This window comes from Streptomyces qaidamensis (assembly GCF_001611795.1).
GTDB lineage: Bacteria > Actinomycetota > Actinomycetes > Streptomycetales > Streptomycetaceae > Streptomyces > Streptomyces qaidamensis.
In genome coordinates this window covers 57,672-171,769 of the sequence record NZ_CP015098.1, presented here as the reverse complement: position 1 = coordinate 171,769, position 114,098 = coordinate 57,672, and the positions used below count along the sequence as shown (strand labels likewise).

At 68.1% G+C, this 114,098-nt stretch carries 97 protein-coding genes and 17 pseudogenes (2 of these 114 cut by a window edge); 64 read left to right on the top strand and 50 right to left on the bottom strand.

Annotation, left to right across the window (positions count from 1 at the left end; genetic code table 11):
* On the bottom strand, positions 1-1,232 hold the 5' portion of the coding sequence (locus A4E84_RS00715; RefSeq protein WP_062924660.1) for an FG-GAP-like repeat-containing protein. The gene continues 208 nt to the left of window position 1, outside the view; 1,232 of the gene's 1,440 nt are visible here — the first part of the coding sequence; it begins with the start codon at positions 1,230-1,232; the stop codon falls past the left edge of the window.
* Positions 1,233-1,702: 470 nt separating this feature from the next.
* Positions 1,703-1,849, bottom strand: a pseudogene (locus A4E84_RS45605) (UBP-type zinc finger domain-containing protein); the annotation flags it as partial.
* 714 nt (positions 1,850-2,563) lie between these two features.
* Between A4E84_RS45605 and A4E84_RS00705 the strand changes: the two are divergent.
* On the top strand, positions 2,564-3,553 hold the full coding sequence (locus A4E84_RS00705) for an aldo/keto reductase (RefSeq protein WP_062924658.1): 990 nt from the start codon (positions 2,564-2,566) through the stop codon (positions 3,551-3,553).
* A 202-nt stretch (positions 3,554-3,755) separates the two neighbouring features.
* On the opposite strand, the pseudogene A4E84_RS45600 reads toward A4E84_RS00705, so the two are convergent.
* Positions 3,756-3,999 (bottom strand): annotated as a pseudogene (locus A4E84_RS45600) (IS5/IS1182 family transposase); the annotation flags it as partial.
* Positions 4,000-4,045: 46 nt separating this feature from the next.
* Between A4E84_RS45600 and A4E84_RS45595 the strand changes: the two are divergent.
* Positions 4,046-4,198, top strand: coding sequence for a DUF5959 family protein (locus tag A4E84_RS45595; RefSeq protein ID WP_220451704.1), 153 nt, complete (start codon positions 4,046-4,048; stop codon positions 4,196-4,198).
* Positions 4,199-4,358: 160 nt separating this feature from the next.
* Here the strand turns inward: A4E84_RS45595 and A4E84_RS00700 are convergent, their stop codons facing one another.
* The 3 genes from A4E84_RS00700 to A4E84_RS00690 form a co-directional block, all read right to left on the bottom strand.
* Positions 4,359-7,625, bottom strand: a complete 3,267-nt coding sequence (locus tag A4E84_RS00700; protein WP_062924657.1) for a CHAT domain-containing protein — start codon at positions 7,623-7,625, stop codon at positions 4,359-4,361.
* Positions 7,626-7,908: 283 nt separating this feature from the next.
* Positions 7,909-9,093: an IS701 family transposase gene (locus A4E84_RS00695; RefSeq protein ID WP_062931209.1), complete on the bottom strand. Its 1,185-nt coding sequence runs from the start codon at positions 9,091-9,093 to the stop codon at positions 7,909-7,911.
* A gap of 30 nt (positions 9,094-9,123) precedes the next feature.
* Positions 9,124-9,744: a hypothetical protein gene (locus A4E84_RS00690; protein WP_062924656.1), complete on the bottom strand. Its 621-nt coding sequence runs from the start codon at positions 9,742-9,744 to the stop codon at positions 9,124-9,126.
* 83 nt (positions 9,745-9,827) lie between these two features.
* On the opposite strand from A4E84_RS00690, the gene A4E84_RS00685 reads away from it, so the two are divergent.
* From A4E84_RS00685 to A4E84_RS00675, 3 genes are all read left to right on the top strand, one after another.
* Positions 9,828-10,226, top strand: a complete 399-nt coding sequence (locus A4E84_RS00685; protein ID WP_062924655.1) for a hypothetical protein — start codon at positions 9,828-9,830, stop codon at positions 10,224-10,226.
* A gap of 1 nt (position 10,227) precedes the next feature.
* Positions 10,228-11,181: a hypothetical protein gene (locus A4E84_RS00680; RefSeq protein WP_062924654.1), complete on the top strand. Its 954-nt coding sequence runs from the start codon at positions 10,228-10,230 to the stop codon at positions 11,179-11,181.
* Between the two features lie 753 nt (positions 11,182-11,934).
* Positions 11,935-12,171, top strand: a complete 237-nt coding sequence (locus A4E84_RS00675) for a CbrC family protein (protein WP_237304744.1) — start codon at positions 11,935-11,937, stop codon at positions 12,169-12,171.
* On the opposite strand, the pseudogene A4E84_RS41870 reads toward A4E84_RS00675, so the two are convergent.
* The 3 genes and pseudogenes from A4E84_RS41870 to A4E84_RS00660 all read right to left on the bottom strand — a co-directional run bounded on the left by A4E84_RS41870 (position 12,168) and on the right by A4E84_RS00660 (position 15,016).
* Positions 12,168-12,979: pseudogene (locus A4E84_RS41870) on the bottom strand (IS5 family transposase). The gene A4E84_RS00675 and the pseudogene A4E84_RS41870 sit on opposite strands and share 4 nt — an antisense overlap.
* A 177-nt stretch (positions 12,980-13,156) precedes the next feature.
* On the bottom strand, positions 13,157-14,182 hold the full coding sequence (locus A4E84_RS00665; RefSeq protein ID WP_062924652.1) for a Gfo/Idh/MocA family oxidoreductase: 1,026 nt from the start codon (positions 14,180-14,182) through the stop codon (positions 13,157-13,159).
* Positions 14,183-14,233: 51 nt separating this feature from the next.
* A complete protein-coding gene (locus tag A4E84_RS00660; RefSeq protein WP_062924651.1) occupies positions 14,234-15,016 on the bottom strand; it encodes a TIM barrel protein in 783 nt (260 codons plus the stop codon).
* A 182-nt stretch (positions 15,017-15,198) separates the two neighbouring features.
* Here A4E84_RS00660 and A4E84_RS00655 point away from each other — a divergent pair, with 182 nt between their 5' ends.
* From A4E84_RS00655 to A4E84_RS00645, 3 genes are read left to right on the top strand one after another with little or no spacing between them, the layout of a single operon-like run.
* The gene (locus A4E84_RS00655) at positions 15,199-16,224 is read left to right on the top strand and encodes a LacI family DNA-binding transcriptional regulator (RefSeq protein WP_062924650.1); all 1,026 of its coding nucleotides are present in this window, start codon (positions 15,199-15,201) and stop codon (positions 16,222-16,224) included.
* 28 nt (positions 16,225-16,252) lie between these two features.
* On the top strand, positions 16,253-16,474 hold the full coding sequence (locus A4E84_RS00650) for a hypothetical protein (RefSeq protein ID WP_062924649.1): 222 nt from the start codon (positions 16,253-16,255) through the stop codon (positions 16,472-16,474).
* A gap of 48 nt (positions 16,475-16,522) precedes the next feature.
* Entirely contained in the window at positions 16,523-17,017 is a 495-nt protein-coding gene (locus A4E84_RS00645; RefSeq protein WP_079128802.1) for an ATP-dependent DNA ligase, read from the top strand.
* A 166-nt stretch (positions 17,018-17,183) separates the two neighbouring features.
* Here the strand turns inward: A4E84_RS00645 and A4E84_RS00640 are convergent, their stop codons facing one another.
* The 5 genes from A4E84_RS00640 to A4E84_RS00625 all read right to left on the bottom strand — a co-directional run bounded on the left by A4E84_RS00640 (position 17,184) and on the right by A4E84_RS00625 (position 20,532).
* Complete coding sequence (locus tag A4E84_RS00640) at positions 17,184-17,684, bottom strand: cupin domain-containing protein (RefSeq protein WP_062924647.1); 501 nt, start codon at positions 17,682-17,684, stop codon at positions 17,184-17,186.
* Between the two features lie 253 nt (positions 17,685-17,937).
* A complete protein-coding gene (locus A4E84_RS00635) occupies positions 17,938-18,459 on the bottom strand; it encodes an alpha/beta hydrolase fold domain-containing protein (RefSeq protein WP_237305106.1) in 522 nt (173 codons plus the stop codon).
* On the bottom strand, positions 18,401-18,886 hold the full coding sequence (locus tag A4E84_RS44130; RefSeq protein WP_237304742.1) for an alpha/beta hydrolase family protein: 486 nt from the start codon (positions 18,884-18,886) through the stop codon (positions 18,401-18,403). Before A4E84_RS44130 ends, A4E84_RS00635 begins: the two co-directional genes overlap by 59 nt.
* A 29-nt stretch (positions 18,887-18,915) precedes the next feature.
* Entirely contained in the window at positions 18,916-19,860 is a 945-nt protein-coding gene (locus A4E84_RS00630; RefSeq protein WP_062924646.1) for an NADP-dependent oxidoreductase, read from the bottom strand.
* A 96-nt stretch (positions 19,861-19,956) separates the two neighbouring features.
* The gene (locus A4E84_RS00625) at positions 19,957-20,532 is read right to left on the bottom strand and encodes an NAD(P)H-dependent oxidoreductase (RefSeq protein ID WP_062924645.1); all 576 of its coding nucleotides are present in this window, start codon (positions 20,530-20,532) and stop codon (positions 19,957-19,959) included.
* Between the two features lie 681 nt (positions 20,533-21,213).
* On the opposite strand from A4E84_RS00625, the gene A4E84_RS00620 reads away from it, so the two are divergent.
* From A4E84_RS00620 to A4E84_RS00600, 5 genes and pseudogenes are all read left to right on the top strand, one after another.
* A complete protein-coding gene (locus A4E84_RS00620) occupies positions 21,214-21,717 on the top strand; it encodes a MarR family winged helix-turn-helix transcriptional regulator (RefSeq protein ID WP_062924644.1) in 504 nt (167 codons plus the stop codon).
* 252 nt (positions 21,718-21,969) lie between these two features.
* Complete coding sequence (locus A4E84_RS43900) at positions 21,970-22,758, top strand: AAA family ATPase (RefSeq protein WP_062924643.1); 789 nt, start codon at positions 21,970-21,972, stop codon at positions 22,756-22,758.
* 194 nt (positions 22,759-22,952) lie between these two features.
* Positions 22,953-24,026 carry a hypothetical protein gene (locus A4E84_RS43895; RefSeq protein WP_213084201.1) on the top strand — a complete coding sequence of 358 codons (1,074 nt, stop codon included), beginning with the start codon at positions 22,953-22,955 and terminating at the stop codon, positions 24,024-24,026.
* Between the two features lie 1,062 nt (positions 24,027-25,088).
* Positions 25,089-25,364, top strand: a pseudogene (locus A4E84_RS40135) (IS5-like element IS4811 family transposase); the annotation flags it as partial.
* A gap of 382 nt (positions 25,365-25,746) precedes the next feature.
* The gene (locus A4E84_RS00600) at positions 25,747-26,760 is read left to right on the top strand and encodes a LysR family transcriptional regulator (protein WP_062924641.1); all 1,014 of its coding nucleotides are present in this window, start codon (positions 25,747-25,749) and stop codon (positions 26,758-26,760) included.
* Between the two features lie 49 nt (positions 26,761-26,809).
* Here A4E84_RS00600 and A4E84_RS00595 read toward each other — a convergent pair whose 3' ends face one another.
* Positions 26,810-27,634: an IS5 family transposase gene (locus A4E84_RS00595; RefSeq protein ID WP_062924614.1), complete on the bottom strand. Its 825-nt coding sequence runs from the start codon at positions 27,632-27,634 to the stop codon at positions 26,810-26,812.
* Positions 27,635-28,128: 494 nt separating this feature from the next.
* Here A4E84_RS00595 and A4E84_RS00590 point away from each other — a divergent pair, with 494 nt between their 5' ends.
* Both A4E84_RS00590 and A4E84_RS40130 read left to right on the top strand, forming a co-directional pair.
* Positions 28,129-28,998: an IS5 family transposase gene (locus tag A4E84_RS00590; RefSeq protein WP_079128800.1), complete on the top strand. Its 870-nt coding sequence runs from the start codon at positions 28,129-28,131 to the stop codon at positions 28,996-28,998.
* Between the two features lie 601 nt (positions 28,999-29,599).
* Positions 29,600-30,030, top strand: a pseudogene (locus A4E84_RS40130) (transposase); the annotation flags it as partial.
* Here the strand turns inward: A4E84_RS40130 and A4E84_RS00580 are convergent.
* Positions 29,948-30,277, bottom strand: a complete 330-nt coding sequence (locus tag A4E84_RS00580; RefSeq protein ID WP_237305167.1) for a hypothetical protein — start codon at positions 30,275-30,277, stop codon at positions 29,948-29,950. The pseudogene A4E84_RS40130 and the gene A4E84_RS00580 overlap by 83 nt on opposite strands.
* 404 nt (positions 30,278-30,681) lie before the next feature.
* On the opposite strand from A4E84_RS00580, the gene A4E84_RS00575 reads away from it, so the two are divergent.
* The 5 genes from A4E84_RS00575 (at position 30,682) to A4E84_RS00565 (ending at position 34,916) form a co-directional block, all read left to right on the top strand.
* Positions 30,682-31,785, top strand: a complete 1,104-nt coding sequence (locus A4E84_RS00575) for a flavin-containing monooxygenase (protein ID WP_062924639.1) — start codon at positions 30,682-30,684, stop codon at positions 31,783-31,785.
* 144 nt (positions 31,786-31,929) lie between these two features.
* Positions 31,930-32,082 (top strand): hypothetical protein, encoded by a 153-nt coding sequence (locus A4E84_RS42770; RefSeq protein ID WP_159029537.1) that lies wholly within the window; start codon positions 31,930-31,932, stop codon positions 32,080-32,082.
* A 51-nt stretch (positions 32,083-32,133) separates the two neighbouring features.
* Positions 32,134-32,511, top strand: coding sequence for a hypothetical protein (locus A4E84_RS00570; protein WP_062924638.1), 378 nt, complete (start codon positions 32,134-32,136; stop codon positions 32,509-32,511).
* Between the two features lie 19 nt (positions 32,512-32,530).
* Positions 32,531-33,079 (top strand): DUF998 domain-containing protein, encoded by a 549-nt coding sequence (locus A4E84_RS45590; RefSeq protein WP_418082251.1) that lies wholly within the window; start codon positions 32,531-32,533, stop codon positions 33,077-33,079.
* A 208-nt stretch (positions 33,080-33,287) separates the two neighbouring features.
* On the top strand, positions 33,288-34,916 hold the full coding sequence (locus tag A4E84_RS00565; protein WP_062924637.1) for a LuxR C-terminal-related transcriptional regulator: 1,629 nt from the start codon (positions 33,288-33,290) through the stop codon (positions 34,914-34,916).
* Here A4E84_RS00565 and A4E84_RS45585 read toward each other — a convergent pair.
* A complete protein-coding gene (locus tag A4E84_RS45585; RefSeq protein ID WP_159029536.1) occupies positions 34,904-35,512 on the bottom strand; it encodes a Tn3 family transposase in 609 nt (202 codons plus the stop codon). The genes A4E84_RS00565 and A4E84_RS45585 overlap by 13 nt on opposite strands.
* Between A4E84_RS45585 and A4E84_RS44125 the strand changes: the two are divergent.
* A pseudogene (locus tag A4E84_RS44125) lies at positions 35,475-35,597 on the top strand (HNH endonuclease); the annotation flags it as partial. The gene A4E84_RS45585 and the pseudogene A4E84_RS44125 overlap by 38 nt on opposite strands.
* Before the next feature lie 140 nt (positions 35,598-35,737).
* On the opposite strand, the gene A4E84_RS00555 reads toward A4E84_RS44125, so the two are convergent.
* Both A4E84_RS00555 and A4E84_RS00550 read right to left on the bottom strand, forming a co-directional pair.
* Positions 35,738-36,223 carry a lamin tail domain-containing protein gene (locus A4E84_RS00555; protein WP_062924635.1) on the bottom strand — a complete coding sequence of 162 codons (486 nt, stop codon included), beginning with the start codon at positions 36,221-36,223 and terminating at the stop codon, positions 35,738-35,740.
* A gap of 298 nt (positions 36,224-36,521) precedes the next feature.
* Positions 36,522-36,692 (bottom strand): hypothetical protein, encoded by a 171-nt coding sequence (locus tag A4E84_RS00550; protein ID WP_031106884.1) that lies wholly within the window; start codon positions 36,690-36,692, stop codon positions 36,522-36,524.
* 958 nt (positions 36,693-37,650) lie between these two features.
* On the opposite strand from A4E84_RS00550, the gene A4E84_RS00545 reads away from it, so the two are divergent.
* The 4 genes from A4E84_RS00545 to A4E84_RS00530 all read left to right on the top strand — a co-directional run bounded on the left by A4E84_RS00545 (position 37,651) and on the right by A4E84_RS00530 (position 41,593).
* Entirely contained in the window at positions 37,651-37,842 is a 192-nt protein-coding gene (locus A4E84_RS00545; RefSeq protein WP_062924634.1) for a hypothetical protein, read from the top strand.
* Positions 37,843-37,880: 38 nt separating this feature from the next.
* Entirely contained in the window at positions 37,881-38,339 is a 459-nt protein-coding gene (locus A4E84_RS00540) for a hypothetical protein (protein WP_062924633.1), read from the top strand.
* Positions 38,340-39,505: 1,166 nt separating this feature from the next.
* A complete protein-coding gene (locus A4E84_RS00535; RefSeq protein WP_062924632.1) occupies positions 39,506-40,084 on the top strand; it encodes a GNAT family N-acetyltransferase in 579 nt (192 codons plus the stop codon).
* Positions 40,085-40,417: 333 nt separating this feature from the next.
* On the top strand, positions 40,418-41,593 hold the full coding sequence (locus A4E84_RS00530) for an MFS transporter (RefSeq protein WP_237304740.1): 1,176 nt from the start codon (positions 40,418-40,420) through the stop codon (positions 41,591-41,593).
* A gap of 238 nt (positions 41,594-41,831) precedes the next feature.
* Here A4E84_RS00530 and A4E84_RS44120 read toward each other — a convergent pair.
* From A4E84_RS44120 to A4E84_RS40105, 4 genes and pseudogenes are all read right to left on the bottom strand, one after another.
* Positions 41,832-42,595: pseudogene (locus A4E84_RS44120) on the bottom strand (hypothetical protein).
* A 160-nt stretch (positions 42,596-42,755) separates the two neighbouring features.
* Positions 42,756-43,124, bottom strand: a complete 369-nt coding sequence (locus tag A4E84_RS44115; RefSeq protein ID WP_237304738.1) for a hypothetical protein — start codon at positions 43,122-43,124, stop codon at positions 42,756-42,758.
* Between the two features lie 11 nt (positions 43,125-43,135).
* Positions 43,136-43,459, bottom strand: coding sequence for a hypothetical protein (locus A4E84_RS44110; RefSeq protein WP_237304736.1), 324 nt, complete (start codon positions 43,457-43,459; stop codon positions 43,136-43,138).
* A gap of 163 nt (positions 43,460-43,622) precedes the next feature.
* Positions 43,623-44,398 (bottom strand): IS5 family transposase gene (locus A4E84_RS40105; RefSeq protein ID WP_418082250.1). Its coding sequence is split into 2 segments (ribosomal slippage): positions 43,623-44,095 and positions 44,095-44,398, totalling 777 coding nucleotides; the frame shifts between segments, so codons are not numbered across the junction.
* Between A4E84_RS40105 and A4E84_RS44105 the strand changes: the two genes are divergently transcribed.
* The 4 genes and pseudogenes from A4E84_RS44105 to A4E84_RS45580 all read left to right on the top strand — a co-directional run.
* Positions 44,288-44,908: an MFS transporter gene (locus A4E84_RS44105; protein WP_237304734.1), complete on the top strand. Its 621-nt coding sequence runs from the start codon at positions 44,288-44,290 to the stop codon at positions 44,906-44,908. The two genes, A4E84_RS40105 and A4E84_RS44105, sit on opposite strands and share 111 nt — an antisense overlap.
* Before the next feature lie 371 nt (positions 44,909-45,279).
* On the top strand, positions 45,280-46,182 hold the full coding sequence (locus A4E84_RS43890) for an AbiJ-related protein (protein ID WP_213084199.1): 903 nt from the start codon (positions 45,280-45,282) through the stop codon (positions 46,180-46,182).
* On the top strand, positions 46,182-46,682 hold the full coding sequence (locus A4E84_RS43885; RefSeq protein WP_213084198.1) for a hypothetical protein: 501 nt from the start codon (positions 46,182-46,184) through the stop codon (positions 46,680-46,682). Before A4E84_RS43890 ends, A4E84_RS43885 begins: the two co-directional genes overlap by 1 nt.
* A gap of 585 nt (positions 46,683-47,267) precedes the next feature.
* Positions 47,268-47,756: pseudogene (locus tag A4E84_RS45580) on the top strand (relaxase domain-containing protein); the annotation flags it as partial.
* Positions 47,757-47,817: 61 nt separating this feature from the next.
* Here the strand turns inward: A4E84_RS45580 and A4E84_RS41860 are convergent.
* Positions 47,818-48,549, bottom strand: a complete 732-nt coding sequence (locus A4E84_RS41860; RefSeq protein ID WP_237304732.1) for an ArsR family transcriptional regulator — start codon at positions 48,547-48,549, stop codon at positions 47,818-47,820.
* Between the two features lie 89 nt (positions 48,550-48,638).
* On the opposite strand from A4E84_RS41860, the gene A4E84_RS00495 reads away from it, so the two are divergent.
* Positions 48,639-49,955: an MFS transporter gene (locus A4E84_RS00495; protein WP_062924629.1), complete on the top strand. Its 1,317-nt coding sequence runs from the start codon at positions 48,639-48,641 to the stop codon at positions 49,953-49,955.
* A 247-nt stretch (positions 49,956-50,202) separates the two neighbouring features.
* A pseudogene (locus A4E84_RS00490) lies at positions 50,203-51,308 on the top strand (hypothetical protein).
* Between the two features lie 329 nt (positions 51,309-51,637).
* On the opposite strand, the gene A4E84_RS00485 reads toward A4E84_RS00490, so the two are convergent.
* From A4E84_RS00485 to A4E84_RS44100, 3 genes are read right to left on the bottom strand one after another with little or no spacing between them, the layout of a single operon-like run.
* Complete coding sequence (locus A4E84_RS00485; RefSeq protein WP_062924628.1) at positions 51,638-51,967, bottom strand: helix-turn-helix domain-containing protein; 330 nt, start codon at positions 51,965-51,967, stop codon at positions 51,638-51,640.
* Complete coding sequence (locus A4E84_RS00480; protein ID WP_237304730.1) at positions 51,964-52,989, bottom strand: tyrosine-type recombinase/integrase; 1,026 nt, start codon at positions 52,987-52,989, stop codon at positions 51,964-51,966. The genes A4E84_RS00485 and A4E84_RS00480 overlap by 4 nt, the downstream gene beginning before the upstream one ends.
* Positions 52,898-53,695: an ATP-dependent DNA ligase gene (locus A4E84_RS44100; RefSeq protein WP_237304728.1), complete on the bottom strand. Its 798-nt coding sequence runs from the start codon at positions 53,693-53,695 to the stop codon at positions 52,898-52,900. Before A4E84_RS44100 ends, A4E84_RS00480 begins: the two co-directional genes overlap by 92 nt.
* 186 nt (positions 53,696-53,881) lie before the next feature.
* On the opposite strand from A4E84_RS44100, the gene A4E84_RS00470 reads away from it, so the two are divergent.
* Positions 53,882-54,688: an IS5 family transposase gene (locus A4E84_RS00470; RefSeq protein WP_107308242.1), complete on the top strand. Its 807-nt coding sequence runs from the start codon at positions 53,882-53,884 to the stop codon at positions 54,686-54,688.
* On the opposite strand, the gene A4E84_RS00465 is transcribed toward A4E84_RS00470, so the two are convergent.
* Positions 54,630-55,163: a hypothetical protein gene (locus tag A4E84_RS00465; protein ID WP_237304726.1), complete on the bottom strand. Its 534-nt coding sequence runs from the start codon at positions 55,161-55,163 to the stop codon at positions 54,630-54,632. The two genes, A4E84_RS00470 and A4E84_RS00465, sit on opposite strands and share 59 nt — an antisense overlap.
* A 230-nt stretch (positions 55,164-55,393) precedes the next feature.
* Here A4E84_RS00465 and A4E84_RS00460 point away from each other — a divergent pair, with 230 nt between their 5' ends.
* Entirely contained in the window at positions 55,394-56,869 is a 1,476-nt protein-coding gene (locus A4E84_RS00460; RefSeq protein ID WP_237304718.1) for an NF041680 family putative transposase, read from the top strand.
* Between the two features lie 32 nt (positions 56,870-56,901).
* On the top strand, positions 56,902-57,168 hold the full coding sequence (locus A4E84_RS00455; RefSeq protein WP_062924574.1) for a hypothetical protein: 267 nt from the start codon (positions 56,902-56,904) through the stop codon (positions 57,166-57,168).
* 34 nt (positions 57,169-57,202) lie between these two features.
* Here the strand turns inward: A4E84_RS00455 and A4E84_RS00450 are convergent, their stop codons facing one another.
* Complete coding sequence (locus tag A4E84_RS00450; RefSeq protein ID WP_062924625.1) at positions 57,203-57,400, bottom strand: DUF1918 domain-containing protein; 198 nt, start codon at positions 57,398-57,400, stop codon at positions 57,203-57,205.
* A gap of 30 nt (positions 57,401-57,430) precedes the next feature.
* Between A4E84_RS00450 and A4E84_RS40085 the strand changes: the two are divergent.
* Positions 57,431-58,264 (top strand): annotated as a pseudogene (locus A4E84_RS40085) (IS5 family transposase).
* On the opposite strand, the gene A4E84_RS00430 reads toward A4E84_RS40085, so the two are convergent.
* Positions 58,246-58,779, bottom strand: a complete 534-nt coding sequence (locus A4E84_RS00430; protein ID WP_062924624.1) for a CbrC family protein — start codon at positions 58,777-58,779, stop codon at positions 58,246-58,248. The pseudogene A4E84_RS40085 and the gene A4E84_RS00430 sit on opposite strands and share 19 nt — an antisense overlap.
* Before the next feature lie 416 nt (positions 58,780-59,195).
* Between A4E84_RS00430 and A4E84_RS00425 the strand changes: the two are divergent.
* A pseudogene (locus tag A4E84_RS00425) lies at positions 59,196-59,471 on the top strand (HNH endonuclease); the annotation flags it as partial.
* 36 nt (positions 59,472-59,507) lie between these two features.
* Here the strand turns inward: A4E84_RS00425 and A4E84_RS00420 are convergent.
* Positions 59,508-60,221: a cutinase family protein gene (locus A4E84_RS00420; RefSeq protein ID WP_062924623.1), complete on the bottom strand. Its 714-nt coding sequence runs from the start codon at positions 60,219-60,221 to the stop codon at positions 59,508-59,510.
* 747 nt (positions 60,222-60,968) lie between these two features.
* Positions 60,969-61,361, bottom strand: a complete 393-nt coding sequence (locus A4E84_RS00415; protein ID WP_062924622.1) for a hypothetical protein — start codon at positions 61,359-61,361, stop codon at positions 60,969-60,971.
* 607 nt (positions 61,362-61,968) lie between these two features.
* On the opposite strand from A4E84_RS00415, the gene A4E84_RS00405 reads away from it, so the two are divergent.
* The 5 genes and pseudogenes from A4E84_RS00405 to A4E84_RS00385 all read left to right on the top strand — a co-directional run bounded on the left by A4E84_RS00405 (position 61,969) and on the right by A4E84_RS00385 (position 66,619).
* A complete protein-coding gene (locus A4E84_RS00405; RefSeq protein ID WP_159029534.1) occupies positions 61,969-62,457 on the top strand; it encodes an AfsR/SARP family transcriptional regulator in 489 nt (162 codons plus the stop codon).
* A gap of 206 nt (positions 62,458-62,663) precedes the next feature.
* Positions 62,664-63,347 carry a hemopexin repeat-containing protein gene (locus tag A4E84_RS00400; protein WP_062924619.1) on the top strand — a complete coding sequence of 228 codons (684 nt, stop codon included), beginning with the start codon at positions 62,664-62,666 and terminating at the stop codon, positions 63,345-63,347.
* A gap of 67 nt (positions 63,348-63,414) precedes the next feature.
* Positions 63,415-64,183: pseudogene (locus tag A4E84_RS00395) on the top strand (transposase family protein).
* 941 nt (positions 64,184-65,124) lie between these two features.
* The gene (locus A4E84_RS00390) at positions 65,125-66,132 is read left to right on the top strand and encodes a hypothetical protein (RefSeq protein WP_062924618.1); all 1,008 of its coding nucleotides are present in this window, start codon (positions 65,125-65,127) and stop codon (positions 66,130-66,132) included.
* Positions 66,133-66,292: 160 nt separating this feature from the next.
* The gene (locus tag A4E84_RS00385) at positions 66,293-66,619 is read left to right on the top strand and encodes a WhiB family transcriptional regulator (protein ID WP_062924617.1); all 327 of its coding nucleotides are present in this window, start codon (positions 66,293-66,295) and stop codon (positions 66,617-66,619) included.
* Positions 66,620-66,673: 54 nt separating this feature from the next.
* On the opposite strand, the gene A4E84_RS00380 is transcribed toward A4E84_RS00385, so the two are convergent.
* A complete protein-coding gene (locus A4E84_RS00380; RefSeq protein ID WP_062924616.1) occupies positions 66,674-68,488 on the bottom strand; it encodes an AlbA family DNA-binding domain-containing protein in 1,815 nt (604 codons plus the stop codon).
* A gap of 707 nt (positions 68,489-69,195) precedes the next feature.
* Between A4E84_RS00380 and A4E84_RS00375 the strand changes: the two genes are divergently transcribed.
* Positions 69,196-70,032 carry a hypothetical protein gene (locus tag A4E84_RS00375; RefSeq protein ID WP_159029533.1) on the top strand — a complete coding sequence of 279 codons (837 nt, stop codon included), beginning with the start codon at positions 69,196-69,198 and terminating at the stop codon, positions 70,030-70,032.
* On the opposite strand, the gene A4E84_RS00370 is transcribed toward A4E84_RS00375, so the two are convergent.
* On the bottom strand, positions 69,995-70,819 hold the full coding sequence (locus A4E84_RS00370; protein ID WP_062924614.1) for an IS5 family transposase: 825 nt from the start codon (positions 70,817-70,819) through the stop codon (positions 69,995-69,997). The genes A4E84_RS00375 and A4E84_RS00370 overlap by 38 nt on opposite strands.
* A gap of 354 nt (positions 70,820-71,173) precedes the next feature.
* Between A4E84_RS00370 and A4E84_RS40080 the strand changes: the two genes are divergently transcribed.
* Positions 71,174-71,707, top strand: a complete 534-nt coding sequence (locus tag A4E84_RS40080; RefSeq protein WP_237304726.1) for a hypothetical protein — start codon at positions 71,174-71,176, stop codon at positions 71,705-71,707.
* Here A4E84_RS40080 and A4E84_RS00365 read toward each other — a convergent pair.
* On the bottom strand, positions 71,649-72,455 hold the full coding sequence (locus A4E84_RS00365) for an IS5 family transposase (protein ID WP_107308242.1): 807 nt from the start codon (positions 72,453-72,455) through the stop codon (positions 71,649-71,651). The genes A4E84_RS40080 and A4E84_RS00365 overlap by 59 nt on opposite strands.
* 663 nt (positions 72,456-73,118) lie before the next feature.
* Here A4E84_RS00365 and A4E84_RS00360 point away from each other — a divergent pair.
* The 4 genes and pseudogenes from A4E84_RS00360 to A4E84_RS00345 all read left to right on the top strand — a co-directional run bounded on the left by A4E84_RS00360 (position 73,119) and on the right by A4E84_RS00345 (position 75,434).
* Positions 73,119-73,565 (top strand): SsgA family sporulation/cell division regulator, encoded by a 447-nt coding sequence (locus A4E84_RS00360; RefSeq protein ID WP_062931203.1) that lies wholly within the window; start codon positions 73,119-73,121, stop codon positions 73,563-73,565.
* A 15-nt stretch (positions 73,566-73,580) separates the two neighbouring features.
* Positions 73,581-74,027, top strand: a pseudogene (gene nrdR, locus A4E84_RS00355) (transcriptional regulator NrdR); the annotation flags it as partial.
* Positions 74,028-74,032: 5 nt separating this feature from the next.
* Positions 74,033-74,836, top strand: a pseudogene (locus A4E84_RS00350) (vitamin B12-dependent ribonucleotide reductase); the annotation flags it as partial.
* A 397-nt stretch (positions 74,837-75,233) separates the two neighbouring features.
* On the top strand, positions 75,234-75,434 hold the full coding sequence (locus tag A4E84_RS00345; protein WP_062924612.1) for a hypothetical protein: 201 nt from the start codon (positions 75,234-75,236) through the stop codon (positions 75,432-75,434).
* A 126-nt stretch (positions 75,435-75,560) separates the two neighbouring features.
* Here A4E84_RS00345 and A4E84_RS40070 read toward each other — a convergent pair.
* Positions 75,561-75,743 (bottom strand): annotated as a pseudogene (locus A4E84_RS40070) (transcriptional repressor LexA); the annotation flags it as partial.
* A 640-nt stretch (positions 75,744-76,383) separates the two neighbouring features.
* Between A4E84_RS40070 and A4E84_RS45170 the strand changes: the two are divergent.
* A complete protein-coding gene (locus tag A4E84_RS45170; protein ID WP_257784319.1) occupies positions 76,384-76,515 on the top strand; it encodes a hypothetical protein in 132 nt (43 codons plus the stop codon).
* A gap of 275 nt (positions 76,516-76,790) precedes the next feature.
* Here the strand turns inward: A4E84_RS45170 and A4E84_RS45385 are convergent, their stop codons facing one another.
* From A4E84_RS45385 to A4E84_RS42765, 4 genes are all read right to left on the bottom strand, one after another.
* Positions 76,791-76,886, bottom strand: coding sequence for a helicase (locus tag A4E84_RS45385; RefSeq protein ID WP_335340813.1), 96 nt, complete (start codon positions 76,884-76,886; stop codon positions 76,791-76,793).
* A gap of 59 nt (positions 76,887-76,945) precedes the next feature.
* The gene (locus A4E84_RS00340) at positions 76,946-77,332 is read right to left on the bottom strand and encodes a hypothetical protein (protein ID WP_062924611.1); all 387 of its coding nucleotides are present in this window, start codon (positions 77,330-77,332) and stop codon (positions 76,946-76,948) included.
* On the bottom strand, positions 77,302-77,430 hold the full coding sequence (locus A4E84_RS45165) for a hypothetical protein (RefSeq protein ID WP_257784317.1): 129 nt from the start codon (positions 77,428-77,430) through the stop codon (positions 77,302-77,304). The genes A4E84_RS00340 and A4E84_RS45165 overlap by 31 nt, the downstream gene beginning before the upstream one ends.
* A 213-nt stretch (positions 77,431-77,643) precedes the next feature.
* Positions 77,644-77,799 carry a hypothetical protein gene (locus A4E84_RS42765; RefSeq protein WP_159029532.1) on the bottom strand — a complete coding sequence of 52 codons (156 nt, stop codon included), beginning with the start codon at positions 77,797-77,799 and terminating at the stop codon, positions 77,644-77,646.
* A 24-nt stretch (positions 77,800-77,823) separates the two neighbouring features.
* Between A4E84_RS42765 and A4E84_RS45160 the strand changes: the two genes are divergently transcribed.
* Complete coding sequence (locus A4E84_RS45160) at positions 77,824-77,958, top strand: hypothetical protein (RefSeq protein WP_257784316.1); 135 nt, start codon at positions 77,824-77,826, stop codon at positions 77,956-77,958.
* 33 nt (positions 77,959-77,991) lie between these two features.
* Positions 77,992-78,710, top strand: a pseudogene (locus tag A4E84_RS00335) (IS6 family transposase).
* A 42-nt stretch (positions 78,711-78,752) separates the two neighbouring features.
* On the opposite strand, the gene A4E84_RS00330 reads toward A4E84_RS00335, so the two are convergent.
* The 4 genes from A4E84_RS00330 to A4E84_RS00310 all read right to left on the bottom strand — a co-directional run bounded on the left by A4E84_RS00330 (position 78,753) and on the right by A4E84_RS00310 (position 87,808).
* Positions 78,753-79,313, bottom strand: coding sequence for a helix-turn-helix domain-containing protein (locus A4E84_RS00330; protein ID WP_062924610.1), 561 nt, complete (start codon positions 79,311-79,313; stop codon positions 78,753-78,755).
* A gap of 1,475 nt (positions 79,314-80,788) precedes the next feature.
* Positions 80,789-84,961, bottom strand: a complete 4,173-nt coding sequence (locus A4E84_RS00325; RefSeq protein ID WP_062924609.1) for an nSTAND1 domain-containing NTPase — start codon at positions 84,959-84,961, stop codon at positions 80,789-80,791.
* 163 nt (positions 84,962-85,124) lie between these two features.
* Positions 85,125-85,463 carry a CU044_2847 family protein gene (locus A4E84_RS00320; RefSeq protein ID WP_062924608.1) on the bottom strand — a complete coding sequence of 113 codons (339 nt, stop codon included), beginning with the start codon at positions 85,461-85,463 and terminating at the stop codon, positions 85,125-85,127.
* A 1,118-nt stretch (positions 85,464-86,581) separates the two neighbouring features.
* Complete coding sequence (locus tag A4E84_RS00310; RefSeq protein ID WP_107308241.1) at positions 86,582-87,808, bottom strand: IS256 family transposase; 1,227 nt, start codon at positions 87,806-87,808, stop codon at positions 86,582-86,584.
* Positions 87,809-87,886: 78 nt separating this feature from the next.
* Here A4E84_RS00310 and A4E84_RS42760 point away from each other — a divergent pair, with 78 nt between their 5' ends.
* Entirely contained in the window at positions 87,887-88,048 is a 162-nt protein-coding gene (locus A4E84_RS42760) for a hypothetical protein (protein WP_159029531.1), read from the top strand.
* 70 nt (positions 88,049-88,118) lie between these two features.
* On the opposite strand, the gene A4E84_RS00305 is transcribed toward A4E84_RS42760, so the two are convergent.
* On the bottom strand, positions 88,119-90,794 hold the full coding sequence (locus A4E84_RS00305; RefSeq protein ID WP_174569397.1) for a DEAD/DEAH box helicase: 2,676 nt from the start codon (positions 90,792-90,794) through the stop codon (positions 88,119-88,121).
* Between the two features lie 470 nt (positions 90,795-91,264).
* Here A4E84_RS00305 and A4E84_RS00300 point away from each other — a divergent pair, with 470 nt between their 5' ends.
* Complete coding sequence (locus A4E84_RS00300; RefSeq protein WP_159029530.1) at positions 91,265-91,666, top strand: effector-associated constant component EACC1; 402 nt, start codon at positions 91,265-91,267, stop codon at positions 91,664-91,666.
* A complete protein-coding gene (locus A4E84_RS00295) occupies positions 91,656-93,191 on the top strand; it encodes a caspase family protein (protein WP_062924604.1) in 1,536 nt (511 codons plus the stop codon). Before A4E84_RS00300 ends, A4E84_RS00295 begins: the two co-directional genes overlap by 11 nt.
* A gap of 19 nt (positions 93,192-93,210) precedes the next feature.
* On the opposite strand, the gene A4E84_RS00290 is transcribed toward A4E84_RS00295, so the two are convergent.
* Positions 93,211-93,600, bottom strand: a complete 390-nt coding sequence (locus tag A4E84_RS00290) for a hypothetical protein (protein WP_062924603.1) — start codon at positions 93,598-93,600, stop codon at positions 93,211-93,213.
* Positions 93,597-94,450 (bottom strand): annotated as a pseudogene (locus A4E84_RS00285) (IS5 family transposase). Before A4E84_RS00285 ends, A4E84_RS00290 begins: the two are co-directional and overlap by 4 nt.
* Positions 94,451-94,881: 431 nt before the next feature.
* Between A4E84_RS00285 and A4E84_RS00280 the strand changes: the two are divergent.
* A complete protein-coding gene (locus tag A4E84_RS00280; RefSeq protein ID WP_062924602.1) occupies positions 94,882-98,154 on the top strand; it encodes a hypothetical protein in 3,273 nt (1,090 codons plus the stop codon).
* An 88-nt stretch (positions 98,155-98,242) separates the two neighbouring features.
* Here the strand turns inward: A4E84_RS00280 and A4E84_RS00275 are convergent, their stop codons facing one another.
* Complete coding sequence (locus A4E84_RS00275) at positions 98,243-98,872, bottom strand: hypothetical protein (protein WP_062924601.1); 630 nt, start codon at positions 98,870-98,872, stop codon at positions 98,243-98,245.
* Positions 98,873-98,881: 9 nt separating this feature from the next.
* Here A4E84_RS00275 and A4E84_RS45575 point away from each other — a divergent pair, with 9 nt between their 5' ends.
* The 3 genes from A4E84_RS45575 to A4E84_RS00260 all read left to right on the top strand — a co-directional run bounded on the left by A4E84_RS45575 (position 98,882) and on the right by A4E84_RS00260 (position 101,216).
* On the top strand, positions 98,882-99,079 hold the full coding sequence (locus A4E84_RS45575; RefSeq protein ID WP_062924600.1) for a hypothetical protein: 198 nt from the start codon (positions 98,882-98,884) through the stop codon (positions 99,077-99,079).
* Between the two features lie 444 nt (positions 99,080-99,523).
* Positions 99,524-100,612: a CHAT domain-containing protein gene (locus tag A4E84_RS00265; protein ID WP_062924599.1), complete on the top strand. Its 1,089-nt coding sequence runs from the start codon at positions 99,524-99,526 to the stop codon at positions 100,610-100,612.
* A gap of 361 nt (positions 100,613-100,973) precedes the next feature.
* Positions 100,974-101,216 (top strand): hypothetical protein, encoded by a 243-nt coding sequence (locus A4E84_RS00260; protein WP_062924598.1) that lies wholly within the window; start codon positions 100,974-100,976, stop codon positions 101,214-101,216.
* A gap of 449 nt (positions 101,217-101,665) precedes the next feature.
* Here A4E84_RS00260 and A4E84_RS00255 read toward each other — a convergent pair whose 3' ends face one another.
* Together A4E84_RS00255 and A4E84_RS00250 are read right to left on the bottom strand one after the other, a co-directional pair.
* Entirely contained in the window at positions 101,666-102,493 is an 828-nt protein-coding gene (locus A4E84_RS00255; protein ID WP_062924597.1) for a hypothetical protein, read from the bottom strand.
* Positions 102,494-102,495: 2 nt separating this feature from the next.
* On the bottom strand, positions 102,496-102,855 hold the full coding sequence (locus A4E84_RS00250; protein ID WP_062924596.1) for a hypothetical protein: 360 nt from the start codon (positions 102,853-102,855) through the stop codon (positions 102,496-102,498).
* Positions 102,856-103,028: 173 nt separating this feature from the next.
* On the opposite strand from A4E84_RS00250, the gene A4E84_RS00245 reads away from it, so the two are divergent.
* The 7 genes from A4E84_RS00245 to A4E84_RS00215 all read left to right on the top strand — a co-directional run.
* Entirely contained in the window at positions 103,029-106,304 is a 3,276-nt protein-coding gene (locus A4E84_RS00245) for a CHAT domain-containing protein (protein ID WP_062924595.1), read from the top strand.
* A 793-nt stretch (positions 106,305-107,097) separates the two neighbouring features.
* A complete protein-coding gene (locus A4E84_RS00240; protein WP_062924594.1) occupies positions 107,098-108,057 on the top strand; it encodes a 5'-nucleotidase in 960 nt (319 codons plus the stop codon).
* Positions 108,058-108,530: 473 nt separating this feature from the next.
* On the top strand, positions 108,531-109,661 hold the full coding sequence (locus A4E84_RS00235) for an ABC-three component system protein (RefSeq protein ID WP_213084197.1): 1,131 nt from the start codon (positions 108,531-108,533) through the stop codon (positions 109,659-109,661).
* A complete protein-coding gene (locus tag A4E84_RS00230) occupies positions 109,658-110,143 on the top strand; it encodes a three component ABC system middle component (protein WP_062924592.1) in 486 nt (161 codons plus the stop codon). The genes A4E84_RS00235 and A4E84_RS00230 overlap by 4 nt, the downstream gene beginning before the upstream one ends.
* Positions 110,144-110,177: 34 nt before the next feature.
* Positions 110,178-112,127: a DUF3732 domain-containing protein gene (locus tag A4E84_RS00225; protein WP_062924591.1), complete on the top strand. Its 1,950-nt coding sequence runs from the start codon at positions 110,178-110,180 to the stop codon at positions 112,125-112,127.
* A 582-nt stretch (positions 112,128-112,709) separates the two neighbouring features.
* Positions 112,710-113,171, top strand: coding sequence for a hypothetical protein (locus A4E84_RS00220; protein ID WP_237304724.1), 462 nt, complete (start codon positions 112,710-112,712; stop codon positions 113,169-113,171).
* An 863-nt stretch (positions 113,172-114,034) separates the two neighbouring features.
* On the top strand, positions 114,035-114,098 hold the start of the coding sequence (locus tag A4E84_RS00215) for a hypothetical protein (RefSeq protein ID WP_062924589.1). It continues 461 nt past the right edge of the window; only the first 64 of its 525 coding nucleotides appear in the window; the start codon lies at positions 114,035-114,037; its stop codon lies beyond the right edge, outside the window.

Below are 114,098 nucleotides of genomic sequence, written 5' to 3'. Positions count from 1 at the left end.
ATAGTGGTGCCGAAGTGGTCGCCGCTCTCGCTGCCGCCAGGGACGCCGGTGGTGTCCTGGCTGTAGGAGTAGGCGCCGGAGCCCGGGGTGCCGGTGCGTTTGCCGGGGATGACTGTCACCGTGCCGGCGCCGGCGATGGTGCCGAGCTTCTCGCCGGGCGCGCCCACCGTGATGTCGCCGACGCCGTCGCGGTTGAAGTCCGCGACCACGACCGATGCGCCGAACTTGTCGCCCTTTTCCCCGGATCCGGGGACGCCGATGGTGTCCTGGGAAATCACGACGGGCGTGGCGTCGGTCGGTATCCCTGCCGAACTGCCGTACCAGATGAGGATGCGCCCGCCGTGCTCTCCGTCGACGCCGCGCTGTCGAGGTTCGTCGGGGTCACCGGCGACGATGTCGCCGTATCCGTCGCCGTTGACATCGCCGACGCTGGCGACCAGGGCGTCACCGTGGGTCAGGGGGACGCTCCACTGCGGTTCGTCTTCGGCGTTGACGTGAATTCGGCCGCCGGTGTACCCACCGGCACGCCCCGTCACCGCCACCGTGTCGGCGCGACCGTCGCGGTCGAGGTCACCGGCGGCGACGGAGCCGAACCACTCGCCCAGTCCCATTCCCGCGGAGGCGGGCCCGTTCGATCGGGTAAAGGGGCCCCGGAAGGTCTGGGTGTAGTTCCAGCCACCGACCGTCACAAGGCTGGTGGACGAGGATCCCTTGCCTGCGGCGGCCACGTCCCGGCCGATGCGGTCGAAGTCCTCGGGGCTGTCGGGAGTCGGCAGAGCCCGCCCGGACACCAAGCCCGATCGGCTGCCCCACAGGACCGTGACCATGCCCTTGTCCTCACCCTGTTCGAGATCCTCGTAGGGCGCGCCGACGACCAGGTCGGCGTATCCGTCCCGGTCGAGGTCGGCAGAGGCGGTGGAGGCACCGAAGTAGTCGCCCCGCTCGGCGCTTCCCGGCACGCCGGGGGAGTTCTGGGTGATCAGGGTGCGGGACTTCGCCGAGAGCCCGGAGGCAGAGCCGTACAGTACGATCACGGCGCCCGCGTCCTCGCGACCGGCGACGTCGGCGGCGGGCACCCGCAGCACAACGTCGCGGTAGCCGTCGCCGTTGAAGTCCGCAGGGTTGGTGTCCCCGGCAGCGTGCGCACTCGGGACCTGCACGCTGCCGACCAGCCCGGCGAGCACAACAGTGGCGACGGTCCGACGTCTGCCGCCGCCGTCTCTCTTGGCCATATGAGTCTCCCCCCGTCAGTGCTGCCGCGGACGAACGGACGGCAACTGGAAAATTGTCCACGCATGGAAAGGTGCGATGCGGGTCAGGACGAGGCGACCAGTCCCGTGCCGTGGGTACTGCCGTTGGCCTTGCGAAAGATCAAGTCCGCTCTGCAGTCGACGGTGATGCCGCCGACGACGGTGGTGCAAGAGCCGGTCGGACGGGCCAACGACTCTGCACCGGCCGCACAGGTACCGAAACGACGTTGGCCGCCAGTCAGCCACGCAGCACCGTGGCTGCGCCCACGTGTTGTGTTGGTCCCCTCCCGCAAAGCGACCTGTTCTCGCACAAGTGAGCGGATGCTATCAGCGAGTTGACGGTCATTTCTACAGGTCAGTGTGGGGCGGAGGGCAAGGGTCCGACGACAGCGGAATGCGTTCCGTCGAAAGGCGCCGCCGGTCCCGACGGAGCGCTGACCGTCTTCCTCGACCTACCCGACCGCGCGGCCACCGTCCCCGAAGACGCCGCTGGAATCGAAGTGGGCCGTGGCGTGAGCGCCGCGAGAGCTGTCGCTGCAGCCCGCGTAGCCGCAGGTCAGGCACAGCAGCAGGCCGGCCGGTGCGAGTCCGCCCACGGCGCAGGACGCGCACGCCTCACTCGGCGGGGGCGGGTCCGCCGTCCAGGTGTGGGAGCAAGGTTTCCCGAGGGCCGTCCGCCATCGGGCCGGGCGTCCATCTCGTCATCGGTGATCACCGGCCTGCGCAGCCGACATCACGCTCCTCGGCAGCACTGCGCCCCGGCCCACGCCCATGTCGGTCACGCTCTCTCCTCTCCGGTCCTTGTTCTCCACACCGTTTCGCCCCGACACCGCACAAGAGATGCACGCCACCGGGCACTCCGTCCCCAGCGGCGACCCTCCACACCGGAAGCATGCGCCACCCCGAAGCGACCACGGCAACATCGTCTGGGAGGGGACCACCAGCAACGAGGCGGCCGACCCCGGGGTGGGGGCCCACCCGTATGGCAGGGGCGGGCGCACCGGGTGATCCGACAGCCGGACACCGGACCCGGACGGGCTGGCGGTCGCGAGGACGAACGGCTGCACGCTCGCCTCCTCCAGGCCCGGAAGCGGCACACGGGTGTGGGGCCCCACCAGGAGCCAGGCCTTCCTCACATCCCACTTGCCATGGAGTGCGCTCGAAGTCGTAGCGTCGAGGACGCAACGGCGCACGGGGCCTATCAGCGCCCGCTCCTCCTGGGATGCCGGGTGATGGCATCTGTGCCTGGACGGACGGCAGACTTCGTGCCGTCTGAAGGACGATCAAGCGTACAGGGAAGGCTGGGGCACGACATGCAGAAGCGTAGTCTGCGGGAATTGCAGGTATCGGCCATCGGCCTGGGGTGCATGGGCATGTCCGCCTTCTACGGAACCGCCGACGAGGAGGAGGGCGTCGCGACGATCCGGCGCGCCCTCGACCTCGGGGTGAACTTCCTCGACACCGCGCAGATGTACGGCCCCCTCACCAACGAGTCCCTCGTCGGCGAGGCGATCCGGGGGCGCCGCGACGAGTATGTGATCGCGACGAAGTTCAACTACCGGATGGACGACGCCGTACCGGGCGACATCACCACGGTCGGTCCGCAGGACGGCTCGGCCGAACACGTCCGCAGCTCCGTCCACGGCTCCCTGAAGCGTCTGGGAACCGACCACATCGACCTGTACTACCAGCACCGGGTCGACCCGAACGTGCCCATCGAGGAGACGGTCGGCGCGCTGGGCGAACTGGTCGCCGAGGGCAAGGTGCGCTACATCGGTCTGAGCGAGGCGAGCGCCCAGACCATCCGGCGTGCGCATGCCGTGCACCCGGTCACGGCCGTGCAGAGCGAGTACTCGCTGTGGTCGCGGGACGTGGAGGCCGAGGTGCTGCCCGCCTGCAGGGAGCTGGGCATCGGCTTCGTACCGTACTCGCCCCTCGGCCGGGGCTTCCTCGCCGGGCGGTTCACCTCGCCGGACGACCTGGACGCCGACGACTGGCGCCGCCAGAACCCGCGCTTCCAGGACGCCAACCTGGAGGCGAACCAGCGGCTGGCGGCGAAGGTTAAGGAGATCGCCGCCGAGAAGGACGTGACGCCGGCTCAGCTGGCCATCGCGTGGGTGCTGGCTCAGGGCGAGGACCTGGTGCCGATCCCGGGCACCAAGCGCCGCACCTACCTGGAGCAGAACGCCGCCGCCGTCGGCATCGACCTGACGAGGGACGACTTGGCCCGCATCGCCGCGGAGTTGCCCGAGGCGGCGGGTGAGCGGTACGACGAGGCAGGCATGCGGTCGGTCAACCGGTAGGGGGAGGGGGCGCACACCCCACATGGGGGCTCCGTAGGGAACGCGCGGTGGTCATTGACCTCTTGAGGCGCCGGGCCGCACGCGGCGAGGCGTCCAGTTCCCGGTGGCAGGTCTTGTTGAACGCCTGAAGGTCGGGGATGCCTACGGTCGCGGCGCTCGCCGGGGTGGCGAGCGTCGAGGCGACCAGGTTCTGTCTCTTTGGTCAGCGCCGGGTCCGGATGAGTCTGCCAGCGCGGTGGATTGCGGCCCGACAAGCGATGGCGCGATGTGTCAGTTCGTGTGGCCGGGCCGCGCCACTGATCGAGCCGGTTGATGCACTGCTCGACGGAGCTCCGCTGCGCCTCGTGGTGGAAGCCTGGCGGGAGGCCTCCTTGGCGGCCCCGCCGCAGGCGATGGGCGGCCTGGTCGGACGGCTGCGGGAGGACCGCTCGGATGACCCGACGCCGCCGTGTCATCGAATGATCATGCCTGGTAGGGCCGCGCAAGGGTGGGGTGAGCAACGGGCCGTCCGTCTTCATCCAGCTTGCAGGCGAGCGCGACTGCCCTGAGGTGGTCGTGGAGGACGAGTTGGGGTCCATGGTCACAGTGCGGGTGCCGCTTGTTCCTCCGGACGACTGCGCCACTGGTCGTGCGCCTGGTACCTGATCCACGAGGTCGTCATCCGGGTCGTGGTGGGCCTGATCGGTGACACGCCGGTGCCGTGGGCGCGCGTTTCTCGCCCTGAGCATTGCCCTGTCGGCGGCCGCCTACCACTGGGTCGAGCACCCGCTGGAGCGGTGGCTGCGGCGCGTGGGGCCGGGGTGGGTCAGGCGCCCGCGTGCAGGTACGCGGCCCAGAGCGATGGTGTGCCTGGGAACTCGTCGCGCAGCGCCAGGACCGACGTCCGGAGTGCGGCCGCGGAACGGGCGCAGTGCAGGCCCTCGGCGTCCGACAAGGACGCGTAGAAGCCCTTCGCCACCGTCGCCGAGATCACGTCGTCCACCTCCCACAGCGTGCCCACCACATGCCGATAGCCGGCCAGTTGGAACGCGCTGGTCAGGTGGATGGCCTCGTCCAGGAGACCCGGCGCGGCGGTGTACGTCGTTCGGCAGGCCGACAGATAGGCCAGCTCGGCCCGCTCCAGCGCCACGGAGGCGACCCCGGCGACGTTCAGCGCCTTCGTCTCGTGGTCCCACAGCAGCAGTCGGCTGCGCGAGGGATCGGCGGCATCGGTGACCGCATGACACGCCAGGTGGATCACCCGGGCGTCGATGAGCCCGGCCAGGACCGCCGCCCGCGTGGCCGTACCGGTGACGACCTTCGGGTCCGGCAGCACGGCCGCCACAGCGGCCGCTTCCTCCGAGGCCCCGGACAGCGGAGGGGCACCCGGGGTGGCCGGCATGGCGACGATCAGTGAGCGCCCCGGCCTGCCACCGGCCGGCCGCGGGCGCCGGGCGTGCCGCAGGGCACGGATCGTGGGGGTGTACGAGGACACGACCCGGTCCAGGACAGTACGGTCACCGCCCCCGGTGGACTCGGCGTGGTGTCCGGCGGCGTGCAGCGGCAGCGAGCCCAGCAGGCCGCCGGGGGACCACCACACACGGGGCGGCTCATCGCCACGCCCGGAACCCGGGCCGATTCCCAACGCCAGCAGGACCGGCTCCGCGGCCACGTCCCAGAGCCACCCCAGGGTGCCGCTCAGGGTCCGCTGCGCCTCCCGTTGGGCACGCCAGTCGGTCTCCGGGTCCGCGACGACGGCGAGCGAGTGGTGGAAGAGGTCGATCCGTGAGGTCAGCTCCGCGTGCGTGAGGCGGGGCAGCGGCAGGTGCCGCACACCGCCGCTGGTGACCAGGAGGGCGTCGCAGCGTGTCTCGTCGCAGTTGAACACCACGATCGGACCCGCTTCCGCCGTGGCGAGGAGCGCCTCGAGCTCCGGCGGCCGGGCGAACGAGGCGAAGCCCTCCAGGCCGCGGATTTCCTCGATCGTGGCCGTGAGTTCGGTGGCGGCCCGGGGGCGGTCCAGGGTCCCGTCGTCCTCGCTGTCGAGGAGGTTGCGCAGGTGTACGAAGCGGTCGGCGAGCCCGGGATGGCTCCGCCGCAGGTCCGAGATGTCACCGCGGGTGTCCAGCATCTGGCTGAGGAGGACCGTGCGCCCCTGTTCCAGGAGCAGGAGGGCGCTGCGCGCGGCGTACGGCAGGAGGGGCAGGTACGGCGCGTCCGGGCGCCGCTGCTCACCTGCGTCGAGGGCCGCGGCCGCGGTGAATGTGACCAGGGCTGAGTGGTCCTTCACCGCGTGTTGCTGATCGGCCCACGCGATCCGGCGCGGGGCGGCGAGGGGGATCAGTTCGACGGCGTACTCCAGGAGCTCGAGAGCGGCCAGCACGTCCACGGGATAGAGCGTGAGCGCGGCCGCCCGTGCCGAGCGGATGCGATGGGACGCCGCGAGGGTCTCGCTGCCGGCCGCCTTCTGGAGATCGGCGACGGCCTCCACGATGCCGAAGGGGATCATCGTCCTGCTGGTGAGCTCGCTGAACGCCCGGCACATCGCGTCCGGTTCGCTCGCCTCGGCTTGTTCCTTGTGGGCGATCCCCAGGTTGTGGTGGAACACACCGAGGGCGGCGTGGTCGGGCGGTGCGAGGTCGACGACGCGTCGGCACAGGGCGACGAGGTCGTCTGCATCGACCCGTTCGGGATGTCGACGCCGCTCCTCCAGGAGCACGCCTGTCAGAGAGGTGAGCGTCAGCAGCGCGACCGGATCGTTCGCCGGTACCGCGTCGGCGGCCCGCCGTGCGTACACGAGGGCCTCGTCCAGATCGGCCGGTCCGCCGCTGTGGCCGTAACGGCGCAGGAGCGCGCTGCTGAGCCCCGACAGCACGATCGGCGCCTCGGATTCGTCCGGTTCGCACGACTCCACCGCGCGCCGCAGCAGGTCCACGGCCTCGTCCAGTTGTGTGGAGTCAAGGGTGCGGTCGAAGAGTTCCTTGAGCGCGAACCCGAGCCCGTGCAGCTCCCGGGTCCTGATGGCAGCGGCAGTGGCGTGCAGCCGCTGCAGCGTCCGCACGGCGTCGTTCAGGTCGTCGAGGCTGCCGGTGCGGGCGCCTCGTTCGGCCAGGGCCGTGCCGAGGTGGTACAGGGCGTCCACCCCGACGGGGCCGTGGAGCTGGTCCTCGCCCACGGCCCGCACGGCCTCGCGGTCGCGGTCGACCGCCTCGTCCAACGCGGCCAGGTCCCCGGTGTGCTGGTAGAGGTAGACCAGCGACATGCCGAGCTGCACCAGCACACCGGGGCGTGCGGGATGGACGTCCGGGGCCGCCCCGAGCGCCTCCCGGCAGGCGGCGACCGCTGCCCGGAGTGCGTCGAGCCCCTGACCCGCGCGGTACCGGGCACGGTGCACCTGGGCGCCCAGACAGCCGAACACCAGCACGCCATCGGTCGAGGACACCTCGCGGACGGCGGCCGAACCCAGAAGCTCAGCGGCCTCGTCGAGGTCCTCGGGCCGGCGCGCGAGGACGTACCGGAACCACAGGGCCCGGGGGAGCGCCCGGGTCAGGACGGCCCGGAGGTGGGGCGACGCCTGGTGGCCCTCCCGGTCGGCCAGTCCGGCACGGATCACCGTGACGGCCCGCTCCACGTCGTCGGCGGTCGGCTGCCGCTCGATGCGCTCCAGGAGGGCGATGGCCAGCTTGCGGAGAAGGTCCCAGCGGAGGGTGATGTCGTCGTCCGGGACGAGGGCCAGCGCCTGCTCGTGGGCGTCGACCACGACGTCCAGATCGTCCGGCCGTTGATCGTGCTGGTACCGCAGCCAGTAGGCGTTGGCCCGCCTCATCGTCACGTACGCACGTTCGTGCACCGTGTATGCGTCCGGCGCCTCGCGCTGAAGCGCCGTCCACTGCCGGATCGCCTCGTCCAGGTCCGCCCTGTCGGCGCCCGTCGTGAAGCGATTCTCCAGGCCTTCCGCGACCGCCTCCCGCGCGTACGAGCGCAACTCGGGGAAGGCCAGGACCGCGCGGCCCGCCGCCAGAACGTCGTCCCACCGGTGTTCCTCCCGCGCACGAAGGACCCGGTCGCGCAGCAACGAGGCGAGCATCCCCATGAGACCGTCCCGGTCAGCGGTGGTGAGGGGCTCCCGCAGCGAGAGGACGCACGCCTCGAAGGCGGTGCGCAGGTCGTTAGCGGACCCGGTGAGCCCGTGGCGACGGGCCAGGGCGATGGCTAGTACTGCAACGGTGCTTGCCGTGACTGATGGCCAGTTCAGGGGCTGTGTCCGCGTCGTTTGTAGTGGCTGGTGCGGGCCTGGTGCTGTCGTCGTCGGCGCCAGGTCGACCAGTGCAGGATGTGCTCGACGGGTGTGGGTCGGCGGTCGGTGAGGCGGGTGATCAGCCGTCGTATCTCGGCGAGGCTGAGGTGGATGAGCTGGGAGGATCCGTTTCTGCTTTCCCGGCGTCCAGCTCGCGGGCTCGCAGGACGGTCAGGCAGGCGTGGGCAGCCATGGCCAGGGTCATGTGCCGGTGCCAGCCGGGATAGCGGCGGACCTGGTAGTCGTCCAGGCCGCATTCCTGTTTCGCGCTCTGAAAGCACTCCTCGATGGCCCACCTGCTGCCCGCGATGCGGATCAGGTCGTCAAGCGTTGCCTCAACCGGGCAGTAGGCGATGTAGTAAGAGATCTCCCCGGGTCGGCTCACGCTGCGGCGGGCGAGGACCCAGTGGCGGCGGTCGGGTCGGTGCCAGGGCCGGACCTCGACGCGTGCCCAGTCGTAGATCCGCGGGCCGTGAGCCCCGGTGCCGCAGGAACGGCGCTTCCATTTCTGCCGGGCAAGACCGTTGAACAAGTCATGGACGGGATGGTCGATCGCCCAGCGGGTGACCACGGTGTCGTGGCGGGTGGTGGCCATGACGTGGAAGACGTCCGCCCGCTCCAGCTCCGACCGCCAGCCTTTGCTGAACCCGTAGGCGGCATCCGCGGTCACCCACCGAAACGGGACCCTGTCCGCCATGGCGCGGCGGACCATCGCCTTCGCCATGGCCACCTTGGTCTCAAAGGCGACCTCGTCGTCGACGCCGGCCCGGCGGCACCTTTCACGGTCGTCGGTCCAGGATGCGGGCAGATACAGACGCCGGTCGATCAGAGTCCGCCCGCGGCTCGTGGCATACGCGAGGAAGACGCCGACCTGGCAGTTCTCCGTCCGCCCGGCGGTGCCGGAGTACTGCCGCTGCACCCCGGCCGACCGCGTCCCCTTCTTCAAGAAGCCCGTGTCGTCCACGACCAGGACGGCGTCCTGGTCGCCGAGGTTGTCGACCACGTACTGACGCACGTCGTCGAGCACCTCATCCGCGTCCCACTCGATCCGGTTCAGCATCCTGTGGATACGATCCGGGCCTTCGTGGCCGGCTTCCTCCGCCAGCGTCCAGCCGTTCTTCCGCTGCAGCGGAGCGATCAGGCCCCGCATATAAGCCAGTGCCGACTCCCGCGGCTCCGACCTGCTGAAACGGTGCACGAACCGCTCATGCACAGCGTCCAGTTCACCCGCCCACAACCTGACATCAGCAAGGTCCCCACCCATGAACACACCAACGACCAACCTGGCCATCAGTCACGGCAAGCACCGTTGCAGTACTAGGTTGCCCTGGATGCCCGGCCCGCTCGGGTGGCCGGCCGGCGTGACCCGCGCGGCCCGGCTCAGGAGACCGATGGCCTGTAACAAAGCATTGACGTCGCCCAGGACGTTGTACCGCGTGTACAGCACCGTTCCCAAGCCGCCAAGATGGACGCCGTACTGGTCGTTGTCCGGGTCGGCGTGCTCCAGCAGAAACCAGCACCATGCGGCGAGCTCGGACAGGTTCTCCTCGACGTCGCCCTCGCCGGTGAGGGCCTGGGCGAGCCGGGTGTCCACGTGCGTGCTGTGCGCGTCCGCGATCTCCGTCCTGAGACCGTCGGGGATGAGGAACATCCGGTCGGGGAAGAAGTGCGGAGCCAGCATGCGCACCGCGTCGTCGAGATCGGACGGCGCGCCGTGCCGTTCGTACCGGTGCCAGTACAGATGGCCGAGGACAGCCGTGGCCTGCTCGTCCGTGGGATCGTCGGCGACCAGCCGCGTCAGGTCACCTATCAAGGCGGGGTCCGGGTCGGGGGAGGTCCCCGCCCACAGCGTCTGCAAAGCCCGCACGGCCCGCGCCACCAGCTCGTCACGTGATTCCCGGCCCGGTTCGCCCACCACAGTCTCCCCCCAACAGGCTTTCACCGCCGCCCCGTTCATGCATGATGCCCTGAAAGCACCAGTTCGCGGAGGGAGTCGGGATGACGGAGGAAGAATCGACCGCAAGGGTCAGGCGAGGCCTGTCGTACGTCTGCGAACACCTCGACGCGCTGCGCGAACACCTGGCCGAACTGGGTCGGACCGAGGAACTCGACCGGTTGAAGCGAGCCGTCGTCGACGGGAACGAAAACCCTGCGACGCCGCTCGACGCCATCGACCGGATCGTTCGCGCGGACGGCGACGCGCGCGGCGCCTACGGGGCGAGCGCCCGCACGGTCCCCGAGCCCGGGCCCGTCGGCGTGGGGCCCGCCGCCGAAGCCGATGTCGCCTTCCTCTGCCCCCTGGGAGCCTGCGCACGCGTGGAGTGGGCGAAGCCCACGATGCGGGAGGCCCCGCGCTGCCGGATGGGCGGGGTTCCGCTGCGCTGGGTCAAGGGCTGAAATGGGCGGCCTGCTGACGGAGCTGGGCAAACGCCTGGCGGAGCGGTGGATGTCCCTGCTGGTGCTCCCGGGCGCGCTGTTCCTGGCCGCCGCGTTCGCCGCCCGGACGCTCGGCCACGCCCACGCCGTCGACCTGGACCTCCTGGTCGCCGAGGCACAGGCGTGGCGCCCGGCGCCCGGCGCGGGAGCCGGAGCACGGCTCGCGGTGCTCCTGCTGGTCGTGGCGCTGCTGGCCGCCGCCGTGGGCCTCGTGGCCCAGACGCTCGGCTCACTCGTGGAGCGCCTGTGGTTCGCGGCCGACTGGGGCTCCTGGCCCCGACCGCTGCGTACCCTCGCGCGGTGGCAGGTGGCCAGGCGCCGGCAGCGGCGCGCCGGTGCCGTGGCCGCGTACGAGCGGGAGCGGCGGCGTTCCGGTGGGCTGCTGGCCTCCGGCACGCCCGGCGGCGGGACGGACCTGGGGCCGGCCCGGCTCGCAGTGGCCCGCGTCTCGCCCGAGGAGCCCCACCGGCCCACCTGGTCCGGTGACCGGATGCACGCGGTCACCCTGCGCCTCGCCCGCGACCTGGACCTGGACCTGGCCACAGTGTGGCCCGCCTTGTGGCTGCTCCTCCCGGACGCCCCGCGCCAGCAGATCGAAACGGCCCGCGAAGCCCTCGACCGGGCCACCACCCTGGTGGCCTGGGCGGTCCTGTACGCGGTCCTCGCGGTCTGGTGGTGGCCCGCACTGCCGCTGGCCGTCGCCACGTACGCCACCGCCCGGCTCCGTATTCGCAGTGGTGTGGACGCCTACGCGGCCCTCATCGAGGCGTCGGTCCACGTGTACGTCGCCGAACTGGCCGAGCGCCTGCACGTGCCCGCCCAGGGGGTCGTCGGCAGGCGCACGGGCTGGGAGGTCACCTGCCTGCTGCAGGGCAAGCGTCACCTCATCGCCCTGACGGCCCACGAACCCCAGTAGTCAGCGTCGGCCAGGCGGCAGGAAAGACGGTTGACCGCCCTGCCCGTACGAGGTGTCCTCCGGACGACTGGATTGCCGACCCTTGCGGCAGGCCCGGGACGGGAAGTGGCAGCTTCACGCGGCCCTGACCGTGCCGGTGCCCGGCCACTCCACGCCGCTCGTCGCCGCGATCCACGCGGTCGCCGAGCGCTCCCGGCTCGCCTTGGTCGCGTCCAGCCGGCCTGATCCCTCTCGCAGACGCCGAGTCCGGACAGGAATCGGATGCTGTCCGGACGGCATCCGGGAGCTCGGCGCAAACCAGTGCCGAGCTGCCTGGACGGCGTCCGGACGCTACGCCCGTCGTGGTGCTCGAGGTCGACCTCGACGCCCCCTCGCCGCAGCCCTCGCCGACGGCCCCCTGGCCGACCTCCCCACCGACGCCGTGACCCGCCGCCAGGACGAGCGGCGCGCGGAGATCGAGGCCACCCCCGTCGCGCTCACAGCGAGCGCCGCACCGAACGGAGCGAACTGTGATGGTCTGCGGGGGAGTGTCAGTTAGGCATCGTCATCTGAGTGTCAGTGGCGCAGGCTCAGTGACCTGGTGGTTGGTGCTGACGGGTGGTGCCCACCTGTTGCTGACATGAGTGACGAAGGGCCATGTCATTCTCACGCAGACTGCTATAGCGGATACGGAGTTTGCGCTGGTCAGAGCGCGAGTTCCATGCTGTGAAACGGTTAGCCCTTGCAGCCGGCGACTGGTACGTGGACCGCGGCGTGGCCGTGCTCGTCCACTGCCAGGACGCGGCCGCCTTCGTGGGCGAAGTCGGATACACCGAGCTGGCGGCGCATCCCGAAGCCCTCGACCAGCTGCGGGCCGACATGCGCCTCGACGGCTGGCACGACGAAAAGCAGCTTGAGCACTTCCTGACCCACCTGGGCGACGGGGCGACCGCCATGCTCTTCCGCTGCACCGTCTGCGGCGCCCATCTCGCCTACGCCGACGCATCCTAGAAGCCGCCTGCTTGGGCGAGTCGTCGGTAGCAGATGAGGGTGCAGGCGATGCTGGTGAAGGCCAAGAAGTGGCTCGCCTTGCGTTCGTATCGGCGATGGAGGCGTCGGCATCCGGCGAGCCAGGCATAGTGCGTTCGATGGTCCAGCGGTGTCGGCCCAGCCGCTGGCTGGAGTCTGTGCCCTTGCGTGCGATCCGGGGCGTGATCCCACGGCTGCGTAACCATCGTCGCAAGTGGTCGTAGTCGTAGCCCTTGTCGCCGCGGAGCCTGCCGCGCCTGCGTCGACGTCGGCCGCGCCGGGACCGGATCGGCGGTATTCCCTGCACCAGCGGGATGAGGGACTGGCTGTCGTGCGTGTTGGCGCCGGAGATGCCGACGGACAGGGGGCAGACCGGTCCGCTCAGTAACCAAGTGGATCTTCGAGCCGTACTTGCCCCGGTCCACAGGATTCGGGCCTGTCAGGTCCCCCTTTTCAGGGCCCGCATGTTCACGGAGTCGATCGCGCAGCGGGACCGGTCCAGCTCGCCGCGGGCACCGAGCTCGTTGAGGACCAGGCGGTGGAGCTTCGCCCACACCCGGGCCTTCGACCACTCCGTGAAGCGCCGGTGAGCTGTCGTTCCCGACGGCCCGAACGAGGCGGACGGCAACTGTTGCCAGGTGCAGCCCGAGGTAGCCACGTACACGATGGTAGCCAGCACCTCCCGGTCACCATGCCGACGTCGGCCTCCGCCTTGCGGACGAGTCGGCGCTGCCGGCACCACTCGCTGGAACAACTCCAACAGCTCATCTGGCACCAGCCGCTCAAGGATCCCCACTCCGGCAGGCTGTCGAACACGCCGATTGAGATGACCTGTCAGACGTCTACCAGTCACCGACACCCCCGCCGCACTCGAGCAGCGGGGGTGTCGCATGTTGGACTGACCTGGCCGTCACCCCGTACGTGTCACACGGCGCCGGGGTCCGCGCTGCGGCCGAAGACCCGTGCTTCACAGGTCTTGGAGCTTGTCGACGCGGACGGGACCGCCGGTGGTGACGGACTGGACGGCGGCGAGGGCGATGGCCAGGGCAGCGCGTGCGTCCTCACCGGTGGCGGAGGGGGTGCGCTCGGTGCGGACGCTGTCGGTGAAGTCGGCGAGTTCGGCCACATAGGCGTCGTGGAAGAGGTGCTGGTCGTAGGTGACGCACTCGGCGGCGACGCCGTCCGGGCCGTATGCGGTCAGGTGGGTGCGGCGGACGTCGCCCATGGTGAGCATCCCGGCCGAGCCGAGGACCTCGGCGCGTACGTCGTAGCCGTAGACGGCCTGGAAGCTGGCCTCGGCGGTGGCGAGGGCGCCGTTGTCGAAGCGGACGGTGACGACGGCGGTGTCGAGCAGGCCGCGGTCCTTGAAGTCGGGGCGGATCAGGGCGTCCGCCATGGCGAAGACCTCGACGGGTTCGGCACCGGGATTGAGGTGGCGCAGGACGTCGAAGTCATGGATGAGGGTCTCCAGGAAGATCGTCCACGGCGGTATGCGGGCCGGGTCGGCCAGGGCGGGGTCGCGGGTGAGCGAGCGCAACAGCTGCGGTGTGCCGATGGCGCCGGCGGCGATCTTCTCGCGGGCGGCCCTGAAGCCCGCGTCGTAGCGGCGGTTGAAGCCCACCTGGAGGGGCACGCCCGCATCCGCGGCGGCCGCGATGGCGCGGTCGGCCTCGGCGAGGGTGACCGCCATCGGCTTCTCGCAGTAGACCGCCTTGCCCGCCTTGGCGGCCGCCTCGACCAGGTCGGCGTGGGTACGGGCCGGGGTGGCGATCACCACCGCGTCGATGTGCGGGTCGGCGAGCAGTTCACCGATGTCGGTGTAGGCGGTGGCGCAGCCGAGCCGGTCGCCCAGGCTCCGCGCGGCGCCCGGGGTGGGGTCGGCGATGGCGAGGAGCCGGACGCCCGGGAGGCGGTGGGCGAGGGTCTCGGCGTGGAACGAACCCATCCGTCCGGCGCCGAGGAGGCCGACGGCGAGAGGCTGCTGGGTGGTCATGCGGGTGCTCCGTACGTCGTCGTCAGGGTAGGTACAGGCTTGTGGAGACAGTCAGACGGTGAAGGCGGAGCGGAAGCGCTCCAGAGCGAGCTCGCTGTCGCCGGAGGCCCACGCCTCCATCGCCACCGTGCCCTCGTAGCCGAGGCCCGCCAGGGCGCGGGCGACGGCTGGGTAGTTGATCTCCCCGGTTCCGGGTTCGCGGCGGCCGGGGACGTCGGCCACCTGGATCTCGCCGATCAGGCCCAGGGCATGGGCCCTGCGGACCAGCTCGATCAGATTCCCCTCGCCGGTCTGGGCATGGTAGAGGTCCAGATTCATCCGCAGCCCGGGCCGGTCCACGGCCGCGACCAGGGCCAGGGTGTCGGCGGCCGTCGCGAACGGCACCCCGGGGTGGTCGACGGCGGTGTTGAGGTTCTCCAGGGTGAAGACGACCCCGGCGCTCTCGCCCAGCTCGGCGAGGCGGGTGAGCGTGCGGTGGGCGGCGATCCACATCTCACCGGTGACCTCACCGGTCACCGGCACCACCGGCAGGCCCTGGCCATTCAGTCCGGTGCCGTGCAGGTTCAGGCGAGGGCAGCCCAGTTGCTCGGCCGCCTTGAGTGACTCCTCGGCGGTGCTCAGGAGTTCGGCCGCACCCTCCTCGTCGGTCAGACTGCCGCGGATGTAACCGGTCATGGAGGAGAAGTCGGCCGGGGTCCGGGCCAGAGCGGCAAGGTCGTGCCGGGTCCAGTCCCAGATCTCGACCTGGAAACCGGCGTCATGGATGCGCCGTGCCCGCTCGTCGATCGGCAGATCCAGGAAGACCATCTCGGCGCAGACCGCCAGTGTGTACATCGCCACGTACCTCTCTCCGCGACTTCGGACTAGAACGTTCAAGGAACTAGAACGTTCTAGAGCTCCGGGGAGCAGCAGTACGCCAGCTGTCGCCCTCCCCTGTCAAGGCTCCGGTGGCCCGTGAAAGGTAGAACGTTCTATAGTCGACTCCGTAGGAGACGACTCCGACCAGGGAGGACAGGTTGCCGGCGACCCCAGCGGTCCCCAACGGAAAGCGACCGACGCTCGCCGACGTGGCGTCGCGGGCAGGGGTGTCCACGGCGCTGGTCTCCATCGTGATGCGCGGCGCGAAGGGGGCCGGCGAGGCCACCCGCGAGCGCGTCCTTCAGGCCGCGCGGGAGATCGGTTACCGACCCGACGCCCGGGCCCGGCTGCTCCGCAGCCACCGCTCCCATCTGCTCGGGGTGCAGTTCGGCCTCCAGCATCCGTTCCACTCCGACCTGGTGGAGGGCATCTACGCGGCGGCAGAACCGGCCGGGTACCAGATCGCGCTGAGTGCCGTGGCCGCCGGGCGCGGCGAGCAGCGCGCCGTCGAGACGCTGCTCGACGACCGCTGCGAGGCGCTGATCCTGCTCGGCCCGCAGGCCCCCGCCGCGCGGCTGGCGGAACTCGCCGGGCAACTGCCGGTCGTCTCCGTGGCCCGTCGGCTGCGGCCGTCCGTCCCGGGCCTGGAGGTCGTACGGACCGCCGACGACGAGGGAGCCGGCCAGGCGGTGGACCACCTCGTCGCTCTGGGCCACCGCGACATCGCCCACATCGACGGCGGCCGGGCACCGGGCGCAGCCGACCGGCGCCGCGGCTACCGCACTGCCATGAACCGCCACGGCCTGGGCGAACTCATCCGCATTCTCCCCGGCGGTCTCACTGAGGAGGAAGGCGCCGAGGCCGCCCGAACCCTGTCGGCCACCCGCCCGCGCCCCACCGCCGTACTGGCCTTCAACGACCGCTGCGCGACCGGCGTACTCGACCTCTTCCTCCGCTCCGGCGTCGCGGTCCCCGGCGACATCTCCGTCGTCGGGTTCGACGACAGCCACCTGGCCCGCCTGGCCCACATCGACCTCACCACCGTCGGACAGGACATCGCAGGACTCGCCGGGCTCGCCGTCGGCCGGGCCGTCGCACGCCTGGAGGGTGCGGAGATCCCCGCCGGGGAACAAGTCATCACCCCCCGTCTCGTCGTCCGGGGAACGTCCGCCCCGCCCCTCTGAAGGCAGATCCCGGGCGTGCGCGGCCTGTGTGTTCCACGGCGACGACGCCGACCACACCGAGAAAGTACCGGTTCGACTCGACGCCGCACATGCCGACCGGCCTGATCAGGAACGGCTGCCCCTCGGGCACACGCCACTCGTCCAGTTGCTCATCGAGGCCGCAAACAGCTCGCTGAACTCCCGCATGAACGGCGACACATCCCGCGGCCACATCAGCTCGACGGGTGAAGTGCACCCCGCCATCCAGTGATCGACATGGCGCCGGACGACATCCCGCGGACAGCTCAGCAGCGCATAAATCGAGGTCGACGGCCACCGGACCGTGCTGTGGCGGACCGAGGACAGTGTCCGGCTGCAGTCGCGTTCCGGCCGCGACGTCACCACGCACTGGATGGATCTGGCCGGGGCCGCCATGCGCCTGCCGCCCGGCGTGGTCCTGGACGGCGAGGCAGTGGTGTACCTCTCCGACGCCGACGGCAACGCGCGGATCAGCTTCGAGGCAGCGCAGTCACGCGCGCTCTCCAGACCGCGCCGGGCACGGGAAATCACTGACCGGCACCCCGCGACGTACGTGGCGTTCGACGTCCTGGCCCATCCTGCGGCGGGCTTTCCTGACCTGCGCCCGCGTCCGGACGTGGAGCGCCGCCAGGTCCTCCCGGACGTGCTCGCCGACACCGGTCCGCCGATCGTGCCGGTGTGGTCGACCACCGACCTGGACGAGGCCCTGCTCTGGTGCACGGCGCTCGAAGGAACAGGCGTGGAGGGGGTCGTGGCGAAGCCGTTGCGAGTTTAAGGCGCTGCAACCGGAGAACCGGGCGGTGAACTGGGCCTCGATACGGTTGAGCCAGGAACTGTTGGCCGGGGTGTAGGCGATGGACCCGAACGATCTCGTCCTGGCTGTCCAGCTCAGCGGGGAACTTCACCCTGTCGACCGGTGCCGGGCTTGCCGGCCCTGCGAGTCACAGGAACTCGCTCCGGTAGGTCGAGGCCAACTCGGCCGCGCGGCGGCGGCGCTCCGCGAGCTCGTTCTCCGACAGTTGTGGCGGTGGCGCGTCCTTGCCCGCGACGACATCGCCGATGCGCGTGAAGTACTCGTCCTGGCCTGCGGGGGTGCACATGCACAGCATGCGGGCCGGCGCACCCGAAGCGTTGCGGAAGTTGTGCGGGGCGTTGGCCGGGATGTTGATCGTGGACCCGGCCCGTATGGTGTGCTTCTCGCCGCGGAAGGTGAACTCGATCTCGCCCTCGAGGATCGTGAACATCTCCTCAAAGTCGTGCCGGTGCGGCGGCGGGCCGCCGCCGTCGGGGACGCGCATGTCGATCAGGCAGTACCGGCCGTTGGTCTGCTCGCCGGTGACCAGCATGGCGTACGTGTTGCCCACCAGAGAGATGTACGTCGTGCCGGGGTCGTCGGGGTCCGCCACGGTCAGCGAGCGGGACGGGTCGTCGTCGGGGATCATCGGAATCGTCTCCTTCAAAGGTCAGTCAGGTGAGGATCAGGTGCCGGACGGGTCTCATGCAGTCCGGGAGTCTCCCGGCCGTCGATGCGCATGCTGCCCGAAGTGGGAGTCCGGCCCGGCCGCGCGGTGCTTCAGTGGGTTCTTGCCGGTGTCCGAGGGGCCCCATTGCGGCGGGCAACGGGGCGAGGGGCCACCTGTGTGGAGCGCTTGCGTACCCCTCCTGCGGCACGGGGTGAGCGCGCTCGGTGCCGGCTCAGATCGACTTGAGGACGCGGATGCGGTCGGCGATGGCGCGGCGGGCGACGTCGGAGGTGAAGGCGATGGAGTCGAACTCGTGCGGGGCGCCGGGGTGCAGGTGGAATTCGACCGGCACGCCGGCGCGGCTGAGTTTGGTGGCGTAGGCGGTGTCTTCGTCGCGGAAGACGTCGAGCTGGCCGACCTCGATGTAGGCCGGCGGCAGGCCGGTCGCGTCCTCGAGCCGGGCTGGGGCAGCCATGGCCGGGACGTCGGGCCCGCCGGCGGCCTCGCCGAGCAGGGCCGGCCATGCGGTGAGGCTGTCGTCGCAGGACCACAGCAGGTAGGGCGCGATGTGTGGATCGGGGGTGGTGGTGCGGTCGTCGAGCATCGGCATGAGAAGGATCTGCCGGGCGATCCTCGGGCCGCCGCGCTCGCGGGCGAGGATCGACACGGCTGCGGCGATTCCGCCGCCGGCGCTGTCACCCATCACGCCGATCCGGTCGGTGTCGACGCCGAGTTCGGCGGCGTGTTCGTGCAGCCAGCGCAGTGCGGTGCAGGCGTCCTCGAGCGGGGTCGGGAAGGGGTGCTCGGGGCGCGGCGGTACTCGACTGACAGCATCGGTACGCCGCTGGCGGAGACGTAGCGGGCGAGCGCCCCGTGAACAGGTCGATGTGGCCGAAGATGTATCCGCCGCCGTGGAAGAACAGCACGGCCGGGCCAGGCGCCGCGCCGTCCTTGGTGTACCAGCGCATGGTGATCCGCGCGCCGTCGCCGGTGATCGTGCAGTGCTCGCTGGTCTTCACGTCGGCCGGGGCCGGCTGGGCCGTTCCCGCGGCGCCGATGATCGGCTCCCACATGGCGCGCCGCGCCGCGATGTCCCCCACGGCCGGTGGTGTAGCGTCCGCCATCGCGCCGGCCATCGGGGCCAGCGCCTCGGCGATTTCGGGATCCAAACTCAGTGCCATGGCCTTTTCCTTTCGGAGGAGGATCGGCGTCAGGCGACGGGCGGGACGACGATGACCTTGCCGTGCACCGCATTTTCGGCGGCCCGGGCGTGGAGCGCCGGCAGCTCGGCCAGCGGCACCCGCTCGGCGACGTCGACGCGCAGCTCGCCGCGGTCGATCAGCGCTACCAGCTGCGACAGCTGGTCGGCGTCGCTGCGGACGAACAGGTCTATGCCGCGCACGCCGCGCTCCTGGTCGGAGGGCGCGGGCATCCATACCGTCGTGTTCACCACGACCCCGCCCGGACGGACCAGTGTGACGAGCGCGGCCAGCTCGGCCGGGTCGACCGGCGCGAGGTTGAGCACGACGTCGACCGGCTCGGTCACCGCCGCGCTCACGCCGGTGGTGGTGTGGTCGATGACCTCATCGGCGCCGGCCGACGTGACCGCCTCGCTGCTGCGCGGGCTGGCTGTGGCGATCACGTGGGCCTCGGCTCTCTCGGCCAGCTGCACGGCGTAGCCGCCGACCGCTCCGCCGGCGCCGTTGATCAGCACGCGTTGCCCGGCCGTCAGCTTGCCGTGGTCGAACAGCGCCTGCCACGCGGTGAGGCCCACGAGTGGCAGTGCGGCGGCGTCGGGCAGGGGGATGCTCTTGGGCGCCGGCGTCAGGACCTCGGCCGGCGCGAGGACGTACTCCGCGGCGGCGCCGTTCCCGTCCATAGGCAGGAAGCCGATGACGTCGTCACCGACCGCGATGCCGTCCACGCCCTCGCCCAGCGCGTCGATGGTGCCGGCGACGTCGATGCCGGGAGTGTGCGGCAGCACCACCGGGATGGGGCCGCGCATGAAGCCGCCGCGGATGTTGCCGTCGACGGAGTTGAACGACGTCGCGGCGACGCGGATTCGGACCTCACCGGCCCCGGGGACGGGCTGCTCCACGTCCTCGTGGCACAGGACGTCGGGGTCGCCGTACTCGTGGAAACGTACTGCCTTCATTTCGGTTCTCACCTTCACTGCAGTCGATGTTGCTTCGAATTCGAAGCAAGTGTGATGACGATACCTCTGCTTCGAATTCGAAGCAAGCGTTGTCGGTCACTGCCGGTGCGAGCGCATCGCCACGGCGAGTTCGGCGGCGGCTTGGTCGATGCAGGCGCGCAGTCGTGCCGCGTCGCTGTGAGCCGTGGCCGGCCAGTCGGCGGGGTCGGCGACGACGACCGTGAGCACGGGGTCGGCGTGCACGCTGGCCAGGCGCCTGCGTAGCACCTGCGCGAGGTCCGGCGGCCGCCGGCGGGAGCCGCTGTTGAGCGCCAGCAGCACCGGCATGCCGGAGAGGACACCGTCCCCGAGGACGGCGAAGAACAAGTCGAGCACCTCGCTCGGGGAGGCGGCGAGCACCGGGGTCGCCACCACGAGCCCGTCGGCCGCCACGACCGCCGCGATCGCCTCCCGCAGGTCGAGGCTGACGCGGTCGTGGGTGGAGTGCTGGGCGAGGTCGGCCGCCAGCCGGTGCAGCTCCAGCACCTCCACCTCGGCGCGCGCACCACCGACCGCCAGTGACCGGCACACAGCCTCCGCGACCCAGTCCGCGAGCAAGCGGGTCGGGCGCCCGTAGCCGACGCCGGCGCACAGGACGGCCAGGGACACCGGGCTCCACGCGGCGGTGTTCATCCCGGCATCGTGCTCATGGTTTCGTCCCCGCGGCCGGGCTGTCGTGCCGTCACAGGGGAGGGCCGCGGACGACGTTGCGCGAGGTAAGGGATGTTCATGGCCGGTCCTCGAGATCTGTGGGCGGCGGCGCCGTCCTTCTGCTCGCAACCCTGCGCCGCACCACTGCCCGATCTCCATGTTCTGCGGTGTTCAGCCGGGCCCAACACTGCCCACACCGTGCACGCACGAGGTCACGACATCAGACCGTGAGACCCTCGCGTCCGGCTCAATACACCCGGCCGGGATGGCATCGAAACACGCGGAGAAGTTCCGTTCCAGCGCCGCCTGCGGTAACTGGTGTCGGGGGACGGGGTTTTCTCCCCAGCCAGGTACACGCGAACGTGGCCAGCTGCGCGGTCGCCACAGGGCCGGGGCCGCCCGATAGCCGGCCAGCCTCGGGGCAGGGCGGGCTGTCCAGGGTGGGGCGCTGCCCCATCGCGCAGCGACGCCCGAAGGGCGCCCTTGACTGGCCGCCCTGTCCTGCACCCTCAGAGATCGGGCGGCCCCGGCTCTCCGGCCTGCATGAGACTCTCTTCAGGGTGGGGACGTATCCCTGTACCTCGCTGGCCGCGTTCAGGTGTACGCCGACAACTGGAAGTCGGCATCCCACACTCTTCGAATTCGAAGCAGTAGACTTCGGTCATGCCTGATTCACCGCCGTCGCTCGACCCCGTGCAGCTCGGCACTTACTTCGACCTCATCGAGGTGACCAGCCTGCTCCGGCATGCCGTCGAGCAGCAGCTGCGCGAGGCCGGCGATCTCAGCTATGTGCAGTTCCAGCTGCTGGCCCGCCTCGGGGACTCGCCGGCGGGCAGTCACCGCATGACCGACCTGGCCGACGGCGTCGTCTACAGCCGCAGCGGCCTGACATACCAGGTGGATCTGCTCGAGAAGAAGGGCCTGGTCATCCGCGCTCCCTCGCCGAACGACGAGCGGAGCATCACCGTCACTATCACCGATGCCGGGCGTGCGCTGCTCGCGAAGGTGCTGCCGGGTCACGTCGAGGTAGTCAGCGGCCTCCTGTTCGAGCCGCTTTCGCGCGACGACGTCAAGGCCCTCGCCAGCCTGCTGGCGCCGGTGCGCGACCACATGCGCTCGACGCCGTCTCGCTCGGCCGCACCTCGCCGCCGCAAAGGCGGAGCATAAGGATCCGACCCAGGCCACGCAGAAGGGACCACGATACGTCCCGCTCGACGTGGGGCCAGTGGAAGAAGCGACGAGCCACGCCGAGGACAGGGACTGTGGCGTAGTACCCGGACGACGTCGAGTCGGTGCTGCATACATGCGAGCAGCGCTCTCCGTCCCGGGTGCTGCCCCGCGCTCGGTGCTACTCCCGTCGAAAGCGCTGCATCAATAGGATCTTCGACGGCAAAATGAGCCTGACGAGAGGAGCCCGGATTGGGTGCGAGGGGCCTGGCGGGCCGGCTGGCCGCGGCACGAGCCGGTGCGCTGGTGGGCAGGGAGCCGGAGCGGGCGGTGCTCGACCGGATGCTCTCGGGCGCGGCGCAAGCGCCGTTTGTGGCGTACCTGCACGGCCCCGGTGGCATCGGCAAGTCCTCGCTGGTGCGCTACGCCGCCCGGCAGGCGGAACTCACCGGCCGCCGCGTGGTGCACGTGGACGCACGGTTCCTCGACGCCGATCCGCGCCGACTCGAGGAGGCCGCCGCCCCGGCGTGCACCGAACCCGGCACGGTGCTGCTCATCGACACCTTCGAGCAGTGCCAGCCCCTCGAGACGTGGCTGCGCGAAACCTTCCTGCTCCGGCTCGCCGACCATGCGATCGCGGTTGTGGCCAGCAGGACCGCCCCCGACGCCGAATGGTCGCTGGACCCTGGATGGGCGCAACTGTTCACCGCACTGGCCGTGCAGCCGCTCGACGCCGCCCAGTCCGACGCCCTGCTCGCCGCCCGGGGTGTCCCCGTCGAGCAGCGCGGCGCCTTCGTCGCCTTCGCCGGAGGCAGCCCGCTCGCCCTCTCGCTGGCCGCCTCCGTGCCCGCCGCGGCACCCGGCGCACCGTGGTACCCCACCGGCGACATCCTGACGACCCTGGTCGAGCGGCTGGTCGGCGACCTGCCCGGCGCCGTCCACCGACGCGCCCTCGAAGTCGTCGCGCAGGCCTACGTCACCCGCGAGCCCCTGCTCCGCAAAGTGCTGGGTGACCAGGACACGAACACGGTGTTCTCCTAACTGCGCCAGCTGCCCTACATCGAGGCCACCCCTGAAGGGCTGCACCCGCACGACGCGGTGCGGGCGACCCTCGAGGCCGACCTGCGCTGGCGGGACCCCGAGCGCTACGACGACGTCCGCGCCCGCATCTCGCTCGCCGGTCTGCACGCCGTGCGCTCCGCCACCGCCGACGACGCGCTCTTACGAGTCGCGGAATGGATGTTCCTCTTCCGCGACCAGGGCGGCCGGACAATCTGTACAACTACCGGACGCACCCCCACATCAAGGACACTCCGCTCCGGCCCGAAGACGCGCCCGGCGTGCTGCGCATGGCCGAGGAGGCCGAGGGCCCGGCATCGGCAGCCGCGGTCGCACACTGGCTGCGCCGCCAGCCGGAGGCCTTCCGCGTCCACCGCTACGCGGGCTCTTCCGCACCCGTTTCCTTCATGGCCATCCTGCGGCTGGACGCACCGCTGCCCGAGGACCGCGCCGAAGACCCGGTGATCGCAGCAGTCTGGGACCTCGTGGAGGCGGCCGCGCCCCTGGGACCGGGCGAGCACCTGGGCATCCGCCGCTTCGCGGTGCAACCCGGCGGGCACCAGCGGCCCTCACCCCTGATGGAACTCATCAGCCGGCGCACCATCGCCGAGGAGATGACGAGCCACGGACGCGCAGTGACCTTCACCGTCTTCGAAGACGCCGACCGGTGGGGAGGCTACCTCGCCAAGGCCGGGATGCCGGAGGTCGCGGCCGTGGACGTCGGCGGCCTGCGACAGCACGTCTTCGGCCGGGACTGGCGACGGCAAACAGTGGAACAGTGGGTGCAACACCGGGCTCGCACCGCGGTCACGCCGGTAGCGACACGGCCTGCAACCGCCTCCACGAGCGGCCCAGGCGACCAGCTGCCGCCCGCCGCGTTCGAGGAAGGCGTGCTCCAGGCGCTGCGCACCTGGCAGACCCCACGCGAATTCGCGACCAGCGTCCTGCTGCACTCCCATCTCGTGCCGTCGGGCTCACCCGACCCGGTCGCGGACCTGCGCGGCGCCATCACCACCGCCCTCGACGCGATACAGATCGACCCCGCGGGCGTCAAAGCCCACGAGGCTCTCACCGCCACCTACATCACGGCCTTGCGCACCCACAAGGCCGCCGCCCGGCGACTGGGGGTGCCCTACGGCACCTACCGGCGCCACCTTGCCCTGGCCAAGGAACGCCTCATTGAAAAACTGCTGCGTCAACCGGCCACGACATCCACACTGCCCCCGCCACACTCGTCCCCGGAGGAGTGAGGCCACCGCGGTACCGCGGGGCAACGTCCTCCGCGAGAAACGCGTACTGCCACTCGTTGCCGTTCAATGGCCACAAGAAGAAGAACCTTCATCCCTACCTTCATCTGCCTCCCTCGAGGCGTCGGTCCGCGAACCCGGCGTGCTGGCCGGGGGCAGTTGACTCTGTCGGGGATCTTGGGGTTCCCGGTGCAGCAGCAAGATCGACGGGCATGCTCGGGTAGTTCCGCCGACCGATACAGCTGTCGAGGTGCCCGTTGTCCCTTCGTCCCCGTTCCGGTGAGCAGGTCCCGTCTCTGACTGCGCAGGCGGGAGGAAGCCGCGCGGTTGGCTGAGGTGTTGGAGGCCGCGGAGATCGAGCTGGATCGGCGGGTGATCGCGCGGGAGGGAACTGGTCGAGGCCCTGGCTGTGTCCGCCGCCGGGACGACTGCCGTGACCGAAGCGGAGCAGGAAACGGCATGCTCAGCGGTGCCGGCGCCGGGCTCGACGGTGCCGCCCTGGCGGGACGGGCTGCCAGTGACGGTGCTGGCACCCAACTACCAGCGGATTCTGGGCGTGCTGGAGGAGCGGCGGTCAGCGGGCGGGGGACCGGCGAAGGCCAAGGAGATCGCGGTGAGGCTGGGCCTGGACACGACGCGGCGAAGGTCGAAGGGGTGCGCTCGAAGGCCAGGCACCTGGCAGAGTGCGGGTGGCTGGTGCAGGAGTCGTCGGGGATGTTCAGCGTCGGTCGGCGGCCCGTGGCCGCGTCAGACGCCGGCCCATCCGCGTGACCATCGACCACTGGATCATCGCTTCGCTGGAAGCGGGCAGAATCTCGTCATCACGGGCCAGACGGCGGGAGTTCATCAATCACGCGAACGTGCGCTCGGCCACCCAGCCCTCTGGGGAGCATCATGAAGCCTGTCATGTCGTCGGTGCGCTTGACGATCTCCAAGGTCAGGGCGAGTCTGTCCCGGCACCAGCCGACGCGGCCCCCGGTGTAGCCGCCGTCGGCCCAGACCAGGGTGATGTCACGGTGCAGGAGGCGCAGCCGCCTCAGCAGGCCCGTGGCGGCGTCCCCGGCGCACCCGGAAATCGCCACCGTCTGGGCCGACTCCGCCTCCGCAGGCGCGCTGGTGACCAGGGCGAAGAGCCGTCTCGATGTCACAATCATGACGGTCCGACGGCCGCCGAAGACCTCCGGCTTCATTGTGCTGCCCCGCCGCTGGGTGGTGGAGAGGTCGCTTTCGTGGATCATGAGAGCACGTCGGCACTGCCGGGACCACGAACGGCTTCCGCAGGTCAGTGAAACGCTCATCACCTGGGCGTCCATCACGTTGATGACCCGCCGCCTGACCCGTCACCCGACACGACGACGGGGCCGGAGACTCCCGGTTGTGGCCACCGCCTGACGCCTCACCACACCCGCCTCCCTCCCCATCATTCGACGGTCTTGCTCGGCCGGGACCATGCCAGGCGTCTGAGTGCCCGCCACAACCGGTTCGGCCGTCGACGCCGGACGTCTGCCGGAGACTCCGTGAACTCCGGTAGTGCAGCAACGACGAAGGTCTCCCCCAGGACCGCGAGCGCAAGACCGTGCGGGGGGCGGCGGTCCGGCCTGGACGCATAGCAATCTGTCATGGAGCCAGCCTCCTCAGCAGTGTGCTGAGGCGTCCAACACCTGTTTCTCCTGCGTTTAGGCAATTCCGTTGTGAATCAAGTCGAGTTGGTGAGAATGGAGGCGTGCTCCATGACATCAACCCCAGGCTGTTGCGCGCGTTCGTGGCCGTCGCGGAGGAACTGCACTTCACCCGCGCCGCCGCCCGGCTGTTCATCGCGCAGCAGGCGCTCAGCCGGGACATCCGGCGCTTGGAGCAGGCGTGGGGCAGGGCCTTGTTCGACCGGGACACCCGGCACGTCGCCCTCACCCCCGAGGGGAACCGCCTGCTGCCCATCGTGCGCCACGTCCTGTCCGCCCATGCACAGCTGAGCGAGGAACTGGACCACACGCAGATTTCCGGAAATGCTCGCCCCTTGATCGTGGATGTCGCCCTCCACGGTTCCACTGGTCCTCCAGTACTGGCAGCGGCCCGTGAAGCAGCTCCCGACCTGGAATTCGTCCCCCGGTTCCACAGCGGCCTGGCACGAGCAGCGGCCGAGATAGCGGACGGCCGGCTGGATGTCTCATTCGGCCGCATCGCCGGGCTGCCGCCAACTGTCCGCGACGGTCTCGAACACCAACTGATCCGCTACGACCAGCTGGCCGTCCACCTGCCTCCTGACCATCGGCTGACTGCCTTGCCACGGGTGCCGCTGGCAGCGCTGGCAGGCGAAACCGTCTACGCCGCAGCAGGCAATGAAGACACCACCGAGTGGACGGACTACGCGCGCACCCTGTTCGCGGGCCGCGGCATCAAGCTGGCACCGCCCTTCCCGAAGATCGAGGGCGAGGTTGAATTCAGACGAGTCATGGACAAGCACAGCTGGTCGGTTCTGGCCAACATCAACTTTTCCGACGTTCCTGAGATGGCCCTGCGCCCGTTGATCGACCCGGTGCCCCTCGCCCCCGTCTCCATGGTCTGGCGCCGTGGCCTGCGCCACCCGGGAGTGAGCGCTCTGATCGACGCCGCTCAAGCCCTCGGCACAGCTGAGGGGTGGCTCGAACGCCCTTCAGACTCCTGGCTCCCCGACGTTGACATCGCCATCACAACAGACCGAAACAGACTTCAGACAGACCAGCGGCCGTCGAAAATGTGAAACAGGCACTCAGTGAGCGTTTGGTTCTCGGTTGTCTGTTTTATTTGGCTTAGCTGTCGCGCCAGTTGGGGGTGGCTTCGTGGGTGAGGCGGCGGGTCATGAGGTTGATGGCGGCCAGTTGGATCATGGCGGCTGATCGGTGGGGGTGGGTTTCGTAGTCGCGGGCCAGGCGGCGGTGGTGCATGAGCCAGCCGAGGGTGCGTTCGATGACCCAGCGGCGGGGCTGGACGTGGAAGCCGCGGGTGGTGGGGTCGCGTTGGACGATTTCGAGGTCGATGCCGAGGTGGGCGGCGTGTTCGATGGCTTTGGTTTTGTAGCCGTTGTCGGCCCAGGCTTTGGTGATGGTGGGGTGGCGCTCGCGGACTTTGGTCAGGAGTTGGGTGCCGGCGGCGGAGTCGTGGACGCTGGCGGCGGTGACGGCGACGGCCAGTAGGAGGCCGAGCGTGTCGGTGACGATGTGCCGTTTGCGTCCGATGATTTTCTTGGCGGGGTCGATGCCTTGGCTGGTGAGGGGGACGGTGGCGGAGGTTTTGATGCTCTGGCTGTCGATCAGGCAGGCGTTGGGCTCGTTGGTGCGGCCTTCGGCCTGGCGGATTTTGCCGCGTAAGAGGCCGGTGAGCTGGTCGAAGATGCCGTCGGCTTCCCAGTGGGCGAAGTAGCCGTAGACGGTTTGGTGGGGTGGGAAGTCGTGGGGCAGGTAGCGCCAGGGGATGCCGGTGCGGTCGACGTAGAGGATGGCGTTCATCAGGGCGCGCAGGTCGTGGGTGGGTTTGCGGATGCCGTTGCGGGCTTGGCGCCAGGCTTCGAGGGTGGGGCGGATGAGTTCCCAGCGGGCGTCGGACAGGTCGCTGGGGTAGGGCCGTGAGGGCTGCATGATGCCTGGGTATGCGGTGGCGGCCGGTCTGAGCAGGGCGTGGGCGGGGGCGTTGGGTGCATCGGGGCGTGCGTTCTCGATCTCGGGTGAACCGGTAGGTTTTTGAATGAGACAGGAGCTTTGTTAAGGAACCCGGCGCATAACTGGTCTGCCGATTGCCGCAGAAGCCGCATTTCCGGCGGATCGCTTGGTTCGGCACTCACGCCGGGTCGCTGACAATCACTATGAACCGCCCAATAGGCGTATCAAACGCTCACTCAGAGGTCGTTTCACCTGGTCTGCCCGCGTACTCAGCGATTTTCAGGCCGTCGGGTTGTGGTGCTCGTACTGCTGGAGATATTGGTTGGTTCTTGCTGGTCAGGTGGGGTGACAGGTGGGGCGGGAAGTGGCTTGTGCCTGTCTCATCCCAGGACGTCCGGCCTTCGCGGCAGCGTGCTTCCGTTGTCGTCGCTGTGCGCCTGGGCGCACTCGGTCCGCGGCGGTACGCCTGAAGCATGCCGAGGCGACGCCCGTATCCGAGTGATCTGTCCGATGCCCGCTGGGAGTTGATCGAGCCGGTGCTGGCGGCCTGGCGCTTCGAGCGCTGCGGCAGGGCCCTCGACTTCGGCCGGCCGCCGGAACATGACCTGCGCGACATCATGGACGCGATCTTGTACGTGGACCGCACCGGGGTGCAGTGGCGCTACCTCCCGCACGACTTTCCGCACTGGAATACGGTCTACGGCTACTTCGCCAAGTGGGCGGACGAGGGCGTGTTCGCTCAGCTCAACGGCCTTCTCCGGCAGCTTCTACGGGAGAAGGAAGGACGGGACGCCGAGCCTTCGGCCTGTGTAATCGACGCGCAGAGCGTCAAGACCTCCACCAGCGTCCCCGCCGTCGGCCAGGGCATCGACGCCGGGAAGAAGATCGTGGGCAGGAAGCGGAACATCGTCACCGACACGCTTGGACTCTTGCTTGCCGTGCTGGTCACTGCGGCAAGTGTGCAGGACTCCGCCGCCGGCGCCCGGCTCCTGGACCAGGTCGCCGCTGACCATCCTGGTATCCGCAAGGTGTGGGTCGACGGCGGCTACCGCCAGCACCTCGTCGAGCATGCCGCCGTTCTCGGCATCGACATGGAAATCACCGCCCGCAAGCCCGGGACCAGGGGTTTCGCCCCTATACCGAAGCGGTGGGCGGTCGAACGGACCTATGGCTGGATCATGCTGCACCGCCGACTGGTCCGCGACTACGAAACCCTGCCCACTCGCTCCGAAGCCGTGATCCACATTGCCATGACAGATCTCATGGCCCGCCGCCTCACCAGCGAGAACACCATCTCCTGGCGCGCCCCGACACCGGAGACCAAACACCCGATCCCGGGATGAAACAACGGGAGAAAACGACCTCTCAGAGAGCAGTCATGGTTGGCGCTGAAGGCCATGATCGCCAGGAACCCTGCCACCGGACCGCATGACACCCAGATCTTTTGCCGCCGGTTCACCATCCCGGGGAACATCGCAGCGAGATACAAAGCCACACTGATCGTGGCGAACAGCCACCACAGCGGAGAGGACTTCTCCGGCATCAAAACCCTTTCATCTACCCTCTCGACCGTGGCCCGAGGGGCCACCCCCTCGCCCGCAACGGCTATCTGGCCCACCGTTCCCGCAGCTCAAGCCCCACGGCGCAGCCCTAGCCGCCCGCCGATGACGAAAATCAGGGACCGCCGGACGATCTACTCCTCAGACAGCGGCCCACGACCAGCGTGAGCCTCCCGAGAGCCGGTCACACCAGCCCTTTGAACTGCGACTTCAAGTTGGCGAAGGCTCACTGCGGATCGCGCCTCCAGGGGCATGCAGAGCGGGCGAGGCCGGCTGGAGGTCACGATGTGGACCGGGAAGAAGAAGGCTTTAGAGTCGCGCACTCGCATTCCGAGCCGGGACTGTAAATCCTTCGGTGTATCTCCCGATCAAGGAAGATGCACCGATGACGAGTGAGAACGTGACCGAGGCCGAGACTGTCGAGCCGTTGGAGCCGCAGCCGTCGAAGGCGGTGGACGACGGGCTGATCGACGAGCTGGTCTCCCGCGCCCAGGCCAAGGGCCTGCAGCTGACGGGCGAGGGCGGCTGCTGCAGAAGCTGACGAAGCGGTAGCTGGAGTCCGCCCTGGAGGGCGAGACCACCGACCACCTCGGCTATGACAAGCACGACCCCGCCGGGAAGAACGGCAGCAACTCCCGCAACGACACCCGCGCCAAGACCGTCCTGACCGACGTCGGCCCGGTCGAGATATCCGTGCCCCGCGACCGCGACGGATCCTTCGAGCCGAAGATCGTCAAGAAGCGGCAGAAGCGCCTGACCGGCGTGGACGAGATGGTCGTCTCCCTGTCCGCGAAGGGCCTGACTGAGTCGCGTCTTCCGCGTCGGTCTCGGTGCCGGCGACCAGGATGCCCTTGACGGTCCGGTAGGACGGGTCGCCGACCGCGACCGCCTTGCGGCAGGCGGCTTCGAGTCTGGTGTCGCCGTACTTCTTGCGCAGTCCGAGCATTCCCTGGGCGGCTCGGAGCCGGTAGAGGGCGTTGACCTCCAACAGCTGGTCGATCACCTCCCGGCAGGCGTCCCCGACCTGCGAGGTTTGGCCGCGGCAGCAGATTGGCGTGCGCATCTGGGCTTCCAGGGCTGTCTTCCAGGCTCCGGCCGGGTCGCTCGCCAGCACATCGGCCCGCCATGCGCCGTCCGGGCCGCAGACCTCCAGCTTCGTGGGCCCCGGAGTTGCGGGCGGCGGCCGCGCCGGCGTCGGGCGGGCCCTGCGTCCGTGACCGGTGGCGGGTCGTGCGTCGATCCACCCATCGGGCCGAGGAGGGAATGGGTATCGCGGCCGACGCGCACCGGGCCGTCGGGTTTCTAGCGTAGGCGTCATGAGAAGCCCCGACTCCGGCCGGCGCGCCGCGATGCCGATCCCCGACCCGGACTTTCACTCGGTGCCTGGCGGACACGCGCCGGGGTGCCGCCACGCCAACCTGGTCGCCGGGATCACTCGTGAGTTCCTGGAACCAAGGAGAACGAACCATGACCACCCAACACCTCGAAACCCTGATCATCGGCGCCGGCCAGGCCGGCTTGGCGGTCGGCTACCACCTCCAGCAGCTCGGTCGGGAGTTCCTGATCGTCGACGAGCGCGAGCGGATCGGTGACAACTGGCGCTGCCACTACGACAGCCTCAGGCTGTTCACGCCCGCCCGGGCTAATGGCTTGGACGGGATGCCGTTCCCCGGCGACCCGTGGGAGTTTGCGACCAAGGACGAGTTCGCCGAGTACCTCGAGCTGTACGCCGTCACCAACGGCCTGCCGGTGCGGATGCAGACCCGGGTCGATCGGCTCGCGGCCCTCGAGGGCGGAGGTTTCACCGCGGCCCTCGGAGCCGACAAGGTCACCTGCGACAACGTCGTACTGGCGACCGGCACCTTCGGCCGTACCCCGCAGATCCCGGCCTTCGCCGCCGACATCACCCCCCGGATCCAACAGCTCCACTCCAGCGAGTACCGCCGGCCCTCCCAGCTGCCCGACGGGCCGGCGCTGGTCGTCGGTGCCTCGCACAGTGGGTTGGACATCGCCTACGACCTGGCCGCTGACCGTCCCACCACGCTGGTCGGACCCGACCACGGGAACATCCCTCTCGAATGGGGCTCGCGGCGGTTCCACGCGGCATTCCCGTTCATCGAGTTCGCCTTCAATCACGTGCTCACCCGGCGCACGCCGATGGGACGCAAGGTGATGCAGAAGATTCGCCACCACGGCGCCCCGCAGCTGCGGATCAAGCGCCACCATCTGGGCGTGCGCGATGTGGAATGGATCACCGAGCACGTCGTGGGCGTCGCCGACGGGCTGCCGCGCCTCGAGGACGGCCGCACCTTCGACGTCGCGAGCATCGTCTGGGCCACCGGGTTCCGGCAGGTCTACGACTGGATCGACCTCCCGCTGCCGATCGAGGACGGGTGGCCGGTGGAGTACCGCGGCGTGGTCGAGTCCGTGCCGGGCCTCTACTTCTGCGGCCTGGCGTTCCAGTACGCGTTCGCCTCGGGCGAGATCAATGGCGTCGGCCGGGATGCGGCGTACGTCGCCGACAAGATCGCCGCCCACACCCGGGCGCGGCAACCCGCGGTCGCGGCTTGAGACGCACCCACGATGATCAAGTAGGTCTGCGATGAACGAGATTCGGGAACCCCTCGATGATGACCAGCGCCGCCCCCGCGTCGGGTCCGGCGTCGACAGCCCGCGCGCTCGTCGCTGCCGCACCGGTGCTGCTGCTGGGCGCGCTTGCTGTGGCATCCGCTGCTCCCCGGGAGGCTGCCCGATAGCGCCGGCGCGGCCGAAGCGGCGGCGGCCGACATCACCCGGTGGGGGCTCTCCCACCTCGTCGCGGTCGTCGCGTTCGCCGCGATCGCGCTCGCGTTTGTCGCCGTGCGCTGATTCCTCCGAGAGCGGGGTGACGGGTGGGTCAGCGCGGTCGGGCTCGGGTTCGTGGTGATCGGCAGCACCCTGTACGCGACGCTGCCCGGGATGGAGTTCTCCGCCGTTGCGGCACACGAGACCGGCGCTGATCTGGTGGCGACCCAGGACGCCCTGGTGTCGTGGTTCGTGCCGGTCCTCCTGGTCGGCTCGCTGCTGTTCACCATGGGCACGGCTCTGTTCGCGGTCGCGGTCGCGGTCACCCGGACCGCGACGTTCGGCCTGGTGGCCACCGCCGTGGTCGGCGGCGCGCTGGTCGTGTTCGGGCTCGCCCGGCTGGTGCCGGTCGGTGCGGTGCAGTTCTACGTACAGCCGGCCGCGGCACTGCTGGCTCTGCTGCCGTTGGCGGTCGCGATCGGGGCTGGGCGACGGGCTACCCCAACCCATTGACGGACGTCTCGTGAGCGCCATGGACGGGCACCGCTGTGAGAGGGGCCGGAGGAATCATGCGGATCGGCGAATCACCGGTCTGCTCGTCTTCACCGCCGGCTCCGTCGTACAGAACATCCTGGGCTCCGAAGACGACTGGCTCCACGAACCCGTCAGTTTCTTGTGCGACGGCAGTCTCGGCTGGATCCAGAGCCTCAACTTCGCGGCTTCGGGTTCTGCTTGCTGCTGCTCGCCTACGGACGGCACCGCGGTGCGGTATCGAACCCGCGCGGCTCGGGTGCCTGGGACCGCCCTGCTGGTGGCCGTCGGCTGTGGGCTCTTCACCGCGGCAGCCTTCCCGCTCGTAAGGGACACGACCGGGGAGATCTATGACCTCGGCCTCCACTGGGTCGATGGGTTGCTCTTCTTCGGTGGCTCACCAGGGCGTTCCTGGTGCTCTCCCGGCGGCTGGCGGCGGATTCGCGGTGGAGATCGCTCTCGGCGTACACGCTGGCCGTCGTCGTCCTCTCCTTCGGGAGCACATGGCGCTCCACCTGCTGGAGCGTCCGACATATGCGCCGCTCCATGACTACGGGGGCCTGGTTCAGCGGGCAATCATCCTGGTGCTGACCTTCCCGTGTGACCGTGGCCTCGGCATCGCGGGCCGTCAGTGGGGCGAAACCCTGGCCGCCTACGGGAGCACCCTTCAAGGCCTTTGACACCCGTTGATCATCCAGGCGAGGAAATGCTGCGGATCACGAGCGTCGAACACTAGCCTCGAATCGAGGTGGTGCGAGATGAGCATGGTCGACGATCTACGCCGAGCCCGCGAGGAGTACGAGCGCCAGGAGTGGGTGGCGGCGTACCGCGCTCTCTCCGACCTGGACGAGACCGAGCTTCAGGCCGACGACTTCATGGCGCTGGCGGTCACCGCGTACCTCCTGGGCCACCGCAACGACTGCGTCCAGGCGTTGCAACGGGCGTTCCAGGCCTACCGTGACAGGGACGATACCCTCGGCGCGGTGCGCGCGGCGTACTGGCTGACCGTAGTCCTGTGGCAGGGCGGCGAGGTCGCCATCGGCAGTGGCTGGCTAGCCCGGGCCGAGCGGCTGCTCGACGACCATGGCGGGGATGTGGTGGAGCGTGGTTACCTGCTCGAGCGGGCCACCATGGGGCACATCATCAAGGGAGAGTTCGCCGAGGCCTTCGTTGCCGTGCCAAAAGTCACCGAGTGCGGCAGACGGTTCGACGACCCCGACCTGACAGCTATGGGCCTCCACATGGAGGGTCGGATGAAGATCTTCGCGGGCCAGGTCGCCGACGGGCTGAGCCTCCTCGACGAGGCGATGGTCTCGGTCCTGGCCGGGGAGGTCTCACCCATCTTCTCCGGGGTGATCTACTGCTCGTCGGTCGAAGCCTGCCAGCAGATCTCCGACTTCGGCCGGATGGGCGAGTGGACTCACGCACTGACTACCTGGTGCGACGGCCAGCCCGGCCTCGTCGCGTTCACCGGTCAGTGTGCGGTCCACCGCGGCCAGCTGATGCGACTGCACGGCGCCTATCGCGACGCCGTCAGGGAACTCGAGCGCGCAGTCGGGCGGTACGCCGCGGCCGGCGGGGACCTGGCGGCCGGTCAGGCCCACTACGAGCGGGGTGAGACCCTCCGGCTTCGCGGCGACCACGACGCTGCGGAGGCTGCCTTCGCGGAGGCTGCCGAGTTCGGCCACTCGGCCCAGCCCGGCCGGGCACTGCTGTGGCTGGAGCACGGCCGACGGGATGCGGCGTCGGCCGCGATCCACCGTGTGGTGGCCGAGGCGCACGATCCCGTCCACCGGTCGCAGATGCTCCCGGCGGCGGTCGAGGTGCTGGTGGCCACCGGCGAGGTAGACACGGCAGCACCCCTTGCCGAGGAGCTGGGGCAGATCGGGAGCTCGTTCGGGTGCTCGGCGCTGCAGGCATCGGGGCAGTACGCCGCCGCGACCGTCGCCCTGGCCCGGGGCGAGGCGGACCGCGGGTTCGCCTACGCGCGGCAGGCAGCCGAGACCTGGGCGCAGCTCTCCGCGGTGTACGAGGTGGCCCGCTCCCGGGTGCTCGTCGGGCGCGCGCTCCGGCTGCTGGGTGACGAGGAGTCGGCCTCGGCCGACCTGAGCGCGGCCCGGAGGGCATTCGCGGAGATGGGTGCGAAGCCGGCGGAGCAGGAGGTCGCGGCGCTGTTGGGCGAGGAGAAGGCTCCCGGCGGGTTGACCCACCGGGAGGTCGAGGTCCTCCGGCTGGTGGCGGTGGGCAGGAGCAACCCGGAGATCGCCGAGACCCTGGTGCTCTCGGAGAAAACCGTGGCCCGGCACCTGTCCAACATCTTTGCCAAGCTCGATGTCGGCTCCCGAACCGCGGCCGCGGCGTTCGCCTACGAGCATCACCTGGTCTGAGCCGCCCTTCGTTCTGAACAGTCCCGGCTAGTTAGCAGGCCGTCGAGGGGGCATTGACGCTGTCCCAGTAGTCCTCGCCGAAAAAGCAACGGAGTAGCCGCTGACCTGGGACGTTGCCGTGGAAAGACGTGACGAGCAAGCCCGGATGAGACGCTTTTCCTCCTGCTGGTATGTGGGAGGTTCTGCAGCCCGGCGCCGGGCTCGTCGGTGGCCACGGTCCTCAGGGGCCAGTGTCCCTGGTCGTCGAGTTGGGCGAGTTCGTGTTTGTAGTCGACAGTGATGGAGCCGTAGTAGTTGACCACCGAGTTGCGGGTCGGCGAGATGTGTGCCAGGACCTCGGCGTCCACCTCGCGGCCGGCGCCGCGCAGTTCGTCGACGCCCAGGCCCATGTACTCGGTGTGCCAGCAGACCACCGCGTTCGTCGCTACCGTCAGGCACCACGCCTGCTCGTTCTGTTGCTCGGGCTGACGGCGGGTGACCTTGCCCTCGCGAGCGTAGTGGAGCTGGCGACGAAGGGCGCGCAGGGACTCGCCCTTCGCCGCAGCTGCCGGGCGATCTTCCGAGTGGGGCGCAACCAAGCTCCGCTGGAGCCTCACAGCGGATGAATCCGAGGCGGCCACCCTGCGCGAGGTGGCGGCCGGCTGCCCAGAGCAGACCGTGACATACGAGCCGGCCGTATAGGAGCCCGGCGCGCCGCACGGTTCAGCTCGCCAGCGCCAGGGCGGTCCGCGTAGACGAGACGCGCCCGGCCGTGGAGGCCGGGCGCGTCACTGTTCTATCGGGGAGTGAGTGAGTGTTCAGTTCACGCTCGCGGTGTTGGGTCAGCGGTGGTGGCTGCCGTGGCGGTGGTGGCCCCAGGAGGCGTCGTCGATGAAGCGGCTGTGGTCGTTGCGGAGGGTGGCGGTGTCGGAGCGGTTGTCCCAGACGCAGTGGCGGCGGTCCTGGAACAGGTCGCTGCGGGAGTCGCGGCCTTCCCCGGTGTGGACGCGGACGGTGGAGCGGCCGTCGAGGCGGTAGTGGTGGAAGGTGAATGTGTGGCCGTCCTCGTCCTTCAGGGTCCAGCCGTCGAGGTTCACGGCGCGGCGGCCGGTGTTGGTGATCTCCACCCATTCGCGGTTCAGGGAGCGGTTGGAGCGGTCGTCACGTCCGGGGGAGTCGTACTGGACAGCCGAGATCTGCACCTTCGACCGCTCGAGGCGGGCGTGGTCGGCGGCGGATGCCGGCAGCGTGACCACCGAGAACAGGGCGCCGGCGGTGAGCGCGGCGGCGGCGATACGGCGAGTGGTGAGAGAAGCGGAAGCGGACAAGAGTCCCCCTCAGTGTGCGGACACCCTCCCTCGAGGAGCCGGTCTGAGGAATAGGGGTGGGCCCTGGGTGACTGCCCGCTCCTGCTGTGAGGGGCGAAGCTGGCCGTGCGGGGCGCCGGGGTGTGGCTGGGGTCCGGTGGTTGGAGGTGCAGGTTCCGCGGCTTCACCGGGCCCCAGCCATGGGGCCTTGCCGGGAAGGTGGTGCTTACACCGTTTGCCCGGGGAGCTGCTCTGGGCGGGACGTGCCTGTGGGCCCCGGGTGTTCCCGGGGCCCACAGGCCGACTGCTGTGTGGTGGGTTACCAGCGATACCAGCGGCCCTTGCGGCCTCCTGTGTCCGCACTGCGCAGCACGAAGCCCAGCAGCCAGACGACCAGCACGATGACGGCGATCCACCACAGTGCCTTCAGCGCGAACCCCGCACCGAAGAGGATCAGGGCCAGAAGCAGGACGAGAAGCAGGGGAACCATAGTTATCAACCTCCGTTGCTCCTTGTGCCCGGCGATTCGAAGAGCACGCGGCTGATCTGCCTTGTTTCTTCACTGCTCTTGCGGGAACTGGGATCAGTTTCGTCACCGGCATTCACCTCACGGTCGGCAGGCACCCGGCGCGTCCGCACCACTTCCGCCGCGCAGCCGTCTGTCGGGCCAGGGCCAGTCGCCTCGGCTGCATCGCCTGGTCGCAGTCATGAGCGCCAGTGAGGTGTCAGACGTCGACCTGATTCGGGTCGCCTTGGAGGCCGGGCCTTCCCCATACGGCAACGGGGGCCGCACGGGGAAGGCGCGGCCGCGAAGTGTGTCGTCGGTGGCCCGGTGGAATGTGGGGGAGCCGAGCCGATGTGGGTTCGGTGTCGCGCTCGGTGCGCTCGTCACCGAGCGGTCTGTGAGCTCGCCTGTCAGGCGGCCTTTTCCAACTGTTCGGGGAAGTCGTCGTCAGCGTCGGCTTGTTGAGCGGCCTTCTCGCGGGCGCAGGGCGTGGTCAGCGGCGGAATGTGCCGGACGGCGTAAGTGTGCATGGAGTGAAGCTGTGGCCACACCGGTCCTGTGTATCGGTCGCTTGCTCTGAGGTAAGTCGTGCCGGTGTGGTTTCGAGTTCAAGGGCTGGTAAGCGCTCACTGTGTCTATTCCTGCCAGGTCTGAACCTGGCCGAAAAGTGATCGCTAGCCGTGCACGATGCACCGATTGAAGCCTAGTCGATCGAAAAATTTCGGTCAGTGTGACCCCTGAAATCGGTAACGGAACAGATAATTCCCCCCTTCAGGGTTGGCGGGTTACTCGGATGTATCCACGTTTGCCCAGCGGAAGTGGTCGGGCTGATTCCGGCCGGAATGAGGCGGGTATTGCGGGGCACGACTACGCCACTCCGACCAAGGCGCGCGAAGGGCTCCCGAAACTCACGCGGGGCCTGAACGAGCAGAAGGCATTCGCCGTGGAGGTCCGCCTGGCGGTCGCCGAGGCGACCTGCGCCGGCCAGACGCACTTGACCCGCACGATCCGCGCGCTCGAAGCCGAGTACCGCGAGAAGCTGCTCGACCGGTACGGCGATGCGGTCGCCACCCATCAGCGCATGAACCTCGACGCGCTGGCCCGGGCCGAGAAGATCACCGGCTCGGCAGCCTGACCCCTCACATCGCACCCACCCACAAGGAGTGATCCGTCATGCGCAAGGTCCTGGCCACCGCCGCGACGCTCGGCCTGGCAGCCCTCGGAGCGGTCGTCCCGGCGACGAACGCGCAGGCCTCCACCGCCTGCGACAACGCGTACAACGCCATCCCCGCCGGCACCTTCGTCGCGTACAACGGGGCGAACTGCGGCACCACTCGACTCGGCGCCACAACGAGCTGGGACTCGGACTGGGGCAACAGCTCCGGCCCCTTCCAGGGCTGGGACACCAACACCGCGGAATCCCTCGCCTACAAGTCATCGGACACCAGGCGGGTCCAGCTCTTCAACGGCACGGGGACCGACTGGGCGGGCGGCCACACCTGCATCGGGCCGAACGAGAACTACATGGACACCCTTGAGCAGCAGTACTTCACCAGCGGTATCGAGGTGGAGAACGAGATCAGCTCCCACCGGTTCATCTGGCGGGGATGCGGCGCGGTCCTGGACTCCTGACCTGACCGCCCACACGCACGGCTGACCCGGGCTGCACCACCCCGGGGAGGTGCAGCCCGGCTGATCTGTCTCTGCCTACGTTCACAGCAGTGCTGGAACCCGCTTCGACGTCGAAAGGACCGCACGCATGATCGCGCTTATGGACCCTGAGGTGGGCACCGAGACCCCTGCCCCGGGCACACCCACTCACTACCCCGCCACCTCGAAGAGCGGTAGCGGGGGCATCGGTAGCCGCAGGTCTGTCCGTCGCCCCGTCACCGCGAAGCACGGTCCGGGCGCCGGCACCCGCAGGTCTGTCCGCCACGCCACCACCGCGAAGCACACTCCGGGCGTCGGGGGCCGCAGGCCTGTCCGTCATCCCGCCGCGGCGAAGAACGGCCCGGGTGCTGGCAACCGCCGATCTGTCCACCGTCTGTCCACGCTGAAGGGCTCCGGCCCGGGCGTGGGTTCCCGCAGGTCGGTCCGCCGTCCCGCGACGTTGAAGGGTAGTGGAGGCGGCATTGGCAGCCGCTGCAACGGCACTCCTGGCATCGGTACCCGAAGGCCCGTGTACAGCTCCGTCACCTTGAAGGTCGGCTCGGGCGTCGGGGGCCGCAGGTCTGTCCGTCATCCCGCCGTGGCGAAGAACGGCCCGAGTGTCGGCGGGCGGTGCAAAGGCACTCCTGGCGTCGGTTCACGTACGGCCGCCCGCCGCCCCACCGTTCTGAAGGGCGGCGGCCCGGGCATCGGCACCCGACGATCTGTCCGCCATGCCGCCGCGGCGAAGGGCGGCCCGAGTGTCGGCGGCCGCAGTGCTGTCCGTCGCCCTACCACGTTGAAGACGGGCGGTCCGAGCATCGGCACCCGCAGGTCTGTTCGTCGTCCCCCCACTGCGAAGACCGGCCCGGGCGTTGGCACCCGCAGGGTGGTTCGTCATCCGGCCACGTTGAAGGGCGGCCCCGGCGCTGGTAACCGCAGGTCTGTCCTCGGCCCCGCCACCGCGAAGGCTGGCGGCCCGGGCGTCGGGTCCCGCCGGTCTGTCCGCTATCCCGCCGCACCGCAGGGCGGCATCAGTATCAGGGGCGGGGTCTGCATTGGTGATCGGTCTCGCAGGTCCCTACCTGTGGGTCCGAACGGTATCTAGGCGACGCCGGCTTCGGTTGGTGGCAGGAGACGGGAGGAAGCGGATGGAGTGTCCGCCGGTCACGGTGGAACGGTGGGAGGGGCTGGAGTGCGCAGCGCAGCTCGATGTCGTGCTCCCGATGTACAAGGAGATCTGGGTCGAACCGCCGTACTGCGAAGGCGTGAAGGAGATCGCCGAGTTCCTGGACCGCTTCGCGCAGGAGGTCTTCCTTCCCCGTGCCCGCCTCGTCATCACCCGCTGCGGTGACGTGCCGATCGGCTACGCCTTCGGATACCCTCTCCCGCCCGACACCGGTTGGTGGAAGGCGATGGATGAGGAGACGACGCCGGAGTTCACGGCCGAGACAGGCGAACGCACCCTGGGCATTGTCGAACTCGCGGTCCGCACCAAGTGGCGGCGGCAGGGGATAGCGGCTCTGATGCATGCCCATCTGCTGGAGGGCCTGGGAGTTGAGCGGGTCACGCTGGCGATGCGGCCGGAGGCGGAAGCGGCGCCGGCGCACGCCGCCTACGCCGCGTGGGGCTACCGCCAGGTCGGTCACTGGCGGCCGGCCGAGGAGGAGGCCGTCTCCCACATCATGCTGCTGACTCTCCCGGTCGCCGTCCCACGGGCCGACCGGTGACCGGGAAGACGGCCGTAGCCGTCCGCGGACAGGGATGGCAGTGCGCTGAGGAGGCCAAGGAAGGGGGACAGTCCACGTGGCAGCGCATTCCAGTTGGGGCAGGTGCGTACGGGTGGCAGATGGCGGGCGGTGGGCACCGGTGCGGTCGCCGCGCCCCTGACACCATCCTGAGAACCGTGCGGGCCGGCTGATGAGCAGGGCGAGCATGAGAGGGATCCGCCGTCGGGGGAGTGCGGGGGACGCGCCGTCGCGGGTGGGGCTGTTGCGGGAGCGGGGTTCCGGCTGTACTGGGGTGCGCAGAGCGTCTCGCTGGTCGGGGACGAGATCAACATCTTGGCTATCCCGCTGGCCGCCGTGCTGTTGCTGGACGCGGGTGCGGCCGAGATGGGCTGGCTGACGGCGGTGGCCCTGCTGCCGTCGTTGCTGCTGTCGATCCCTGGCGGGGCATGGGCGGACCGGCAGGCCAACCGGCGCCAGGCGATGATCGTCGCCGACTTCGGGCGGTTCGCCGCGGTGGCCTCGATACCGCTGGCGTATGCGTGCGGGGCGCTGACGATGGCTCACCTGTTCGTGACGGAGTTCGTCGTCGGGGCGCTGACCGTGTTGTTCCGGGTCTGCAATCACCACGTGTACGCCTCTGTGGTCGCTGCGGAGCGGTATGTGGACGGCAACGCGCTGCTCTCCGGGAGCAGGTCGGCGGCCGCAGTCGCCGGACCGAGCACCGGTGGCGCGTTGGTACAGGTACTGTCGGCGCCGTTCGCACTGCTGGTGGACGCCCTGACCTATTTGGTGTCGGCGGTGTGCCTGAGAAGCATCAGGGCACGGGAGGCGCCGCCCGCACCACGTGAGGCAAGCGGGCTGGCGGCCGGACTGCGCTGGGTGACAGCGAACCGCACCCCGGGCCTGCTGCTGGCCGGGGTGTCCATGCTGAGCCTTTGCCACACCTTCCTGATGACCCTGTTCGTGTTGTACGGAGCCACCGAACTGGGCCTGTCAGCCGGGGCGTTGGGCGCGGTGATGGCCGCGTTCGGGCTCGGTGGGCTGGCCGGTGCCTACGCCGCGCCGCGTGTGGTGAGGCGGATCGGCCTCGGCCCGGCCATCGTGGCCGGCTTCCTGTGGTTCAGCCTCCCCCTGCTGCTGGTGCCACTGGCCGAAGGCCCGGGGCCGTTGGTCATCGCTGCGCTGATCGCTGCGCAACTCGGCGCCGGCTGCGGGGTCGCGGTCATGGACATCGCGGCCAACAGCTATCTGATCGCCGTCATCCCGCCCACGCTGCGCTCCCGCGTGATGGGCGTGGTCCAGACCGCCAACTTCGGGGTGCGCCCGATCGGCGCGGTGCTGGCCGGCACGCTGGGCACCGCGCTCGGCCTGCGGCCCACCCTGTGGATCGGCACAGCGGGCGCCGTGCTCAGCGTGCTGTGGGTCGCTGCATCCGGGCTGCCACGCATCCGGGAACTGCCCGAAAACGCCGAGCAACGTAGAGAAGAGCATGAAGAAGCGGGGGTTTGACCACCCGCACGGTGCCAGTCGGAAAGGTCCAGAGAGCGGCTACCGAGAGCCGGTACGGGCCGCTGACGAGCTGGTGGTCCAGGGCCAGCAGGTTCTTGTCCTCGGGTGCGGATCTTCTGTCGCCTGGCCCTCTTGCGGTGTAGATCGGGCGCCAGAACAACCGTATGCCCGGCCGTGAAAGATCAGTTGAAGGATACGAATTAGCTCCTGTGGCCAGGTGCTGAGGTTCGCCGCCCCATCAGGGCCAGCCCTGCAACACGCACAGACTTGACACGGAATCGAGCTGGAACAGCCCGACCGTGTCGCTGCGCCGGATGAGGTCGAAGGCAGGCGGGTCGTCGAGGGAAACGTGGTCGGGGTTGTCGAGATCGAGCAGGCGTCCCGTGGTGCGGTGGATCTCGGCGACAGCGTGCGCCATCGCGGACTGCATCCGCACGCCGAGGACGTCGAGCTTCAGCAGGCCGAAGTCTTCGACGTCCTCCTTGTCGGCCTGCACCATCGGGTATCCGGCCGGGGTGGGCTGTACCGGCAGCCGGTCCAGCAGCGCCGCGTTCGAAAGGATCACTCCGCAGGGGTGCATGGCGTAGCCGCGGGGAGCGCGTCCAGGCCTTCGGCGAGCTCCCACAGCGGTCCGAACTTTGCTGCCTGAGTGGCGAGTTGCCGCAGCTCCGGCAGCTCGGCCAGGGCACTGCGGATATCCCGGGCCCGGATGTGCGGAAAACTCTTCGCGATCTCCCCGATGACCTGCGGCGGAATCCCCAGGGCGAGGCCGGTATCGCGCAAGGCGTGACGCGCCCGGTAGGTCTCGGGCATGCCGGTGACCGCGGTCCGCTCCCGCCCGAACCTCTCGACGATCGCGTCGTACACCTCCAGCCGACGCTCGGACTCCACATCGAGGTCGATGTCCGGCAACGAGGTGCGCCGCTCGCTGAGGAAGCGCTCGAACAGCAGCCGGTGCTCGAGAGGGTTGGCCGTGGCGACGAACAGCGCGTGGTTGACCATCGAGCCGGCGCCGGAGCCACCCGGATCCCCAAGGCCCGGGTGTCGGCGACCACCTCATAGCCCAACCGGCCAATGACCTCCAGCTCATAGTGCAGCTGCCGTACGGCGCGTTCGTCCGTGTCCAAGCCCCGGGCCACCAAGCCCGCCTCACAGCGCTGCCTCAGCAGCCGCATCGCCGAACCGCGCTCGGGGCCGGCGCCGACGACGGCAGGTGCGGGGAAGTGGGGACGCCCGAGCCCGAGATCGACCGGGTGAGGGTGCACGACTGGCCTGTGGTCTCGGTCTCGGCCAGCAGGCGGACCGCCCGGGCGGAGTCGTTGCCGACGGCCTGGGCGATACGGTCGGCGGCCGCCGCCATGGTGGCTGGACCCTTCAGCCAGCGTTCGCCGCCGTCCAGGTGCCGCCGGTCCACGGGCCGAAGCAGCCGGGCCGCGTCGAGCACGTCGGCCAGCCGGTGCTGGTGGGGGTCGGCGTAGCGGACCGCGTTCGTCAGCACCGTACGGACGCCGAGCTGGTCGGCCAGGCCCACGGTGCGCGCGGTCAGCCGCAGCGAGCCCGCCCGGTGCCCTGCCGCCCCAGGTACACGGCTTCCAGCCGCAGATGCTCTCCGGCGAGATCCCGCCACGGCGCGAGCAACTGCTCGGCGACGTCGGGGCAGCCGGCGGACAGGGCCCGTACCGGTTCGGAAGCCGGGCCGAGCAGCACCACCAGGTCCCGGTCGGCATACGCGCGCAGGGTGGGCCAGGACACGACCGGCGCTGCGCCGTCGGCCTCGGCTTGCGCGGCGGACACCAGGCGGCACAGGCGAGCCCACCCGCCCGCGTTCTGCGTGAGCAGGGTGATCCGTAGCGGAGGCTCGATCACATGCGTGCCGCCGCGCACGGCGTACGCGGCCGACCGGCCAGGGCTGGCGAGGTGAGCGGCGAGACGGCGACGTCGACGCCGAACACAGGGCGAATTCCGGCGGCCGCGGCGGTAGTGGCGAAGCGAACCGTGCCCGCGACGGTATCCCGGTCTGTTAGAGGTCCTAACAAAGGCGTTGGACGTGGCGGTGGGTGATCAGGCAGGTGGCGAGGCCGAGGAAGGCTTCGTGGATGTCGTCGCGTCGTTCCCAGCGGATGCGCAGGCGGCGAAAGCCGTGCAGCCAGGAGATCGTGCGCTCGACGACGTAGCGGAAGATGCCGAGGCCGGAGCCGTGTGGCTGGCCCCGTTCGGCGATGACCGGGCGGATGCCGCGGGCCCAGAGCAGGCGGCGGTATTTGTCGTGGTCGTAGCCGCGGTCGGCCAGAAGCGCGTCGGGTCGGTGTCTGGGGCGGCCGACGACGCCGGCCACGGCCGGAACCTTGTCCAGCAGGGGCAGCAGCTGGGTGATGTCGTTGCGGTTTCCGCCGGTCAGGGACGCCGCGAGCGGGATGCCCTGTCCGTCGGCAAGGACGTGGTGCTTGCTGCCCGGCCGTGCGCGGTCGACCGGGCTGGGACCGCTTTTGGGCCTCTGCGGGCCGCCCGGACATGCGAGGAGTCGATCACCGCCCGGGACCAGTCCAGCTTCTTCGCCGCCCGCAGCTTCTTCAGGAGCACGAGATGCAGTTCGTCCCACACGCCGGCTTCGTTCCACGCGGCCAGCCGCCGCCAGCACGTCATGCCGGAACCGAAGCCCAGCTCCTGCGGCAGGTACTCCCACTGGATACCGGTGTGCAGCACGAACAGGATCCCGCACAACGCCTGCCGGTCCGGCACCCGCGGCCGGCCCTCCACCAACTTCGGTCCCGGCTCGGGCAACAACGGCTCGATCAGCGACCACAGTTCATCCGACACGATCCACGGCCGCGACTGTCGCTTTCCCACGACCAGACCAACGACCACCCCAGCCGAAAGTCACTTGATCAACAACTTCTGTTAGGACCTCTAAAGGCCACCTTCGCGCGCACGTCCTGGCACCACCGCCCCCTGCGCGGCGCCAGCCAGGCCGGGCTGATCACCAACCTCAACGACGGTCTCACCTGGGGCGTCTTCCCCCTGCTCTTCACCGACCACGGCCTCGGACTCGCCGCCGTCGGCCTGATCAAGGGCCTCTACCCGATCCTGTGGGGGCTCGGGCAGATCCCCACCGGCCACCTCGTCGACCGCATCGGCCGCAAGCCCCTGATCGCCTACGGCATGCTCGTCCAGGCCGTCGGCTTCGTCCTCGCCCTCGCCCTGCTGGACCGGCCGCTGTTCGCGGGCGTCCTGTCCGCGGTCTTCCCGGGCCTGGGCACCGCCATGGTCTACCCGGCCCTCATCGCGTCCATCTCCGACCACGCCCACCCCGCCTGACGGGCCAACGCCCTGGGCACCTACCGGTTCTGGCGGGACATCGGCTACGCCGTCGGCGCCCTCGTCGCCGGTATCCTCGCCGACGCCCTCGACCTGAACGCCACCGTCATCGCCGCCGCCGTCCTCACCGCCGCCTCGGGACTCCTGGCAGCCCGCTGGATCACCGAGCACCGGCCCGACGCCCAGTGAACGACCGCCTGCCCCGGCCGCTGCCGGGGCAGGTCATGGCGGCCCGCATCTGGGGCGTCCATCGCGCCATGGCCAGCACCGCTCGGCCCTCCGCCCAGCACTGCGAGCCTGACTGCCCTCGACAGCTGTCTTGGACGCTATAAACTGCTGACTGCCCGGCGGAGCTCTGGGATCATCGGCTGATGGCCAACAGCAGGGATCGCTCGGCACTTCGGCAGCTGCTGGACGTCGTCGTCTCGCGCCACCTCAGCGGGAACACGCACGCCACCATCAACGCAGCGTTCGCGGAGCTGGCCATGCCGGAGATCCCCAAGGAGGAGGGATCGCTGCGTGAACGGATCGAACGCAGCTACGCCCAGGTCTCCGACAACGACCTCCCCCACGTCGCGCAACGCATCCTGGCTCGTGGGAGTCTCACCGCTGCGACTCGCAACGGGATACAAGATCTACTTTGGGCGGAGTCGTCACCCCCGGCGATACCCAAGAGGGTCCGACGCGAACTGGCCCGAGCCTTGGACCTGGCGGACATGGCACGCCACGAAGCACGCTTCATGAAGCTGCTGGAGCGCTTCTGGGTACTCGACCGCGAAGAATCCCTCGCTGACCTGCTACTTCCCAGCAACAATCGCCCGCCTGGGCTGAGACAGCACATCCAGCAACACGTCTTCCGCAACCCGGAGGACTGGTCGACCGAGGACCTCTTCGAACGCCTCGGGGCCTTCGAAGCCGGCGACGCGCGATTCGCCCGCTTCCTCGCATCGGCCGTCTCCGCCGACGTGCTCCTCGACGAGCCCGCCCAACGTCACCTGGTGGCACAGATCAACGAGCAGATCCGCAGCGCGGGAGTCGAGCTGCGTGAGACCGGGGCCGACGGCGGCTACCCGCGCTTCACCCTGGTCTCCACCCGGCTCGCCGACAACCGACGGCCGAAGAACGTCATCTTCGCCTCACTCACCAAGCCGGACATCCGATTCCTCTCCGCAGTGGACAACGACATCGAGATCGTCGGTGACCCCGGCAACGTCCTCGTCTACGACCGCGAGATCACAGGCGACGGCATCCGCTGGCGAGACCTCCAAACCTAGTGGCAGGACACCCACTCGCAGACGAGGCCGAAGCCAAGAAGACCCTCTACCACCGGCTCCGCCGCAGTCTGCCCGGCAACTCACCCGGGCAGCGCAACGTCTTCGAGCTCTACCACCACATCCTCGGCTCTGCCGTCTATGACCTCCCGGCGCTCCTACCCGAGGTGTGGCTCCACTGGGACCACAAGACAGTCCGCGAGCGGGGCCCTGAAGCGCTGCTGCGCTCCCGCATGGACTTCCTGCTCCTACTGCCCCACGGCCAGCGCGTCGTTCTTGAGGTCGACGGGTCCCAGCATTACACCCGCGACGACGGTCAGGTACCCGACAGCTACAAGTACGCGGAGCTGGTGGCTGGGGACCGCGAACTCGAGCTCAGAGGCTACGAGGTCTTCCGGTTCGGCCACGACGAACTCAGGGACGCGGAACGTGCCAGGCTCCTGCTCCAGGAGTTCCTGCCGGCCCTCTTCCAACGTTTCGAAGTGAACGGCCGCACCAGCTGATACCGGAGGCTGGGGCACGGGCCGGATGAGCACGGGTACCTATCCGGCCCCCCAGCCGTGAAGGCTGAACTCGCACGATCACCGCCGAAGACAGGGAAATGGCGTCCGGGTTCGGCGTACTCCGGCTCCGGGATTTCGGGAACCCGCGCGCTTCGCGCAGGCCGGGACGGAATAGCTCGGTGCGCAAGTCGGGGACGAAGGCGTCCAAGACGACGCGTGGAAGCGCCGGCGCTGGGCGGGGGTGAGGTGCTGGAGGTCGGTGGTGAAGCGGGGGAGTGTCTCGTCCGTGGGCACGGTGTCCTCCGGGCAGCACGACGAAGCCCCCGGCGGTTGCCGGGGGCTGATAGGCGGTCGTCTTTTGGCGGTGCTCGTTCCTTGGCGCGTGGTGATGCTCAGTGGTGCTTGTTGGTGTCGTTCGGGTTGGGGTGTGAGGGCTGCCGGAGAGCGATGACATTCGCGTCCGGCCTGGGGTCGCTTCCCGTCCGGCGGGCACCTGAGAAGAAAGTTCGGCTGCTGCTCCCGCCTGGCGGGACGTACTGCTGACCGGCCTTTTCTTGCAGGTCAGAGCCGTGTGGCGTGGTCTGCATGACAGTGGATATCAGGGTGATCCGGGCCGGTCAGATGTACCGCTACTACCTGCGCGAGACCGTTGTCGGCGATGGCCGCCGCCCGGCCCGCACGTCGCTGCGCACAGCTCAGGAGCAAGCCGGTGTCCCGGCCGGGCGATGGATGGGCCGGGGACTTGCCGCGCTCGGTCTGACGTCGGGTGAGGAGGTCACCGAGGCGCAGCTGCGGAACCTGTTCGACGAGCGGGGCCGGCACCCGTACGCGGACCGGATCGAGGCCGACCTGCTCGCCAAGGGCGCGTCGGCGAAGAAGGCGTTCAAGGCCGGTGCCCTCGGACGGCGGGTGACGGTCACGGGCGTCGACTTCGTCTCCCGGCCGCAGCCGACGATCTACCTGTTGTGGGCGTTGGGGGATGAGGAGACCCGGCGGGTGATCGAGGCCGCGCACGAGCGTGCGATCGAGCGGGTGCTGGAGTGGATCGAGGACGAGGTGGCGGTGATCCGGTACGGCAAGGACGGCATCTACCGGGTGCGGCCGCCCGGCGGTCTGGTCGCCGCGCGCTTCCGCACTACGAGGCACGCTCGGCGGCGGTGCCGCGGGCACGGTAGATCAAGGTCCTGGGCCAGGGGTCCTCCAGGTGGGCGGCGATATTCGCGACGAAGACCGAAGGGATCAGCAGGAGCCCGTCGCCGGCGAGGCGGACTGTTCCGACTTGGGGGAAGTGGCCGATCTCGATACCGCCGGCTTGCCAGGCGATGCTCGGGTGCAGGCTCTCGATGGTCGTGACCCATCCGTGTTCGCCGATCACACCCACCCGGTGCACGACATCGCGCTCACAGAGCGCGCGCAGTTGCGGCCAGTCTGTGGCGAGCAGCTCGTGCCACGCCTGGTCCATCGCCTCGGCGATCCTGGAGACGGCGTCCGTCGAGTCCAGCACTGCGCGTACGCGGGGATCACGGGCGGACGGGCCGGTCGCGTTGGTGGCGATTTCGTGGCGGGCCGCTTCCAGCGGTGTGGCCCGGATAATGGCCAGGTCGTCTGCCCAGGTCTGGTTGAGGCCGCGCGGGGGCGGGGCGACGAAGTTCGGTCCGGATTGCGGGGTGTGCAGGGCGAGGGCGGCGTTCAGATCGCTCTCGCGGCGAAGCCGTTCAAAGGCCGGCAGGAGCCGGGTGGCCCAGGCTCGCGGCAGCGGCCTGTCTTGGCTGGCGAGCGAGCGTAGCAGGAAGCACAGGTCCATCGCGGGCGACAGTGCGAAGCGGCTGCGCAGCAGGTCCTCGACGGAGACTTCGAAGCGCAGCACCCAGCCATGCTACCGCGGGACATCTGCTCCGATTCGTCCAGCGACGAATCATTGGTGAGTAGCGTGGGCGCACGGCGAGGCTGCGCGTCATGACCCCAACCGCCGAACCCGCGCAGGGCAACCACCGTGCCACCTACCGGGAGGTGCTGGCCGAGCCACGATTCCGGCTGCTCTTCTCAACCCGCACCGTCGCAATCACTGCGGACGCGCTGCGGATCACCACGTTCTCGGTGCTGGTCTTCTCGGCCACCGGCTCCGCGCTGCTGAGCGCACTGGCCTTCGGCATCGGCTTCATCCCGCAGCTGTTCGGCTCGCTGCTGCTGGGCTCACTGGCCGACCGACTGCCGCCCCGCGCGCTCATCACCGGCGGCTACGCCTTGACGTGCGCCTCCGCCCTGCTGCTCGCCCTGGTGCGGATGCCGGTCGCGGCAAGCCTCGGTGTCGTGGCGCTGGTCGCCCTCACCACACCGGTGTTTCACGGCTCGTCGAGTCGGCTGGTCGCGCAGTCGCTGGAGGGCGACGCCTATGTACTGGGCCGTTCACTGAACAACATCGCTGCCTCCGGCGCGCAATTGTTCGGTCTGGCGCTGGGAGGTGCGGCCGTCGCGGTACTCGGCCCGCGCCAGGCGCTCGCGGTCAGCGCCGCCCTCTACCTCGGCTGCGCGCTCGCTATCCGCATCCGGCTACCCCGGCTGCAGCCAGGAGAGTTCGGCGGCACACCTGGCAGCGCTCGGGGCGATGGCGGGGCCGTCCGGGCAAGCCTGCACGGTGTCGGCCTGCTGCTGCGCAAACACACGGTGCGACGACTGATGCTGGCCCGGTGGCTCCCGCCGGCGTTCGTAGCGGGCGCGGAAGGCCTGATCGTCGCCTACGCGGGAGGACGCCACTTCGCGCCCGGCTGGTACGCGGTGCTGATGGGCTGTCTGCCGGTCGGCATGCTGGTCGGTGATCTGCTGGTAGGCCGATTGCTACGGCCGCCCACCCGGGAGCGACTGGTAGCCCCTTTGATTGCGCTGATGGGACTGCCGCTGGTCGGCTTCGCTGCCGAGCCCGGAGTGGGCGTCTCGTCCTGTCTGCTGCTGCTCTGCGGCTTCGGATTCGCCTACGGTCTCGGCCTGCAACGGCCGTTCCTGGACGCCCTACCGCAGGATGGCCTGGGCCAGGCATTCGGGCTGCTCGGCTCCGGCAGCATGACGCTGCAGGGCGTCGGGCCGGCCTGCTTCGGCGCGATGGCCGCAGGCATCGGAACAGGCGGTGCAATCGCCCTGGCAGGCGGCGCGGCGGCGCTTACCGCCGGCTGGATTCTCACCTGGCACCCACCTGCCTCCCCGGTCCCCGTCCCGAACTGCTCAACGGGATCAGAGAACGGCACCGAACAGCATGCGTGTAGGTCTCCTGCGCAGTAACGTTCGATGGCTTTGTTCATGAGAATGAGCAGCAGATGTTCACCGCTTCGGGAGGCGCCACAGCACACCGGGGATTCGAACACTGGGTGAGTCGCTTGCCGTCCTCAGAGGCGGCGGCTGGCGCTTGCCCGCGCTGCGTTGCTACTCCACGCCGGTGGCAGGTGCCGTTCCCGCAACGGATGAGAAAACATGTTGGCTGGCTGTCGGCGAGCTGCGACGATGCGTCTGTTTCCCAGACGGAGGACATTTGTTCGTTTTCGTGTGTGCGGGATGCGGCGCCGAGTTGACCACCCCGCTGTCCCAGGTCGCACTGCCAGTCCACGCCCGTCAGACGTACGGGAACGGGACTCAGCTTCCGGTGCTCATGCAGTCAGGGACGTTTGCCGTGGACCCGGACCCCTGGGGCGGGCCGTGGCGTATGTGGGACGAGATCGATCCGGGCGAGGCGGAGGCACGCGGCATCTACGCGCCGGTCGACGCCCTGTCCGACAGCACGCCCGGGGCGAGTGTCATCGCGCCCGGTGATATCCGTGGGACTCGGCTGATTCCTGAGAAGCGCGGTGGTGCCTGCTGCGGCCTCGACGGAGCCGACGGGCCCAACATGGCCTGCGAGGCATGCGGCCTCCCCGTGGCGTCCAGGATCGACGACTGCTCGCTCTGGCAGGCGGTGCGGCTCAGCCCGGACGCCGTGCACCGCGTCCCCGTTGACGGTACGCGCGCCGCGCTGCCCTCCTGGCGGAGCTGGCAGCGAAGGGGGAGAAAACTCCCCCTTTCGAGCCGATCGCCACGTGGGGAGGACGGCTGGGGCCGAACCACTACTGGTCGTGGAGCCCGCAGTGGGAGGCGGCAGCCGGCCAGGCCCTCGCCCATCTGCTGGTTGCCTCCCGAGGGCAGCCGGTGCAGGTCCCGGGCGGTCTGACAGCGGACGTGTTCCAGCGCGTGCTCGACGCCCTGCTGCCGCCAGGCCCCCCGAAGCTGCGAGCCGTCCTGGCTGGACCGGGACAGCCCTCCCCGGACGCGGGCGTCGACATCCTCCTCGTACCGGTCCACCCCCAGACAGGCCAGACCTGGACTCCTGCCGGCCCGGCTGCGTCGGCATACCTGGTGCCCCTGCCGCTGGGGGTGTGGCTGTGGCTGGTCTCTCCCCAGCCGTACTTGCCGGTTCCCGCGTCAGGCCGCATTCCCAAGGACGTACTCCGCGACGACCCGCTCCCACTGCTCCCCCACTACCTGTTCCGGGCCGACCGGGGAACGTTCCAGCACACCTTGGTCCGGCTACCAGCCGTGCGCCGCCCCTGGCTGCGCACGATCCTCGAGAACCTCACGCAGGGCACCTCGGCCGACCTGTTCTAACCGTCTGGCAATCGAACAGCGCCAGACTCTCATGCCTCCCAAAGTGGTCGACATCTGCTGTCCAATCTGGTGAACAAAGCCGGGTGGCAGACGAACGAGTGACTTCGGGCAGTCGGGGCCAGGAGCGACCAGTGCTGCAGGGTTCTTCTGCAGGTAGCGGGCGAGCTGGTGCGCGTTCGGCCCTTTCCATGCCTGGACTGCTTCTAGCGCAGTTCGTGCGTCGTCATCGGTGAACGCCGGCCCGATGGCATGGTGCAGGTGCTCGGTGATCTGCGACTGAGCGTGTGCGAGTTCGGCTCGTAACCGCAATTGGTCCGGGGTCAGCTTCCTCATGATCGGCCTGGACGGCGAATCGTGGTGCGGCGTTCCCCGAGCGGCAGGACGGGGGCGCTGTCGCCGTCTGCGGTCTTCTTTACCTGCGCGTTGACGACGGTCGGCTTGATGAGGTCGTTGGGCGTGCACTGGAAGATGTCACACAGGGCAACGAGAGTGTCCATGCTCATCCGCTGCGGCGGCTGCGTCACCAGCCGGTAGACCTGCTCGCGTGACAGGGAGACACCGCGCTCCGCGAGCAGCGGCACCAGGTCCGAGGTCTGGAACATCTCGTGCTCGGCCATCACCTGACGCAGTCGCCAGTCGTAGCCCATCTTCTTGATCATGTCAGGTCCCAGTCGTCGCCCAGCCGTCGCTTCAACGAAGTCTCCAGGAGCGCGTTGCGGTACTCATCTGAAACGCCCATGTAGATGGCTGTTGTGGCGGCATGGGAGTGTCCGGCCTGCTCCTGCACGAACCTCGCGGGGTAGCCGAATTCCGTTAGGTGGGTGATGTAGCTGTGGCGCAGGCAGTGCAGGTCCAGGTCTTCGTCAAGTCCGGCGTCCTGCCTGGCGGCGACGAAGGCCTCGTTGATGGAGCGCGGCGAGAGACGGCCGACTCTCTCGGTCACCCACAGGGCCGGGTGTTTACCGGGCGCGAAGTGGGGGCGTACATCGCGCACCCATTCGCCCAGGACGTCGACAACCCAGTCCATCTCCGGGACGGTCAGCACCATCCGCCGTTTCGGCGGAGCACCCTTGGACGACTTGCCGAACCGCACAGTCATGCTGCCGTAGGGCCCGAACCGCGGGGCCTTGCGGTTACGGCGCAGGTCCACCAGGTCCACCTTCGAAGCCTCCGTGCGTCGCGTACCGAAGGCGTAGACCGTCTTCAACACTGCGGCATCCCGCAACGCGGTGAGCGTCCCCTTCCGCCCCTGCCCCCGGATCTTCCCGGGCCGGGCGTCCGCCACGTCGAACAGGGCCTGGACCTCGTCGTACGTCTGCGGTCGGCGCCGCGGGTCACCCTCGTACTCCACCGTGTGCAGCACCGAGTTGCCCTCATGGAACACCACTTGCGGTGCCTCACCGAACCGTTCCAGGCAAGCCTCGACCCACCCGTACCGGGGATCGCGCAGGTACTCCATGAACAGGGAGATCGTCACTTCGTACGTGCGCGCCGTGGACAACTGGATGGGTTGGGCACCGTTGCGCAGATGCACGATGAACGCCTCACCGTCGGCCGGGGTCCACTGCCACGGGTACAGCCCCGTGAAATCAGCGAGCCGCCCGATCAGGCGCAACCGGGCACCGATCGTCGATTCCTGTAAGAAACGGGCGCCTTGCTGCCGGGCCCAGCCCTCCTGCATCGCGGTGAAAACGGCCGGCGCAGGGTCGAGGTGAACGATGTTCGACGCCAGAACGAGGCGTGCCGAACCGGGTGCTTGAGTGACCACGCGGCTGTTCGACCTGCAGGTCATGGCCGTCGGCGGTGTGATCTAGCATCGTGCGCACCCGTCTGACGTGGGTGAACTGCTTCTTCATCGCCGGTGGAGTGTTGTGGCAGATGCAATTCATCCTGTTTTTGTACTTCCGCGACCCGCGCACCGCGGGCTCGTACACGCCGTCCAGCCGCTTGAAGAGCACGCCTTCCATCCCGACCGACGCCCACGTCAGCCATTCACGCACCGTGTCCGGATCGGTGGTCGACGGGCACAGCACCCACGGGGCGGGCAGTTGACGGGCAGTGAACACGGACTCGAGCGCGGCCCTGCGCCGCCGATACGGCCATCTGGTCGTGTCGGTCCCGGACAACCGCAGCAGATCGAACGCGAAAGCGCACGGGTTCGCGGATTCCGGAGCCCGAACATTCAGAACCTGCCCATGTGGGTGCGGTTCTGTTGGGTGGGGTGGGTTGGTTCCAGGTCGTCGGGGGGGGGGGGGGGGGGGGGGGGGGGGCGGCGGCGGCCCAGCGTGATTCACAGGGGCTCTCACTGGCCGTTCTCTATCCGTTCGTGTGCTCGGTCTGCTTCGAACAGCGCGCTGGATCGGGTGAGTTGGCCGACGTGGGGGCATGAAGGAAGGGCCTCTTGGTAGCTCGCGGTTGTCGAGTCCAGCGAGAAGCAAGAGGCCCTGTTGTCGAAGTGTCGCGTGGTCGTGGTTGCCGGGTCCAGTCCGGCCACTCCCAGGTGTGACTGTCTCGCCCATCGGTTCGGGAACGCGGCCGACCGGCCAGAGCGTCGGCCTCGGTATGGCTCGGACATGAGCGATGCCGAGTGGGCTCTGGTGCGGGATCTGTTGCCGGTGCCGGGATGGCTGGCGGGCCGGGGCGGGCGGCCGGAGGGCTACTGCCACCGGCAGATGATCGACGCGGTGCGCTATCTCGTTGACAACGGCATCAAATGGCGGGCGATGCCGTCCGACTTCCCGCCCTGGCCGCGGGTGTATGCCTTCTTCGCCCGCTGGCGGGATACGGGGCTGGTGGCCGAGCTGCATGAACGGCTGCGCGAGGGCGTCCGCCGGGCTGAGGGCCGTGACCAGGAGCCGAGTGCGGCGGTCGTTGACTCGCAGTCGGTGAAGGCGGACGCCACTGTTGCTCACCACTCGCGGGGGTTCGACGCAGGGAAGAGGATCAACGGGCGCAAGCGGCACTTGCTGACCGACACTCTCGGGCTCCTGCTGGCCGTGCTGGTCACGCCGGCTTCCACGACCGACCGGGATGCCGCCCGCGTCCTGCTACCCGCAGCGAAGAATCACTTCCGGCGGCTGGCGCGGATCTGGGCCGACGGCGGTTACACCGGCCACCTCACCGACTGGACCACCCAGCACCTCGGAGTCGTCCTCGACATCGTCCGCCGCAGCGACGACGTCCAGGGTTTTCAGGTCCTGCCCCGCCGCTGGGTCGTCGAAAGATCCTTCGCCTGGCTCCTGCGCAGCCGGCGCCTGGTCCGTGACTACGAACGGCGCACCGAGACCAGCGAAGCCGTCGTTCTGTGGTCGATGACCATGCTCATGAGCCGCCGCCTGACCGTCCAGCACCAGGAACCTGTTCCGGTATCGGCGGCTTGAACCTTCCCGGCTTCTCCTCGACCAGCCAGCCCCGTTCCACCAGCCGCTTCAGCCGGGCCCTCGCTCCCTCGACACGGGAGGCGGAGGCGCTGTCCCAGCCCAGCACCACCGCTGCCCGCCGGGCACCCAGCCCATCGGCTCCTGCTTCCACCGCGGCGGCCATCAACGCCTGATAGTCCGGCGACAACTCCTCTGTTCCGGTGGCGTTCTGCCGGTGAGGCACCGCCCGGCGCGGTCCCACCGGCTTCCGCTGTGACACCCCGCCGATCACTTCGGCGGGCGCATCCGCCTCGGCCAGTGCCTCCAGATACTGCTCCAGGCCGATCACCCGGCGCCTGAGCGCCTCTTCCGCGTCCGCCAGAGCCGCCCGCACCCGCTCCAGCTCGGCTTCGAGTTCCTCCACCCGCACCGCCGCGGACTTCCGCCGCGCTTCCAACACCGCCCGCATCGACGGCATCCGCCACCCCCACGACATCTCAGCCAGCAACGAGCCGAGACTCCCGCGACCGCGGCCATCTCATGCCTGACCAGCGAGAACCACACACGAGGTTCGGAAAGAGAACGACCTCTCAGCTTGTCGTTTAACGTCCAGCGTCGAACGCGGCTCGAACTTGATCAGCGTTCTCGCAGTTCGGCGGACGTGTAGGCGGCCTTCGTCTGATCCTGTGCTCCGTCACAGAGTGGATCAGCGCGAAGGCCGTGGTCGTGAGTTTGGTGCATCAGGGCGTCCTGCGGGATGCGTTCGCGGAAGTGTCACGCTTCCGGTCGGAGTTGTACGCGTGTCTGACCACGCGGGGCGACGCGTTGTTCGAGTTGTGCGACGCGCTGCTGTGCACGGACGGGCCGGTTCGGACGCTGGTTGATCTCGCGCTCGCGCCCGAACACCGCCGAGGTCACGGGGCTCTGTACGGCGGACTCAACCAGGGCCGGATCGACGTCGCACGGCTGCGTCGTGCCCTGACCGAGGTGCCGCTGCCGAGGGCGGCGGACGGTCGGCTCGTACTGGCCGTCGATGTCTCGCCGTGGCTGCGACCGGACGCCAACACCTCTGCCAACCGTGCCTTTTGCCACACCTTCGGCCGGGGCGAGGGCAAGCATCAGATGGTGCCAGGCTGGCCGTACTCGGTGGTGGCTGCGCTGGAGACCGGCCGCACGTCCTGGACGGCGGTGCTGGACGCTGTCCGCCTGGAGCCCGGCGCCGACGTCGCCGCCGTGACCACGGTGCAGATCCGCGAGGTCGTCGAGCGGCTAGTCACCGCCGGCCAGTGGCGACCGGGTGACCCGGAGGTCCTGGTCGTGCTGGACGCCGGATACGACGCCCCGCGCATCGCCCACCTGCTGAGTGACCTGCCCGTCGAGATCCTCGGCCGACTCCGTTCAGACCGGGTGATGCGGCGTCCGACACCCTCCCGCGAAGAGTTCCACCTGGCCAACCCCAAGGGCGGCCGGCCACCCAAGCACGGCGGCGAGTTCGTCTTCGGTGACGCCGCAACCTGGGGCACCGAGCAGGCCGTGACCGCCACGGCCACCCGGCTCTATGGGAAGGCGACCGCGCAGGCATGGGACCGGCTGCACCCGCGGCTGACCCACCGGGCCGCATGGCTCGACCACAACGGGCCGCTGCCCATCATCGAGGGCACCGTCATCCGCCTAGCCGTGGAGAAGCTGCCCAGCGGCGGAGTCAACAGGCCGGTCTGGCTGTGGTGGTCGCGAATCGGCGCCACCGAAGCGGACGTCGACCGCTGCTGGCAGTCCTTCCTCCGCCGCTTCGACATCGAGCACACATTCCGCCTGTTCAAGCAGACCCTCGGGTGGACCAAGCCCCGGCTCCGCAGCTCGGAAGCGGCCGACCGGTGGACCTGGCTCGTCATCGCCGCCTATGCCCAGCTCCGGATCGCCCGCCCGCTGGCCACCGACCTTCGCAGGCCCTGGGAAAAGCCGACCGAGCCGAACAAAATGACACCCGCCCGCGTCCGCAGAGGGTTCAGAAACCTGCACGCGAAGACCGGCTCACCCGTCGGCGCACCGAAACCCTCCCGTCCCGGCCCAGGCCGACCGCCCGGCTCGAAGAACCGCTATCCGGCTATCCGTCATGACGTGGGACGCGTCCTCGCCACCGGCGAGGCATACAGCCGTCCCGCCCACCACAAGGTGGGCACCAAACCCCGCAGAACAGGCTGACGAGTGACACAGAGGGCCAGCACACTGAGCGCATGCGCTATGAGGAGAGAGCCAAGCTCACAGTCGTGAAAGTCCTGGTCCAGCTGGCCGTCCTTGTCGCCTCACCAGTGCTGCTGATAGCAGGAGCACCGATCCGCCGCCGCTATCTCCGCTACGTCTACCGCGATGAGGCCCCGCAGATCCTGGACAAGGAGCGAGGTCGGGTCAGCGCCCACTACTTCGTGGTCACCAACCCAGTTCTGCAGTGGCTCTGCTGGCCCACAGAATCACTCGCCCGTCTCATCGAGAGCCGAGGTTAAACGACAAGCTCAGAGTCTGTGCGGTTTTGGCCTGTCAGCCTTCGTCGGCCGTCCTGCGGTGGTCGACCACAGTGTCTGGCCCAGGGGACATGATGGTCTCGTGGCCGTTTTCGGCGCGCACGCGGTAAGGCGGTGTTCCGTCCGGCCCGAGAACCTCGATGATCTCTACGACCTGCTCCTGCCGGCCGACGGCTCGGCCATGCATGACCAGGCGGTCCCCTTTACAGGCCATCTCATTTGGCCTGATCGATAGTCTGTCGATGTGGGGATCGTTGAGCGGCTGGTGCCGGATGAGTTGTGGGAGTTGTTCCAGCGGGTGGTGCCGGAGGCGCCGACCCGTCCGCAGGGTGGTGGCAGGCGTCGGCACGGGGACCGGGAAGTGCTGGCCGCGATCGTGTTCGTCGCGACGTCTGGTTGAACGTGGCAGCAGTTGCCATCCGCATCGTTCGTCAGGGCCCGCATGTTCACCGAGTCGATCGCGCAGCGGGACCAGTCCAGCTCGCCGCGGGAACCGAGTTCGTCGAGGACCAAGCGGTGGAGCTTGGCCCACACCCGGGTCTTCGACCACTCCGTGAACCGCCGGTGGGCTGTGGCTCCCGACGGCCAAAAGGGGGAGCTGACAGGCCCGAATCCTGTGGATCGGGGCAAGTACGGCTCAAAGATCCACTTGATCACTGAGCGGACCGGTCTGCCCCTGTCCCTCGGCATCTCGGGTGCCAACGTCCATGACAGCCAGGCCCTGATCCCCCTGGTTCAAGGAATCCCGCCGGTCCGCTCCCGGCGCGGCCGACGACGGCGCAGGCCCGGCAAGCTCCACGGCGACAAGGGCTACGACTACAACCACCTGCGGCGCTGGTTACGCGACCGACGCATCACACCGCGGATTGCCCGCAAGGGCACGAACTCCAGCCAGCGGCTGGGCCGGCACCGCTGGACCATCGAACGCACCATGGCCTGGCTCGCCGGATGCCGACGCCTCCACCGACGCTATGAACGCAAAGCCAGCCACTTCCTAGCCTTCACCAGCATCGCCTGCACCCTCATCTGCTACCGCAGACTCACCAGCACGGACGGATATCAGGAGGCGTCGGTGTAGGCGAGGTGGGCTCCGCAGCCGGTGCAGCGGAAGAGCATGGCGGTTGCCTCCTGGCCCAGGCTGGTCAGGAAGTGTTCGAGTCGGCTTTCGTCGTGCCAGCCGTCGAGACGCATGTCGTTCCGCAACTGGTCGAGTGCTTCGGGATGCGCCGCTAGCTCGGCGTATCCGACTTCCCCCACGAAGGCGGCCGCGTCCTGGCAGTGGACGAGCCAGTGTGGATCCTGCCAGGCGTGGAAGCCAGGGGTGCGGCGGGTGACCTCATGCAAGACGTTCTCACTGACACCGTCGAGCCCGTAGGAGTCGGTGAAGTCGCCGGCGAAGCGTTCAGCCGCACTGCCATCTGCGATGCACCAAGGACAGAACCGTCCCCTGACGTCCTGAGCAGTGTAGAAAGTGGCCGTGTAGATCCATCCCCTGTTGGCCTTGCAGCAGGCGCACGTCTCGGTGGACGCGCGGATGGACCCGCTCGCGAGGGGATCTGGGTGATAACGGAAGAAGGGCAGGTCGGCACTCATCGGCACTTTCCGATCCGCGACCTGGTCGCTCTGCCCACTGATCCCATGAAGAGCAGTCTGTCTGCGAGCAGGTTCTTGATCAAGCGCGGGGGTCGGAGTCTCTCTGCAGAGCCAAATGAGATGGCCTGTTAGCTCCGCAGGCCGATGACCGCCCAGTCGCGGCGGGCGGCCTGGCTGACGACGTCGACGGAGGCCGCGGGGCGCGACCGTCGGGACCGCGGTCGCGGTGCGGCGCTCGGCAAAGACCCGAGCCCGCCGCCAGCAGCGCACCGGCGGCTTCAGCGGCGGGCAAGACGGCCGTTGGGTACCCCGGAGACGACGACCGGATGCCCCAGACGCTGGAGAGCTTCCACGCGGTGCTGCGCACTGCTCTGGAGCCGCCAGCCCCCTCGACCCGTTGGTGGGTCCTGAGGCGAGCCTGGAGCGCGCAACGCCGTGAGGCCTACGCCAACGACCAGGGCCAGGAGGCGTCGCTGGCCGCGGTCACCACCCGCTCGAACCGCAGCAAGGCCGACCAGGACCCCGCCCAGTGGCTGCCGCCCGCGGCAGACATGCATTGCCGCTGCGCGGGGGAGTGGGTAGCCGCCAAGCTGCGCTGCAGCCTGACCGCAGACGAAGCCGAGCTGGCGGCGCTGCGGGCACAGGCTGTCGACTGCCTGCTCCAGAGCGTCAACTACGAGGAGACGGCGTAGTGTCGCACGTAGGCAATCGGGCCTTTGCGGGACCTGTCAACCGCCGATTTTGCGAAGGACGAATCCAAGAGCGTCAGTGCTGTACCGGTCGAGGTAGCTGAGATGGACCTGGAGGCTGTAGCCGCTGGCGCAGTACTGGTCGTTGTTGTCGCAGTAGGACCGGGTCTTGTCGGCGTAGGCCGACAGGGATTGGTGTGGCAGTCGGGGGAAGACGCCGTCCCGTTGCGCGGTGCCGACGTTATACGGCTTCCCCGTTGTGTACCGGGGGTCGCCCATCTGGATCACAGCGGTGACGTGGTCGCCGATCGAGGCGTCGAGCGGCGGGGTTTCCGGTCCGAGATTTCCGCCACCCCCTCCGCCGAGAGCGTCACCGATGATGTGGGCGCCCTGGGAGTACCCGACCAGGACGATCTTCTGCCGCGGGCACTTCTCGACCTGGTCGGTGACTTGTTGCTTGACGGCAGCGGTACCCGAGGCCGAGCTCCACCGATAGGGGAAGAGAAGAGCGGGGTAGTCGATCGCGTTGCTGCTGACAGTCTGGTCGCTGTGGTTCTTGATCAGATCAACCAGGCTCTGGATCGCACCGAGCCCGGGAGGCTCGGTCGAGCCCCGTGCGGCGAGAACGTGGACCTGGGCGCATTGGGAGGACTTCGAGGCACCGCGGGCCGGCGATGTGGCAGCGAGCGAGCCAGCGGCCACCGCGGCCACCGTGATAACACTCGTCACCAACTGTGCGGGTCGGTGGAGCATGGTGCACTCCTGCGGGAAGGGGGACAGCGGAGGACCAGTGCAAGCAGTTCAGCGGTTTGTTTCGAGAGACTGGGCTGGCCCACCTTGTGGTTGAGCGGAATGGGCCCGCCCGGAGCCGCCCGGCCGCTACCCTGGCCGCAGGGTGCGGCGCACCCCCCGTGGCGCCGCACCCGACAGCCACGCCGCCTCCCGATGCCTCGTCGGTGTCTGACCGAGGCCGGCCGTCCATCGGGGGCCCCTCCCCATTGCGCATCGCTTCCGATTAGCGTCGTACGCAGCAACCATGAGACGACGTCCGTGCCCTCCCTTCATGCCGGCGAGAAGTACTGGTGTGGTGTGTGGCTGTGCGGGGGCGGCCACCAGCTCACCACTAAGCTGTACGCCGATTGCGCCTTCCACTTCGCCCACGTGCTGGACTCGAGCACACCTCCACCCTCGCGCGAAAGGCGTTCGAGGTATCCAGCGAGACCAGCCTGTACATCAGGTCCGTGCTGCTGAACTGGACGGAGGAGCAGGACATCACCGCCGCCGCCATCCCGCTGGGTGCGGATAGACCGGTGGTCTCCGGCTGGCCAGTGTGGGGTCGCCTGTAGCCGCTGCTGCCGAAGCATGAGCGCAGGTTCCGGTATCCGGGCCGCAAGGCATTGCCGGGCCGGGAGGGCTGGACTCGGTTACGAGGTGAGCCAGTATGTAGAACTGTGCTGCGGCTGGCCGAGAGAGCCAGCCGCAGCACTGGGGACCCGCCAGCTAGAACTTCAGGCCGACGTTCAGTCCAAAGCCGCCGAATCCGAATTCGAACATTGGGCTAAGGCCTTCCGACTTTGCGGGTGCGAAGTGCTCCACGACCGCGTGCGAGAGGATAGGCCGTCCGATGCTGTTGTGCCAGCAGAGTTCGGTGGTGAGGCCGTTGGCCACATTCCAGAATCCGCGGTAAAGCTGCTCCGGTTCGGCCACGGGGTCCGGTGCATCACCTTGGGATTCCGTCAGGCGCGTGACTGCTGCGTGGAAGGTGTTCGGGTCCTGGAGCTCACGGAGGACAGTCCTGATCGCTTCTTGAAACGTCGAGCTCACGAGCTTGGTGACGTAGTCGTACGCCTCGACGTCACGTGCTGCCGATACTTCAGGTTGTGTGGCGACCATTTTTCGATCCTTTCTGATTTGACTCCCAATCAGGAATCGGGCGGCCAAGTCCGATCAACCAGGGATTAGAGGCTCACCGGTTCGTCGAGAACGGCAAAGTATTCCTGGGGGTCACCGATGGCCTGATCGGGTCGCACAAGGTCCCGCAGGACCGAGTGCACCTCCAGGAACGACCCTCTCTTATCGCTGGAGGAGTCGGTCGTACTAATACTCCCCCGCACGCCTCGCATCGGTGTGCCCCGCAGCGTTGAGGTCACGTCCCGGCCGCGTCTCTCAGTCGTTTCCTCGACGTTGATGCTGGCCAGAGGGATGTCGATCACCCCGACATAGACGAACAGCGGGTGCGTAGGTCATGCGCTGACTGCACAGTAGAGATGTGCCGAGGAATGACACGTGCCTCGAACTGCTGGGGCCCTTCGAAGTTACCAATGCTGGCCGTCGTATGTCCCTTCCCTTGGGAGCTCAGCGCCTGCTGGCGTTCCTGGCGTTGCATGGCGATGGCGCTCACCGAGCCGCTGTCGCGGAACAACTGTGGCCTGAGTGCAGCCCCTTCCGGGCGGCAGCAAATCTCCGGTCTGCTCTGTGTCGAGGCCGGCGCTTGGGCTGCGTGAACGCGATCGAAACTGTTGGTCCGCGCCTGATGCTCTCGCCCGCAGTGCATGTCGATCTGCACCGTGTCTGGGAGTCAGCCCGCCAGGTGATTGAGCGGGTGCAACCGGTGCCAGTCGATTGGGCCTGTCGCGTCAGCGACCTCAGCCGGGAGTTGCTGCCTGGCTGGGCTGAGGACTGGTTGATATTGGAACGAGAGCGCTGGGACCAAATGCGTGTCTACGCCCTTGAGAGCCTAGCCCAGCAGTGTCAGGAGGCGGATCAGTACCTGCCCGCGCTCCAGGCTGCCGTCGCAGCCATGAACATCGACCCCATAAGGGAGACCGCGCACCGCATCGTCATACAGGTGCATATCGCGGAGGGCAATGTTGCAAGCGCGCTCAAGCGCTACCACAACTACAGGGCCTTCCTTAGCCGGGAGTTGAACGTCGCACCATCGTCTCAAATGACGCAGCTCGTACGGAACCTGACTACAACACAGTTGTGACATCACCTCATGTTGCGTTCCATCAGAGGCGTCACAGTTCATGATTCTGCGTTCGACACCTCGCCTAGGCTGATGCACAGTGGATATGAGGAGGTCCAATCAGACGAAATCCGGCCGGGGCCACGACCGTTGGACAACTGCCTCAACTTCGGCCCGAATCTCGTCAAAGTCTGTACAATCTTCTCCCGTCATCCAGGAGATGCACCATGGCCGTGAAAGTCTATTTCACCAAGCATGGGAAATATGCGCGATACAACGTGTCTCCCCCAGGGCCGCCCCCAGACGGGGTCGACTACGTGAGGTCCATCGGTGCCAACTGGGGTCACACCGTTCACTACGGATTCGATGCTGACATCGACGCGGCTGTGAACTGGCCTAACGGACACGTCTACTTTTTCAAGGGAGAGAAGTACGCCAAATACGATATCCAGGCCAACGACATCACCGGGACTCCGAAACTGACGAAGGATCATTGGGACGGATTCGAGGGTACCGGCTTCGACGAGTATATCGACGCCGCACTGGAACTGGGCGACGGCTCGGCCTGGTTTTTCAAAGACGATCAGTGTCTGCTCTTCGGTGAAGAAAAGGGCGCTGAGACGGTTATCGTCGGGCCAGGAAAAATCGCTACCCTCTTGCCCGATCTCGCGTCAGCGAGCTTCGGCTCCGGCGCCAGGGAAAACTTCAGCTCACATCTCGACGACGGCGTCTTCATGAACGGAAAGGGCTACATATTTAAAGGTGATCATTACATTCGCGTGACACGCAGCGGCGACTTCCTTGTGGTTGACACCGACTACCCTCTGAAGACGGCGGACCAGTGGGTCGGTTTTCCTTCGACCTTCGCCGCGCGGAACTTCCAGTCAATCTGGATTAACCCGAACGCATAGCCACGCGAATTGCGGGACAGCCCTTAAGGGGTGTTGCAGAAGGCTTGGTGGCGGGCATTTTGCCTGTATGGGTGGGGTGTTGAGGGCTGAGCCGGTGTGGGTGGAGACGTTCACCGGGTTGCGGATAGGGCGGTTTGAGAAGCTGCTTCGCGCGGTGCGGGAACGGGGCGGCAACGGTCCTGGTGGTGGTCGGCCGTGGTGCCTTCCGTTGGCCGAGTGGGTGCTGCTGGTGGCCGTGTATTACCGCACGAACCTCACGATGCGGCAGCTCGCACCGCTCTTCGGGTGCTCGCCGGCCACCGTCTGCCGCGTCATCCAGCGTCTGCGACCGTTGCTTGCACTGGAGCCGGTGCCGAGGCCGGCGGCGGGCGTGGAACGGTTATGGATCGTGGACGGCACCTTGGTCCCGGTTCGCGACCGAACGGTCGGCGCCTCCTCGCGCAACTACCGGTTCTCCGCGAACGTGCAGGTCATCATCGATGCCGACACCCGCTGGTAGTGGCATCAGCCCGACCGGCGCCCGGAACAAGGCGGATGCGCATGTCTGGCGGGAGTCCGACCTGCCCGCCATCGCGGCAGGCACGACGGTGATCGCGGACGGCGCTTACCTGGGCACCGGGCTGATCGTCCCGCACCGCAGGAGAGCCGGCCGCCCCCTCCTGCGCGGCCAGGAGGAGGACAACGCCGAACACCGGCGCGTGCGTGCCCGCGTCGAGCACATCTTTGCACGGATGAAGAACTGGAAGATCCTCCGCGACTGCCGCCAAAGGGGCGACGGCCTCCATCACGCCGTCCAGGCCGTCGCCACTATGCACAACCTCGCCCTAGCCGGGTGAAACAGCACGTCAGTCGGCACTCAGCCTCGCCCACACCGAGCCTTGTGCAACACCCTTAGGTAGGGAGGAAGGAGGCGAGCGAGGCTGGCCACCCTGCCGCCTCCGCTTCCTCCCCGGCCGGCACGCGAATGTGAAGGGCACCCGCAGGTCGCCGTGCTCGCGGGCGTAGATGACGGCTGCCTCCACGCCGCGTCGCCAGTGCTCCTGTTCGCGAGGCGCCGGCGGAACTGTGAGGGGAAGTCCCCTCGCTGCACCGCGTGGATGGTTCTCAGCATTGGGCCGAACTGCGCCACCGGACCTCCTCAGTTCGGTGAGATCGGTACCCAGGTGGACGCATGGCTGGCCTGCTGTGACGCCAGATTCAGGCGATCGGACTATTGCCGCGGACATCGCTCCGTTCGAAACCAGCTTGCTTGGCTACATGGTTCCGCGAGTCCACCATCGGGGAGCTTCCCAGCACTACCACCCGCCGTGTCATCAAGGGCGAGATCCTGCGCGTCACCCCCTGCAGACCATCGCCTTCCTCAAGGGCTACGACATGTTCGCCGCGCCCTCACCCGCGAGGCCCTGCGCCGCGGCATGCCTGTGCCGCGGCAGCCCGTGGCACGAACGACTCCGCCAGGAGCCCTCGTGCCTCCCCTCCAAGGTCTCACACTGCTCCGAGTGCCACCGACTCCAACGCTCCGGCGCCCCCCCCCCCCACTCGGCAAGCGCGACGGGAACACGGCGTGGCACCCTGCCAGCACGGCGCCTCGCCGCTACCGTGGCGCCCTGCGGCATCGGTCTGCTGCTCCTCACGCGAACCCTCGGCCCACTGGTTCAAGGCGGAGGCGAAGAAGCTCGGCTTCGACCAGAGCCCATCTCACCGACCGCACCACCGCACACCAGTGCCTGTTCCTCACGCTCCGCGGGCCGACGGAGCGGAGCGGAAGGTACCCGCCATGTCGGCCACCCAGATCAGCAGCCGCGCCCGGACGTACGCCCTCTACACCGGCACCCCCCGCCAGGTCGCCTGTGACGCCGTCGCTGCCGCGCCGCCCCACGCGCCCCTCATCCCGGCACCGGCCCAGCACGCGCAACTCCTGCTCGAATCCGAGGTGTTCTACTGGGTCCTCAACACCCAGCGGCACTTCTTCGAGTACCCCTTCGGAATCCGCTACGTGCAGCCCACCTCACACGGCATCCGGCTCCACCTGGAGAGCAACGCCAGCCTCGAAAGCCTGCTGAGCGGACTGCTGCCCTGCCGCTCACCGATGAGCGTAGGACGAGACGAGATCTACGGACTCAACGGCATCCGGATCTGCGCACGCACCGACCGCGGCATCGAGCTCCGCCGGCTCGGACAACCCACCAGCATCAAGCTCACCGGCCCCTCACGCCGAGCCTTCCAGAAGGCCGAGGCAGCCCTCGCGCAGCAGATCCAGAGCAACGGGGGAGAAGCCTGCTGGCTGGTCGGCGACACGTGGACTCCCTACGAGAAGCAGTGGGACACCGAACGGCAGCCGCTCATCTACGAGAAGATCTGGCGGGACGCCGCCTGGCTCCCCAGCGGGCTGCTGCGCCGCCTCGGACTCCTCCACACCGTCGCCGTCCCCCAGGTCGTCACCGGCCACGAGTCGCGGCTGGGGGAGTGGTGGATCCTGCAGCTCGAGCACGATTCCGAGACAGCCCTGCGCCGCGCCGAGCTGGTGCAGGCCCTGACCGACCCGGAGCATGGTCTGCCGCTGGAACTGTGCGGTCACCGCGACCTGACGCCCGGGGGCAGCCTCGGTCTGGTCCTGTTGAAGTCTCCGGATCGCAGCGCCGCTCTCCAACTGCGCTACGACCGGATCGACTACCCGATCAGGAAGGACCACGTCGAGATGTTCGCCGCGATCCGGCGGCGCACGAGTGCCCTGACATGCGAGGCATCGTTGCCCGTGATGCCCGGTTGCTCGGGCACCGGCTGAGGGGGCACGAGGCGTTGGGGCCTTGGTCAAGGCCCCTTCACCCGAAGGGTTTGCCGCAATGCGGTGATGTCCCATGCCGTAGGCGTTTGCCGTACCGTTCTCGGACTGCGCCTGCCCAGGGGAGTGCGGCGGGCCGGACCGGGGAGAGGACGGCGTCGGGGTGAACGGGGAAGATCAGGAGGCCTGGGGTCAGCGAGCGGTCTGCCGAACCGCTGATCCGGACGAGCTTTTCGTGGACGGCGCGGCCCAGAACAGGGCCAAGGCCGTGTGCACCGGCTGTCCGGTGCGCACCGAGTGCCTGGCCTATGCCCTCGACCATCGCATCGAGCACGGAATCTGGGGCGGAATGACCGAGCGTGAGCGGCGGGCTCTCCTGCGACGGCGCCCCCTGGTCACGTCCTGGCGACGCCTGCTCGAAGCCGCCCGGTCGGAACACCAACGACTGGCCAGCCCGGACGAGGGACAGGCATGGGACGTCGCAGGATGAAAGCCCACCGGCCCCACCACTTCCTCTCCCGGCACGGGCGCTGCTGAGCCGTGCCTACAGCAGGTCCAACTCCGCGTCGACGTACCCGAACTGGTCAACCATGTACACCAGCGCCTCCCGCAGCAAGCGCTGGCGCTCTGCGCGTCGCATTGCCGGTTCGGAGGTGATGGTGACGGCCATCCGTGATCTGGTGCCGCCGTCGTTCGTGCCGAGGGGCGTCAGGTCGACGATCGTGTCCAGGGTCGGCAAGACCCCGCTGTCGGCGGGCTGTTCGCACGTCATCCGCAGTTCGGTGGTGGGCGGGGCAGCCCACAACAGTCCGGCCGGGTCGCCGACGACGTCCGGCAGCAGCTCGGCAGCGGTCTCCCACGTGTCGAGCAGTACGGCCTGGACCTCGTCGAGGCCCAACTGCGTGTCCCAGCCGGGGCCGAGGGCTGCCGCCCATGCTGCCGGGTTCTCGATCAGGACGTCGGCGCAGGCGACCACGATGGATTCCATCGTGGTGGGCAGGGCGAGCATGACGGAGGCCTTCAACGCCGGGCTGCCGTCCGGTCCGGCGATCGTGCACGAGTAGCCGACGGAACGGGCCGAGTTGCCGAAGGGTCCTCGTTCCCAGCGAGCGGCGGGCAATTCCGAGCCCCGGCGCCTGGACAGTATCGTCACCGCCCCGGCCACCGCGCTGTAGGGAAGCTGCTGTTCGAGGAGCGTGCGCCGGGGTTTGCTGATCTCCAGCTGGTCCGGGTCGGCCCAGGGCAGGTTCACCACGGCGCGCAGGCGCAGGGCCGGCGTCTGGCCGGAGGTTCCGATGTCGGCGGACCGGCCCTGGTTGAGGCCGAAGCGGGGGAGCGGCTGCCACCGCCACACGCCGCGCCCCGAGCACGTCAGGCGGCCCGCGCCCCACGATCCGCCGTCGAGGTCCACACTCCGGGAGTCGGCCGCGATCACCCACGGAGTGTCCGTGTCCTTCGGCGGGCGGGGAAAGCCGATGGCCGCGAGCGGGTCCTGGCCCGGTGCATGCTGGCCGGCGGCGACGATCGCCTGCCAGACGGGCTCGGCGACGGCCGCCGGCGGGCGCCCGGCCACCAGACACAGCACCCAGCCCGGCTCGCCGTCGAGCTCGTAGTGCAGATCTTGCAGAGCGGCCGGGCCCTGCGCCCACGCCTCTCCGGCCGGCCGGCCCAGTCCTGCGCCGGCCAGCTGCTCGTAGGCCGCACGCATCTCCCGCTCGCGGTCGGGCAGGCCCTGCCCGACCCGCAGCTCACCGTCCGGCCCGGCTTCAGAGACGGCCTGCCGCACGAGCTCGGTGAGCGCCTGAGCGGTGGGCATGCCAGAGGCTCGGACACCGGCGGAGAGCAACTGCTGGATCTCGGCCCGCGGCAGCCAGTGCGTGCTGTCGCCGTCCCGCCTCGGCACGGCGACCGTGTCCGTGCGCGGAGACCCGGGCTTGCCCACCGGCGCCGGCACGACGAACAACGTGCCGGCGGCCTGCTCGGGGACGTCGATGAACACCACCCGCTCGCCGTCCGCACCGGACCAGCCGACGCGCACGCCGCGCGGAGCTGGGGTGATCCATTGACGGATCAGCTTGCGGATCTGGTCCACGTTCACTGCGGCCGGGTCGAGGCCGACGATGCGGTCCAGGACCTCTTCGTCGTGCTCCAGGCGGGTGGCGATGCCGATGACGATCATCCCGCCGCCCCCGTTGGCGAACGCCGCGACGTCCTTGGCGAGTTCCTCGACCGCCTTGGGGTCCGCCAGCTGGTACGGGACGCCCTTCGCGTCGAGCCACTGCGTCTCGCGCAGTTCGAGCAGGGCGACCGGCTCATTGCCGTCCAGCGCGGCCAGCGCGCTCTTCAGATCCTTCACCACCCCGGCAGTATCCACCGGCGCTTCGGCCGCTCGCCGCCATGTTTCACAAGCGCTGCCGACCGGCCCACCACGGCCTGACCACAGGCCCGGCCCCCAAGCTCTCCCTGCCCCGACGCACCGTTAGGGAGTCACGCACCCAACAACGTGACAACGCCCGTCGGAGCCCTCCTGCGACGTTCCCTCCACCTCGACAGCGGCCTCGACCACCAAACCCTCAATGCCCTCCTCGACCTGGCGCTCCCGCCCTCCGCGCAATCCCCCGACGGACGATGACCATTGCAGTGATGGCCGACGCTGAAGCCGCCGGCTGGCTCACCGCTACGGCGGCCGGGGAGATCTGACCCACGTCCGACACAGCACGGGCCCCGGGGGATCAGCCATGACGTCCCCGGGGCCCACTGTATGGAGTCGTACTGTTCAACGACGGCCGCACGCCGCCGTCATGCCTTTGGACTGAGGCTGCCCCGCGCACAGAGTTCGGATCCGGTGCCGCGACTGGCGGGCCATCCCGCCTCACCGCCCTTGTGGTCTACGAGCACCACGAACACCTGGCGCTGCGCCCACGCGAACACGCCAGTACACCTATGCATCACGATCGACATACTCGGCAGCTCGACCGCCTCAAAGAGGGGGGGAGACGCCGACGGCCGCTCCTACAACCATGTGTCAGGCCGTCGGCGGTCGTACCGCTTGCCGCAAGGAGGATCATGTCAGGACATGCAGAGGAAGACGCATGGTTGGAGGCTGAGGAGGCCGGGCACGCGGAACCACCGGCGACGATCTCCCCGGATTTGGTGCAGCAGGTGGAAAACCACCTGGCCCCACAGGCGCAGCAGCCTGATCAGGAGGACTATCAGCGGCGTCTCGCTGCGGACGTCGCTGTCGTAAGGGCGGTCCGCGCCGACGGTTACACAGGTGAACGCGCGGACCGCTTGATGCAACGGCTTGCCGCTTACGGTTGGCCCATTCTGCACCACTGGATCGGGACGGGCGAGATCTTCGCCCGCTGCGCAGCGGGTGGCCGACCGGTGTCCTCCCCGCCGACGCATTTTCCGTGGAACGATGAGGAACAGTCCACTCTCGCCACCGAGACGCTTCTGTCGGCGGTGCCCTTCTTTCGCCGGTACGCGCTTCAGCAAGGCCAATGGGATCCTCGGCGGGGTGCTGGCCTCACCACATACTTCATGGGCGCATGCGTCAGCTGCTTCGCCGTGACCTACCGCAAGTGGTGGAAGCAGCAGCTCGATAGTCAGCGCCTAGCTCGCTGGGACGACAGCAACGAGGCCCTGATCCAGCTCCCCGACCCGCGGACACCCGACCCGTGTCATACGGCTCTCGTGCGCGACGAGGTCTCCAGGACCCTCACCCGCATCCATGACCCCAAACTCAGGAAGGCAATGGGGATGCGGGCACTTGGCTACACCGAACGGGAGGCGGCCCAGAGCGTGGGCCTGACGGCCAAGGCGTTAGTGAGCGTTTGGTTCTCGGTTGTCTGTTTTATTTGGCTTAGCTGTCGCGCCAGTTGGGGGTGGCTTCGTGGGTGAGGCGGCGGGTCATGAGGTTGATGGCGGCCAGTTGGATCATGGCGGCTGATCGGTGGGGGTGGGTTTCGTAGTCGCGGGCCAGGCGGCGGTGGTGCATGAGCCAGCCGAGGGTGCGTTCGATGACCCAGCGGCGGGGCTGGACGTGGAAGCCGCGGGTGGTGGGGTCGCGTTGGACGATTTCGAGGTCGATGCCGAGGTGGGCGGCGTGTTCGATGGCTTTGGTTTTGTAGCCGTTGTCGGCCCAGGCTTTGGTGATGGTGGGGTGGCGCTCGCGGACTTTGGTCAGGAGTTGGGTGCCGGCGGCGGAGTCGTGGACGCTGGCGGCGGTGACGGCGACGGCCAGTAGGAGGCCGAGCGTGTCGGTGACGATGTGCCGTTTGCGTCCGATGATTTTCTTGGCGGGGTCGATGCCTTGGCTGGTGAGGGGGACGGTGGCGGAGGTTTTGATGCTCTGGCTGTCGATCAGGCAGGCGTTGGGCTCGTTGGTGCGGCCTTCGGCCTGGCGGATTTTGCCGCGTAAGAGGCCGGTGAGCTGGTCGAAGATGCCGTCGGCTTCCCAGTGGGCGAAGTAGCCGTAGACGGTTTGGTGGGGTGGGAAGTCGTGGGGCAGGTAGCGCCAGGGGATGCCGGTGCGGTCGACGTAGAGGATGGCGTTCATCAGGGCGCGCAGGTCGTGGGTGGGTTTGCGGATGCCGTTGCGGGCTTGGCGCCAGGCTTCGAGGGTGGGGCGGATGAGTTCCCAGCGGGCGTCGGACAGGTCGCTGGGGTAGGGCCGTGAGGGCTGCATGATGCCTGGGTATGCGGTGGCGGCCGGTCTGAGCAGGGCGTGGGCGGGGGCGTTGGGTGCATCGGGGCGTGCGTTCTCGATCTCGGGTGAACCGGTAGGTTTTTGAATGAGACAGGAGCTTTGTTAAGGAACCCGGCGCATAACTGGTCTGCCGATTGCCGCAGAAGCCGCATTTCCGGCGGATCGCTTGGTTCGGCACTCACGCCGGGTCGCTGACAATCACTATGAACCGCCCAATAGGCGTATCAAACGCTCACTTAGAGGTCGTTCTCTTTCCGAACCTCGTGTGTGGTTCTCGCTGGTCAGGCATGAGATGGCCGCGGTCGCGGGAGTCTCGGCTCGTTGCTGGCTGAGATGTCGTGGGGGTGGCGGATGCCGTCGATGCGGGCGGTGTTGGAAGCGCGGCGGAAGTCCGCGGCGGTGCGGGTGGAGGAACTCGAAGCCGAGCTGGAGCGGGTGCGGGCGGCTCTGGCGGACGCGGAAGAGGCGCTCAGGCGCCGGGTGATCGGCCTGGAGCAGTATCTGGAGGCACTGGCCGAGGCGGATGCGCCCGCCGAAGTGATCGGCGGGGTGTCACAGCGGAAGCCGGTGGGACCGCGCCGGGCGGTGCCTCACCGGCAGAACGCCACCGGAACAGAGGAGTTGTCGCCGGACTATCAGGCGTTGATGGCCGCCGCGGTGGAAGCAGGAGCCGATGGGCTGGGTGCCCGGCGGGCAGCGGTGGTGCTGGGCTGGGACAGCGCCTCCGCCTCCCGTGTCGAGGGAGCGAGGGCCCGGCTGAAGCGGCTGGTGGAACGGGGCTGGCTGGTCGAGGAGAAGCCGGGAAGGTTCAAGCCGCCGATACCGGAACAGGTTCCTGGTGCTGGACGGTCAGGCGGCGGCTCATGAGCATGGTCATCGACCACAGAACGACGGCTTCGCTGGTCTCGGTGCGCCGTTCGTAGTCACGGACCAGGCGCCGGCTGCGCAGGAGCCAGGCGAAGGATCTTTCGACGACCCAGCGGCGGGGCAGGACCTGAAAACCCTGGACGTCGTCGCTGCGGCGGACGATGTCGAGGACGACTCCGAGGTGCTGGGTGGTCCAGTCGGTGAGGTGGCCGGTGTAACCGCCGTCGGCCCAGATCCGCGCCAGCCGCCGGAAGTGATTCTTCGCTGCGGGTAGCAGGACGCGGGCGGCATCCCGGTCGGTCGTGGAAGCCGGCGTGACCAGCACGGCCAGCAGGAGCCCGAGAGTGTCGGTCAGCAAGTGCCGCTTGCGCCCGTTGATCCTCTTCCCTGCGTCGAACCCCCGCGAGTGGTGAGCAACAGTGGCGTCCGCCTTCACCGACTGCGAGTCAACGACCGCCGCACTCGGCTCCTGGTCACGGCCCTCAGCCCGGCGGACGCCCTCGCGCAGCCGTTCATGCAGCTCGGCCACCAGCCCCGTATCCCGCCAGCGGGCGAAGAAGGCATACACCCGCGGCCAGGGCGGGAAGTCGGACGGCATCGCCCGCCATTTGATGCCGTTGTCAACGAGATAGCGCACCGCGTCGATCATCTGCCGGTGGCAGTAGCCCTCCGGCCGCCCGCCCCGGCCCGCCAGCCATCCCGGCACCGGCAACAGATCCCGCACCAGAGCCCACTCGGCATCGCTCATGTCCGAGCCATACCGAGGCCGACGCTCTGGCCGGTCGGCCGCGTTCCCGAACCGATGGGCGAGACAGTCACACCTGGGAGTGGCCGGACTGGACCCGGCAACCACGACCACGCGACACTTCGACAACAGGGCCTCTTGCTTCTCGCTGGACTCGACAACCGCGAGCTACCAAGAGGCCCTTCCTTCATGCCCCCACGTCGGCCAACTCACCCGATCCAGCGCGCTGTTCGAAGCAGACCGAGCACACGAACGGATAGAGAACGGCCAGTTAGAGAGGCGCAGTAGCAAACAACGCGACAAGCTCCGCAGGACGGACTCCGCCGCCTCGGACTGCCCCGGCGAAGGGAGCGGTGAAAAGTGAGCCTCGACGAGACCTCGCGCAGCTCCGGAAACGACCCCCAGGACCCCTTCGAGGCACTGCTGGACGCCTCCACGCTCGGCACGGAAGCAGCCCAGCAAATCTGCCAAAGCGTTCCCGACGCCGTTCGGGAACATCTTTCGGACCACACAACGGCATCGGCTGCATGTGACCGCTGCGCACCGTGGAACACCCCCGGCGAGGAAGAAGCCTACGAAGGCACAGGCCAAGGGGACACGCTGGTCCTGGACGCTGACCTGGTACAGGTCCTCAACAGCCCAGGCCCCTTGAACGAAGCCCCTGCGGTGGCCAACTCGGCGCCGACGCCCAGGACCGTGTGGTGCACGCTGCACCTACGCCTTGTGGTGTCGAGCGACTCCACACTGCCAGTGCCCGTGGAACTGCGGTACGCCCCGACCGATCCCTACGCCGTGCACACCACCTTCCACACCGGCGCTGAGGAGACAACGGAATGGGTATTCGCCCGGGAACTCCTCACTGAAGGACTACGCCGGCCCACCGGCACCGGCGACGTCCACATCTGGCCATCCCACAGCCATGGTCACCCTGTCGTCTGCATCGCTCTGAGCTCCCCGGAAGGTGAGGCAGCCCTGCTCGAGGCCCCTGCGGGGGCCCTGAGGTCCTTCCTGAGGCGAACCTACGCCGAGGTGCCACCCGACACTGAGCACCACCACATCGACACCGACAGCCTCGCCAACTTCCTCGACACCGTCTGGCGCAGCAATGACTGAGTAAGGCCGACCGTCTGCAGGCACCCCGACAGTCGTGTCGTCGACAGTCGTACGACCGACGATGGCACATCGATCCGCAGGCGCCGCCAGTGCCCTGACTGCTCCCGTCGTTTCACGACCGTGGAGACGTGCTCGCTGATGGTGGTGAAGTGGTCCGGAGTCACCGAGCCCTTCAGTCGTACGAAGGTCATCAATGGAGTGCGCAAGGCGTGTCAGGGGCGGCCCGTCACCGAGGACGCGCTCGCCCAGCTCGGCCAGCGGGTCGAGGAGGCGGTGCGGGCCACCGGAAGCGCCGAGCTGACCACCCACGACGTGGGGCTGGCCATACTCGGACCGTTGCAGGAACTCGACCTCGTCGCCTACCTGCGATTCGCCTCCGTCTACCGGGCGTTCGACTCGCTCGACGACTTCGAGGCGGCCATCGCGGAGCCCAGGAAAGTAACAAAACGCCCGTATAGGGAGGCGGCATGACAGAGACGGCGAGCGGTCCGGCGCGGAGTTCCCGCCTCAAGAGCGGTAAGGCGAGCAAGGGCCTGCGTGTCGAGCGCATCCACACCACCCCTGGGGTCCACCCCTATGACGAGGTGGGCTGGGAGCGTCGTGACGTCGTCATGACCAACTGGCGCGACGGCTCGGTCAACTTCGAGCAGCGCGGCGTTGAGTTCCCCGACTTCTGGTCGGTGAACGCGGTCAACATCGTCACCAGCAAGTACTTCCGCGGTGCCGTGGGCACGCCGCAGCGCGAGACCAGCCTCAAGCAGCTGATCGACCGCACCGTGAAGACGTACCGGAAGGCCGGTGAGGACCACAAGTACTTCGCCTCGCCCGCCGACGCCGAGATCTTCGAGCACGAGCTGGCGTACGCCCTCCTGCACCAGATCTTCAGCTTCAACAGCCCCGTGGGGTTCAACGTCGGCACCAAGCAGCCCCAGCAGGTCTCCGCCTGCTTCATCCTGTCCGTCGACGACTCCATGGAGTCGATCCTCGACTGGTACAAGGAAGAGGGCATGATCTTCAAGGGCGGCTCCGGCGCCGGCCTGAACCTCTCCCGGATCCGCTCCTCCAAGGAACTGCTCTCCTCCGGCGGCAACGCCTCCGGCCCGGTCTCCTTCATGCGCGGCGCCGACGCCTCCGCAGGAACGATCAAGTCCGGTGGCGCCACCCGCCGCGCCGCCAAGATGGTTGTCCTCGACGTGGACCACCCGGACATCGAGGACTTCATCGAGACCAAGGTCAAGGGAGTAGAGGAGATCCTCGGTATGCGCCACGCCCGTCGAAATCGCGTTCCCCCGGTTCCGGCAAAACATCCCGTTAGTCGTTTCTGCGGTATTTGCCTACCGGGGCCATTGTCAACACCCACCACTACGGTTGTGGCTACCGAAAACGCCCTTCGGCGGCATGACGAAGGGAGATCTCCTGGCGGGCCCTGCTTCCGACGGCTGGCCGCTGGGAGATCTCCCTCTCGTGTCGTCGAGGTCGTCCGCCCTGCTGAGGGAGAACTAACCGAATGACGCCCGTCGACCGTATAACAGCCACGATCGGAGAGCCACGCCCCGCTTGGCTCACGCGGACCGCACTGACTGGACTCGTCTCCACCGCTGGGCTGTCGCCGACGCACACGACGGAGTACGCGTACGCGGTGCGTACCGGGCTGAAGAAGGAGTCAGCATGACCACGCTGCCTCCCGGCCCGCCGGACCCGCTGCTCTCGCAGCGTGCCCTACTCGTGCTGCTGACCGCTGCCTTCCTTGGCACGGTCATCGGAATTCTGACCTTCCTCAGTGGAGGCAGCGCCGCCACTGCTGTGGTCGCCGGCTTGGTCGCGGCGGGTGCGAGCACGCTGGGACTGCACACGCTGATCGGCCGTTGAGAGCTATGTGCCCAGCGTGGAAAACATCTCACCGCAGCAGGTCTCCGCCTCTTCATCCTGTCCGTCGACGACTCCAAGGAGTCGACTCAGGCGCCGACCCGACCGACCTCCGCGCACCGACTGCCTGACAACGCGGCGCTGGCGGTCGGTGAGTCCGGAGCTGTCCGCCCGGATGCCGGGAGGTCGGCCCGGCAGGGAGCGCTTGTGCCCCTCAGGGTTCGTGGCTTCGTTCATCGCATGCACCGGCTCCAGTCGGCCCTGGGAGCGGTCCTGGGCAGCGATGGCGGCACTGTCTGCGGTGGTGGTCACGTCGGCCCCTCTCGATGGTCTCCCTGCTGGACAACGGTAGTTGCTTTCGAAAGGTTGCGCCAAACACACGTTCGAGTGAAAAATCGCGAATCACCGGACGCGACCATGTGTCCGGGAGCGCTAGCGACCGCGCCACCTGGCGGGCAAAAGGGCCCATTGCTGCACTCTTCACCGCAGGGGCGATCGCCTGTGGACTGTGCCTCAGTCTGCCGTCCGGCATTCCCTCGCCTGAGAGCAGTCCTCATGCGCGGGAGGCCCATCTCCCCTTCTCGTGACGCCCACGGTATCTCCGCATGCGCCGTGGCGGTACGGCCGTTCAGCAATGGTGCGGCCGTATCCCAGGTGAAGCTGCAGGGTGGCGGCGCCTTCGACGTGAACGGGTCGCTGCGGAAGGGGTCGCCGCACGTCATCTGCGCCTACACATGCGTACGGCCTGGATGTGTGAGCCAGTCCCCACATCTAGTGGTTGGATTGCGGCAGCAGCCCAGAAGTTGTGGTCCCCCGGGTCTTCAAGGACCCAGTGGCCCATATGCTTGGGGCTGCTTCCCCCGGGAGCCCCGCCCGAGTTGTTCGCCTCGGCCTGAGGCGAAGTCCTGAGCCTGCTCAGGATCCCTTCTGGGGCTGGAGGGAGGGGACGCCAATGGCCACGGAGTCAAATCCGTCCGGTCACTGCGCGCGGTGTGAACGCCGGCTGTCTATACGACAGGCGATGGTCGACTGGGCGCCGGTGATCACGGTCATGGTGGAGGTGCTGAAGTCCTTCTGGGCCTGATCCAGAAGAAGGGAACGGCCGGTGACGGTGAGCTCACACACGCGTGAGCCCGACCGCTGCTTGGACGGCCGGGCTCGTGACTGCGGCACCGCCGAGGGGCCTGATTGCTGGGTGGAGCCAGCGTCAGGCCCTTCGGGGATCTTCTGAGACTGGATGGTTCTCGTGGAGTCCCGTCCAGTCCTGGTGAGTCCCCGGGTGCCTCTGCATCGTATGACATCGCCGCCACACTGCAATGCCTTGAGGGTGGCCGTGTTGCGTCGGCCCATAAGGCAGGCTCACACCGCTGCCCACTCCAGTCCGAGGTCGGCGAGCGCTTGGAGCCGCTCCGCGCTCAGCTTGGCGCGCCTGGTCTTGGTGTTACTGAGGAACACTCCGAGCCGGACCTGTGTGCCGTCTGACAGGACTTCGATGTGGGTGCGGCTGATGGTCCCTACGGAGCCCTCTCGCTCCTTGTATTGCGCCAGGTGTCGACGGGCAGGCCGCGCCGACGCCGCTCAAGGGAGAGCTGGGACCAGGCCCACACGCGGGCGCGGCCGCACCTCTCGTGCGTCCACACCGGCACCATCGTCTCCATGGGCCGCGGCCGGCCGGGGTGCGGGGTCTCGATCAGCACCAGACCCAGGTGGACCTCCCGCTCCCGGGTGACGTCGATGTGCTGGTCGCACAGGTGGCACACGATCGGATCGGCGGCGCCGGGCTGGCCGCACTTCTCGCCGTGCTCGACGACCTTCCGCACCTGATCGGCGCCGAGGAGCTCCTGCACTCCCCAGGCGACGAAGTAGCCGGTCACCCCGAGCCGCGGCCGCCGCTCTCGCACTCGCGGCGAACGTCCTTCAGCGCGGCCTCGTACGTCTGGCCGGTCTCCGCCGCGCGCCGGCGGGCGGCGTTCTTCAGCGCCTGGTTCTTGGCACCCACGGGTCCCCTCGCTGCGAGCACGGCCCCGTGACCCGGGCACGCCTGGCGTACAGGGCTGCCTGGCAGCGGACTGTCGGATCGCTGCTGCAGAGTCCCGCTGAGCGGGTTCGGGCTGTCGTCGCCGTCCGGTCACGGGCCGGACTACTCGGGCCAGGGCCGTCCGCAGCTGGGCGACCACCGTCAGCGTAGCCGACGGCGTGGTGCTGACGGGGTCTACTCGCCTGCTTCTGCCCGCCGTACCTGCTCGAACTGCCACTGCAGTTGGTCATGCGCCTTCGTCCAGTTGTCCGTGGGGGCTGGTAACGCCTCCTTGCGGAAGTGCGCGCCCAGGCACTCGAGGATGTCGTTGTGCGCCGCGTATGCCACCACGCGCGGGAAACTGAGGCGCGTCTCGTGAAGCAGCTGATCGTCGTGGGCGCCCCAGATCAGAAGGTCGAGGGAGCCGGTGAGACGCTTCCGCAGGTCCTCGTCCCTGAAGGTCAGAACAGCGACTTCGGCGCTGTCACGTTCGTTGACTGGATGGGATGATCTTCTGGTTGATCGTGCTGGAGGGGGTTGTTCGTGGGGGCCGTGTCGCCGTCGTACAAGGGGCACCGGTACCCGGTCGAGGTGATCTCCCACTGCGTGTGGCTGTACTTCCGCTTCCCACTGTCGTTTCGCGAGGTCGAGGAGCTCATGCTCGAGCGCGGGATCGTCGTCTCGTACGAGACCATCCGTCGCTGGTGCGCCAAGTTCGGGCAGGCCTACGCCAACGCCCTGCGACGCAGGCAGCCCCGGCCTGGTGACAAATGGCACCTGGACGAGTCTTCATCAAGATCAACGGGCGGTTGCGGTACCTGTGGCGGGCCGTCGACCAGGACAGGATGCTGCTCGACATCCTCGTACAGAACCGGCGGGACACCGCCGCGGCCAAACGCTTCTTCCGCCGCCTGCTGAAGAACACGGGTGCGGTGCCGCGGGTGATCGTCACCGACAAGCTCCGCTCCTACGGCGCGGCCCACCGAGAGGTCATGCCCTCCGTCGAGCACCGGCAGTCGAAGTACCTGAACAACCGGGCGGAGAACAGCCACCAGCCCACCAGACAGCGCGAACGCGCGATGAAAGGCTTCCGCTCCATGGGCGGGGCGCAGCGGTTCCTGTCCGCGTTCAGCGGCATCTCACCCCACTTCCGGCCCCGCCGTCATCTGAACCCCGCATCCGACTACCGCACCGAGATGACCATCCGCTTCGCGATCTGGGAGCAGATCACTGGAGTTGCCGGCCTGTCCACCACGCCGTAAGTACACAGCCGGAACCCGACTCCACCACGCCCCGGCACACCGTCAGACGACCCCACACTCAACAACGTGACAACGCCCCCGTCGGCAGTTGGCCAACGCGTGCTCGGCAGGCTTCACCACGACGGATGGCCGGTCCGCTTCCTCATCGCCTGCAGGCCAGCCTTCCGGCCGCTCCGCCAACTCCAGGCTCAAGTAGGCGGCGTCGAGTGGCCAACGCGCGCGTTCCGGTCGGCTCAGGTCCAGCCCTACGACGGTCAGCTGGGAATGGCGCTCTGCCATGTAGTTGAGATACCGCTCCTCAAAGGACGGCTCCACCTTCGGTCGTACCGGCCTGCGCACCACTCTTGCCGGTGAGACATCCGGCTGGCGCACGGCGGCTTCGCGCAGGGCCACCAGCGGCTCCACATCCGTGCCCAGGGCCTTCGCCAGGGCTACCAGCGTGGCCTCGGTGGGTACCACTTGCCCGTTCAGTGCCTGGCTGACCGTTGTCCGCCCCAGCCCGGTCCGCTGCTGCAACCCACCCATCTGCAGACCTCGCTGTGCCCTGAGGGTACGCAGCCGCAGCGCGAGTTCCGCCAACGGATCCTCGTGTACGTCCCCCATGTCCTGCTTCTCCGTCCCCCGGGCGACCGTCTTCGTTCATCTTTGTTCGCCCTGAACCCCGGTGAACACCGGAACCGCGAAATTCCTTGAGTCGTCGTCATCGATCACTTGAGGGAAGAAGGCATGAACACTCCATCCATCCACTTGATGCTCTTGGTCCTGCTCCTTGCCGTCGTCGCGCTCTTCTGCACCCTCGTATGAGCGGCGGCCGGCCTGCTTGCTCGCCTCGACGGAGCTACCTATGCCAGCGCCCTGCTGCGCGGAGCCGTGGCCTTCGCGGGCAGTGCCACCCTCTCCCTGGCACTGCTGACCTTCGTCCTGGCCACACTGTGAACGACGGATGGGTTGCCGCACTTCGAAGGCGCGCGTGGCGTCCGGTATAGCGGAGCTGTCGGGATCGTGGGAGCCGGGACGCCCGATCAGGGCCAGGGAGCCGGCTGCAGGGTCTGGGTTTTATCTGGGGGTGTCCCGGGTGTGGGGGACGAGGCCAGCGACGCTGATCTGTTGTGATGATTGCCGGGCCCGTTCACGCCGTCCTTGCGACCGTCACTGGCTAGTGTCCGCGGGCGTTGAGCAGGCCTGGGTGGACGGTGTACTTCGTGAGCCGTGACCTATCCCTCCCCACGACCACGCGTTCTTTCCTCCATGTGCAGCGCGGCGACTTGGTGTCGGGGCTGGATGAGGCAGGTCTACCGGACGGCCTGCCGTTCCTGCTTTCGCTGCGTTGTTCCTGCATACCGAGCGTGGTGGGAAGTCGTGGGGGGCTGCCACAGAGTCGGATCATCTGGCGTTCCACCGGTGGTGCCGCCGGGATGAGGCCGGACCGCAGGGGGAGCACCTGAAACCAGGAGGTATCGCTGGTCAGTCCGTTCTAAGATTGGGCTGTTCGGCAGCGCTACGTCGCGGCGGTCCCGATTCCGCACCGCGCCCGTCGGCCCCGCCAATGGGTTCGGTTGTTCGAGCCTTTGACTCGTCGACGGTTTCGGCGGACCTATGTGTTTCCCGCGGGAAACACGACAGGCCGGGCGTGCCATATGCGTCACTGGACCAGGTCGGCCTTGTTGCGATTCTCGGTCGCCCCGAAGGGCGACCGCCTGCGGCCGAGCTGCGCGGCATTGTCGCTGGCGTGAGCGAGGTTGCGATCCTCGGTCGGTCCAGAGAGCGACAAACATGGCCGGTAGCGTGAGCAGCGCCCCGGTAGCCGAGTCGTTGCGCCCCTCGTCCACCCCGAAGGGTGACCGTCAAGGCGGCCAGGTGATCGGCAGCGCCCACGGTGAGAGACGGGACGGGACGCCCTCGGGGAAGCCGTCCCTTCAGCATTAGCTTGACCATGCTGGCCGGTGCAAGCTCGCGCAGGGCCGCCCGTCACCCCTCGCCGGGCAGGCCCTCGAACGGGCGCTGCACCAGCTCGGTCGAGTCCGAGTGGCTCGCCTCTATCGCTACCGCCTCTGCGTGCCGGACTGGCAGCCGACGTTCTACGGCATCCGCGCTGATGGCGACGTGATAGGTCCTGGTTTCACCTGGGGGCAGACCGGGCCTTCAACCTCCGTGCCCTTGAGATACATCGTTCGCTCTTCCGATGTGAAGTCGCGGTGAAGAACACGGCAGATATGTCGGATCGCTGCGGCGGGTTCGGGCGAGCTCAAGCGCCAGAGCCGGAGCGTGCCGTCGTCGCTAGCAGAGGCGAAGGTGCGCCCCTCCGGGCTGACGGTGAGGGCATAGACACCATACTCGTGACCCGTGAGTATTTTCTGTAGTCGTGCCGTGGCCATGTCCCAGAGGTAGATCCAGCCGGTTCCCGTTCCGCTGATCAGAGTGCGGCCATCGCGGCTGAACGCGGCTGCGTAGGCATACCCTTCTTGGTAGCTCAGCGTGCGGCGGGGCGTCCCAGAAGCCGCGTCCCACAGGCTCACGGCCGAGTTCACAGGGCTTGCGGTGGCGAGCGTGCGGCCGTCTGGGGTGAAGGCCACTGACGCCACGCCGGGGGTGCGCACTATGATGGTCCGGCGCACCGCGCCGGATCGTGGATCCCACAACCGGACGGTCCTACTTTCGGCGCCGCCGGTAGCGAGGGACCGGCCGTCGGGGCTGAAAGCGACTGAGAAGACACCGCCGGGCACGGGGAGCGATTTGCGGATACGCCACGTGGTGGTGTCCCACAGCCGTACGGCGTCGTCGTTGCCGCCCGTCGCGAGCGTCCGGCCATCGGGCGAGAACGCCACTGCCCCAACGTAGTCGGTATGCCCCTTCAAAGTTCGCAGGGCTCTGCCCTTGGTCACGTCCCACAACCGGACAGTCCGGTCAATGCTGCCTGTGGCGAGCATCCGGCCGTCGGGGCTGAAGTCCACCGAGTCCACGAGGGCGGTATGCCCGGCCAGCCGTCGAACGGCCTTCCCGGTAGCGGGGTCCCATAGCCGGACGAAGCCCTTTTCTCCGCCTGCGGCGAGCGTGCGCCCATCCGGACTGAACGCCGCCGCCCTTACCGGTCCGGCGGGCTCGTTCAGGACCTTTTCCGCCTCACCAGTCTTCGTGTCCCACAAGCGGGCGGAATGGTCTTTGCTGCCCGTAAGCAGCGTCCGGCCGTCGGGGCCGAAGGCCACAGTCGTCACGAAGTCTGTGTGCCCAGAGAAGGATTCATGCTCGCTACCGGAGTCCGTGTTCCAGAAGGTAACGACGTTTTCGTCACTCCCGACGGCCAGAACCCGGTCGTCCGCTCCGAAGTCCAGGGAGTTGATGAGGACGAAGTCGGTGGTGATCGTCTTCTTCACCTTTCCGGTGGCCAGGTTCCACAAGATGATCTTGTGCCCACCACCCGCTGCAGCCAGCGTCCGGCCGTCGGGGCTGAGAGCCGACGTGTAGAACTTGTGATCGCCGCGGAGCGTCATGCGTGCCGCGGCCGTAGCTACCTCCCATATCTTCACCGCCTTGTCCTCGCTGGCCGTGAAGAAAGAAGCGCCGTCCGGGGAGAAGACTAGCGAGCGTACGGAGCCTGTGTGAGCTGCTATGACGGCTCGGACCCGTCCAGTTACCGGGTTCCACAGACGCGCGGTACCATCCGCACCCCCAGTTGCCAGCATGCGCCCGTCGGGACTATAAGCCACCGAAAGCACGCCCCCGGTGTGGCCCATCAGGGACGCACGCAAGTCACCCGTGCGTCTATCCCACAGACGTACCACTCCATCACTGTCGGCCGAGGCAAGTGTCCTCCCGTCCGGGCTGAAAGCCACTGAGACGACGGCCTTGGCCCGACTGACGAGCGTCCTGTGTGGTGTGCCGTCTGAGGCGCTCCACAGTCGGATTCTGCCGTCCAGACCGCCAGTGGCGACGGTGGTCCCGTCGGGGCTGAAAGTGGCTGTAAACACCGGCGCACTGTGGCCCGTTAGGACGCTCCGAAGCGGGCTGGCGGCAGCAGCATGGAGTACGGAGACCGCTTCCTCGGTCGGGCTGATGCGGTACGCCTGGACCGCGAGCAGTGCCGCGACGTCGGGGTCGCTGTTCTTGATCGCGGCGTACTGTGCCGCTATCTCCCGTGACTGGGCAACCCGCTGAGCCGTGATGGCTGCCTTCCGTTGCCAAAAGGCGACACCGGCGGCTATGAGAGCAAGTACCAGAAGGCAGGACAGGGCGACGTTCACCCGGCGTGTGCGGCGCAGTTCGGCCTGCTGATGCCGGCGGCTGCGGGCGAGAAAGGAGGAGACGGTGCTCGGCAGACCGCGCTCCTTCACCCAATCGATGCCTTCGGCCAGGTCACTTCCGTCGAGTAAGTCGCCGGTATCGGAACTTGCCGTGTACCGCCCGTACTGCTTGACGGCACGGTCCAGCCAGTTTTGGAACCGATGATCGGCGGCGACCCAGCGCCGCAGGTCGCCCCACTCGCGGATGAGGGCTTCGTGCATGAGCTCGACGGTCGCCGGACCCGGAGTGCCGTCGGCCAGCGGCATGGTCCTGGTCGTCACGATGCGCCGGTGGGTCAGGGCGGCGAGCACCCGGTCGAAGTCCCCCTCGCTGGCGGGGCCGGGCCCGGCAGCGACCCCGGCCAGCTCACGCAAATCAGTGAGGGCCACCTGCCGACGTGTTGCGGGGACGGCGTTGGTGGCGTCGGCCGGACGTACGAGTGCGGTGAGGAGGCGCCGGGCGGTGGGGCGGTCCGCGTCGGGCAGGCGGTTCAGCGCCGTGTCGCACCAGGTGGTGAGGGATCCGGTGACTCCACCGATTCTGTCGTACGCGCGGTGCGTCAGCCGACCGTCGTGGCGGCGTTCCCAGAGCTGGCTGAGCGTCAGCTGAAGCAGGGGCAGGAGGGTGATGGGCGCATGGCGGGTGGTGGCCGTTGCAGGATCGGCTGCCAGGACGTCGGCGACGACGCGCTCCGCGAGGCCGTCCTCCACGTGCAGCCCGACCGCCCGGGCCGGTTCGGCGACGATGGCGTGCAGGTCCGGCATGCCCAGTGCGGCGGGCACGTTGAACAGCCCGGGTGTGGCCTCTCTCAGTAGGTCCGGGGCCCGGGCGGCCAGCAACGGGTAGAAGTCGTCGCGCATGACGAGGATCACGGTTGCCGCCGCCCGCGCGCGGATCAGCTCCGCCAGTTGTTCCTCGGCGGCAGCGAGGTGCGTGTCCGCCTGCTCCCCGGAGTCGGTGAGGAGCTCCTCAAACTGGTCGATGATGACGATCGGCCGTCGGCCGCCGGGCCGGGCCGCCGACCAGCGCCGTACGGCGGGCAGCATGCCGTCGGCTGTGGCCCCGGCGAGCCCGGCCTGCTCCAGCTCGGCCGCTAGGTGTTCACCGGGCCGGGCCAGCAGCGGCACCCACCGGTCGCTGCCGGGCAGCCCGCCGTCTGCGAGAGCGGGCAGCAGTGCTGCCCGGACCAGTGACGACTTGCCGGACCCGGAGGGCCCCAGCAACAACAGCACCTGCTGGTGCCGGCGGAGCTGGGCCAGGGTTTCCGCCACGGCGGTCTGCCGTCCGTGGAACCAGGCGACGTGCTGCTCCGTGAATGGTTCGAGGGCGCGGTAAGGACAACGGTCACGTACCGCGAGCTCCGGCCGGACGGTGCGCAGGACGTGCGTTGGCGTTGCGTAGGCGATGTTCAGGCCGCGACTCTGCTCGTCCGGATGGGTAATCGAGGTGACCATGCCGATCACCAGGCCGGTGACGTCGTCCAGGAGCGGTCCGCCGCTGAAGCCGGTCGTCAGGTCGTTGGCGTCGGTCAGCTGCAGCACGGCTTCGGGCCCCGCCTCGGCGGGCAGTAGATCCCCGACCAGCCCATAGGCGAAGTGCCCGCCGCGCGGGGCCTGGGCAGGGAACCCGAAGGCACGGACCCGGTGGCCGCGGGATCCGGCCGCAGACCCCAGCCTCACCGGCCGACCGCTAGCTGGAACGTCCTCCTCCAGATGCAGCACCGCGATGTCCTCGGCGTCGGGGGCCCTCCATCCCTCGTGCAGGACCTGGGCCGTCGTGCACGGTGCGCCCGTAAGGTGCGGGAAGACCAGCCGGACCCTGCCGCCGGGCCCTTCCCCCGCCAGGGCCACCACATGAGCGCAAGTGAGGAGGATGCCCGGTGCGACGATGAATCCAGTGCCAGCGGTGCGGCCGTCCTGGGTCTCGATCCGGGCAACAGAGGCGGCTAAGCGGTCCGTGCTGCTGGAGTCCACCGTTCTGTCGCCCTCTGGCGGATCGGTACTTTCCGGCCCAGTGGCTTCGGCACCGCTCTGTTCCGCTGGCTGAGGGCTTTCCAGCTCATGGCGTTCCGGTCCGAAGGGGCCCTCGTCGCCTGAATGCGGCTCGTTTACGGTGACCATGTTCTTGGTCCGGGCCTCAGACGGTGTTCCCGACGAATCCCGGGCGCTGCCACAGCACCCTCACCTTGAAGTGGACCGCTGATTCGCCCTTAGTGATAACGGCGCCCGCCTGCGCCGAGAGGTCCACCCCGAACTCCACCTCGACCTCGTCCGGACCGGCCTGCCGCAGCTGTTCCAGCACCGCTGCGGCCGCATTGCGCACCGGGTCCAGCACCTGCTGCAGGGTGTTCGGCAGATCGCGTACGGCGTCCCCAACCCGTCCGGCCTTCACCGGCCCTTCGTACGGGGTCAGTGGTGCCGCTTCGAAGAGGATCGTGCCGCCACCCTCGATCGGAACACGTGCAAGGCTTGTCACTGGACCCCCACCTTCACCAGCAGTATCAGTCCGGTCACGCACCGAACAAGTGAGGCCAGGGTACCCACGGCCGGGCGTGCCCGTGGCCGAGAACCACTATTCCGGGGGGAGTTGGGACGAAGGGCGTGATGCCGTGCATTCTCTCGATGTCGGCATTCCCGCCTCGCCCGCCAGGTGTGGCGCGACCCGGGCGGCAAGGGACGCCGTCAGCGTCTGAGAGAGAGCCGTGCGGCTGCGAGTGGGCCACCACCGGCAAGAAGGCCGCCGAGGGCCCGAACCCCCCAACCCTCCCCACACCGGCCGGCCCTACGCGGATGCAGAAGCCAGCCGCGCCCGAGACGCAGGCCGCCGCCGCGCCCGCGGACTCGCTCGCCGACGCCTGGAGCATCACGCCGACCACGGCCGCGCCCGACCCGGTCCCCGCTCCGGTCGCCGACCCGGGCGACGGCAACCCAGCGGCGACGCCGCTGGCGAACTCAGCCGCAGATGTCGACGACCAGGCGGTGGACTCTGCGAGGCCCACGAGCGCCTCCTGCCGGACATCACCATCGCTGCGCTGCGCTACGCCCGCGCCCATGGCCGGACCTTTCTCAGGCCGGTCGGCAAGCGCGTCGCCGAACTCCTCTATCGCATAGGCGACCTCAAGAAGTGGGCCCGCAACCGACTCCGCGCCGTGTCCGTGACCACCAACCTCGACTGCTTCGCCGGCCCGCCTGGCGGCCGCGAACGGGGACCTGTCCGGTCCGTCCGGCCGACACGATCCCCCAGCACTGGTGAACACCCGGTTCACCAGGCACAGCACAGACGAGGAACACCACGATGACGAACACGACCGCGCTCCCGAAGCTGCTGCGTCTCACCGATCCCGGCCTGCGCGAGCAGCTTCAGGCCTGCCCGCCTCCGCCGCACTGATCGGCATCAGCACCGACGGCCGGGCCATCGCCGTCGATATCGACGCCGCCCGGTAGCCCGCTCTGCTGCACCACTACCGTCGCCCGCCGGCCGACGCCCTCACCGGCGCCCAAGACAGAGAGGGCCTGCCCGCCGCCGTACGTGCACCAGGCCCAAGCGCTGGCGTGGGGTCTGTCAAACGAATGGTGTAACTGCGGTAGTTGAGGTTACTGACGGGCCGCCGACAGGCGGCCGTCGAAGGTGATATCGAAAGCGTTCAGGGCGGTCTTCCAGCGCATGGTCCAGCGGGCCTGCCCCTTGCCTGTGGGATCGAGGGAAATGATCGCCATATAGACGCATTTCAGGGCGGCCTGCTCGTTGGGGAAGTGTCCGCGGGCCTTGACCGACCGGCGGATGCGGGCGTTGACGGACTCGATCGCGTTCGTCGTGCAGACGATGCGTCGGATTTCGGTGTCGAACCGCAGGAACGGGGTGAACTCCTCCCAGGCGTTCTCCCACAGCTTCACGATCGCCGGATACTTCCGGCCCCAGGCATCGGCGAACTCGGCGAACCGCTCCAGGGCGGCCTCCTCGGAGGGGGCGGTGTAGACCGGCTTGAGAAGCTTGGCGATCTTGTCCCAGTCCTGGCGGGCGGCATAGCGGAAGGAGTTCCGCAGCAGATGCACCACGCAGGTCTGCACGATCGTCCGGGGCCAGACGGTCTCCACCGCCTCGGGCAGGCCCTTGAGCCCGTCGCAGACCAGCATGAGCACGTCGCTCACCCCGCGGTTCTTGATCTCGGTGAGGATGTGCAGCCAGTGCTTGGCTCCCTCGCCGCCGTCGCCGGCCCACAGCCCCAGGATCTCCCGTCGGCCCTCGGTGGTGACGGCCAGGGCGACATAGACGGGCCGGTTGGCCACCGCGCCGTCACGGATCTTCACGTGGATGGCGTCGATGAAGACGACCGGATAGACGGCGTCGAGGGGTCGGCTCTGCCATTCGGCCATGCCCTCGAGGACCTTGTCGGTGATGGTGGAGATGGTCTGACGGGAGACGTCGGCGCCGTAGACCTCGGCCAGGTGGGCCTGCACCTCGCCGGTGGTCAGGCCCTTCGCGGCCAGCGAGATGACCATCTCGTCGACGCCGGTCAGGCGCTTCTGCCGCTTCTTCACGATCTTCGGTTCGAAGGAGCCGTCGCGGTCGCGGGGCACGGTTATCTCTACTGGGCCGACCTCGGTCAGGACGGTCTTGGAGCGTTTGCCGTTGCGGGAGTTGGCGCCGTTCTTGCCAGCCGGATCGTGCTTGGCATAGCTGAGATGGTCGGTGATCTCGCCCTCCAGGGCGGACTCCAGCAGCCGCTTGGTCAGCTGTTGCAGCAGCCCGCCCTCGCCGGTCAGTTGCAGGCCCTCGGCCTGGGCGCGGCCCACCAGCTCGTCGATCAACTGGTCGTCCACGGCCTTCGCCGACGCAGCCTTCGTGGACTCGACAGCCTCTCAGTCGACGGCAAAGCGAGCCCACAGCTCTACGCCCAGATGGTGTCGGAGGACCGGCAGCTAAGCCTTTCCGGCTACGACGTCTACCGCTTTGGCGGCCATGAACTGGACCGGAACAACGGCCCGCGCATAGTCGCAGGCTTCTTCCGGGAGCTCTTCCAGCGCTACGACGTTCTGCTGCCGCCCTCAGTCACCGACTGATAGTCGGCAGCGCGGGCAGGCCTTGAGGGAAGAATGTGCTGGCCCGTGCGCTCCTCACGCACGGGCCAGATCATGCCCAGCCCACACCCAGCTTCCGCAGTGCGTCGAGTTGCTCCTGGGCGAGCTTGTCCCGCCGGGTCTTGGTGTTCGAGACCCATACGCCCAGTTTCACGGTCACCGGGTCCGTCTCGCCGTCGGCCGCGATCTCTTCGCTGTGGCCCCTTGGCACCGGCCGGTGGGCGCCTTCCCGTTCGACCCACTGGGTGAGGGCCGTCAGGCCTCGCTGGAACGCCTGCTGTGCCTTGCCCTGCCCCTTCGCCGCACCCTTGGCGGCCGGTGCGGGAGACGGCGCCTCAGCGGGCTTGATGCCCAGCCGGGTCAGCCGTTCCTGCTGCTCGGGTAGGAGCCGCGCCCAGGTGCCCGGCTGCTTCTGCTGCTGGAGCCACTTGCCGATGTCGTCGCCGTCGAAGAGCACGCCGGGTGCGATGTCGGGCAGCTGGCCGTCGGCGTCGACGAGGTCGGCGAGGACGCGGTAGTGGCGCTGCCAGTCCAGCGGCCAGGGGCAGTTCCAGTCCTCATCGACCGCGGCCAGCTGCTGCGCGCGCACGGCGGCCCGCTCCGGGTCCTTGCCCAGGCCGTTCTTCGCGCCCTTGCGTCGGAGGTTGGCGATGTGCTGCCCGATGGGCACCATCGCCTCGCCCTCGCCCCACACCGCGTCCTGACGCGGCGCGAGGTGCCCGGTCGCCCGCCGGTACGAGCGCAGCGCGGCCAGCTTGGCCTCCCACGCCTCCTCACCCGGCTCCCAGACCATCCCGGCCTCCGGCGCGTCCAGGAGGACCTTGCGCCGCTCCTCCAGCTCACCCGCCCGCAGCGCCTTCCGCTGCTGGTGCACCCACCGCCCGAGGGGGAAGCCCTTGGTGACCCCGACCTCGACCTCAACGTCATACGGGACGGCGTAGACGCCGGTGATCTCGTTCTCCACCCGCCACCGCAGCAGGGCCTGGTAGCCCTCCAGCCACACCAGGGACTCGGGCCGGTAGACCCGGGTGCGCAGGAACGCCGCGATGGTCGACGCGTCGCGCGGGCTGGAGAAGTGCAGCAGCGCCGCCTCGACCGCGGCGTCGGTGCCGTCGTCCTCCTGGTCCTCGCCGTCACCCGCGCCGCCGGCCCCGACGATCCGCCCGTCCTCGTCACGCCGGACGTGGACCTTGCGCTTCCCGCTCGTGAGCGCACGGGAAGCGAGCTGCTCGACCAGACGTTCGTCATGCGAGCGCAGGCCTTGGAGGACCGCTACAAGGGGGCGGAACGAGGCACTGGCGACCATGTCCGTCGGGTCCTCGCCCGGTTCCAGGAACACCGGCACGATGATCCGCGCGACCTTGGTGGAGCCGTCCTTGTTGAGCCGCAGCGCGCGGCCGATGTTCTGCACGATCTCCACCTGCGAGCCGCGGGTGTCGGCGAAGCAGACGGCCTCGACTCCCCGTTCGCCGGTGATGTCGACGCCTTCCCCGAGGACGCGAACGCTGGCGAGGAAGGCGCGGTGGACCCGGCGGCCGGCTGCGTCTATGCCGTTGGCGAACTGCCTGATGACCTCGCGCCGCTCGGTCACGAGGTGGTCGCCGCACAGCCACGCCGACCACACGCGGTCCGGGGGTACGTGGCGGCCGGCCTCGAGTTCGTAGAACTCCGCGTCGATGGAGGACTTCGGCAGCTTGTCGGCGGCGGCCAGGTCGTCGTCGGTGGCGTCGTTGACGTAGAGCTCGGCTGCCGTCTCCGGGAGCTTGGCCGCGAACGCGGCGGCCTCCTCCACCTTCTGGTGGAACGTCATGACCGTGTGGAGGTTGTACGCGGCGGCGTGCTCCAGGAGCGCGGTCTGCAGGAGCGCCAGGCGCCGGCCGCGCCGCGCCTCTTCGGACTCCCCGACGACGGAGGAGGGGTCGCGGATCTCCAGGACGTCGATCTCGAACCCGGCGAGGATCTCCCGCTCGATCGCCTCGGAGAGTCCGAGCTCGGCGAGCCACGCGCCGTAGGTGCCTTCCGGGTCATCGGCCATGGTCGCGATCTCCGCCTCCTGGCCGTCCGCGCCCTTCTGGGGCCGGGCCGCGGCGAGGATGCGCGGGGTGGCGGTGAGGTAGAGCCGGAAGTCGGCGGGGATGCGGGTGTTGTCGTGGATCGCGGCCCACGGCCGACCAAGATCACCGGCGGTTCCGTGGGCCTCATCCACGATCGCGAGGTCGAAGCCTGCCATCTGCTGGCCGTACAGCCGCTCTCCGCCCGCGAGAGCGGCCTCCAGCGGTCCGCGAACCTTCCGCTGGCCCTCGGGTGCGTCGATGTCCTCGCGGTCCACCAGGGAGGCGTACGTGGCGAACACGACCACGGGCCCGGAGCCGGCCCACAGGGTGAGCTGGATCGGGTTGGTGGTGGTCCGCACGGCCAGCTCCTTCAGCACCGGGTCGTTCTCCAGCGAGCACACCGCGACCATCGGGGCCCGGTGGCCAACCAGCCGCCACGCCTGGGCGGTCTGCGCGAGCAGGTCCAGGGTGGGCACGGTCACGAGGATCCGGCCGTCCGCGAACGACTCCAGCGCGCACGCAGCGGCCGTGATCGTCTTTCCCGATCCGGTCGCTGACACGATCGTGCCCCGGGCACCCTGCAAGGGCACGGATGACCTTGCAGGGAATCCCACCCACCTGCGAAACGCCGATCGTTGGTCTACCTGATGTTCCTTGAGCTGAATCGCTGACATTTCCTTGCCTACCCTAAGCCCTGGATCCCCGTGGTCTTTCAGATGGCCCCGTGCGGAATGCAGGCCGCACCAATTTCATTTCAGATCGCCGCACCCACCTTGTGCTGTTGCGGCCCTCTTGGAGGTGAGCAGCCCCTGCCCGCCAGTCAGGGACTTGCTCAGTTTTAGAGAGCGAGTCCGATAGAAGTTACTGGAAAGTAGGGTTGGTGCCGGAGATCGAGTGTGTGCCTCGGTGACTCGGCTTTGCCTGCGGCTTTGTTGGGTGGCTCCGCGGGCCTGCTCAACAGGAGCCTTGGCTGCTCAGGGGCAAGAGGCCGCCGGTAGTGGCGGTCGTAGGGCGCGGACGAACAGGCTCCAAGTCGGCCCAGTGTCGTGGCGTGACATCGCTTCGTCGGGCCTGGTCCGAACCGGACGGGCTTACCACCGTAGGGTGACTTCTCGTACCAGCCCGGGGGAGCCCTGGGCATCAGATGCGCGCAGCAGCGGGGGAGTACGAGATGCAGGGCACTGGGGCGACGAATGTTCAGATCAGGCTCGACTCGGCGACTGAACTTGACGATCGCCTGGCGCTGATCGGGTGGCTCCGCGGTGAACGCGGCCTCCAGGGGCGCGTGCACGTCCTGCCCGCCGCACCCGCGGAGAACGACCTCGGTGCCGGGCTCGACTTGCTCACGGTATCCCTCGGTTCCAGCGGTATCGCCACCGTCTTGGCCGGTTCCCTCGCCACCTGGCTGCAGAACCGCCGTACCCCCACCAAGATCCGCATCTCCATCACATGGGCCGACCGCACCCTGGAACTCGAGACCGGTGACGCCGCCGAGGCCGAGGCGCTGATCCAGCGATTCCTGACGGACGACACCGATGGAGTCTGACGACGCCGCCATCCTCATCGGCGTCTCCCAGTACCGGGACCCCTCCCTCCTGGACGTGCCCGCAGCCCGCAACAGCCTGCACGCGATGCACCGGCTGCTGACCACCCCCGAGCTGTGCGGCTGGTCCGAGGACCAGGTACACGTTTTGGAGGACTCCGCCGGGGCCACGGACCTGGCCCTGGAAGTGCACCGCCTGGCCGAGGAGACCACGGGTACCCTGCTGATCTACTTCGTCGGCCACGGGGTCGTTAGTAAGTCCGGTGCCCTGTGCCTGGCTGCCGGCGATACCCAGCTGCGCTATCCGGACCTCACCGGCTTGGAGTTCGACAAGGTCCGCAGCGCACTCCTGGACTCACCGGCCCAGGTGAAGTTGGTAATCCTCGACTGCTGTTACTCGGGTCGGATCATCCAAGGCCTGGCAGGCGCTGGTGATAGCCAACTCGTGGACAGCACCGACATCCATGGCGTCTATACGCTCACAGCGGCCGACCAGGTCGCACACGTGCCTTCGCGAGACGAGACTGCTGCCACGTCCTTCACCCAGGTCCTGTGCGACGTCGTGCGAAGCGGCATCCCAGGCGCTCCGCCAGCGCTCGCTTTGACCGACATTTATCCGAAGCTCAAAAGCACGCTCAAGGCGCGCGGTCTTCCGGAGCCCAACCAACGCGGGACCGACACTGTCGTGTCTTACCCCTTCAGCCGCAACGTCGCGTACACCGGCGGAACCGGATTCCGGCTGCTCCCTCAGGCGCACGTGGACCACTTCCTCAGGACCCTCGCCGCACAGCCGCACCACGACCTCACGGCTGAGAGTATCGAGAAGCTGGAGGACTGGCCCGGCGTCTACCTTCTGCACCGGGAGTCCCACGAGGCCCCGGAGCTCCTCTACGTGGCACGGAATGATCGATCGATCGCCGTCCGTCTCGGCCAACACCTGCGAAAGATCAGCGGACGCTGCCATATCGACGCCCACGACCTCTCGTTCAGCTATCTCCAACTGGACGACGACCTCAGTGTCCTGGCACCGGAGCGCCTCGTGCTCCAGCACCTCCACGCCCAGGGACGTTCTCCGCAGTGGAACAACAGCGGCTTCGGCAACAACGACGCGGGCAGGATGAGGGACTCCCACCGACGTGGCGGCGACCACTTCGACGTACTCCATCCCATCGACCTGTCATGGCCTGTTCGATTCGACGACCCAGCCCGCAAGGTGACGGCGCACCAGATGGCTGGGCAACTACGAGCCCAACTTCCTTACGGCTTCCGTATCGAGCCCTGGGAAACCGAACTCGACCAGGTGCGGCTCGCCCTCCCGGACGGCTCTCTCAGCGCCGATCAGGCCTTCCGCCTGCTCGCTGCTGCCATGGGCGACTCATGGCAGATCAGCGCCCTGATAGGCCAGGTTCTGATGTACCAGGAGCAGGGCAAGGAGTACCCCAACGCCATCCGCTACTACGCGGGCACACGGACGATCACCGAAATGCCCGAAGTGTGCGAGGCGGCCGGCCTCCCTGACGACTGCTAAGAGGGCGTTAAGTCCGTTTCTAATAGCGGCCTCGTCCGGGCTGGGTGAGAAAGCCTTGGCGGAGGAGACGTCCGAGGCGGGCGCGGGTGACGTTGACGGATGCCTCGTTGGTGGGCAGGTCGAGGAGTTCGTGCAGCTCACGGGTACGGAATTGCTGGTCGGGGTGTTGGTTGAAGGCGTTCACGATGGCCTGGTAGGCGGTGTTCGTCTCGGGCGGTTCACTTTCGCTTCCTGCGGCCGGTGCGAGTTCGGCGATGACCTTGCGGGCAGTGGCCAGGTCCGCGAGCCGCGCTTCGGTCTCGGTCAGGGCGGCGGTCAACTGCGCGATTTGGTGGCTTAGTTCACCGGCCCTGGCCGCAGTTTCATGATGCTGGGCCTGCAGGTCGGCAAGGAGCTTGGTGATGTTCATGCGGCCAGCTCGAGGGTGCCGCGCCAGGTGGGGGCGGGTGCGGTGAGGCGGCGGGTCATGTTCGCGATCGATGCCCAGTAGACACGCGAGGCGGAGGTATCGGGCCGGTGGTCGTACTCACGGGCCAGCCGGCGGTGCAGCATCAACGTGCCGTTGACCTGCTCCACAATCCACCGCTTCGGCTGTGGGACGAAGCCTTTGCCCTGATCGGCGGGGTTGCGGCGGACGACCTCGACGTCGATGTCCAACAGGGTGCCGTGAATGAAGACTTCGCCCTTAAGCCCTGGTCCACCAGGGCCTTCTCCAGACGGTTGCCGCACCGCTCGGCCACCTGGTCGAGGAGAGCGGTGCCGACGGCGTTGTCGTGGACGGAGGCGGCCTGCACCACGGCGCCGATGATCAGGCCGAGGACGTCGACGGCCAGCCCTCGCTTGCGGCCCGACACCTTCCTGTTGGCGTCCAGCCCCGTCGTGGCCTTGGGGACACCAGCGGCCGCGCGGACCGACTGGGTGTCGATGATCACGAGGGACGGGTCCTCTAATCGCTTCGCTCCCTCCCGTACCTGGCAGCGCAGAAGTTCCTGGATGCGCTGATCAAGCCCGTCCTGACGCCACAGGCCAAAGTAGTAGAACACCGCTGACCAGGACGGCAGATCACGCGGGAGGCAGCGCCATTGGCAGCCCGTCCGGTTCTGATAGAAGATCGCGTTCACGACCTCCTGCAGGTCACAGGAGCCCGGATCTCCGGTCGCCGACCGCTTCACCCGGTCCTGCTTCAAGGCCGTGATCAGCGGCTCGATCAACGCCCACTGCTCATCCGCTAAGTCGCTCGGGTACGGATCTCTCTTCACGTCCGCATCTCAGCATGAACATGTCGACCAGATGCCTCGCGCGACGATCAGTCCCACGATCGAGCGATCACGAACCGAGGAAGACCGGACTTAACGCCCTTTGAGAAGAGGGAAGGGCGCTGCTGGGTCCCTCGGCGGTGGTCAGGAGGCGTCTGATCTGTGGTTGTTGGGAGTTTGTTGATAGAGGTGGTGTGGCGTTGGGGATGGTTTCTTGTACCTAATCGTTCGGTGCGGGTTCGTGCTGGTCAGAGGCTTGCTGTGTGTTTGGGATGGCCGGTGGCTGGCGGATGGGGCCGGGGAGCAGGTCGGTCATCGAGGCCGCGAGGACGGGGCTGCTGTGGAACGATCAGGGCGTAGTCCGGTGTGTCCTTGGGACGGTCGGCTCTCCAGTCGGGGCGCTGGCCTGGGCCGGCCGATAGGGGGTGGAGCGGGTGTCGCAGGAGCAGGACCGCGAGGTTCCTCTGGAGCGATTGTCCGGGCAACGCCCAGGCCCGGCCGACCTCGATAGGCGGCAGCGGATTCTGAGCCGCCTGCGCCGGTTCGGCCCTGGGCCCGCGGGCTGGTATGCCGATATCTGCACTCTGCTGGATGAGGACCTGCCGCTGCGTTCGACCGGGATGCTGGTCTCGCACCTGTTCCGGGAACTGGAGAGCGCGCTTCGCGAGGTTCTCCTGCCCGATGCCATCCGGAAGGACCCGCCCCAGAGCCGTCGGCACCTGTTCGAAGTGCAGGGTGTGCTGGACTGGCTGGACATCCCAACTGACAGTCCTGCGGGCAAGGTCTGGCTGGCGGAGGCGACGAAACTGCACAGCTACGCGCACCGGGTCCGTATGGAACAGACGCCGATGGACGAAGCGGTTCGTCTGCGACTGGCCGATCTGGAGGACATGCTCGATGTGGTCCTCGATCGCTTCGAGACCCGCTACGTCACCGTGCTGCAGCGTCTGGAGACCTTGGCTGCTGTCCGCAATCCGAGCAAGACAGATGTGAAGCTGCTGATGGGATCCTTCCCTCAGGACTACCTGACCCAGGAACGGTTCTTCGGGCTGCTGAACACTGCTGGGTGGCTGCCGCACCTGGACAAGCACGGATTTTTCAGCACGCCGCCGGCACCGGAAAACGATGACGAAGCGGGCACGGTGGCCTTTCCTGCCTGGCCGGCCTCAACGTATCTAGTGCGGATGGCCAGCGTTGCTCCGGCAGTTGTGTTGTCCATCGCCGAGCGGATCCCCTCGACGGACAATCCGCGGGTCAACCTAGATGTGACCGAAGTGGCACTCCTGCTGTCCCCTGCGGAAGCAGCGCGTCTGGTGCCACGGGCGGTGGAAGCGATCCGCGGCCCCTACTTGATCGCCCCGGACCGCTACGCCCAACTTGCAGTCCGCTGTGCCCAGGGCGGCCACACTGAGCAGGCACTGGCGGTGATGACCGCACTTTTGCAGGCCACACAGCACGGCGGCCGGATCGACGACTACGATCTCCAGGAGATCCTCCGTACGCATAACGTCGACTTGGCCCGTCACCTAGGGACGGCCTGGTTGGAGGTGCTGGCCGGCAGCCTGGCCAGCGCGCTTCTGGCCACCGGAATGGACCCTGACCGCGCCGGCGGAGAAGACTTGTCTACCGTGTGGTACCCGGTGCTGGACCCGGGCCACGGGGGGATGCGCTCTGACGACCGTGCCCTGTTCACCGAGGCGGTCCGCGACACGGCAGACCACCTGGCGGCCACAGACATCCGCCGGGTCCTTTCCATCCTGGAGTCCCAGCCGTGGCTGGTCTTCCGCAGGCTCCGCCTGCATATTCTCCAGCGTCACGGTGCCAACGCCCCGGACGCGGTGGAGAGCATCTTGACGGACCCCGACCAGATCACCGCCGCCCGGTCGCGGCGTGAGTGGGCACTCTTGGCCCGCGCCAGTGCCAGCTCGCTGCGTCCGGCTGCGCTCGAAGGGGTACTGGCCGTCATCGACGCTGGGCCGGACACCGAACGGTTCGTGGAGCGGTTCCGTAGCACTTCCGGTGGCGCCGAGCCGCCGGAGCAGTACGTGGAGCAGTGGGCGGGCGCCTGGCAGCGAGACCGCTATGCCGCACTGGTCGATGTCCTGCCCGAGCAGCAGCTGCGGCGCTACCGAGAGTTGTGCGAGAGCCTCGGTCCGGCACCGTCGTTGGACACGATTCCCCAGCCCCTGGCCTGGTCGGAATCTGAAGAGCAGGGCTCGCCGGAGAACCTGGCCGCGATGACCGCCACCGAACTGATCAGTCACGCCCGGCAGTTCCAGCCCACACCGACCCGGTTCGGCACGAACGCCGAGGCCTTCTGCAGTCAGCTGCAAGCCGCCGTGACCAGCCAGGCCCTCATTTACCAGGAGGACGCTCCGCAGTTCGCCGAGTTGGCTGATGACCACCTTGCCGCCGTTCTCGACGGATTCCGTACGGCTGTTCAGGCTGGCCAGCAACTCAGCTGGGCCACCATCCTCCCGCTCGTACAGTCGGCTACCGGCCGTCCTCATACCTCCGACACCGGCACCCTGCACCTGGCCGTTGCCCGGTTTGTGCTGGCGGGACTGGCGCTGCATAACACTCAGCAGATTCCCACCCCGCTCGGCGACGCACTGTGGGACGTACTCGAGTCGGTCTGGAGCGCCGCCAGGTCACCACAAGACGACCTTGACGGCGACCAGCAGTCTGTCTGGGACGAGAGTTTGGAAACAGCCTTGCGCGCCGCCGTCGCGTGGGCGCTGTGGCGCCGCGAACACGGCGCCGCCTTCCAGGTGCTGTTCACCGCCTTGGACACCCTGCTGCTGGACGCAGCTGGCACGCCCGCTACCGCGGGCGCCAGCCCCGTCGGTCGGACCGTCGGGTCCTTGATCACCCGACTTGATGCTCTCGACCCGGCGTGGACGCGACGCCGAATCGAGGTCCTGTTCAACCTCGACACCGCACTGGGCCGTGCCAGCTGGATGGCTTACCTGAGCAGCATGTCGTCGCTCACCGAGTCCGTCGTGAGCCTCCTCATGGATGTCTACCGCACTGCAGCACGCACACCCGCAGTGGGCGGTCAGGATCACCGGGACTTGCACCGGCGGCTGGGTAATCACCTCATGGCCATCTATCTGGCAGGTCTGCTCGGACTGGACGACGAGAGCACCATGGTCGACTACCTGCGCTCCTCACCCGTGGCTGGAGTTCAGCTCGCTTCCTCGCTGAGCGAAGTCGTTCACCACCGTGACCTGCCACCCGATACCCGCGACCGCATCATGCAGTGGTGGACCTGGCGCCTGAGCGCTCGGGATGACAACGCGAATGGACCTGCACCGCAACCCGAAGAGCTGCACGCTCTGATCGGCCCGCTGGCCCACAATGATGTTTTCCCGGTCATCTGGCGCCTGGAACAGCTGAGCGTTGTCTTCGAGACGACCGGAAGCCTCGGCCGTGACCGGCGCATCTACTCTTTCCTGGCCGAAGCAGCCACCGATTACCTCGGACCAGTCCTGGAACTGATGCACCGATGGGTCACCACGCTGGACATGTACGACTACGCCCCACGGATCAGGGAGAGCGAGATCCGCGCCGTTCTGCTGGCCGGACTAGCCTCTCCTGAACACCAGGAACTGGCCCGCGACATCATCAACCGAGCCACCTATCGCGGGCACTACCAATTCGCACCCCTGCTCACGGACACAGATGACCAGCCCGGCCCGTCCTGAACCAACCCACCCGGCAGAGCGGTCGGCAGAGCGGCCCTGCCGTGCCGAGGGCTTCCGGCATCTAAAGGATCGGTGCGAGTTGTGCTGGTCAGCGACTTGGTGCCGGGTCGGGTCTGCCGGTCCAGTACAGGGCGGCGTCGATGTCGCGTGCGGTCCAGCCGTCGGCGCGTGCTCCGCCATGCTTGAGGAGGTCGTCGAGGAGTTGCATGTAGCGGCCGTAGCGTCCCGGTGCGCGGGTGAGGGTGAAGCCGAGGGTATCCAGGGCGTGTTGGACACGGCGGTCGTAGACGGCCATCCGCTGTGGTGCTGCTGCGGTGAGGACGGCTGAGGCGAGTGCGTCGCCGGTGTGGAAGCCGGGCAGTTCGGCGATGATGCCGCGCCCCGCGCGGGCGGCCTGGCTGCGGGTGAGGGTGGTGTCGCGGACGGCGGTGACGGCCCGTTCGGTGACGGCTCGTACGTGGGTGTCGGGCTGGGACATGAGGTCTGTCACCCAGCGGGTTTGCGCGGAGAGCCGTTTCCAGACGACGAGGGCTGCGATGTCCGTCTTGCCGAGGCCGCCGGTATGCTCGGTGCGCTGCGCGACGTCGTGGAGGACCTCGTCGTAGTGGGGTGAGACGTTGGCGAGGTAGCCGGCGCGGGCGGGGATCAGGGTGTCCCAGGCCTGCCGGCAGAGGGCAGCGAACTCGTCGCCGCCTGGCGTCTCGGTGGTCATCTTCATGTCCGCATCATGCCGTTCTGGCGGGTTGGCGGGTTCGGGGGCTGCTTCGGCGAGGTGGTCGAGCTGGATGGCTTCGAGCGCCTTTTTGGTGATGCGTTCGGTGCCGTCGCGGATGGCGGTGATGGCTGCTTGGTGGATGAGGCTTCCGATGCGGCCGGCGGTGCGCTGGTGGAGGTAGGAGGCGTGGCGGGGGAGTGTGCCGGGTGAGGTCGAGGGCGTTTTCCATGTCGGTGAAGGGGCGGGTGTTTCCGTGGCGGGCGGGGAGGGGGCCGCAGTTGATGAGGCTGGCGCGGCCGGCGAGTTGGGCGCCGCGTATGCCGCTAAATAGGGGTGTGGCGGCGACGTCGATGCCGGTGTAGACGAAGGTTCACACGCTTCTCCTCCTCGACGCACGGCCCCGTGAAGTAGCCGTTCGCCACCATGACCGAAACGACGGGGCCCAAGCGGAACGCCGGCCCGCGAGGAGCCCGGGCATGTCGGCCGCTACGCTGCCGCGGCCTGCCTGGAAGTGCTTGCACCGCACGAGCACCAGGACAATACAAGGTGCTGTGTCCCTGTTGGCCTTCGCGTTGATAGCGGCCTCCCCCTGTGCGGCGCACTGACTGTCAGTGCCGCCTGAAAGACTGTGGCAAGAGAACGGGAGGAAGTCCTATGGCGCGCAGTGACACGCTCCGGTCGGAGATCGCCCAGCTGGAAAAGAAGAATGCGGGCCTGAGTAACGACCTGGCCAAAGCCCAGAAAACGGCCAACGACGCCAGTGCGGCGGCCCTGAGGAAGCGAGGGCAGGCGGCGCGGAGCCGCAGCGAATCCAGCCGCCGTCTCGCATTGTCCGGCGCAGAGCGTGAAGCCAAGAAGGCCGCTGACGCGCAGAAGAAGATCGCCGCCATCCAGGACAAAATGGCGAACAATACCAAGACCATCGCGGGCAAACAGGCGTCCCTCAGGGCAGCGGTGAGCATCGAACAACGGGCTCAGGACCGGCAGGACGACACCCGACGGCGGAAGGAGAAGAACCACGCCCGGGAAGTTGCCCGCTTGTCCCAGCCAGCTGCCCACATCAGGTACGTCGCAGTGCAGCTGCCGAAACCGGAGCCGCTGCGTGTCCTGTACCTCACTGCCAACCCAGAAGCCGTCGAGACCACGATCGAGCATCCTGACGGTTCGATCGAGACAAACGGCGTATGGCTCCGTGTGGACTACGAGGTTCGACAGGTCAAGGACATGCTTCGCAAGTCCAAATACCGCGACCTGGTGACCATCGAGCACCTTCCCGCGGCGACCGCCATGGACCTCCTCGAAGGACTGAACAACCACCGCCCCCACGTCGTGCACTTCTCCGGCCATGCCTCGTCCTGGGGCCTGTTGATGGAGAACGACGCCGGTACTGATGCCGGCGCAGAACTTGACTTCGGCTTGCTCGCCCGCATGCTTGGCGCCACGGATGAGCCCCCTCGTCTCGTAGTGCTCAACGCATGCGAGAGTTTGGATGGAGCTGACGATCTCCTCCAGACGGCACCTACGGTCATCGGAATGTCAGATGAGATCAACGATGCTTCAGCAGTGACATTCGCGGCCCGCTTCTACTCCGCGATCGCTTCAGCGCAATCGGTATCCACTGCCGTGGAACAGGCCAAGGTCTCTATGATTGCCGCCTCGCTCGACGGCGCTGAACTGCCGGTCCTACGGACGCGAGATGGTGTGGACCCAGGCGATCTGATTCTGGTCAAGCCACCGGAGTAACCTCAAGTGTGGGGACGGGGCGACGGCGCGGTGGTAGTGGACCTTGCCAGGCAGGACGGCCCCATGTGCGCGGGAAGGTCCTAGACCCGAGCTTGGGACGACATCACGGTCGAAGCCCCCATGAAAGTCCTTGACGAATCGAGTTCCTCTACCAGGACAGCGACGACCCGTCGGTACTGCTGGAGTCCAAACACCGCGAGAGTGTCCGCCTGCTGACGCCCGTCGGGGCACAACAGGGCAGCTACGGCCGCACGGCCGGAGCTCTCGGACCCGTAGGGGCTCATCGACGGCAGCCCCTGACCCGGCTCTGCATTCTGAGCGGCCGACCCACGCCTCTCGCCGTCCGATGCGGAAGCCGGTCATGGCGCAGCCCAAAACCCAGGGCAAGCCGATGCGCCGTGACCTGCAAAATCTTCGCCACGTCGACCACGAACTACTCGTCACCATCGACCACATGACCGCACACCTCGAAGTCAGCGTGCTGCGCACCGCCGACCGGGAGAAAACCATCATGACCGGCTACGCGGCCTGGCGACGGCTACGCAAACCCGGCGGCGGCCACCTCGACCTCGACGCCCAGACCCTGACCTTCACCGAGTTCTGACCGGCCCGGTCACCCTCCGGCACCGACGCAGACAACGCCTGCACGCGCTCCGGGACCCCTGCCAGTTGCGGCTGCTCCCGCCCGCGACCGGAGCGGAGCGGCCTCGTCAGCGGCGAACCGGGCGGAGAGGTAAGGACGTTTCCCGGCGCGGCGCGTACGACGGTGAGGAATGGAACTGCGCGAAAAGGCCGGCGGCCCGCCTGCCGGCGAGCGGGCCGCACGGACGGCAGGCGCGGCCTCTGCGGACACGAAAGACACACGGACCCCGGAAAAGCAGGGTGGGACCTGCTGGGGGTCCCGATCCGGTAAACCGGCAGTTTGAGCTGGTCGAGCATCGCCCGGGAGGAGATCCGGGACGACGGATCCGCGTCCTGCGGCGAGGTGGCATGCGGCTCTCCCGTAGGGCGCGCTCCTAGAGGTGGGGGCGGGTGAGGCACGCAAGTACGTGTTTACGTGTTCTTGCGTGCCAGGAGGGTAATGAGCATGCCGGTTTTCGGATCCAGCGGGACATTGCCTGATCCGAAGCCCAGAGTTCTCGCCAAGCGCGGGCCGTAGATGTCGACGGCTGCTTCCGTCAGCTTTGAAAAGCCATCGATGGCGGTCCGGCCGCGCCGCCAGCCCGTTAGGCAAGTGGCCAGCCCGATGAGGAAGGCAGGCCACCAGACGACTCCGAGCGCGAAGTACAGCAGTCCCCATGCACCGAGTCGCGCTGCGTCGTTGAACTCGGAGCGGACATGGTCCACTTCGTTCCGGGATGTCTCGGGCATGATCAGCCACAGGCGGGGCCAGGTCTCTGCGAGGTGCAGGTCGTAGGCGAGCTCCACCCGGGTCCTGACTGCCCCGATCGAGTTTCCCATCCATGTCGGCCGGTCAGGTTCGGCCAGCGAGATCCTGTTCTGGGCGGCGGCATCGCAGTTCTTCCACCGCTCTTGCAGCCGATGGGTGAGGCGCGTTGCCAATGGGTGCAAGGGGCGGGGCCAGTCTCCCAGCCACAGACGCTGCACCATGCCTGCGAGACCGCCGGCTGCCAGGCCGACGACCGCTGCGGCAAGCAACACCCCTACCGCGGCCAGGACGAGCGTAACCGCCGGCTGCTTGTCGAGATCTGCGGCGTAGTCACGGCTGCGCCGGATGAGATACGACCAGTCGTTCCAGTGCTGCTGGCCGGCAATGACAGCGACCGCGGCGGAGGCGAGAAACAGCAGACCGGGCAGCACGAGAAGAGAGAACCATTTCTCGGCCAGCCTGCGGCCCAGTTCGCTGAGGAACTCCTGCATGGTTATTCCGGTTCACGTTCGGCGCGAAGCTGCTGGTTTGCGATCTCGCAGGACGGAGTCCTCTTGCTCGGCTCGGGTGACCACTCGCGGGCGCAGAGCCTTTCCGGGCAGACGTACCGGACACGCGGCCGAGGTGTGCAAGGAATGCCGTCCGCCCGCCATGACATCAGGTCGTCGACCCCGACGCCCAGGCTCCGTGCCAGGTCCACGAGGGGCTCCTTGAACTCCCCGCCTCTGCGGGCCGTCTCGACGATCGCCTCCAGCTGCTGCTGGGTCTGCACGGTGCCCTTCCTCACGGCGAGACTGCGCAGCCCGGGCAGCTGCTCGCAGAGCCATGCGGTGTCTTTGCGGTGATCGGTCATCTCAGCCACCCCAGAGGAACGAGATATGGGGGAGGGGGTGCATCAGGACGTGCACGCAACTACGATATGAACTATATGCACGTAATGCAGAGAATGCCGTGTTGTGGTAATTGAGCATTCATATAGCCGCCCGGCGGATTTCTTGACTACGTCCCGCGGCCCGTGGAGGAGTGATGACACGGGAGAGCGTGCTCGCCACAGTGATGGAACGGCTGAAGGAGTTCAGGGCGACGGGCAACCTGAAGGCCGTCACGGGACAGGCCGCCGACGCCGAGGCCGCAGCCCTGTTGGACAGCCGCACGCATCCCACAGCCGACTGGGAAGTGCTGTGTGCGGTGGGTCTGCTCCACTGGGACAGGTACGTGGCCCTTCCCGAGACACAGGGGCGAGACGAGTTGACGGCCGCCGTCCGCTACCTGAGCCCCGTCTACCGGCAGGTTCCCTCAATCGTGCCGAGCCAGATAGCCGAATTCCTTGACGAAGTAACAACCTGGCACAACCAGGCCGTCGATCTCCTGGAAGCGGCCGGCACTCGTGACCGCCACGCCATAGAGGAAGCGAACCTGCTGCTGCGGCGCGCCGTCGACTACACCTCAGACCTCGACCCGCGCCTGGCCGGCTATCTGTCCACCCTGAGCACCGGCCTGATGGACCTGCACATCTGCACCGGGGATCTGGATGTCCTTGCGGAAGCCGTCAGCACCGGCCGACAGTCCCTGGAAGCGGGCACAGCGACGGGTGCGGACAACACCACATGGGGTCTCTACGCATTCCGCCTCGGTCAGGCTCTGCACGCCTGGCACGAACGGGTCGACGACCTGGACGCCCTCGACGAGTCCATCACCCTGCTCCGTGGCGCTGCCGCGAAGAGCTCCCTCGAGGACCGGCCCGGCCGCGGATTCGCTCTCAGTAGTGCACTTCAAGCACGGCACGAGCGAGTAGGTGACCCCGAGGCCCTGCAGGAGGCCATAGGTCTTGGCCGGAAGGCACTGGAGGCAACCCCCGACGGTCACCGGGACCGTTGGTCGTCCCTCGCAGGCCTCGCCAACGCCCTGCTCGTGTCCTACAAGGAGGCCGGCCGGCCGACGGTTTTGGAGGAGGCGATCGGGCTGTACCGGGAGGCGGTCGAACGAACGCCGCCCGGACACCAGGGACGCGCGGCCACCCTGTCCGCCGCGGGTATCGCTCTGCGCGTACGCTACGACGCGACGGGGGACTTGGCCTCACTGGACGATGCAATCGACAAGCTGCGGGAAGCCGGACAAGCAGCGCACCCCGGGGACCCCGCGAGGCCAGGATTCCTGACCAACCTCGGCCACGCCCTCGTCGTCCGCTACCGGCGTGTGCCGCACGAGGCGACCATCAGGGAAGCGGTCACGGCAGGACGGGCGGCCGTCGGCGCCATCGACGATGATGACCCCCGCAAGCCGGGCCTTCTGGTCAACCTGGGCAGCGCGCTCATGGCGTGGCACGAACAGAGCGGCGATCTGGCCCCTCTCCTGGAGGCGCCTACCGTGCTGAGCGAAGCCGTTGCACGGACCCCGGAGCAAAGCCCCCACCGGGCCATGGTGCTGTCCCAGCTCGGCAGCACGCTCCGCACGATCTACCAGCGCACCGGCGACACCCACGCACTCGCCGAAGCAGTGCGGCTGGAGCGACAGGCAGCCGACGCAACCCCGGCGAGCCACCCGGACCGCGCGAAGCTGCTGGCGAACCTCGGCATCGCCCTGTCCGCACAGCAGCAGCACGCCCTGCCGGGAGACACGACCGCAAGCGACCAGGCCACAGCAGCCTTCCGGGAGGCAACGCACATAAGTGCGGCGCCGCCTCACATCCGCTTGTCATCCGCCCGTGCGTGGGGGGACCTGGAGGCCAGGGGCAACCACTGGGAGGAGGCGGCCCAGGGACTCTCCACAGCAGTGAGCTTGCTGCCCCGTGTCGCCGCACGCCACCTCTGGCGCAGCGACCAGGAGCATCATCTCTCCCGGTTCCCCGGCCTTGTGTCCGACGCCGCTGCAGCGGCCCTGCAGAACCACAACCCGGAACGGGCTCTGGACCTGCTTGAGCGCGGACGCGGGGTACTGATCTCGCAGGTCCTTGAGACCCGCAGCGAAGTGACCGAACTCCGCAAGCACGCACCTGAGCTAGCGGCACGGTACGAAACCCTGCGCCGGGAACTGGAGTCTGACCTGCACGCCGGTGCGCCGCCCACGTCAGACTCGCCTGCCCAGGAGCACGGTGCAGTGGACCGACGCTACAGGACCTCTCTGCGGTGGGATTCCCTCATGGAGGAAATCCGCAGTCGCCCCGAACCCGAACTGCACCACTTCCTGCTGCCCCATGGATTCGACGACCTGCGAACTGTCGCCCGAGCGGGCCCGGTCATCACCGTCAACGTCAGTGACTACCGCTCCGACGCGATCGCCCTGACTTCGGACGGGATCCTCGAAGTACCACTGCCGGCCCTCACCAGGGAGGACGTCACCACGCAGGTCGAAGACTTCGTGCGAGCCGTCGGCGTCGCCCAGGACGCCCAAGCGGACATCGTGGAACGCTCGGATGCAGAAGAACGCGTGGAGAGCGTCCTCGGCTGGCTCTGGGACGTCCTCGCCGAGCCTGTCCTCACTGCCCTCGGCCTGACCACATCGCCTGCGTCCGAGCAGCCGTGGCCTCGGATCTGGTGGTCGCCCACGGGGCCGCTCAACTTCCTGCCGCTCCACGCGGCCGGACACCACAGCCGCCTGGACGAGGGCGTCCCACCGACCGTCATGGACCGCGTGATCTCCTCCTACACCCCCACACTGCAGACCTTGCATCGCGCGCGGGCGAAACAGCCGATCGGCCCCAACGTGCCGCACTTGGTCGTCGCCATGCCGCACACACCAGGACAGCCAGACCTGCCGGAAGCCGGGGAGGCTGTTGAGATCCTCAGCCGGCAATACCCCGGCACAACCGACCCTCTCGTGGGCCCGCAGGCCACGGTCGACCAGGTCCTGAGCACGCTACCCGGACATGCCTGGGCGCATTTCGCCTGCCATGGGTGGAGCGACCTCAACAGCCCGTCAGAGAGCCACCTCGCCCTGCACGACGGAAACCTCTCCGTACTCAAGCTGTCCCGACTCCACATCGACGACGTCGAGCTCGCCTTCCTGTCCGCATGCAGCACGCAGCACGGACACCCCACACTCGCCGACGAAGCCATCCACATTGCTTCCGCGTTCCAGCTCATCGGCTACACCCACGTCATCGGAACGCTCTGGCCCATCGGCGTCAGAACCGCTATGGACCTCACTGGCGACGTCTACACGACCCTTGATTCCGCTGCAGAACACGATGCGACCGGAGCCGTCGGCGCAGCGCGAGCACTCAGCAGCGCCGTACGCCGAGCCAGAGACAAGGCACCACGCGTACCCACTCTGTGGGCTTCCTACATTCACACAGGACCGTAACCGGGCTGCATGCCGATCACCGCAGGCCAGGGAAGCCCACGCGCACACGTCAGGCAGAACAGATACTCAACAAGTACAAGCGCTCATGGGGTTGACCATGCAACCGCAACCAACATGCACCATCTGTAGAGATCCCACCGACACGCTCCTCTGCATCCGCGGAGGAGGAAAGTGGCTGACCGCCGTTCTCATGGAGCTGGGTGCCCCGCCCGAAGACGCCAGATTCATGATCAGCAGGCTTCTTGACTGCGAACCCAGCGAAGTCTTCGACCATCACGAATACGAAGACCTGCCACTGCTGTGCTGCCGTCGCTGTGCAACAAGGACGGGCAAACTGCCGCCCCCTGAGCCCGCTGGAATACCCAACCCCACCGTCATCTCCCAGCCCAGCGACTGGTGACCGCCGCTGCTCTCATCATGGCTGCGCACGAGGCCACGACGCCGGACTGCTGCGCTGAGGGGGAGACGGGTAGCCGTGCCGCTGGCGGCCGTGCGGCCTGGGCCCGGCCGTCGGGCAGGTGCGTCACGGTCATGGTCTGCACCGAACCGGCGTAACGCCGCAGCCGGTGTCACCAGGTCGAGTGAGCGCAACCTGCGAGGCCCGCTGCTGGGGCCGAAGAGGCTCTACCTGAGGAGCTCCTCCACCGGGATGGATGGAGGTCGGGCTCTTGGCTGCATCTTCGGTAGATCCCGGCCAACAGCGCTTCCGGCCTGCCCGGGCATGCGCGACGTGCCCGGCGACGAGGCTGGTGTGATGATTGAGTGCGTAAGTACGGTTGATAAAGGGGGAGCTGTGGCCGCCTACGAACTGGCGAACCGGCTTGTCATCGGTATCGCCTCCAGCGCGCTGTTCGACCTCGCAGAGTCGGACGCCGTCTTCCGGGACGAGGGCGAGGAGAGCTACCGCGCCTACCAGGAAGAGCATCTCGCCGACCCGCTCCGCCCCGGGGTTGCGTTCCCGTTCATCCGCCGACTGCTGTCACTGAACGATCTGAGCGAGGAAGGTGACCCTCTGGTCGAGGTCATCGTTCTGTCTCGGAACGACCCCGATACCGGGCTACGCGTCATGCGGTCGATAGAGGCCCATGGGCTGACGATAAGCCGGGCCATCTTCATGCAAGGCCGCTCACCCTACAAATTCATGCCAGCCCTCAACATGTCGCTGTTCTTGTCAGCGAACGACAGCGACGTGCGCGAGGCCGTTTCACAGGGACTGCCGGCAGGACACGTTCTGGGCGAGGCCTTCGAGGATGACTTGAGCGATCGCGACCTGCGGATTTCCTTCGACTTCGACGGCGTCCTTGCCACCGACGCGTCGGAGCAGGTGTACCAGACGGGAGGCCTCGAGGGGTTCCGCGCCCACGAAGTACTGAACGCCGCGGTTCCGCACGATGCAGGACCGCTGAAGGAATTTCTTGCCAGCATCAACCGTATCCAGCGAAGGGAGGAGGAGGAACGGAAGAAGGGCGCCGGCTACCGGATCCGTCTCCACGTGTCACTCGTCACCGCACGCAACGCCCCCGCGCACGAGCGGGCAGTGATGAGCCTGAAGCAGTGGGGAGTGACGGTCAACGATGCATTCTTCCTTGGCGGCATCGACAAGGGAGAGATCATGAAGGTTCTCAAGCCGCACATCTTCTTCGACGACCAGGAAAGCCATCTGGCCAGCACATCGCGGACCACCCCCAGCGTTCACGTCCCCTTCGGGAAGATCAACGAGCCGAGCGTTGTCGAGGGCCTGCCGAAGGCCTGACAATGTCCAGGGCACCGGCATGCGTTTGGCTCGGAACCGGGACCGCAAACAGTCGCCGGTGCCGGCCCACGGGTTAGGCCCGGCGCACGTCACGAGCTGCAGCCAGCCAGGCCCTGCTCCAGACCGGCCACGCCAACCCCCTCCGCACGCCTGACCGCCGGTGTCCGGCAAGGAGCGCCGGCGGCTTCTCCGGAAAATGCAGAGGCATGTGTGGTGGGTGCTATTTTGTCCCGCAGGGGGAGTGGCGCGACTGATCCCGGGAAGGAAGACGGCGTTCCAGAAGCCGCCTGCACCCGGTAGACCAGTCACAGAGGTGGGACGCTGCTCGGCAGGCACAAGCAGTAGTGGGGAACGTGGCGCAAGCAGGGTCGCACTCGGCGGCAGGGCAGATGACCGGGTACCTCTACCAGTGCGAACTGGCCCTGCTGGAGCTCGCCCGGCGCAGCTGGGACGAGGCCACCATCGAAGTGCGCATGGAACTCCTCGACGACATCGAGTTCCTGAACCCGCAGGACAACACACCGCTGGAGCTCCTGCAGTCCAAACACCGCGAAGCAGCCGGCCCACTGAGCGAGACCGGCAAAGACTTCTGGCGCTCCCTCGCCTCATGGATCGACGCCCTGAAGAACCTCTCCGGCCCCTCAGGCACGTCGATGCCCCTTCTGCGCCTGGTCTCGACCCAGATCGCACCCGCGAACACGTTTCTGCAGCAACTGCGCCCCGGAGCCGACCGAGACGTGAGCAACGCGCTGGCCCGGATGGAGGAAGTGGCCCAGGACGAGGACGGGCCCGACGGCACGGCGAAGGACCGCGCCCTGTTCATGAAACTGACACCCGCTCAGCGCCATCAGCTCGTCAGCGCCATCACCATCAACGACGGCGCCCCCGTGATGTCAGACCTCGACTCTAGTCTGGCCAAAGAACTGGGGATCACGCCAAGCGACCACGCTCAGGCCGCCCTCGACGACATCAAAGGGTGGTGGTACGGAATGGCTGTCAAGCTGCTGGAACGCAAGAACCCAGAACGCATGCTCCCCTCCGTCAAGGCCGAGCAGCTCATGTGCCGCCGGGACGAGATCCTCGGCCGGTACGCCGGCAAGAGCCTCCCGATCACGGAGACGCTGAGCAACCTCACCCAGGCAGAGATCGCCGGCTACGCGGACCGTCTGGTCGTCACCCAGATGCGCTGGATCGGGCTGCCCGACGACGAAGTCGCCATGCACCTGCGGGACTACCACTACGCACGGGCACAGCGCTCCGAGTGGCTGCGAACCTTCAAGATCACCCCGGAAAGACTCGAGGAATACGAAGGCGAGCTCCACTACGAATGGGAGAGCGCCTTCCGCCGCCGCACCCGCCGCGTCCGCGCCGACATGAGCGAAGAGGACCGCCAGAGTGTCGGCCAGGACATCCTGGACGACACCATGGACAGAGCCGCGGACACGCCACTCAACCCGGGCAGCGTCACCGCCCCGTGGATCGGCAAGGGAAGCATGCACGGCCTGTCCGACCAGGCCGACACCGCCGAAGCGGACCGGGCCGTGGGCTGGCACCCCGACTACAGCGAACTCTGCAAGCGCCACACTGAAACGCAGGAACAGTGACGACGGACTCCCACCACCACGCGTCCGAGGCACAGGCGCTGTTCAACCCGGCTTTCGGCGCCTACCTCCTCGCCAGCGGCATCAACGCCGCCGTGAAGAAGACGAAGACGCCTCTGCCCTGGCCCAGCGCCTTCCTGATCCTGCCCCTCGTGCTGCCCGAAGACACCCGTGGCTCACTGCCCGCCAAGTCCACCGTCACACTGATGGCCTGGGCACACGACCACCCGCGCCTGCGAGCCGCCTTCGCCGAACGCGCCGCCGCCCTAACCGACTACACACGCACCAGCCTGCGCACCGCCATGCGCCACCGCGCCATAGACGTCGCCTCCTCCGGACTGATCTGCCCCCGTAACCCCCAACCCGCATCCGCTGCCCCCGGAGAAGAAGTCGCCGACTGCGTCCGGGCCGCGACCCTCGTCGGCCGCTGGCTCGCCGTGACCGACCCCACCCGAGCTTTCACCACTCTCGGCGTCCGTCCCTGACCCCGCTCCCGCCGCAAGGAGTCCCAGAACCGTCATGCAACTGCTCGCCCTGGCCCTCTACCACCGAGACGGCAGGAAAACCCCCAGGGTCCTGCGGTTCCGCCCCGGGGCGCTCAACATCCTCACCGGAGAGTCGGAGACCGGTAAGTCCGAGGTCCTCAGCATCGTCGACTACTGCCTCGGACGCCGGGCCCCCCACCTGCCCGACGACCGGATCGACCAGACCGTCGGCTGGTATGCCCTCCTGGTCTCCTTCGCCGACCGCTCACGCATGGTTCTGGCCCGACCCCGCCCGACCGGTGCCTCCACCCTGCACGCATTCACCCGCACCGGCGACGCCAGCCTGGACATCCCCCAGGCCCACGAACTCGTCCACAACTCCAACGTCGCGGCCCTGCGCAGCGAACTCAGCGCCCGCATCGGCATCGAAGACTTCCACTTCCAGCCCCCCACCGGGGCAGGACGCAAACCCTTCGACGTCTCCATCGCCCAAGCGGCCCTGCTCTGCTTCCAGAACCAGAACGAGATCGCCGACCAGACAGCGCTGTTCCACCGCCAGACCGAGTCCGGCATGGCCCAGACTCTCAAAGACACTTTGCCGTACTTCCTCGGTGCCGCCGGCCCCGAACAGGCTCTGCGCCGCCACCGCCTCGGTGAAGCCCAGCGCGCCCAACGCGCGGCCCAGCGCAAACTCGACGACGCCCTGCGCCATCAGCAGGCCATGGACGCCAACGGCCTGGCTCTCGTCCGCCTGGCGGAGAGCGAAGGCCTCCTCACCGACGTGCCCACAGCCCCTGACACCGCCCAAGTCCTCGACCTCCTGCACCAGGCACTGGCCGCCGCACCCGAAACCGCAGCACCGCTGGACCTCCGCGACCGGCGCCAAGAACTCAACGAGGAACGCCGTCTCCTGCGTGAACAACTGCAAGAATTCGACGAGGCCCTGGCCGCAGTCGACCGCTGGCAACAGCAGGGCCGCGCCTTCACGGGCGAGCTCCACCTCCAGCTCGACCGCCTCAAAACCCTCGACCTCCTCGGCCCCGAGCGCCAGCACGACACCCTCGTATGCCCCATGTGCGCCCAGCCCCTGGAACACCCAGACCCTTCTGCACAGGACATCTCCGAGCTCACCGATAACCTCGCGCAGGAACTCGCCCAGGCACAAACCCTCCAGCCCGTCCGCGAAGAGCACAGAAACGCCCTGCGGATCGAGCGCGGCCGCATCACCGAACGCCTGAGACTGAACGGCGCCCAGCTCAGAGAACTACTGGCGAGCGACGAACGCCTGCGCAACCTGCAGGAGCAGAACCTGCGCGTCGCACACATCCAGGGCAGGATCGCCGAAGCACTCACCCGAACCGGAACTGACAGTGACCTCACCCGACTGCGCAACGACCTGGCCCTGACCCAGGAACACACCGCCGCACTGGAACAGCTCGTCGACGAGGACGACGTCACCGCCGAGACCGAGCGACGGCTTGCCGACATCGCCGTCGGCATGACGGCCTGGGCAAAGCGCCTCAACCTCGGAGGAGCAGCAGACGCCACCGAGGTAGGGATCAGCCTCAAACTGCTCAACGTCGTTCTGAGACGACCCGCAGGACGCCTGCCACTGACACGGATCGGCAGCGCCAAGAACCACATCGGCTACCACCTCGTCGCCCACCTCGCCCTCCACACCTACCTGCGACGCAACAACCGGCCGGTCCCCGGCTTCCTCATGCTCGACCAGCCCACCCAGGCGTTCTTCCCGGGAAAGCCCCGAGACGCCGCAACCATCCAGGACGCCGACTGGACCACCGTCACCGCCTACTTCCAGCTCCTTAACGACGTGGTACAGCTCAACCAGGGGGCCCTGCAGATCATCGTCTGCGACCACGCCAACCTGGCAGAAGCGTGGTTCCAAGACGCCGTGATCGGCAACTGGCGCCCCGAGGGTGACGGCAACCGCAACGCTCTCATCCCCCCGGACTGGCTCGACTGACGACACTGCCGGGTACGGCTGGCCGAACCGCACCCGGCAGCCTCTCTCTTGGGCTTCTCCGACGTGGCGACGACGACCATGACGGCAAGCCGAAGTGGGCCCGTCTGAGTGGAAGGAGCGATCTGGACGCTGCGCGGTGAGAACGATGCCCTATTCCGTGAGCAGGTCAGGTCGACACAGCGCATCGGACCAGCACCAGAAGCGAACACCGCAGACCTTGAAGAAGCCCCACGAAGCTGCCTGGTAGCCCCCGGCCCCGGGGGAACGCTGCGCAGAAGGCCTGAACCGGTTCGTCTGGAAGGCGATCGTCAGCCCGCCGCGCGTGACGCCGTAGCGCGGCCGAAAACCGGTCGTTGATGGGCTCCGGCTTCCCGACCGGCCAGGGACGGCCTGACACCCAGAGGCGGACCATCGTGCCCGACAAGGGCGGCATTACCGCTCTCATTCACTACCTTTCACTCTATTTGCTCCTGTCTGCATATACACCGTGATTGCCGGGTGCTTCGGAGAGGGAAACGCTCAACCTCCGCACGTATCACGCTGCCCGGACCGTCGTTGTATCTCGTGTCCGCAGTGCACAACGTGAGCGCAAAGAACGAGAGGTGGCACGTGGCCTCACCACGAAGCAACACCGCCGCCCCGGATCGCTGGTCCGTGTACGAGTGGGTTGTCTGGCAGATCGAGGTAGATGATCCCGAACGACGCATCAGCGAGCCCTACCATTCGGCAGGCGAGCCGTTCCTGCTGGCCAAGAACAGTAGGGAGGTGATGGTCGACTTCGCCGAACGACTGGGATGCATCTATGAAGGCTGCCGGGACGATGGAGTCTGCGGCAGCGACGATGACCCCTGTTACACGTGGTGGTTCCGCGTGCCGCAGTCCCTGCACGTCCAACGCAACCCCCGCGGCTGGCCATTGGTGATGAAGGAATGCCAACTGCACCTCAACCGCCTGTTCGCCGACCACTATCACTGGCAGGTCTTCGTCGACGCGCGCCGGACGCAGGCCATCATGGAGGGAAACCCACTGCCGCCATTGCCCTGAGCGCCTGCTTGGGGACCAGCGTCAATCGGGCATCAGGTCGGCCCTTACATGCATCCACGAGAGCCGCCAGGCGCAGGTCGGTTCGGGTGCGGCGGTGAGGGCACGGTGTCGGGGGCAGCGACATCACAGGCATCACCGCCCTGATGGACAAAGCCAACCCGTGGCCCCGGCCACCGACCACCCATCCCTCACCTGTGCGTACCGGCTAACCCTTCCTCCCGCCCCGCCCGCCGGGTAAGCCTGGCGTGCGGTCTGCGGGTCGGCATGCGCCGCTGGGCCCCGCGAGGATGGACAGCTCTCACCCGGTTCCCGTGGCCGAGACACGCGGTAGCCGCTTCGACCTGCGAAACCCCATGAATCACATCAGCAACATCAGACTCGAAATTCACTCGGAACCCAATGATCCCATGGCGCAAAACGCCTACCTCAAAGTAGTTTCCTTTGCGGCGGCATAGAAAGTTCCGTCTGTTGCCCCAGGTGTATGGACGCTGAGGTCATGCGACTTACTCTGCTGCGCTGCATTCTCGACCCTGTGACGAGCTGGCGGGCTTTCCGGCGGTCTGCTGGAAGCCGCCGCGCGACATCGTTCGACGTGGCCTGGAGGCAGGTCCGAGTCGAGCGGTTCCCCGACGAATCTCCCTACCAGCAGCACGGACACGCACCCCTGGCCGCTCGTGAACACCATGAGAAAGACCCTCGCTGACCGGACAGATGGCCGAATCGGCCACCGTCAAAATCCAGCCGAATAACTGGAAAGCGAGGGAAGGGAGAGATTCTTGTCATCTTTCCTGAAAGTGCTTCGCATACGGGTGACGCCGGAAAGAATCAGACGGTCCTTCATCCTGGCAACGGGGGAGTGAAACATGCCGGACCCGACCGACATCGCTGTGATCAGTTCCGCATTGCCCGCTACGCTGACCTTCATCT

What these genes read in the sequence shown, in the direction of transcription:
- A4E84_RS00370 (WP_062924614.1), bottom strand. Translation starts at nt 70,819, where the DNA reads ATGCAGCCCTCACGGCCCTACCCCAGCGACCTGTCCGACGCCCGCTGG.
- A4E84_RS00305 (WP_174569397.1), bottom strand. Translation starts at nt 90,794, where the DNA reads ATGTCAGCGATTCAGCTCAAGGAACATCAGGTAGACCAACGATCGGCG.
- A4E84_RS00630 (WP_062924646.1), bottom strand. Translation starts at nt 19,860, where the DNA reads ATGAAGGCAGTACGTTTCCACGAGTACGGCGACCCCGACGTCCTGTGC.
- A4E84_RS00695 (WP_062931209.1), bottom strand. Translation starts at nt 9,093, where the DNA reads ATGGGTGGGGACCTTGCTGATGTCAGGTTGTGGGCGGGTGAACTGGAC.
- A4E84_RS00295 (WP_062924604.1), top strand. Translation starts at nt 91,656, where the DNA reads ATGGAGTCTGACGACGCCGCCATCCTCATCGGCGTCTCCCAGTACCGG.
- A4E84_RS00680 (WP_062924654.1), top strand. Translation starts at nt 10,228, where the DNA reads ATGGGCGGCCTGCTGACGGAGCTGGGCAAACGCCTGGCGGAGCGGTGG.
- A4E84_RS00390 (WP_062924618.1), top strand. Translation starts at nt 65,125, where the DNA reads ATGTCGGCCACCCAGATCAGCAGCCGCGCCCGGACGTACGCCCTCTAC.
- A4E84_RS00245 (WP_062924595.1), top strand. Translation starts at nt 103,029, where the DNA reads ATGACACGGGAGAGCGTGCTCGCCACAGTGATGGAACGGCTGAAGGAG.
- A4E84_RS00705 (WP_062924658.1), top strand. Translation starts at nt 2,564, where the DNA reads ATGCAGAAGCGTAGTCTGCGGGAATTGCAGGTATCGGCCATCGGCCTG.
- A4E84_RS00375 (WP_159029533.1), top strand. Translation starts at nt 69,196, where the DNA reads ATGTCAGGACATGCAGAGGAAGACGCATGGTTGGAGGCTGAGGAGGCC.
- A4E84_RS00580 (WP_237305167.1), bottom strand. Translation starts at nt 30,277, where the DNA reads ATGCGCACGCCAATCTGCTGCCGCGGCCAAACCTCGCAGGTCGGGGAC.
- A4E84_RS40080 (WP_237304726.1), top strand. Translation starts at nt 71,174, where the DNA reads ATGTCGTGGGGGTGGCGGATGCCGTCGATGCGGGCGGTGTTGGAAGCG.
- A4E84_RS00665 (WP_062924652.1), bottom strand. Translation starts at nt 14,182, where the DNA reads ATGACCACCCAGCAGCCTCTCGCCGTCGGCCTCCTCGGCGCCGGACGG.
- A4E84_RS43890 (WP_213084199.1), top strand. Translation starts at nt 45,280, where the DNA reads ATGGCCAACAGCAGGGATCGCTCGGCACTTCGGCAGCTGCTGGACGTC.
- A4E84_RS00565 (WP_062924637.1), top strand. Translation starts at nt 33,288, where the DNA reads ATGAGCATGGTCGACGATCTACGCCGAGCCCGCGAGGAGTACGAGCGC.
- A4E84_RS00300 (WP_159029530.1), top strand. Translation starts at nt 91,265, where the DNA reads ATGCGCGCAGCAGCGGGGGAGTACGAGATGCAGGGCACTGGGGCGACG.
- A4E84_RS00345 (WP_062924612.1), top strand. Translation starts at nt 75,234, where the DNA reads ATGACCACGCTGCCTCCCGGCCCGCCGGACCCGCTGCTCTCGCAGCGT.
- A4E84_RS00365 (WP_107308242.1), bottom strand. Translation starts at nt 72,455, where the DNA reads ATGAGCGATGCCGAGTGGGCTCTGGTGCGGGATCTGTTGCCGGTGCCG.
- A4E84_RS00430 (WP_062924624.1), bottom strand. Translation starts at nt 58,779, where the DNA reads ATGAGTGCCGACCTGCCCTTCTTCCGTTATCACCCAGATCCCCTCGCG.
- A4E84_RS00415 (WP_062924622.1), bottom strand. Translation starts at nt 61,361, where the DNA reads ATGGTCGCCACACAACCTGAAGTATCGGCAGCACGTGACGTCGAGGCG.
- A4E84_RS00470 (WP_107308242.1), top strand. Translation starts at nt 53,882, where the DNA reads ATGAGCGATGCCGAGTGGGCTCTGGTGCGGGATCTGTTGCCGGTGCCG.
- A4E84_RS45575 (WP_062924600.1), top strand. Translation starts at nt 98,882, where the DNA reads ATGCCGTTCTGGCGGGTTGGCGGGTTCGGGGGCTGCTTCGGCGAGGTG.
- A4E84_RS00225 (WP_062924591.1), top strand. Translation starts at nt 110,178, where the DNA reads ATGCAACTGCTCGCCCTGGCCCTCTACCACCGAGACGGCAGGAAAACC.
- A4E84_RS00685 (WP_062924655.1), top strand. Translation starts at nt 9,828, where the DNA reads ATGACGGAGGAAGAATCGACCGCAAGGGTCAGGCGAGGCCTGTCGTAC.
- A4E84_RS00465 (WP_237304726.1), bottom strand. Translation starts at nt 55,163, where the DNA reads ATGTCGTGGGGGTGGCGGATGCCGTCGATGCGGGCGGTGTTGGAAGCG.
- A4E84_RS00575 (WP_062924639.1), top strand. Translation starts at nt 30,682, where the DNA reads ATGACCACCCAACACCTCGAAACCCTGATCATCGGCGCCGGCCAGGCC.
- A4E84_RS00535 (WP_062924632.1), top strand. Translation starts at nt 39,506, where the DNA reads ATGGAGTGTCCGCCGGTCACGGTGGAACGGTGGGAGGGGCTGGAGTGC.
- A4E84_RS00620 (WP_062924644.1), top strand. Translation starts at nt 21,214, where the DNA reads ATGCCTGATTCACCGCCGTCGCTCGACCCCGTGCAGCTCGGCACTTAC.
- A4E84_RS00480 (WP_237304730.1), bottom strand. Translation starts at nt 52,989, where the DNA reads ATGCAGGAGGGCTGGGCCCGGCAGCAAGGCGCCCGTTTCTTACAGGAA.
- A4E84_RS00260 (WP_062924598.1), top strand. Translation starts at nt 100,974, where the DNA reads ATGGCGCAGCCCAAAACCCAGGGCAAGCCGATGCGCCGTGACCTGCAA.
- A4E84_RS00455 (WP_062924574.1), top strand. Translation starts at nt 56,902, where the DNA reads ATGCGCTATGAGGAGAGAGCCAAGCTCACAGTCGTGAAAGTCCTGGTC.
- A4E84_RS00625 (WP_062924645.1), bottom strand. Translation starts at nt 20,532, where the DNA reads ATGAACACCGCCGCGTGGAGCCCGGTGTCCCTGGCCGTCCTGTGCGCC.
- A4E84_RS00255 (WP_062924597.1), bottom strand. Translation starts at nt 102,493, where the DNA reads ATGCAGGAGTTCCTCAGCGAACTGGGCCGCAGGCTGGCCGAGAAATGG.
- A4E84_RS43895 (WP_213084201.1), top strand. Translation starts at nt 22,953, where the DNA reads ATGGATGTTCCTCTTCCGCGACCAGGGCGGCCGGACAATCTGTACAAC.
- A4E84_RS45170 (WP_257784319.1), top strand. Translation starts at nt 76,384, where the DNA reads ATGGCCACGGAGTCAAATCCGTCCGGTCACTGCGCGCGGTGTGAACGC.
- A4E84_RS00550 (WP_031106884.1), bottom strand. Translation starts at nt 36,692, where the DNA reads ATGGTTCCCCTGCTTCTCGTCCTGCTTCTGGCCCTGATCCTCTTCGGT.
- A4E84_RS00450 (WP_062924625.1), bottom strand. Translation starts at nt 57,400, where the DNA reads ATGGCCTGTAAAGGGGACCGCCTGGTCATGCATGGCCGAGCCGTCGGC.
- A4E84_RS44100 (WP_237304728.1), bottom strand. Translation starts at nt 53,695, where the DNA reads ATGCCCCCACGTCGGCCAACTCACCCGATCCAGCGCGCTGTTCGAAGC.
- A4E84_RS42760 (WP_159029531.1), top strand. Translation starts at nt 87,887, where the DNA reads ATGGTGTCGGAGGACCGGCAGCTAAGCCTTTCCGGCTACGACGTCTAC.
- A4E84_RS00250 (WP_062924596.1), bottom strand. Translation starts at nt 102,855, where the DNA reads ATGACCGATCACCGCAAAGACACCGCATGGCTCTGCGAGCAGCTGCCC.
- A4E84_RS00290 (WP_062924603.1), bottom strand. Translation starts at nt 93,600, where the DNA reads ATGAACATCACCAAGCTCCTTGCCGACCTGCAGGCCCAGCATCATGAA.
- A4E84_RS00265 (WP_062924599.1), top strand. Translation starts at nt 99,524, where the DNA reads ATGGCGCGCAGTGACACGCTCCGGTCGGAGATCGCCCAGCTGGAAAAG.
- A4E84_RS00495 (WP_062924629.1), top strand. Translation starts at nt 48,639, where the DNA reads ATGACCCCAACCGCCGAACCCGCGCAGGGCAACCACCGTGCCACCTAC.
- A4E84_RS00275 (WP_062924601.1), bottom strand. Translation starts at nt 98,872, where the DNA reads ATGAAGATGACCACCGAGACGCCAGGCGGCGACGAGTTCGCTGCCCTC.
- A4E84_RS00540 (WP_062924633.1), top strand. Translation starts at nt 37,881, where the DNA reads ATGCGCAAGGTCCTGGCCACCGCCGCGACGCTCGGCCTGGCAGCCCTC.
- A4E84_RS00485 (WP_062924628.1), bottom strand. Translation starts at nt 51,967, where the DNA reads ATGATCAAGAAGATGGGCTACGACTGGCGACTGCGTCAGGTGATGGCC.
- A4E84_RS00595 (WP_062924614.1), bottom strand. Translation starts at nt 27,634, where the DNA reads ATGCAGCCCTCACGGCCCTACCCCAGCGACCTGTCCGACGCCCGCTGG.
- A4E84_RS00590 (WP_079128800.1), top strand. Translation starts at nt 28,129, where the DNA reads ATGCCGAGGCGACGCCCGTATCCGAGTGATCTGTCCGATGCCCGCTGG.
- A4E84_RS00640 (WP_062924647.1), bottom strand. Translation starts at nt 17,684, where the DNA reads ATGATCCCCGACGACGACCCGTCCCGCTCGCTGACCGTGGCGGACCCC.
- A4E84_RS00660 (WP_062924651.1), bottom strand. Translation starts at nt 15,016, where the DNA reads ATGTACACACTGGCGGTCTGCGCCGAGATGGTCTTCCTGGATCTGCCG.
- A4E84_RS00235 (WP_213084197.1), top strand. Translation starts at nt 108,531, where the DNA reads ATGGAACTCCTCGACGACATCGAGTTCCTGAACCCGCAGGACAACACA.
- A4E84_RS44130 (WP_237304742.1), bottom strand. Translation starts at nt 18,886, where the DNA reads ATGGCACTGAGTTTGGATCCCGAAATCGCCGAGGCGCTGGCCCCGATG.
- A4E84_RS45590 (WP_418082251.1), top strand. Translation starts at nt 32,531, where the DNA reads ATGGACGGGCACCGCTGTGAGAGGGGCCGGAGGAATCATGCGGATCGG.
- A4E84_RS00420 (WP_062924623.1), bottom strand. Translation starts at nt 60,221, where the DNA reads ATGCTCCACCGACCCGCACAGTTGGTGACGAGTGTTATCACGGTGGCC.
- A4E84_RS00700 (WP_062924657.1), bottom strand. Translation starts at nt 7,625, where the DNA reads ATGGGGATGCTCGCCTCGTTGCTGCGCGACCGGGTCCTTCGTGCGCGG.
- A4E84_RS00330 (WP_062924610.1), bottom strand. Translation starts at nt 79,313, where the DNA reads ATGGGGGACGTACACGAGGATCCGTTGGCGGAACTCGCGCTGCGGCTG.
- A4E84_RS00400 (WP_062924619.1), top strand. Translation starts at nt 62,664, where the DNA reads ATGGCCGTGAAAGTCTATTTCACCAAGCATGGGAAATATGCGCGATAC.